Source organism: Rhizobium sp. Root149 (genome assembly GCF_001427345.1).
GTDB classification, from domain to species: Bacteria; Pseudomonadota; Alphaproteobacteria; order Rhizobiales; family Rhizobiaceae; genus Neorhizobium; species Neorhizobium rhizoryzae.
This window is the reverse complement of sequence record NZ_LMGD01000021.1, coordinates 278,789-393,137: the sequence shown is the minus strand read 5'-3', so window position 1 is coordinate 393,137 and position 114,349 is coordinate 278,789. Positions and strand designations below refer to the sequence as shown.

The window sequence follows — 114,349 nt, the reverse complement described above, 5'->3', positions numbered from 1 at the left end:
GGCGTCCTGCATCTGGAACAGAAGATGCCGCACAATCCGGCAGGCTACTACTATTCCACATCGCCACCGGTCATTGCCGCGGGCAAGATCATCATCGGCGGTGCTGTCAACGACAACTATTCGACGCAAGAACAGTCCGGCGTCATCCGCGCTTTCGACGTCAACAGCGGCGCTCTGGTCTGGAACTGGGATTCCGGCAATCCGACGCAGACCCAGCCTTTGCCGGAAGGGCAGAAATACACCACCAACTCGCCCAATAGCTGGTCAGTCTTCAGCGTGGATGAGGAACTGGGGCTCGTCTACGTTCCTCTTGGCAACCAGGTTCCCGACCAGCTCGGCATGAACCGCTCCGAGAACGTCGAGAAATATTCGGCGGGCATCGTCGCGCTTGATATCAACACTGGCGCGGACCGCTGGATGCGCCAGTTCGTTCACCACGATCTCTGGGACATGGACGTGCCAGCCCAGCCTGTTCTGATGAACCTCAGCAAGCCGGATGGCGCCATGGTGCCAGCGCTTGTCGGACCGACCAAGCAGGGCGATATCTACGTTCTTGATCGCCGCAATGGTGAGCCGATCCTGCCGATCACGGAGCAGCCAGCGCCGGGCGGTGCCATTCCGGAAGATCGCACGGCGCCGACGCAGCCGATTTCCGCGCTCAATTTCCGCCCGCCAACGCTGCAGGGCAAGGACATGTGGGGCGTCACCATGTTCGACCAGATGGTGTGCCGTATCCGGTTGAAGCAGTTGAAGTATGACGGCCAGTATACGCCGCCTTCCTTGCAGGGAACGCTGGTCTATCCCGGCAATTTCGGCACCTTCAACTGGGGTTCGGTTGCGGTTGATCCGGAACGCATGGTGATGTTCGGCATGCCGACATACCTTGCTTTCACCTCGCAGCTGGTTCCACGGTCAGAGGTTCCACCAAAGGGTCAGGACGAGAAGGGTTCCGAACAGGGATTGAACCGCAATGATGGCGCTCCCTACGCCGTGCGCATGGGACCATTCCTCGGTCCGCTTGGCATTCCCTGCCAGGCTCCGCCATGGGGTTATGTCGCAGGCGCCGATCTGCGCACCGGAAAAACCGCTTACAAGCACAAGAACGGCACCGTCTACGACATGACGCCGCTTCCTCTGCCCTTCAAGGTTGGTGTTCCGGGTATTGGCGGACCGATGATCACCAAGGGCGGTATCGCCTTCCTCGGTGCCGCGGTTGACAACTACCTGCGCGCCTACAATCTCACGACGGGTGAACAGCTGTGGGAAGCACGTCTGCCCGCAGGCGGTCAAGCAACACCCATGACCTATTCGATTGATGACGGCCGCCAGTTCGTTGTCATGGTTGCCGGTGGCCACGGTTCGATCGGCACCAAGCCGGGCGATTACGTCATCGCCTACAGCCTGCCGCGCCGCTGACACTCACGCACAAAAACAAAGCCCGCGACGATTGATTTCGTCGCGGGCTTTATCAATTGGTCGCTTGTGTAGTCAGTGTGTCTGTTCAGATACGAGTTTGTTGACGACGTCGGTGACGTTCGGGACGGAGCGAGCCACCTCTTCGGCGCGCTCGATCTGAGTGTCGAGGAGCACGCGTCCAATCAGGGTGACGGTTCCGGCTTTGGTTGTGACGGAGATGTCTGCCGCATCCAGTCCGCCTGCTTCGGCAAGGGCCGCTGCCACTTGCGCCTCAAGCGCTGCTTCCGTCGGGAATTCGGTTACGACCGTTGGTGCCTTCTCGTGAAATGTCTGGGGTTTGAACACCATTTCTCTGCTCCGTGGTTCGAGTTTCAAAACTCAAACGCACAAGAGGGCTCAAGGTTCAGGACTGCGAGAAGACGCCCGCGATGGCGGTTTGCAGCTCATGCTGTGTGAAAGGCTTGTTGAGATGGGGCCGCGCCGAAAACTGTCCCGTCGGCAGTTCAGAATAGCCCGTTGCCAGGATAACGGGAATACTAGGGTGGGCTTCCTGTACCCGATCCGCCAGCTCCACGCCGGTCATCATCGGCATGGACTGGTCGGTTATGACCATATCGATATCCTGCCTCGACTGAAGGACCTTCAGCGCTTCAGGGCCGTTGAAGGCCTCGATGACAGTGTGGCCCAGATCTTCCAGCATCATGGTGGTGTTCATCAGGACAAGGGCATCGTCATCAACGGCGAGTACGGTCAGTTTCTTGTCGAAAGGGGCAGACATACAGTTCAGAGGCTCCTTGGACTTCACAGAAACAGCAGTGGAAACAGCGACCGGAAGAATGATTTCCGCCCGTGTTCCAAAGCCAGGTTCACTGTGAAGACGCAGGAAGCCGCCTGATTGTTCCGTCAGCGCCTGAACCATGGCCAGTCCCAGCCCCGTTCCCTTGCCGATCCCTTTTGTCGTGAAGAAAGGTGTCGTTGCCTTTTGTAATGTCTCTGCATCCATGCCTTCGCCGTCATCGATGACCGCAACGGAAACGAATTGCTGATCGCCCGTATCGTCTCGTTCCTGCCCGTCGATCTGCGCCTGTATGCGGATGACACCACCTTCCGGCATCGCATCCCGCGCATTCACGATCAGGTTGAGAAGCGCCATCTCCAGCTGGGCGGGATCGGTACGTACTGGCGGAAGCGCTGCTTCGAGCTGCGTTTCAATACGGGTATCGGGATCGATCGAACGGCTGGCCAGATCAATCAAGCCTTCGACCAGCGGAGCAATTTCGACTTCGCGCACATGCAATTCCTGGCGTCGCGAAAATGCCAGAAGCCGTTTGGTCAATGAGGCGCCGCGTTCTGCCCCGCGCAGGGCGCTCTCCAGAAGCTGCGCAAGTTCCGGATCGTCTGGCAGACGCTTCTTCAAGAGATGCAGGGAGCCGAGAATGGCCGTCAGGACGTTGTTGAAGTCATGGGCTATTCCACCGGTCATCTGACCGATGGCTTCCAGTTTCTGCGCCTGAAACAGGTCCTCGCGTGCCTGAGCCAATGCAAGCTGGGCCTGATGTTTTTCACTGATATCACGGGTGATCTTGGCAAAGCCGATGAGATGGCCGTCATCGTCCCTGATTGCATCGATCACGATGCTGGCCCAGAAACGACTGCCGTCCTTCCGAATCCGCCAGCCTTCGTTCTCGAAACGACCCTCGCGTCTTGCTGCTTCAAGACCACGCCACGGTTCCCCGGCATCGCGATCTTCCGGTGTGTAGAAACTGGAGAAATGACGCCCCAGGATCTCGTCTGGTTCATATCCCTTGAGGCGGCGCGCACCAGGATTCCAGCTGGCGACATGGCCTTCTTCATCAAGCATGTAGATTGCATAATCGATAATGGATTCGATCAGCAGCCGATATCGATCCTGCACGTGGCGTCGCACAGTGCGGCCTTCGGCCATGTTCATTCTCCCGCCCTGATTCGCAGCCTCGCTGAACTGACACTCTGTCATAAAGTTCCACGAGTATTTCGTTTTGTCTGCCAGTTGACCAAATGCGCATATTCACTGTATGACTGACGAAATTCGAAATTCGTCAGTCATCAAGCGGAAGTCAATGAACGATCATTCTACAGTGGCGAGCGATACGGCCAGACAGGACAATGTCGAACGGATTCTGGAGTGTGCCGAAAGGGTGTTCAAGCACTACGGCTACTCCAAAACGAATGTTGCCGACATCGCCAAGGAACTGTCGATGTCGCCCGCCAACATCTACCGGTTCTTTGCGTCGAAGGCCGATATTCATCAGGCTCTCGCTCGCCGCATGCTGGCAGCTCAGTACGATGCCCTGGCCGAGAGCGCAGGGCGCAAGGCTTCGGCCGCAGACCGTTTGCGGGCGCATACGCTTCTTCAGCATTCTCTGGTGATGGAAACGATGCTGGATGAGCAGAAGGTCCACGAGATGGTGCTTGTTGCCATGGACCAGCAATGGCCGGTTATCGAGGAACATCTCGCACGTGTTCGCGGGATCATCGAGAACATCATCAAGGACGGTATCGAAGCCGGCGAATTCCGCCAGCAGGACGCCCGGCTTGCTGCCGAGTGCTACATGCATGCAGGCGTCTGTCTGTGTCACCCGCAACTGGTGGCAAAGACGGCCGCTTCCGATGAAGTCATGACACCTGAAGCCCTGATCGAGTTTGCGATCCAGGCGCTGCGTTAAAATCTGCTCCGAGTGAGCGTGGAGAAGGGACCGCACGATGTCGGTTGTGGGATTGGGGAAGCTGGGTGTGGCGATTGTGGCTGTTGCAGCCATTCTGTCCGGCTGCACGGAAGAGAAAAAGGCTGCCGAGCAGGTCATTCGCCCGGTGAAGGTCGTTGAGGTGAAGGCCCGGCAGGCAGGGCCTTTGCTGCAATATTCGGGCTCTATTCGCGCCCGCACCGAAGTGCCGCTGGGCTTTAGGGTCGATGGCAAGATCAGCGATCGTCTCGTCGATGTCGGCCAAAGGGTCAAGGCAGGACAGCCGGTCGCCCGCATCGATGTGACAGACTATGAGCTTTCGGTACGTCAGGCTGAGGCTGAACTCGCATCCGCCGAAAAGCAGGTGGAAATCTCGCAGCTAGCCCTCAAGCGTGCAGAGACCTTGCAGAGCCAGAACATCACATCCCAATCCTCGCTGGAGCAGGCCCAGCTTGCGTCTCGTCAGGCGATCGCGCAGCGCGATGCAGCTCAATCGTCCCTCACGCAGGCGAAAAATCGCGTCGGCTACGGCGTGCTCTCGTCCGACGTTGACGGTATCGTCACGGCCGTCAATGCCGAGGCGGGTCAGGTTGTAGCGGCTGGTACGCCGGTCATCCGAGTCGCGCAGGATGGTGCCAAGGAGATCGAGGTAGCCGTGCCGGAAGCAGAAATTCGGCAGTTCTCGCCAGGCAAGTCCGTCAAGACCTCGTTTTGGGCCGATGGCAATCTGGCTCTGGAAGGCAAGGTGCGGGAAGTGGCAGGCAGTGCAGACCAGCAGTCGCGTACATTCACCGTTCGCGTCAGCCTGCCGGACAACCCGGCGCTTCGGCTGGGCATGACGGCGACCATTTCTACCGAGGTGTCCGGCAGTGCCCCCGGTTTCGTGCTTCCGCTCGCGGCACTCGCGAAGCAGGACGGTAAATCGATCGTCTGGCTCGTCGATCCTGCATCCTCCAAGGTCCAGCCGCACCCGGTACAGGTTGACGGATTTGCCGAAGATGGCGTGCGGATCGCCGATGGCTTGAAGGCTGGCGATCTGGTTGTCGCAGCCGGAACGCAGTTCATGCAGCCTGATCTGCAGGTCAAAATCTACGAAGGCGAAGGTCAGACAGCAGGTGGCGCATCTACCGCAGTCGCGCCTTCAAAGTCCTGATCGATCCGGGTACAGGGGATTAAGTCATGAAGGCGTTTCGCACACCCGGCTCGCCCAGGCAGCCGTTCAACCTCTCGCGCTGGGCAATTTCTCATCCCAGCATCGGCCGCTTCCTGTTCGGGATCATCATTCTGATCGGCGGCCTCGGCATCATGAACATGGGCCAGAAGGAAGACCCGGACTTCACCTTCCGCGTCATGGTCGTGCAGGCGGTCTGGCCGGGCGCTTCCATCGAGGAAATGCAGGATCAGGTCGTCAACAAGATCGAGCGCAAGCTGCAGGAAACGCCGCATCTCGATTGGGTGAAATCCTACACCCGCGCCGGTTTCTCGATCACCACGCTGCAGATCAAGGGTAACACCAATTCTCAGCAGGTGGCAGACGCCTTCTATCAGGTCCGCAAGAAGATTGGCGACATCGAGCAGGATCTGCCGAGCGGCGTTCTCGGGCCCTATTTCAATGATGAGTTCGGCGATACCTATGTGACCCTCCACGCCCTGACGGGCGACGGATTCAGCTATCCTGAGCTCAAGGACTTCGCGACCAAGGCCCGCGACATGCTGCTGGCGACGAAGGGCGTGGAAAAGGTTTCCATTCTTGGCGACCAGGCGGAGCGCATCTACATCGACGTATCCTCCAAGGCACTTGCGGAGCGCAAGCTGACGCTCAACGATGTGAAAAACGCACTGGCCGGGCAGAACAATGTCGATCCCGCAGGCAATGTACAGACGGCGACCCGTTCCGTGCGCATCACCGTAGAAGGGGGCATGCGGACGCCGGAGGATATTCGCGAACTGCGCATTCGCAGCGGTAGCCAAGTGTTTCGGCTGGGCGATATCGCCACCGTCAGCAAGGGCCTGATCTCACCCTACGACCGCAAGTTCCGCTTTAATGGCAAGGATTCGGTCCAGATCGGTGTGGTCATGCAGAATGGCTACAAGGTGACGGATGTCGGAAAATGGATCGAAGAAACCTATCGCAACTTCGAAAATGCGCTTCCCTATGGCGTTGAGGTTTCGCAGGTCGCCAACCAGCCGGAAGTCGTGCATGAGGCGATCGGCGAATTCACGCAGGCGCTTCTGGAAGCGCTGGTCATTGTTCTGGTCGTCTCGCTTTTGTCCATCGGCTGGCGTTCCGGCATCGTGATTGCCATCTCCATTCCGCTGGTGCTGGCGGCGACACTCGCCATCATGTACGAGCTCGGCATCGAACTGCAGCGTATCTCGCTCGGCGCTCTCATCATCGCGCTCGGCCTTCTCGTCGACGATGCCATGATCGTGGTCGAAATGATGGAGCGAAAGCTGGAGGAAGGGCTGGAAAAGCTCAACGCTGCCACCTTCGCCTATTCCTCCACCGCCTTTCCCATGTTGACGGGTACGCTGATCACGACCGCGGGCTTCATTCCGGTCGGCTTTGCGGATTCGACTGCGGGTGAATATGTCCGGTCTCTCTTCTACGTGGTCGGCATCGCACTCGTGACATCCTGGTTCGTTGCGGTCTATTTCACGCCCTGGCTCGGATATATGATCCTGAAGCAGCGCGCGCATGCGGGCACGCATCACGATGTCTACGACACGCGGTTTTACCGCGGGCTTCGCGCCACGGTTTCCTGGAGCGTGCGGCACCGGCTGATCGTGCTGGTGGCAACGCTTGGCGTCTTCGGCACCAGCCTCTGGTCCTTCCAGTTCATCCCGCAGAGCTTCTTCCCGCAATCCTCGCGTCCCGAAATTCTCGTCGATATGTGGCTGCCGGAAGGCACCGCCATCGAAGAGGTGGAGCGTCAGGCGAAGGCGCTGGAAGCAAAGATCATGGACGATCCTGACAAGAAATTCGTCGCGACCTTCATCGGTGAGGGGGCTCCGCGCTTCTTCCTGCCGCTGGACCAGCAGCTTCGCAACCCCAACTATGCCCAGCTGCTCGTCATGTCGAACGGCCTCGAAGAGCGCGAGCGCATGATCATCAAGCTGCGCAAGATCCTTGCGGAAGACTTCTTGTCCGTGCGTGGCAAGGTGGATCGTCTTTTCCTCGGGCCGCCGGTCGGCTGGGCCGTACAGATGCGCGTCGTCGGTCCCGACCGCGAAGAGGTGCGCAAGATTGCCGATCAGGTGAAGCAGCGCTTCCATCAGAACCCGCAACTGGGCACGATCCATGACGACTGGCTGGAGCCGGTGACGACCATGAAGCTCGTCATCGACCAGGATCGGGCGAGGGCACTTGGCGTAACATCTCAGCGCGTCCGACAGATGCTCTATGCATCGATGTCGGGTGTGACGCTCGACCAGTTCCGTGATGGCGAAGAGACCGTCTCCATCGTCGCTCGCGAACCGGATGCCACGCGGGACCTGCTGACGGCTGTCAACTCCGTCTATATTCCCACGGACAGCGGCGCCTTCGTGCCAGTCAGCCAGATTGCCCGTATCGAGCCGGTTCAGGAAAACGGGATCGAGTGGCGTCGCGACCGTCTGCCGACCATCACGATCAAGGCAACGGTTCCGGACGGTGTCGAACCGAACGATCTGGCTGCGAAGATGTACAGCGGGATGGCGGAACTGCGCAAAAACCTGCCTGCCGGCTACAAGGTCGAAATCCAGGGCGGCGCAGAGGATGCAGCGGAAAGCCAGATGTCGATTGCCGCCAAGGCGCCCGTCATGCTCTTCGTGATCGTTACGCTGCTGATGATCCAGTTGCAGCATTTCGGCAAGGCCATGCTGGTGCTGGCGACCGGTCCTCTCGGAATCATCGGTGCCGCAGCGGCACTCTTGATCACCGGCGCTCCCTTCGGCTTCGTGGCGATCCTCGGTGTCATCGCACTGCTCGGCATCATCATCCGTAACTCGATCATTCTGGTGGACCAGATTGACCAGGATATTGCGTCGGGAATGGAGCGCAGTGAAGCTATCATTGGCTCGGCGGTTCGCCGCTTCCGTCCGATCATGCTGACGGCACTGGTGGCCGTGCTTGCGTTGATACCGATCTCGCGTGGGCTTTTCTGGGGACCGCTCGCCTATGCCATGATGGGCGGCATCATGGTTGCCACCGTCCTGACCATTCTTGTTCTGCCTGCTGCCTATGCCCTGTTCTTCGGACGGGACAAGGCATCCAAATCCGGCGCTGGTGACAATGACGACCAGCGCAAGGACCAGTTGTCGCTCAACCTTTCCACCGCCGCGGAGTGAGCGACTTGCGGGAAGCGGCGCACCCCTGCCGCTTCCCGCCCCCTGCCTTCGAACGAAGGCCTCGCCCAAGGGCAGGAATAAAGCACGCACGGTGCCTTGAATTTGGCCAAAATTTGTCAATCGCAAAGGCGTTGAGGGTTTACCGTTCCTCGCAGGTTGTGAGGTGCATCGATAGGTTAGTGATAACAATCGATCGCATCGGAGACTTTGATGAAACGCCTTCTCATTCTCGGCACGGCCTTGGCCGCTCTTGTCGCTGGTCCAGTCTTTGCCCAGCAGCCGACCAAGTTGTTGAACGCTTCCTACGACGTGGCGCGAGAGCTGTTCGCAGCCGAGAACGAAGCCTTCATCAAGCAGAACCCAGGCATCAACATCGATCAGTCGCATGCGGGCACCTCCAAGCAGGCGCGCGCCATCGTGGAAGGTCTGGACGCTGACGTCGTCACCTTCAACCAGGTGACCGACATCGACTTCCTCGTGAAGCAGGGCTTCGTTTCAAAGGACTGGCAGAAGGCGTTTCCGAACAGTGCCTCGCCGTTCTATTCCTTCCCGTCTTTCCTCGTGCGTGCCGGGAACCCCAAGAACATCAAGGACTGGAACGATCTTGCACGCGATGACGTGAAGGTGGTCTTCCCGAACCCCAAGACATCCGGCAATGCGCGCTATACCTATCTTGCAGCCGTTGCCTATGCACGTGAAGTGTTCAAGGGTGACGAGGAAAAGGTCGAGGCTTTCGTCAAGAAGATCTTCGACAATGTTCCTGTCTTCGATACCGGAGGCCGTGCAGCCACCACCACCTTCGTCGAGCGTGAAACCGGCGATGTGCTGATCACCTTCGAGGCGGAAACGCGCGGCATTGCCAAGCAGTATGGCAAGGACAAGGTGGAGAGCGTCATTCCGTCGGTTTCGCTTCTGGCGGAATTCCCGGTAGCGGTCGTGGACAAGGTTGCCAAGAAGCGCGGCTCGGAAGAGCTGTCCAAGAAGTATCTGGACTTTCTCTACAGCGAACAGGGCCAGCGGATCGCCGCTGAGTTTGGCCACCGCGTGCTGAACGAAAAGGTTGTGGCCGAGTTCAAGAACGAGTTTCCGCAGATTCGTCTTGTGAAGGTCGACGATGTGTTTGGCGGCTGGGACAAGATCCAGAAGGAACACTTTGCTTCCGGTGGCACGCTGGACAAGCTATACGGCAGTCGCTGAATTCTCCTCCCAAGGAAGGATAGGCCCGGTGGTTCGTCAACTGCCGGGTTTGTCCGTTTACAACAGGACTTACCTTGTGAAACGCAATGTCCTGCCCGGCCTGCATCTGTCCCTGGGCATAACCCTCTTTTATGTTGGCCTGATCGTGGTCCTGCCGCTGTCGGCGTTGGTGTTCAAGGCAGCGAGCCTTGGACCAGCCGAGTACTGGTCCATTGTCTCGTCACCGCGCGCAGTGGCGAGCTACCGCGTGACGGCATTCTCCGCGCTGATTGCGACGCTGTTCAACCTCGTTTTCGGACTGGCACTGGCCTGGGTCCTGACCCGCTACCGGTTTCCCGGTCGGCGTATCATCGATGCCATGGTGGATCTGCCATTTGCCCTGCCCACGGCAGTTGCGGGCATCTCGCTGACGGCCCTTTTTTCAAGCAATGGCTGGTTCGGTTCCGTCTTGTCCGAAGCGGGGATCAAGGTGGCTTACACGCCCATCGGCATCATGATTGCCATGTGTTTTACCAGCCTGCCGTTCATCGTACGAACGGTTCAGCCGGTGCTGGAAGATCTTGATCCGGCGCTGGAGGAGGCGGCCCAATCTCTCGGCGGTTCGGACTGGACGATTTTCCGCAAGGTAATCCTGCCGCTTTTGACTCCTGCACTGCTGGCTGGGCTTTCGCTTTCCTTTGCCCGCTCGCTGGGAGAGTTCGGCGCGATCATCTTCATTGCCGGAAATCAGCCAATGTCGACGGAGATCACCGCGCTGCTGATCTTCATCCGGCTGGAAGAATATGATTATCAGGCGGCTGCGGCCATTGCGTCGGTCCTGCTCCTGACGGCTTTCGCCATGCTGGCGGTGACAAACTGGCTTCAGTCACGCGCCCTGCGCTACACGGTGAAGGGATAGAGATGAGCGCTTTTGCTTCTCACAAGAAACCGCCACGCGTTGGAGATGGACGGGTTTTTCGCCGCGTGCTGATTGGTCTCGTCCTTATTCTGGGGGCGCTGCTCATTCTGGCGCCTTTGCTCGTCATCGGCCATGAGGCTTTGAAACAAGGCTTTAAGGTCTATACGGCGACGCTGAGCCATCCGGATACTCGCCATGCCATCATGATGACAGTGGTGACGGCCCTCATCGCGGTGCCGATCAATACTGCCTTCGGTGTGGCAGCGGCCTGGGCCATCACCAAATTCGATTTTCGCGGCAAGCGGCTGCTGCTGGTGGTGATCGAGATCCCGTTCTCCGTTTCGCCCATCGTTGCCGGTGTTGCCTATCTCTTCGTCTATGGTCTGCAGGGCTTGTTCGGTCCCTGGCTCGACGCACATGACATCAAGATCCTGTTTGCGCTTCCCGGCATCGTGCTGGCGTCGATGTTCGTGACGGCTCCCTTCGTCGCCCGCGAACTGATCCCGCTTATGCAGGCGCAGGGGCGCGATCTGGAAGAGGCCGCGACATCGCTCGGCGCTTCGGGCTGGCGGACATTCTTCTCGGTCACGCTTCCCAACGTCAAATGGGCGCTGCTTTATGGCGTGGTTCTCTGCAATGCGCGCGTGATGGGCGAGTTCGGCGCGGTTTCCATCGTGTCTGGAAACATTCGCGGCCAGACCAATACGCTGCCGCTGCATATCGAACTGCTCTACCACGATTATCAGGCGGCAGGTGCCTTTGCCTCGGCCTCCATTCTGGCGCTGCTCGCCGTCTTCACCATCATTGCCAAGGTTGCGCTGGAGCGTCGCGGTGCCGGACGCCGCAAGACCCAAGTTACCGATGCCGCTTCGACAGGACATTGATTGCCATGGAAATTCGTCTCGATAACGTCGTCAAGACCTTCGACACCTTCCGCGCCGTGCATGGCGTGTCGCTGACCGTGCAAAGCGGTGAGCTGATTGCACTGCTTGGTCCATCCGGTTCCGGCAAGACGACGATCCTGCGCATGGTGGCGGGGCTGGAATATGCCGACGGCGGACACATCCATTTCGGGGATCAGGATGCCACCGACATTCCGGTGCGCGATCGCGGTGTCGGTTTCGTCTTCCAGCATTATGCACTGTTCCCCCATATGACAGTGGGGGAAAATATCGGCTTCGGCATGAGCGTTTCCAAGGTGAAGCGCAGCAAGGCGGAAATTGCCGCACGCGTGAACCAGCTTCTGAAGCTGGTTCGCCTTGAAGGCCTTGGAGATCGCTTTCCGGCGCAGATTTCTGGCGGTCAGCGACAGCGCGTGGCACTCGCCCGTGCCCTGTCCGTCGATCCAAAGGTTCTGCTTCTGGATGAGCCGTTCGGTGCGCTGGATGCGAATGTTCGCCATGACCTTCGCCGCTGGCTGCGGGAGATCCATGATGAACTGGGCATCACCACGATTTTCGTGACGCATGACCAGGAAGAGGCGCTGGATCTTGCGGATCGCGTCGTCATTCTGAAGGACGGCAAGATCGTTCAGCAAGGCACGCCGCAGGAGGTTTGCCGTGATCCGAAGAATGCCTTCGTGCTGAAATTTCTAGGGGATGCCAACCGGCTGACTGGCGAAGTGCGTGACGGTCAAGCACATGTTGCTGGCGTTGCCGTGGCTGCTGCCGAGGGCGTGGCGGATGGTCCGGCGGAAATCTATGCACGTCCCCGCGATCTCGATTGGTCCGCAACGCAGCCTGGTGTGCCCGCAAGCGTTGCCCGGGTGCTGGACCGTCCCGGCGAGCGCCGTGTGATCGCGACAGCATCGACAGGAGAACCGCTTGAGTTCGACGTGGACCCGGAGCGTAACATTTCCGCAGGCGAACAGGGCTTCGTGACGCTGCGGCGCGCCAAGGTATTTGCACTGGGGTGAGGTGGGCTTTTCTCAAACCCTGCAAATCAAATGAAAAAGGCGCCGGTTGCCCGACGCCTTTTTTAATCACGGCTGCTGAAACGCTCAGTTCATCTGGCTGACGAAGCGGGTTTCCAGATAGGCTTCGACGGCTTCCGAACCACCTTCCGTGCCGTAGCCGGAATCCTTGATGCCACCGAACGGCACTTCCGGAATCGCCAGACCGTTGTGGTTGATGGTCAACATGCCGGCTTCCAGACGCTGGCCGAGCGCGTGTGCGGTCTTGACCGAACCGGTGAAGGCATAAGAGGCAAGGCCGAAGGGCAGGCGGTTGGATTCTTCCAGCGCCTCATCCAGCGTGGAGAAGCGGTTGACGATGGCGATCGGGCCGAAGGGCTCTTCGTTCATCATCAGGGCGGAGGTCGGCACATCGGTCAGAACCGTCGGCTCGAAGAAGTGGCCCTTGTTGCCAATGCGCTTGCCGCCCGTCTTCAGAACGGCGCCCTTGGAAACGGCATCCTGAATCATGCCTTCCATGGCCGGGATGCGGCGCTCGTTGGCAAGCGGCCCCATGGTCACGTCAGCCTCGAGGCCATTACCCACCTTCAGGTTTTCCGCGTACTTCACAATGCCGTCGATGAACTGCTCGGCAACGCCATCCTGAATGAGGAAGCGGGTCGGTGCAACGCAGACCTGACCGGCATTGCGGAACTTTGCGGCTGCGGAGACTTCGATGGCCTTTTCCAGATCGGCATCGTTGAAGACGACGACCGGGGCATGACCGCCGAGTTCCATGGTCGCGCGCTTCATGTGCTTTCCGGCAAGGGCCGCCAGATGCTTGCCAACCGGCGTGGAGCCGGTGAACGAGATCTTGCGGATGACCGGATGCGGGATCAGGTATTCGGAAATTTCAGCCGGGACGCCGTAGACCAGACCGACAACACCGGCCGGAATGCCGGCATCCGCAAAGGCGCGGATGAGTTCGGCTGGCGAAGCCGGGGTTTCTTCCGGTGCCTTGACGATGATCGAGCAGCCGACGGACACGGCAGCAGAGAGCTTTCGCACGATCTGGTTGATCGGGAAGTTCCACGGCGTGAAGGCGGCAACCGGGCCAACCGGGAACTTGATCGCCATGTTGGAAACGCCACCGAAACGGGCCGGGATGATCTGGCCATAGGTGCGGCGTGCCTCTTCGGCGAACCAGTCGATGGTATCGGCGGCGTTGTTTATTTCCGCCTTGGACTGCGCAATCGGCTTGCCCTGTTCGCGTGTCATCAGCCAGGCGATGTAATCGATCCGCTGGCGCACGATGTCGGCTGCCTTGCGCATGATCTTCGAGCGCTCGAAGGCTGACGTTTCGCGCCAGACCTTGAAGCCCTTGTCCGCAGCGTCCAGCGCCAGATCGAGGTCAGCCTTTTCCGCGTGCGCGATTTTCCCGATGATTTCCTGCGTTGCCGGATCTTCGACCGGAATCGTCTTGCCGCCGACGGCGTCGCGCCATTCGCCTGCAATGAAGAGCTTTACATCTGGATAGCTATGCATGGTGACCTCGTTTTGAGTTCAGAAAATCGCTGAAATAAGCGACAGGCGCCAAAGGGGCGGCACCCAAGCCCTGGAGGGTTTCGGACCTTCACGTAGGACAATTGGATGCCACAATCAACGCCCCTCGGCAAAAGTAATACTAATAAAAAGGGCGGCGGCCAGGTCTCCCTGCCTCGCCGCCCTGGCCCCCCGCCGTTTCAATCAGGCAATCAGAAGAATGCTTGAATGCCTGTCTGGGCACGCCCCAGGATCAGGGCATGCACGTCGTGCGTGCCTTCATAGGTGTTGACTGTTTCCAGGTTCTGCGCGTGGCGCATGACATGATATTCGATCTGGATGCCGTTGCCGCCGTGCATGTCGCGTGCCTGGCGGGCGATATCCAGAGCCTTGCCGCAGTTGTTGCGCTTGACGATGGAAATCATTTCCGGCGCCATCTTGTGCTCGTCCATCAGGCGGCCAACGCGCAAGCTGGCCTGAAGCCCAAGCGAGATCTCGGTCTGCATGTCGGCAAGCTTCTTCTGGTAAAGCTGCGTGCCAGCCAGCGGCTTGCCAAACTGCTTGCGATCCAGACCATACTGGCGTGCGCGCAGCCAGCAGTCTTCGGCAGCACCCAGAACGCCCCAGGAAATGCCATAGCGTGCACGGTTGAGGCAGCCGAACGGACCCTTGAGGCCGGATACATTTGGAAGAAGCGCGTCTTCGGAGACCTCGACGCCGTCCATGACGATCTCGCCGGTGATCGATGCGCGCAGCGAAAGCTTGCCGCCGATCTTTGGCGCGGAAAGACCCTTCATGCCCTTTTCAAGCACGAAGCCGCGGATCTCGTTGTTGTGCGCTTCCGACTTGGCCCAGACAACGAAAACATCTGCGATCGGCGCGTTGGAAATCCACATCTTGGAGCCGCGCAGACGGTATCCGCCTTCGATCTTTTCCGCGCGGGTCTTCATGCCGCCCGGATCGGAACCGGCATCCGGCTCGGTCAGGCCGAAGCAGCCGATGAGTTCGCCGGAAACGAGACCCGGCAGATACTTCTTCTTCTGCTCATCCGAACCATAGGCGTAGATCGGGTAGATCACGAGGGAGGACTGCACGCTCATCATGGAACGGTAGCCTGAGTCGATGCGCTCGACTTCGCGGGCAACCAGACCATAGGCAACATAAGATGCGTTGGCCGCGCCGTATTCTTCCGGCAGGGTCACACCCAGAAGACCTGTCTGTCCCATCAGGCGGAAGAGTTCCGGCTCGGTTGTTTCGGAGAGGTAGGCTTCCTGGATGCGGGGCAGCAGTTCGGCCTTGCCAAAGGCTGCAGCCGCATCGCGGATCATTCGCTCATCTTCCGTCAACTGGTCGTCCAGCAGGAAGGGATCAGCCCAATTGAATGCGGTGCGGTCGCTCATCGTCAAAACCTCCAGAAAAATGTGGGTGCATAATGGGCAGACGCGGGATCGGCGTAAAGCGCCGTTTACTCACGTTGATATGAGCTATAGGAATAGGCCATGACCAATCTCAGTCGCAGGCTTCTTCCGTCCACCAGTGCACTGGCCGCATTCGAATCCGTTGCGCGGCTCGGGAGTTTTTCTTCGGCTGCAGACGAGCTTTCATTGACGCAAGGCGCCATCAGCAGGCAGATTTCAGGTCTTGAAGACCAGCTCGGCATTCTGTTGTTCGAGCGCAGCAGCCGGGGTGTGCAGTTGACGGAAGCAGGCCGCGCCTATGCCAAGGCCATTGGTGCCGCGCTTGCGCAGATCCGCACTGCCTCTCTGCAGGCCATGACGAAACGGCATGGCGACACGTTGAACCTTGCCATGCTGCCGACCTTCGGAACGCGGTGGCTCTTGCCGCGAATACCGCGCTTTGTCAGCGCCCATCCGGAAATCACGCTGAATTTTGCCACCCGTATCGGTATCTTCGATTTCGAGCAGGATGGTCTGGATGTGGCAATCCATATCGGTCAGCCGAACTGGCCGGGAGCGGAATGCACCTTCCTGATGGACGAGATGGTTGCGCCCGTTTGCAGCCCCGAATTTCTTCGGCAAAACCCGGTTTCGAAGCCGGAAGATCTTGCGGGTCTGCCGCTGCTGCACATGGCTTCGCGGCCCGGCGCCTGGACACATTTCTTCGAGGCTGTCGGCGTGCAGGGCGTTCCCGCGCCGGGCATGCGGTTCGAACAGTTTGCCAGTGTGGCGCAAGCCTGCAGCGCAGGACTGGGCGTGGCGTTGATGCCGCTCTTTCTCATAGAGGCGGAACTGCAGGCAGGAACATTGGTAGAAGCCTTCCCTCAGCAGGTCCGTAGCCCGAGCTCCTATTATCTCGTCGCACCGGTTACCCGAATGGACCTGAAGCCTGTGGCGCTGTTTCGGGCGTGGCTGATCGAAGAGGTCGGACGCTGGCGCAACGAGCCCTTCTACGCGTGAACGCATATCCCGAGAGATGAGAGAATGACGTCATGAAACCGCACGAGTTCTGGCAGACCATTCATCCGGCTGGCGCGTTTCCGGAAATCGGTCCTCATCAGGGCTTTTATCCGGCGCGACTAAAGGACGGGCGGCAGTTGCGTCTTCCGATCCGCCCCTTGTCGGACGGCGTGCATGCGCTTGCATCGCTGATCATCAACCAGGCCTCTTTCGAGGTCATCGATGTGCTGGCTGGTCAATTGGCAGAGGAGTTGAGAGGTGATGGCATTGAGATCATCGTGGGGCTTCCGACACTCGGTTTGACACTTGCTGCGGAAGTCGCCCGCAAACTCGGCCATGCCCGTTATGTGCCCTGTGGGAATTCGCGCAAATTCTGGTACCGGGATGAACTTTCCGTTCCGATTTCCTCCATCACAACGCCTGACCAGGTGAAGAGGCTCTACCTCGATCCTCGTATGGTGCCGCTGATCGAAGGACGCCGTATTGCTCTGATCGACGATGTCCTGTCCAGCGGAACCTCCATCGCAGCAGGGCTTGCGCTTCTGCAAAAAACCGGTTGCGAACCGGTTGCCATTGGGGCGGCCATGCTGCAGACGCGGCGCTGGGAAGAGGTGCTGAATGCAGTCGATGCCCAGTGGACATCGCGTGTTCGCGGTGTTTTGCAAACGCCATTTCTCCGGCGGATTGCCAACGACGCCTGGATGTAGCCTGCTACTTTTCGCCTTGCGGTCTGCCGCGAAGAATCTAGGATCGCCGCATTCTCGCTCATCTGCATAATCGGAAATGACAATGGAATTAGTCTTCGACGGCCACAACGATGTTCTCTTGCGGCTATGGCGCAACATGCGCAATGGTGCCGATCCCGTCCGCGAGTTCATGCAGGGCACGAGAGAGGGGCATATCGACGGCCCCCGCGCGAAAGCAGGTGGTTTGGCCGGTGGACTCTGCGCGATCTACATTCCCTCAGGCGATCTGATTTTGCAGGAGCCAGACGGGCAGGGGCATTATGTCACCCCGCTCGCGGCCCCTTTGGCCCGCCAGCCGTCGCTCGATATCGCCATGGAAAAATTTGCCGTCGCGCTGCAGCTTGATCGAGCCAATGCCTGGCGGATCTGCCGCACGGTGCCGGAAATCCGGGCTGCGATGGACGACGGAATCTTCGCCTGCGTCATGCATATGGAGGGCTGCGAGGCGATCGGTGCCGATCTGGCCGCTCTCGACGTTTTCCATGCGGCGGGCCTGCGCTCGCTGGGACCCGTCTGGAGCCGCCACAACATCTTCGGCCACGGTGTGCCATTTGCCTATCCCATGTCACCGGATACGGCGCCGGGTTTGACCAATGCAGGCCGTGCTCTGGTGAAGGAATGCGATCGTCTCGGTATCGTCATCGATCTCGCCCACATCACCGAAAAAGGTTTCTGGGATGTGGAGAAGACCTCTGAAAAGCCGCTCGTTGCCAGCCATTCCAATGTCCATGCTCTGACCGAGGTGGCCCGTAACCTGACCGACAAGCAGTTGGATGCCATCCGCGAGCGAAAAGGTCTGGTCGGCCTCAACTATGCCGTGACCATGCTGCGGCCCGATGCGCGCGACGATGCCGACACCTCGCTCGAACTCATGGTCAAGCACATTGACTACATGGTCGAGCGCATGGGCATTGATTGCGTGGCGCTTGGTTCAGACTTCGACGGAGCCACTGTTCCACAGGAAATTAATGATGCGGCGGGCAATCAGAAACTGGTTGCGGCTCTCAGAAACGCGGGATACGGTCAGGACGAACTAATAAAGCTATGCCGTGAAAACTGGTTCAGGATCTTTGCGGAAACCTGGGCTTGAGAGACGGCTAAGTGCTTTAAAAAACACTGTTTTAAAGAAATGGGGAACCAGACCATGAACGCGTTCAATCGAAGCCTCCGCCTCCTTGGCACCAGTGCTGCCCTCTCTGTCATGATGCTGTCTGCGCCGCAGGCTTTTGCTGCAACGCCAGCCGATACGCTGGTTGTCGGCTTTGCCATCGACGACATCATTTCGCTTGATCCGGGCGAGGCTTTCGAGCTTTCCACAGCCGAAGTGACCGCCAACACTTACGAAAAGCTGGTCACGCTCGATCCGAATGATACATCCAAGGTCGTCGGTCAGCTGGCAGAAAGCTGGAAGATTTCCGACGATGGTCTGACCTACACGTTCAAGCTGAAGCCGAACCTGAAGTTTGCATCCGGCAATCCGATCACGGCAGAGGACGTGGCCTATTCGTTCGAGCGCGCCGTGAAGCTTGACAAGTCGCCAGCCTTCCTGCTGACGCAGTTCGGTCTGAAGGGTGACAATGTCGCCGAAAAGGCAAAGGCTGCCGATGCCTCGACCTTCGTTCTGACGGTCGACAAGCCCTACGCGCCGAGCTTTGTCCTCAACGTTCTGACGGCCACGGTTGCCTCGGTCGTTGACAAGAAGGTTGTTGCTGCCAAGGCCAAGCCGGTTACGGTAACCGCTGAAGCCAAGTGGGACAATGATTTCGGCAACGAATTCCTGAAGACCGGCTATGCTGGCTCTGGCCCGTTCAAGGTTCTGACCTGGAAGGCGAACGAAGCCGTCGTTCTGGAAGCCAATCCGAATTTCCAGGGCGAAAAGCCCAAGCTGAAGCGCGTCATCTACCGCTACATGAAGGAAAGCGCCTCGCAGCGTCTGGCTCTTGAAAACGGCGATATCGATATCGCCCGTAACCTCGAGCCAAATGATCTGAAGGCGATTGCATCCAAGTCCACGCTGGCCCAGACGTCCGCTCCAAAGGGTACCGTTTATTACATCGGCCTGAACCAGAAGAACCCGAACCTTGCCAAGCCGGAAGTGGTCGAGGCGTTCAAGTATCTGATGGACTACGATGCGATCGGCGCGACGCTCATCAACGGCATCGGCAAGATCCACCAGACCTTCCTGCCGGAAGGCCAGCTGGGTGCAAGCTCTGAAAATCCCTACAAGCTTGATGTTGCCAAGGCCAAGGAACTGCTGGCAAAGGCCGGACTGAAGGACGGCTTCAAGGTGACGATGGATGTGCGTAACACGCAGCCCGTAACCGGTATTGCCGAAGCCTATCAGCAGACACTGGCGCAGGCAGGCGTAAAGCTGGAAATCATTCCGGGTGATGGTAAGCAGACGCTGACCAAGTACCGCGCTCGCCAGCACGATATGTATATCGGCCAGTGGGGTTCGGACTATTTCGATCCGAACTCGAATGCGGAAACCTTCACGGCCAATCCGGACAATTCCGATGCGGGCAAGAACAAGACGCTCGCATGGCGCAATGCCTGGGATGTGCCGGAACTGACGAAGCAGACGCAGGCTGCACTTCTGGAGAAGGACAGCGCAAAGCGCGCCGAGATCTACCAGAAGCTTCAGAAGGAAGTTCTGGCCAAGGGTCCGTTCGTCATCATCTTCCAGCAGGTGGAAGTGGCGGGCTATTCGGCCAAGCTGAAGGGCTTCAAGCTCGGTCCGAGCTTTGACACCAACTTCGTCTACACGATCTCGAAGGACTAAGGGCCGGTTCCTTGACACTTCCCGAGACGAGCGGAGCGACGCGGCCACGGCGGCGTCGCAACAACCGCACGGCATGGGCCATCCTGCGTTTTGCGGTGACGGTCCTGACCACTTTCCTCGGCCTTCTGGCCGTTACCTTTTTCATCGGTCGCGTGGTGCCCATCGATCCGGCGCTCGCCATTGTTGGCGATCGTGCGCCTGCCCATGTGGTGGAGCGCGTTCGCGAGGAACTGGGGCTGAACCTGCCGCTCTGGCAGCAGTTTTTCATCTACTTGAAACAGGTTCTCTCCGGTGATTTCGGAACCTCGGTACTGACGAGCAATCCGGTGCTTGAAGACATCAAGCGCGTGTTTCCGGCGACCATGGAGCTCGCAACCGTCGGTACCCTGATCGGCGCTTTGTTCGGCGTGCCGCTCGGCGTTCTGGCGGCGGTAAAGCGCGGCAGCATTGCCGATCAGGTGGTGCGTGTCGTGGGGCTTATCGGCTATTCGGTGCCGGTCTTCTGGCTGGCGCTCCTGGCCTTGCTCTTCTTCTACGCGAAGCTGAACTGGGTTGCCTATCCGGGGCGTATCGACGTGGTCTACGAATACACGTTTGTTTCTACGACCGGCTTCTACCTGTTCGATGCCATCATGCAGGGCGAGTGGGAAGTCTTCCGGGATCTTTTCCGGCACATCATCCTGCCATCCGCACTGCTCGGATATTTTTCGCTGGCCTATATCAGCCGCATGACGCGCTCCTTCATGCTGAACGAACTGGCGCAGGAATATGTCGTCGCCGCTCGGGCGAAGGGGCTTTCGGAAACCCGCATCATCTGGTTCCACGCGCTGCGCAATGCCGCCGTGCCGCTGATTACGGTCATCGCGCTTTCCTATGCAGGCCTGCTGGAAGGGTCGGTTCTGACGGAGACGATCTTCTCCTGGCCGGGACTGGGCCTCTACATCACCAATTCGCTGCAGAACGCGGATATCAACGCCGTGCTGGGTGGCACGCTTGTTGTGGGCGCCGTGTTCGTGACCATCAATCTGTTGTCCGATCTGCTGTACCGGACGCTCGATCCGAGGACGCGCAGCCGATGACGAGCCTTGAGACCACATTGAAACCGTATAGCCGCGAATGGCTGCTTTCCGACCGCCCGACAACCCGCAGGCAGGCGCAACTTGGCCGCGCCTATGTCGTCTGGCGGCGGTTTTCGGAAAACCGGCTGGCGCTGCTTGGCCTCTTCATCATCATCGCACTGATCGTGGTGGCGGCACTGGCGGATGTGATTTCGCCGCATAATCCGGTGATCGGTGACCTGCGCAATTCACGCCTGCTGCCGCCGGGCTCAGAAGGCTTTCTCTTGGGAACCGACGACCAGGGACGCGACATTCTTTCGCGCCTCATTCATGGTTCGCGGCTGACATTGATGGTCGTGGTGCTTGTGGCGGTTATTGCCGCGCCCATCGGTCTGCTGGTGGGAACGGTTGCCGGTTATGCCGGTGGCTGGATCGATGCCGTTCTCATGCGCATCACCGACATTTTCCTCGCCTTTCCGAAGCTCGTTCTGGCGTTGGCGCTGGTCGCGGCTCTTGGACCGGGGATCGAGAATGCCATTCTGGCGATTGCCGTGACCTCCTGGCCGCCCTACGCCCGTATCGCCCGCGCCGAGACACTGACTTTCCGCAACTCGGAATTCATTTCGGCGGTCAAGCTGATGGGAGCTTCGCCCTTCCGCATCGTGCTTCGGCACGTCATGCCGCTCTGCACATCCTCTCTGATCGTGCGTGTGACGCTGGACATGGCGGGTATTATTCTAACGGCCGCCGGTCTTGGGTTCCTCGGCCTCGGTGCCCAGCCGCCGCTGCCGGAATGGGGTGCGATGATTGCCTCTGGCCGTCGCTTCATTCTCGACCAGTGGTGGGTTGCCGCCATGCCGGGCTTTGCCATCCTCATCGTCAGCCTTGGTTTCAATCTGCTGGGCGATGGCTTGCGCGACGCTCTCGACCCGAAGGAGGCCGGACAATGAGCCCGCTTCTGACCGTGGAGAATTTGCGCGTGAGCTTTCCGACGCGCACGGGCGAAGTGAATGCCGTGCGTGGCGTATCCTTCACGCTTGGCAAGGAAAGGCTCGGCATCGTCGGCGAATCCGGCTCCGGCAAATCGCAGACCGGTCGCGCCATCATGGGGCTGACGCCCGGACATGCGAAGATTACCGCCGACAGGTTGAACTTCGACGGTATCGATCTTCTTTCCGCCTCCAACCGTCAGCGGCGGCATATGCGCGGCAAGCGCATGGCGATGATCCTGCAGGATCCGAAATATTCGCTCAATCCTGTCATGCCAATCGGCAAGCAGATCATCGAAACGCTGCGGACGCATGAAAGTGTGTCTGGTCGCCAGGCCCGGGATCGGGCGCTTGCCATGCTGGAGGCGGTGCAGATCCGCGATCCCGAACGCGTGTTCGATCTCTATCCGCATGAGGTCTCCGGCGGCATGGGTCAGCGCATCATGATCGCCATGATGCTGGTCTGCGGCCCGGAGTTGCTCATCGCGGACGAACCGACATCCGCGCTTGACGTGACGGTGCAACTGGAGGTGCTCGGCATTCTGGACAAGCTTGTGGCCGAGCGCGGCATGGGGCTGATCTTCGTCAGCCATGATCTGAGGCTGGTTTCCTCCTTCTGCGATCGCGTACTGGTGATGTATGCCGGCCGCGTGGTGGAGGAATTGCCATCGGCCGATCTGGCAGCGGCGCAGCACCCCTACACGCGGGGACTGTTGAACTGCCTGCCAACGATCGGCAGCCATAGGCATCCGCTTCCGGTGCTGGAGCGACAGGCGGAGTGGACGCAATGACGGGTACGGCACTTTCCGTTCGCGATATGGTCGTGACATTCGACGAGTTTGTCGCGCTCAGCCATGTGACCATGAATGTGAACGAGGGCGAATCTTTCGGGATCGTTGGTGAATCCGGCTCGGGTAAATCGACATTGCTGCGCGCCGTTGCGGGATTGAATGTGTTCGAATCCGGCAGCCTGACGGTTGCTGGTCGCAGCTATTCCGGTTCCCGCCGCGACAAAGAATTCTATCGTACGGTCCAGATGGTGTTTCAGGATCCCTATGGTTCGCTGCATCCGCGCCAGACAGTCGATCGGCTGTTGCTGGAGCCGCTTGCGATCCATGGCTTTTCCGACGTCGATGCCCGCATTGCCCGCGCGCTGGATGAGGTGGGTCTCGGCTCCGGCTTCCGGTTCCGCTATTCGCACCAGCTTTCGGGCGGTCAGCGCCAGCGCATTGCCATTGCCCGTGCGCTGATCCTGGAGCCGAAAATCCTGCTTCTGGATGAGCCGACCTCGGCGCTCGATGCCTCCATTCAGGCCGAAATCCTCAACCTGCTGGAGCAGGCGCGCAAGGACCGGAACCTTACCTTCATCATGGTCAGCCACGATCTTGGCGTCATCAGCCACATGTGCGAGCGGCTGGCGGTGATGAAAAAGGGTGAGGTCGTGGAAACAGTTTCCGTCGAGGCTCTGGAAAAGCGCGAGTTTTCGCAAGAGTATACGCGCCAGCTGTTGGTGGCGAGCGAAGGCTTCCGCCGGACGGCTTAGAGCGAGCGCACTTACTTTTGGCGGATGTCCATGCAGCTTCGGGCCCTGATGTATTTCGATGAGGTGGTGCGCACCAACTCCATGCGCGCCGCCGCAGAAAATCTGAACGTTGCGGCAACCGCCGTCAGCCGCCAGATCGAAAACCTCGAACATTACTTCGGCACCCCGCTGGTTGAACGCAGCAGTCGGGGTATCCGTCTAACGGCGGCTGGCGAGCTGCTTGCGGCACGTGCAGGCAAGACGTTGCGCGAGCTGGAACATGTGCATCAACTCATTGACGATCTTCAGGGTCTCCAGCGTGGGCGGGTCGTGATCTATGCCAACGGGGCTGCGGTCGCGAACCTGCTTGCGCCCGTGCTTGCGCAGTTCAGCCTGAAATATCCCAATCTGCGGTTCGAGGTGGCAATCACGACAGCCAGACAGGCCATCGAGGCGCTTTCGAGCGCGGAGGCCGATCTTGTCGTCACTCTGTTTGCGCCCAAGCTGACAGGGGTCAAGGTGCGGCTTCGCTCGGAAGTCGCCTATGATCTCATCACCTCTGCCAGGCACGCGGCGGCGGGATTGACCGAAATCTCGCTCAAGGATGTGGCCGCGCTTCCTCTGGCGCTGCCCGACAAGAGCTTCGGTGCCCGTCAGGCCTTCGAGGAGCAGTTTGCCAAGGTCGGTGTCGAACTCGACCCGGTTTTCGTCACGGGATCATTGGAGATGCTGAAGGAACTGGTCTTGCGCGAAGCGGCGGTGACGCTTCTGCCGAGGCTGACCATTACGCGCGAAATCGAGATGGGGCTTCTGTCCGCCATTCCGATTTCCGGCGGGCGGGCGGTGAAGACGGCGATTGAGCTCTGCGTCGCGCCCGATCGCCAGCTTTCCTTTGCCGCCGCCAAGCTGGTGGATTTCATTGAGGCTTTCATGCGCGGAGCAGAACCCCGCAAGGCAGGACAGAAACCCAAGAAGAGTGTGTAGCGATTTCGGCTACACAGAGCACACAAAATTCGCCATTGTGTGTGCGCCTGCGAAATGACAGTATTTTCGCATAAACAGCTCTGCTGCCGCGCTTGAAACGGCAGATGGAGCAAGATCCAGGGGATTTTCAAGCATGTCACGCCTCACGCTTTCCACCTCGACCGGCTTTTCGCGCCGAACCTTCGTCGTTCTCACATTGGCGGCTGGCGTCGCCTTGGGTGCGCTTGGTTCCGCGCAGGCGGCTCCCAAAACCTCGCTTTCGCTTGGAATGTCGGTGGAGCCATCGGGCCTTGATCCGACGGCTGCCGCACCGGTCGCCATCGGTCAGGTGACGTGGCAGAACATCTTCGAAGGCCTGACGACCATCGACAAGGATGGCAAGGTGCAGCCGCAACTGGCCGAAAGCTGGGTCATTTCGCCGGATGGGCTGAATTATACATTCAAGCTGCGCAAGGGCGTAACGTTCCACAATGGTGAAGTGTTCGATTCCGCCGTTGCGAAATTCTCGATCGATCGCGCGCGGGCTTCCGATTCCGTCAATCCGCAGAAGCGCTATTTCGCGTCGGTCGATAGCGTCGAGACGCCGGATGCAGCGACGCTAGTGGTGAAGCTGAAGAGCCCGACGGGCAATTTCCTCTACTGGCTGGGCTGGCCGTCCTCGGTCATGGTTGCGCCGAAGAGTGCGGCCGACAACAAGACGAACCCGATTGGCACTGGCCCGTTCAAGTTCGTCAGCTGGGCCAAGGGCTCTCAGGTCGAACTGGCAAAGAACCCGGATTACTGGGACAAGGCAGGCACTGCCAAGCTGGAGAAGGTTACCTTCCGCTTCATAGCCGATGCGCAGGCGCAGGCTGCGGCTCTGAAATCCGGTGATCTGGATGCCTTTCCGGAATTTGCAGCACCCGAACTGATGGCAAGCTTCGAGGGTGACAGCAAGCTCACCACCGTCATCGGCAATACCGAACTGAAGGTCGTGGCTGGCATGAACAATGCCAAGAAGCCTTTCGATGACAAGCGCGTGCGCCAGGCCCTCATGATGGCGGTAGACCGCCAGGCGCTGATCGATGGGGCGTGGTCCGGCTTTGGCACGGCCATCGGCAGCCATTATACGCCGAACGATCGTGGCTTCGTGGATCTGACTAAGACCTACCCCTACGATCCGGAAAAGGCACGCAAGCTTCTGGCAGAAGCCGGCTTCGCCAGTGGACTGAGCTTCACGATCAAGGCGCCGCAAATGGCCTATGCGCAACGCAGTTCGCAGATGTTGCAGGCCATGTTTGCCGATGTGGGGGTAACGCTGAACATCGAAACCACCGAGTTTCCGGCAAAATGGGTGGCCGATGTGTTCAAGGGCGGCAATTACGACATGACCATCGTGGCGCATGCCGAACCGATGGACATCGATATCTATGCGCGTGACCCCTACTACTTCAATTACAAGAACCCGGCCTTCAACGAGGTTCTGAAAAAAGTGGACGCCACCGCCGATGCCGGCGAACAGGCGAAGCTCTATGGCGAGGCGCAGAAGATCCTGGCAGAGGATGTGCCGGCCCTCTACCTCTTCGTGATGCCGAAGCTTGGCGTGTGGAACAAGAACCTCAAGGGGCTCTGGGAAAACGAACCGATCCCATCCAACGTGCTGGCCCAGGTTGAATGGGCGCAGTAACCGGCTGAGAGGCGGCGGAACGCCAGTAAAGTTTCTGCCGCTTTCAAAATCCATTGCATGCCTGAAACAGGCGTTTCATCCTTCGCTTTCCCGGAAAGCCTGAAGGGACAGGATATGATTGCCCTCATCGTCCGCCGCATCGCCGGTCTTGTCGTTACCCTCCTGATCGTCTCGGCGTTGATTTTTCTCGTCATGGATCTTCTGCCAGGCGACCCGGCGTCTGTCATGCTCGGCACCTCGGCGACGCCGGAAACGCTGGCTGCGCTTCAGAAACAGATGGGCCTCGATCAGCCGCTTCTGGCGCGCTACGGGATCTGGCTGGAGCAGGCCCTACGCGGCGATTTCGGAACGTCCTACACCTACAGCGTCCCGGTCGCGGGTTTGATTGCGGAACGGTTGGCGGTGACGGTGCCGCTGGCCCTGCTTGCGGTATTTCTCTCCATCAGCCTTGCACTGCCGCTCGGCGTGATGTCTGCCGGTAAACGCAACAGCGGCCTGGACTATGTCGTGGGCGTTGTCTCGCAACTCTTCATCGCCGTTCCGGGCTTTTGGGTCGGCCTGTTGTTGATCCTCCTCTTTTCAGTTTCGCTCGGCTGGATGCCCGCGGGCGGATTTCCGGGCTGGAGTGCAGGTTTCTGGGTATCCCTCAAGGCGCTTCTGTTGCCTGCCATCGCGCTCGCTCTGCCGCAGGCGGGTGTGCTGACACGGGTTACCCGCACCTCCGTTCTTGAGGTCATGTCCGAGGATTATGTTCGCACTGCCCGCTCCAAAGGCTTGTCGGACAGGACTGCGCTCTGGCTGCATGCGGTGCCAAACGCCATGGTGCCTGTCGTCACCATTCTGGGACTGCAATTCACCTTCCTGATTGCAGGGGCCGTGCTGGTGGAAAACGTGTTCAACCTGCCGGGCCTGGGGCGGCTTGCCTATCAGGCGCTTTCCCAGCGAGACGTGGTGGTGATGCAGAATGTGATTCTGTTCTTCGCCGGTCTGGTGATCGTCATGAACTTCCTCGTCGACATGCTCTATCTGTTCATCGACCCGCGATTGCGGGCAGGAGCGCGCTGATGCGACAGATCCTGCGCCGCCCGACACTTCTCGCCGGTCTCATCATCACAGCTTTGCTCGTCTCCATCGCACTACTTTCACTTGTCTGGACGCCGTTTGCGCCCACGAAGATGCAGATCGTGCACAAGCTTAAGCCGCCGCTGGCGCACGGTCTTTTGGGCACGGACCAGTTCGGGCGCGACATGGCATCCATGTTGATGGTGGGAGCGTGGAACTCGCTTTCGACCTCGTTCCTTGCAGTGGCGATCGGGGCGACGCTCGGGACCCTGGTGGGGGTCACGGTCGCTGCGATCCGAGGGCTGACGGAAACGGTGGTGATGCGCGCCTGCGACATTATCTTTTCCATTCCGCCGATCCTCTCGGCCATGCTGTTCGGTGCCTTTATCGGGGCAGGTCGGTTCACAGCCATCATTGCGATTGCGGTCTTCATGGTCCCCGTGTTCGCCCGTGTCACCTTGAGCGCTGCGCGGCAGATCTGGACGCGTGACTATGTCATGGCCGCCGTCAGCATGGGGCGAAATCGCGCCAAGATCACCTATGTGCATGTGCTGCCGAACATCACCAACCAGATTCTGGTTCAAGTCACCATCCAGCTCGGTCTGGCGATCCTGACGGAAGCGGGCCTCAGTTTTCTGGGTCTGGGCATGCCGCCACCGACGCCCACCTGGGGCCGCATGCTTTCGGATTCGCAGACCTTCATGGGGCAGGCGCCATGGCTTGCGCTTCTGCCCGGTAGCGCCATTGCGCTGGCGGTGCTTGGCCTCAACATGCTGGGCGATGGCCTTCGTGATCTTCTCGACCCGCGCGACAATGTTTGACGAAACAGTGAAAAGACAATGCCATGAATGAATTGCTGAGCCTGACCATCCGGCAGATCCGCGAGCTCTATGCCGCCAGGAAACTCTCTCCGCTGGAATACTGGCAGGCGGTGGAAGAGCGCATCGAAGCCTTCGAGCCTCATGTTCAGGCGCTTTATCTCTATAATCCCGAGAGTGCGCGGGCGCAGGCTTCTGCCTCCACGCAGCGCTGGGCGAGCGGCGAGACCCTCGGTGTACTGGACGGAATTCCGGTGACATTGAAGGAGTTGATTGCCACGAAGGGCGATCCGGTTCCGCTTGGCACAAAGGCAGTCGATCTCGTTCCGGCAGCGGAAGACGCGCCAATTGCTGCCCGCTGCCGGGAAGATGGCGCTATCATCTTCGCCAAGACCACGTGTCCGGATTATGGAATGCTGTCTTCGGGCCTTTCCAGCTTTCATCCCTTGAGCCGGAATCCCTGGGATCTGTCAAAGAATCCCGGCGGATCCAGCGCCGGTGCGGCCTCTGCCGGTGCCGCCTCCTTCGGGCCTTTGCATATCGGGACCGATATAGGTGGATCGGTACGCTTGCCTGCGGGCTGGACAGGTCTTTTCGGCTTCAAGCCCAGCCATGGCCGTATTCCGGTCGATCCCTATTATGTCGGGCGTTGTGCGGGGCCAATGACCCGTTGTGTTGAAGATTCCGCCATTGCGATGGAGCCGCTTTCGCGTCCCGACTGGCGCGACGGTACATCCCTTCCGCCCAATGATTTCCACTGGCTGGATTTCGACATCGATCTCAAGGGTCTGAAGATCGGCCTGATGCTGGATGCCGGCACCGGGATTGGTGCGGAAGAAGAGGTGAAGGATGCTGTCGTTGCCGCTGCACGCCTGCTCGAGCAGGCAGGCGCGGAGATCATACCGGTCGGTCCCGTTCTGACGCGGGCCATGCTGGACGGTCTGGACAAGTTCTGGCGTTCCCGCTTCTGGGGCGACATCGAGACCATGAGCCCAGAAAAGCACGCCGAGATCCTGCCCTATATCTTCGAGTGGGCGAAGCGTGGCGCCGAAGTATCCGGTGTGGAGGCCGTGCGCGGTTTCAACCAGACCATCGAAATGCGCAAGACCTGCGGGCGTCTGTTTACCACTGTCGATGCCGTGATCTCGCCGACAAATCCGATCGTCTCTTATCCGGCGGAATGGGCGTCACCCACCAATGATCCGGCGCTGCCGTTCGAGCATATCGCCTTCACCGTGCCATGGAACATGTCGGAGCAGCCGGCATCCTCCATCAATTGCGGTTTCTCCAAAAGCGGCCTGCCGATTGGAATGCAGATCGTCGGCCCACGTTTCGCCGATCAGTTCGTTCTTCGTTTGTCGAAGGCGTTCGAGATCATGAGTGGGGGTGTCACCCGTTGGCCGGAGCCGCCCGCCGCCTGATAGTCTTCCATCGGCGAAGACCATAGGCCTTGAGCGATTGACATCGCTCAAGGCTTTTTTGTTCCCGGTCCGGTAGGGAACAAATTGCAGAGATCGGCGTTGACGGCATGAAAACGAGAGCCTGCGGGGTGCTCGTCGCAGTGGGGGACGATTGGCGCCAGAGCCGATCAGCTTTCCGGGTCTTATTCAATTATCAGGAGATGATGATGTCCATGAATTCACCGAATGATTTCACGCGTACCGGTTCTGAAGGCGATATCGAAAAGCAGCTCCAGCAACTTCGCGAAGACCTTGCGGCACTTGCACGTTCCGTGGCCGCTGCCGGATCCAACAAGGCTGACGACCTGAAGTACAAGGCGCGTCGTGCCTCGAACGAGGCCATGGATGCTTCGGCACAGGCTCTTGATTCTGCCCGTGCGCAGTTTCAGTCGATCGAAAAGGATATCGAGCGCCAGATCCGCACGAAGCCGCTTCAGTCTGTGGCAATCGCTGCCGGCATCGGCTTCCTGTTCGCGCTTCTGTCGCGTCGCTAACATGGGTGCACTTGCGCCTCTTCTGGCCTCGCTGTTGACGTCGGATGTGCGAGGTTTCGCCCAGCGGACCAAGCGCAATGTCATTCTCTATGCCATCGCTGCACTCTTTGCACTGACGGCCTATGGAACCGGCATTGCAGCGCTTGCAGTCTATCTCGCTCGCAAGATCGGTCCGGTAACTGCCCTTGCATCGGTTGCAGGTGGGTCACTGCTCATCGTCGTGATTATTCTTCTGGCGGTGTCCATCAAGAACAAGGCCGATGAAAAGCGTCGTCGCGAGGCAGCCGCAGGCAGCCGGGCCATGATGTTGACAGCGGCGGTCTCAGCGCTGCCGCTGCTGGTGAAATCGAAACCGCTTATGGCCGCCGCCATATCGGGCGGTGTGGGCCTCATCGCATTGAAGCTTCTGGGCGGTGGAAACGATCCATCGGACCCAAGCGCTTAAACAAGCTCAAACAGAGGAGCCATGACATGGCAAACGCATCTGCAGTTCTTAAACCCAAGTCCCACGACGAAGAGATCAACATTGGGCTGGAAACGAAATACCGGGCGCAGGCTGCAAAGAGCTTGTCCGATATTCTGGCTGCCACCTATCGGCTGACGATCAAGAGCCATGTTTACCACTGGAACGTCGTTGGCCCTCTGTTCAAGCCGCTGCACGAGCTGACGGAAGAGCACTATAATGCGCTGTTCAAGGCATCGGACATCATCGCGGAACGTATCCGCGCGCTGGGACATCTTGCTCCGGCAACGCTGGGCGAAGCAGCCCAGTTTGCGCCAAAGGCAAACGAAGTTGGCAAGCTGACGGCCGTGGACATGGTCAACGACCTCGTTGCCGACCATGAGGCTGCCGTCAAGGTCATGCGTGACACGGCGGAAAAGGCTGATGAAGCTGGCGATGTGGTAACCGCAGACATGCTGACCGATCGCCTTACATTCCATGAAAAGGCACTCTGGATGCTGCGGGCAATCGTCGCGGAATAACGACACATCCAGTGGTCTGAAGGCGCCCCGGTTTCGGGGCGTTTTTCGTTTGGGAAATATGTCCGATGAAGCAAGTCAGATGAACGGGCGCATGCCTTCGACAGAGGGTTGCCAACCTGCGATATCGAAGAGCTTGCCGCGCTCCAGAACCTCCGAGCCGCGATCCAGCCAGCGCACGACACCCGCATCCGACAGGCGCCTCAAAGTCTTGTTCGTGTGGACGAGCGACAGTCCGAGTGTATCGGCAACATGCTGCTGGGTCAGGGGCAGAACCTTCGGCCCCTCTTCGGGGAAAACGCCGGTTGCCTGAGCCCGGTGATCCAGGAAGGCGAGAAGATAGGCCGCGCGCTCCAGAGCCGTGCGGCGCCCGACGGAGAGAAGATGTTCATCCAGAATGGATTCCTCGCGCGAGGCAATCCAGGTGAGGTCATAGGCCAGCGAGGGATGGTTCTGAAATAGAGAGGTCAGGCGTTCGCGCTCGAAGACACAGAGGGTCATCTTCGTCAGCGCTTCGACTGAATGCAGCATTTCCGACATCAGGTTTCCCTGGAGACCGATCAGGTCCCCGGGCAGCACGTAGTTCAGGATCTGCCGTCGCCCGTCCTCCAGGATTTTGTAGCGGAAGCCCCATCCTGCGAGAGCCGTGTAGAGCTGTGGGTGGCGCTGGCCTTCGTCGATGATCGTCGTTCCCGGTTCAAGGAGAAGTTCTGCAATCTTGAAGGAGGACACGAACCCGAGTTCGGTCGAATCAAAATCACGGAATGTTTCCCGAGCACGTAACGGACAGAGTTCACAGGGGATGCGGACAGGAGCGAATGATTTGCTTTGAGCCATGGCGGACCGATTTTTGGCATGGGAAAAAGACAATAGAAGAAAAACTGACTGCCGCTATGTCTTTTTTAAATGACCCACCGTTCCATGAATGTTCTATGGCTTTCCTTGGTTTCACCATCCGGGAAATTCGCGTGCACTTTCTGGTCATCGATACACACTATCTGGTGGCTATGGAAGCCGAACAGGTTCTAGGAGAGGCATTCGGGTGCCGCGTTACGATTGCCATGCCGCGCGATCTCGATACCTTGCTTATGGAAGGGGCATTCGATGTCATGTTGATTGACATCGATTTTGTAACAGAGGTTCTATGGGGGAGAATCCAGCGCCTGCGGGAGGCGGGCGCTGGATTCGTTTTTACGTCCGTGGACAGCCGTCACCGTTCAGGAGTTCCCGGATTTCAGGGAATTCCTGTTGTGTTGAAACCGTTCGATGATGAGAGATTGGTAGAGGTGGTGCAGGACGTTTATGCTGGCGCGAAGCGGCCTTAGCTTCCGAAAGCTCTGGCAGTAATGGCGGCGTCACCGGGATCGGGACCGAAATCGCCCTCGCCGGAAACACCCAGAATTTCCTGAAGCCTTGTGCGGGCGCGCGAGACACGGCTTTTGATCGTACCGACGGCACAGCCGCAGATCGTCGCCGCTTCTTCATAGGCAAAGCCTGCAGCACCCACCAGAATGATGGCTTCACGCTGATCGTCCGGCAAAGTATCCAGCGCCTTGCGGAAGTCCTGCAGATCCAGACGGCCATACTGTTCAGGATGCACCGAGAACCGCTCGCTGAACAGCCCATCACTATCCTGCACTTCACGGCCACGCTTGCGCATCTGGCTGTAAAATTCGTTGCGAAGAATCGTGAAGAGCCAGGCGCGCATATTCGTGCCCGCAGTAAAGCTCTTCTGGTTCGCCCAGGCCTTCATGATGGTGTCCTGCACCAGATCATCAGCCTTGTCGTGGCGTCCGGTCAGCGAAACCGCGAAGGCACGCAGGTTCGGCAGGGAGGCCAGTAGGTCTCGCTTGAAAGCGCGATCGTCGTTTTCTTGATCCGTGGTCATTTCGCATTCACCGATTTTGCACTCTTTTCCGCCTCTTCGAGGCGCTCCAAGAGATCGAGGAAGCGATCCGGAATCCCTTCTTCCTGAACCGCATCATAGAATTCCCGCAATTTGCGTGAAATCGAAGCGTTCGGGAGCATGGCGCCCGGCCGGAAGTTGCTCGATTGTGGTGTGTTCATCTTCTCTTTGTTTCTGGTTTCGTCTTCACTCATCACGCAGGCAGCCTGTTGCGGTATCGTCTGTTGAAAATGCGCTTGAATAAAAAAAGTTCCCTAAAGACGGAACTTTTTTTCTGGGTTACCGTTGATACCACGTTCATTGCCCACTGGGCATCAGGGGAGATTCTGAATGTCACTTACCACTCGCGTTGCGTCCCACCTTCCTTATCTGCGCCGTTACGCCCGCGCCGTGACCGGTTCGCAGACCTCGGGAGACGCATATGTCGCGGCGGTCCTGGAAGCTTTGATTGCCGATATTTCCATCTTTCCGGAAAGTTCAAAGGACCGCGTTTCGCTGTATAAACTTTTCGTCGCAATCTTTGGTTCCACTGCAATCGAGATCCGTCCGATCGAGTCGCCCTTCGCATGGGAGCAGCGTGCCGTTGCCAACCTTGCGTCGCTTCCGTCACAAGCACGCCATGCATTTCTGCTGATTTCGGTCGAAGGCTTTACGCTTGAAGAAACCGCGGAAATCCTGGACGTTGACGTCAACGAGGTCACGCGTCTGCTGGATGAAGCATCGCGCGAGATCTCGCGTCAGGTTGCGACAGATATCATGATCATCGAAGACGAGCCGTTGATCGCGCTCGACATCGAGCAGATGGTCCAAGATCTCGGCCATCGCGTGACTGGCATTGCCCGCACGCACAAAGAAGCTGTTGCCCTCTTCCAGAGCTCCAGCCCAAAAATGGTTCTGGCCGATATCCAGCTGGCAGACGGCAGTTCCGGCATTGATGCCGTGAATGAAATTCTGAAAAGCTCCAGTGTCCCGGTCATCTTCATTACCGCGTTTCCGGAGCGCCTGCTGACAGGTGAGCGGCCGGAGCCAGCCTTCCTGGTGACCAAGCCGTTCAACCCTGACATGGTCAAAGCCTTGATCAGCCAGGCTCTCTTCTTCAATGAGGCCGTCAAGGCTGCCGCGTGAGCGGGCCAGCTTGTGATACGCGTTGATAATCCGGTTCCGTCTGGAACCAAGGCGACGGTTGAGCGTTCAGCCGTCGCCTATTTCACAGATGCCCCCGGTATGTGTGACGCGGGTCAAGCAACAGACTTCAAATATCGATCACCGAATGGTCCGGCCCGGATACAGGTCCGGCTGTTTGGTTTATGAGAGTAGAAATTAATAGCGTATCGGGTTGAGACCGGTCGACTTGCCGCCTATAAGGGGCTAGCAACGGTCTAATATGCAAAGACGCGTATTTTGCCGGTATCGCAGATCAGGGCGGAGCAATTAATTGTCGCATCAGCTGACATGGCAACAAGCTGGTGAAAGCGGTGAGGCGTTACGCGATTTCTTCATGCCCGCTCTCCTGGATCTCGGCGCGAGCGTTACGATCCAGGATCTCCAGCGTCGTTATATTTTTGTCACCAACCTCCCGGATGCCTGGTCGCAGGCGCTAACCGATGCACCAACCGATATCAGCCTGTTCGGTGAGGAAATTGCAGCAAAGCTGAAGCTGCTGAAAGATGGCATCACCGAGCATGGCCAGAAGGGACATCTCGAGTTCACTGTGAACTCCGATGAAGTCTACGAATTCAGGGTTCAGGCAATTTCCACCGCAGAAGGTGGTATCCATCTTGTGACGACGATCATTGACCGATCAGAGGAACGCCATCGAGAGCGGCTTCTTCGAGCGCTGCTGCGTGAAGTCAGCCACCGCTCCAAGAATCTGCTGGCCATCATTCAGAGTATCGCGCTGCAGACCGCACGCTATTCCGTGACGCTGGATGTATTTCTCAACAAGTTCCGGGGGCGGCTTTATTCGCTTTCGCAGTCCCAGGATCTGATCACGGATTCAAGCTGGCGTGGGGCGTATTTTTACGAACTGGTTCAGCAGCAGACTGAGAAGTATCTTCCCGAGAATGCGCACCTGATCAAAGTCAGCGGTGATAATGTCCTGTTGAGCCCGAATGCTTCGTTGCATCTCGGTCTGGCGCTGCATGAGTTGATCGTCAATGCGGTCAGTCACGGATCCCTTTCGAAAAGTGGCCGAGCCATTATGGTCACCTGCCAACGCGTGCAGGCAAACGGTCAGGATTCGCTCGAGGTACGCTGGGAGGAAGGACTGCCCAATCCCGTGCGCCATATCGAGGGAAGGGACAACAGCAGCCTGAAGGCGAATTTTGGCAGTACTGTCCTGGAGCGGGTGGTACCTGCTTCCGTCAACGGCAAGGCACGCTATGCCATCACGCCGGATCGCATCAGCTACAGCCTTGTCTTCCCTCTAGAACACGCGTCCGAATAATCACCTCGATCATTATCGAGGAGCCGCAGGTGTAACGCTTCTGAGGTGTCTGGCTGGTCGCACTTTTGCGCTAAGCACAAAAAGAAACGGTCTTGGTTTCTTTTTACAGAAGCCAAGACCGTTGGGTCTCTTCGAGGGGGATGAAGAGGTATCCGGAAGCTTTGAAGGGCGGGGGACGGGGGCGCTTCCAGATACATCAATAACGGGCCTGCCCGAAGAAGGTTCCGTCCGTTGCCAGAAAAATCAAAAAAAGATTTTCTGGTTGCTGGATGCAGATGCCCCGGCTCACCGGGGCACCGTCCAGGCTCGGCTCAACGAGCCTGCGTTCTCGGATCCAGCGCGTCTCGCACCGCATCGCCTACATAGTTGACGCTGAGCACGGTCAGGGAAATCGCGAGCCCTGGCCAGAAGACACGCGACGGCGTCAACTGCAGGAAGTTCGCCCCGTCAAACAAAAGACGGCCCCATGTCGGGAAGTCGGACGGAAAACCGAGACCGAGGAAGGATAGCGCAGACTCGGTGATAATCGCAGCCGCGATGCCAAGCGTTGCCGAAACCATGATGGAACTGAGCACGTTCGGCAGGATATGGCGCAGAACGATGCGGGATTCCCTCATGCCGCTGCTCTTCGCGGCGATGATGAATTCCTGGCTCTTTACTGCAAGCACGTCGCCACGAACGATACGGGCTGTGTGCATCCAGCTCGTCACGCCGATGACGAAGACGATCAGGATGAAAATGCCGGTCTCCGGTCCGAATGCTGCACGAAGAGTATCGCGAAACAGCATGATGATGACGAGCAGCAGCGGCAGAAGCGGTAGCGCCAGGAAAAGGTCCGTCAGACGCATCAAGGGGCCATCGAGCTTGCGGAAATAACCCGACAGGACGCCGACCAGCGTGCCAAGCAGCAAGGCAAGCAGCATCGCAGTCAATCCCACGGCGAGCGAGATCTGCCCGCCTGCCATGACCTGTGCCAGCATGTCATGACCGAGATTGTCCGTGCCGAACGGGTGCTTCCAGGAAGGCCCCTGGTTTTTTGCGCGGATGTCGATTTTGTTCGGATCTATCGTGTGAATGAAAGGACCGACATAGACGACAAGCAGGATGAAGGCGAAGACAATCAGGCCGGCCACGCCACCCTTGTGCTTTCGAAACTTTCTCCAGAACAGGATGGACGGTGTCTCGATCTCAGCCTTTGCGGTCACGGGCTGGTTGATGACGGCATCAGTCATAGCGAATCCTCGGATCAAGGATGCCGTAGAGAACATCGGCAATGAGGTTGAACAGCACGATCAGGACCGCGAATATGAAGGTGAGGGTCTGTACCAGTGGAATGTCTGCCCCCTGAACCGCTGTGATCAGCAATTGGCCGAGCCCGTTCACACGGAAGATCTGCTCGGTGATGATGGCGCCGGAGAAGATGGTCGGAACGCCCAGCGCGATGACCGTCACCACCGGGATCAAGCTGTTGCGCAGGACGTGCACAAGAAGGACCGCCTTTTCCTTCACGCCTTTCGCACGCGCCGTACGCACGTAATCCTGGCTGAGATTGTCCAGCATGGAGGCGCGAACGAAGCGAGCAATCTGGGAAGCGTTATAGAGCGCCAGAACCGTGACCGGCAGAACCATCTGCTTGACCTGCTGGACGAAGCTCGACCAGTCGTTGACGACCAGATTGGTGTCGTAGATCGACGGAAACCATTGCAGGTAGGAAGAGAAGATGACGATCAGCACGACGCCGGTAAAGAAGGTTGGCACCGAATAGCCGACCATGGTGACGAAGGTGCCGATCTGGTCAAAGATCGAATACTGGCGATAGGCGGAAATGACGCCGACTGGTATCGCTATCAGCACACCGAACAGATAGGCCATGCCGACGACCCAGAGGGTTTGCGGCATACGTTGTACAATGAGGTCGACCACCGGGCTGCGGGTCGCCCAGGAGAGCACGCGCATCCGTTCGCCATCGCCCACGGTGATTCCGGTCATCTGTTCGAAGATGTTGAGCGGCTCGTTGATGAAGAACTGCTTCAACCACAAGAGATAGCGGATGAGGAAAGGTTGATCGAGACCCATAGAGGCGCGGATCTGCTCACGCACTTCCGGCGGAATGGTCAGCGGCAGGTCGCCGAGCGGATCATTGGGCGCAAGATCAAGCAGCGCAAAAATGACGAAACTTATGACAAGCAGCGTCGGCACGGCGAACATAAGTCGCCGGATCGTATAGGTAAACATATGGCGGTCTCCAGACGCTTTTGGAGCAAGGAAAAGCGGGCCTCTCCCAAGGGACGAGGCCCGCTTTCACTCAATTACTTCTTACGAGACCAGTCTGCGGCATTCCAGAGTTCGGAATCCCAAGCATTCATCTTCACGCCGCTCAGCTTGACCGAGTGGGACGAAATCTGGCCGCGATGGATGAGCGGGATATGCGCACCCTCGGCGGTCAGCATGTCGTTGGCCTTCTTGGCGAGTTCGGCGCGCTTGCCGAGATCAGCCGTCTTGGAAAGCTCGGCAACGATCTTGTCGTATTCCGGGTTGCAGTAACGCGGAATGTTCTGACCCTGCCAACCGTTGGCTGGAGACGGGATCTTGTTGCACAGCCATTCTGCCAGATACTTTTCCGGATCCGTTCCGTCGAAGTTGTTCGTGTACATTTCCACGTCGGCATAGAACTTCTGGAAGGTATCCGGGCTTGCCGGGTCGCCGCCGAAGAAGACGGAGGCCGAGACGTTGCGCAGTTCGGATGCGACACCGATCTGCTGCCACCAATCCTTGACGAGCGCCTGCGTGCCCTGGCGAACCGAGTTGGTGGAAGTCTGGTAGAGGAAGGATAGCTTCACGCCGTCCTTGGCACGAATGCCATCGCCACCCTTCTTCCAGCCAGCCTGGTCGAGAAGTTTGTTGGCGCCTTCGATGTCCTGCTTCAGGCACCAGTCGTTGGCGGTCGAGACATAGGCATCGGGGGCCGGAACGATGTTGCAGGTCGGCTTTCCAGCTTCGCCGTAACCGGCTTCATCGATGATGTCGCGGTCGATGGCGATTGAGAGCGCCTTGCGAACCGCCGGATCGGAGAGTGCCGGATGCTTGCCGCCCTCGACGGTCGAACGCTTGTCGCCGAGCTTCGGATCAGGGTTCGTCCAGTTCAGGTTGATACGCTCGACCTGCGTTCCGAACGCCGTCACCAGCGTGCCTTTTCCAGCCTTGAGCATGGTCGCCAGGACTTCCGGCTCAACCTGCATGTTCCAGGCGTAGTCATATTCGCCGGTTTCCAGAACCGCGCGGGCCGCAGATGCGGCATCGCCGCCGCCCTTCAGGGTGACAGACGCAAAGGCAGGCTTGGCTGCATCGCGATAGTTGGCGTTGGCGGTGAAGGTGATGACGTCGTTCGGCTTGAATTCCTTGACGACGAAGGGGCCGGTGCCGATGGGGCCGAAGTTCGCGGATGTGCAGCCCGGAGCCTTGGCGCCGACGCAATCCTTGAACTGGGCCTTCTGGATGATCGGCTGCTGCGCGCCGACAAACGCACCATAGGGATAGTATTTCGGTTCTGCGAAGGAGACCTTGACCGTCAGAGGATCAACCGCTTCGACTTTGGTGATGCCTTCGAACTGTGCCTTCTGTGCGCAACCGCCATCTGGCGCCGTGCAGTACTGCCAGGTGAAGACCACATCCTCTGCCGTGAAGGCCGAGCCATCCGACCACTTCACGCCTGGCTTCAGCTTCCAGGTGATGCTCTTCATGTCCTTGGCGACGCCGCCATTGTCGACCGTCGGAATCTCGGTGACGAGCCACGGCGTCAGCTTGCCGGTTTCATCGTAGCGCGCCAGAGGCTCGATCGTGAGCGAGGCGCTGTAAACTTCCTTCGTGCCACCGGAAAGATATGGATTGAGGGTGGAAACAGCCTGCCAGAACAGGATCTTCAAGTCCCCGTCCGTCCCGCGCTGGGCATGTGCGACATTGGCAAAGGCCAATGCGGCCACCGTACCTGCCAACAGGATCTTTGTTCTCTTCATTGTTTTCCCCTTGAAGATTAAATTGATTATGGCTGCCATAGCCGCGACGCCAACCTTATGGGTCGCGCCGCATTCACATCCCGCTGTTTCCTCCCAGCCGAATGATGAATTCTTGTGTTTCTCCCGTCGCCTTGACGTTCATCCGGCCGACGTTTTCGCCATCCCGAACGACTATATGATCAAATTTTGAGCCATCTAAACACAAGCTCAAATAGCGTTCAAGAATGAAATTTGAAGCTTGCATTTATTATCACTTACGTCGCAATATCCCTGTCAACAATAAGGGAAACAGCTGAAATTATATGAGGTTGCAGTCATGCCAGTTCTCAATCGCGCCGCTGAAATGCAGGAAGAAGTCGCCGGCTGGCGTCGTCATCTTCATGAAAATCCGGAGCTTTTGTACGATGTTTTCAAGACGTCCGCTTTTGTCGCGGAGAAGCTGAAGGCCTTCGGTTGCGACGTTGTGGAAACCGGGATCGGCAAGACCGGTGTCGTGGGCATCATCAAGGGAACGCTGGGCGACGGGCCGACCATCGGCATGCGTGCGGACATGGATGCGCTGCCCATTCTGGAAAGTTCCGGCAAGCCATGGGCCTCCAAGGTCCCCGGCAAGGCGCATTCCTGCGGGCATGACGGTCATACGGCAATGCTTCTCGGGGCGGCGCAGTATCTGTGCGAGACGCGCCGCTTTGCCGGTTCCGTCGCTGTGATCTTCCAGCCAGCGGAAGAGGGCGGCGGCGGCGGTCTTGCCATGGTGCAGGACGGCATGATGGAGAAATTCGGCATCAAGGAAGTCTACGGCCTGCACAATACGCCAGGGGTTCCGTTGGGCGATTTCGCCATTCGCAAGGGCGGCGTCATGGCGGCGGCCGATACGTTCGAGATCACCATCAAGGGCAAAGGGAGCCACGCGGCGCAGCCGCATTTCTCCATCGATCCCGTGCTGACTTCGGCCTATGTCATCGTTGCACTTCAATCGATCGCATCGCGCGAAACGGATCCGCTGAAGTCCGTTGTCGTGTCCGTCACCACCGTCCACGGCGGTGACGCCTACAACGTGATCCCGATGGACGTGAAGCTGACGGGAACCGTGCGCACGCTCGATCCAGAGGTTCGCGAACTGGCGGCCAAGCGCGTGGTCGAGGTGGCGCAGGGAACCGCACTCGCCCATGGCGCGGTTGCAGAGGTCAACTATGTGCGCGGCTATCCGGTCACCGTCAATCATGCGGAAGAAACGGATTTTGCCGCATCAGTCGCGGCCAATGTTTCGGGCGAAAAGAGCGTCGAAACCGAGATGGCGCCAAAGATGGGCGCCGAGGATTTTTCCTACATGCTGGAGGCCCGACCGGGCGCCTTTATTTTCCTTGGAATAGGCGAGGGAGCCAATCTTCATCACCCGGCCTACGACTTCAATGACGAGGCCATTCCCTATGGCATAAGCTATTGGGTGACGTTGGCCGAAACCAAGCTCGCTGCCTGATCTGCGGTAGACCACAAGGAAAACTCCATGGCTAATTCTACCGAAAGTTCCCAGCAAAACGGCGTGGCAAAGCCGGTCCTGACTGTCGAGAACCTGACCACATCCTTCCGCGTCAATGGCGAGTGGAAGTCGGTCGTGCGCAATATGAGCTTTTCGATTGCGCCGCGCGAAACGGTCGCGATCGTTGGTGAGTCCGGCTCCGGCAAGAGCGTGACCTCTCTTTCCATCATGCGCCTTCTCCCAAAGGTCTCCAGCAAGATCGAGGGCCGCGTCCTGCTCGGTGGCAAGGAATTGCTATCGCTGCCGGAAGAGGAGATGCGCCAGGTTCGCGGCAATGACATCTCGATGATCTTCCAGGAACCGATGACGAGCCTCAATCCGATCTTTCCGATCGGAAAGCAGATCGCCGAAGCCCTGACGGTGCATCAGAACATCTCGGCGGCGGAGGCAAAGGCTGAGGTTATCCGGCTTCTGGAAAAGGTGCGAATCCCGAATGCGAAAGGCCGCTTCGACGAGTATCCGCACCAGTTTTCCGGCGGTATGCGCCAACGCGTGATGATTGCCATGGCGCTCGCCTCGAAGCCAAAGCTTCTGATCGCCGACGAGCCGACGACCGCACTCGACGTGACGATTCAGGGTCAGATCCTGGATCTGATCAAGGAATTGCAGGATGAGGAGGGCATGTCCGTTCTCTTCATCACGCATGACATGGGGGTCGTTGCAGAAATCGCTGACCGCACCATCGTCATGTTCCGCGGCGAACAGGTGGAGACGGGTGCCACGGACGACATCTTCCATCGTGGCCAGCATCCCTACACGCGCGCGCTCCTGGCGGCCGTTCCGCGTCTGGGCTCGATGAAGGATCGGCAGCTGCCACTGCGCTTCCCCATCATCGACGTTAAGTCCGGCGAGGCCCAGCCACTGGCCGAAGTGACCGATACCGTCGCCAAGACGAAGACCCCGATCCTCGAAGTTCGGGATCTGACCACTCGTTTTGCTATCCGCTCCGGGATCCTTGGCCGGCAGACAGGTGCCGTCCACGCGGTCGAGAAGGTTTCGTTCCAGTTGTTCGAGGGAGAAACACTGTCGCTGGTGGGCGAATCGGGCTGTGGCAAGTCGACCACGGGTCGCTCTGTCACCCGTCTTGTGGAGCCGACAGCCGGTCAGGTGATGGTCGATGGCTACAATGTCATGGGCCTCGACAGGACGACGCTTCGCACCATGCGCCGCTCGATCCAGATGGTTTTCCAGGATCCGTTCGCCAGCCTCAATCCGCGCATGAGCATTGGTTCGGCGGTTATGGAGCCGTATATCGAGCATAAGCTTGGCACAACCGCTCAGGCTCGCGACAAGGCTGCTGATCTTCTTGCCAAGGTTGGGCTCTCACCGGACATGATGCGGCGCTATCCGCACGAGTTTTCCGGTGGTCAGCGGCAGCGCATCGCGATTGCGCGCGCGCTGATGCTCGACCCGAAGGTTATCGTTGCCGATGAAGCGGTGTCCGCGCTCGATGTCTCCATCAAGGCGCAGGTATGCAACCTGTTGCTTGATTTGCAGCAAAGTCTCAATCTGGCCTATCTGTTCATCAGCCATGACATGGCGGTCGTGGAGCGGGTCAGCCATCGGGTGGCGGTGATGTATTTGGGTGAAATCGTCGAGATCGGGCCGCGCGCGGCAGTCTTTGAAAATCCCCAGCACCCCTACACGAAAAAGCTCATGGCGGCGGTCCCGGTTCCGGATCCATCCCGCAGAAGCATCAAGCGCAACCTGTCCACGGATGAGATCAAGAGCCCCGTGCGTCCGGCCGGATATGTTCCGCCCGTGCGCCAGTATCGCGAGATTTCCGAGGGGCACCTGGTTCAAGTCGACTGATCCGTCTTGTTCAGAATGATGCAAGGCCGCGCCGTTACGGTGCGGCCTTGTTGCAATTCGGTGCATGGCATTTGACATTCCATTGTCAAACATGCCAGCAGTGCCTGAGATCAGGGCGAGACTTCACACATGGCCAGGAAATCCGATACGCAAGGGCGGCTCGATGATGCAGCAAGAGCAGGTTGGCTCTACTACGTCGCGGGCAGAACGCAGGACGAGATTGCCGCCACAATGGGAATTTCCCGGCAATCGGCGCAGCGCCTAGTGTCTCTGGCTGTCGCGGAACGTCTCATCAAGGTTCGTGTCGACCATCCGATCGGTGTATGCCTCGAATATGGCGCTGCCCTTCAGAAGCGATATGGTCTGCAGCACATCGAAGTCGTTCCAAGCGATCCGGCTGCCACGTCCACGACGGTCGGCATAGCCGAAGCCGCGGCCGCGGAAATCGAGCGGTGGCTGAAGAAGGCAGATCCAATCGTTCTTGCGATCGGCACAGGACGGACGCTGAAAGCTGCCGTCGATCAACTCGAGCCGATGGAATGCCCGCAGCATCGCGTGGTCTCGCTGACCGGTAATATCGGACCCGATGGGTCCGCGGCCTATTACAACGTCATCTTCTCCATGGCGGATGCGATCAAGGCACGCCATTTTCCAATGCCTTTGCCCGTTCTCTGCTCTTCTGCCGAGGAGCGGGATGCGCTCCATCAGCAAAGCATTATTCAATCTACACTCAATATTGGTGCGGAAGCCGATGTAACCTTTGTTGGCGTTGGCGAACTGGGGGTCGATGCGCCGCTGTGTGTCGATGGCTTTCTGGCGCCCGACGAAATGACTGCGTTGATGCAGTCCGGTGCTGTTGGAGAAATCTGTGGCTGGGTGTTCGGACATGACGGTTTGCTTCTCGATCATCCGATCAACGAGCGCGTGGCCAGCGTTCCGATCCCACCACGGGACCGGTCGATCGTCATCGGTGTCGGTCTCGGAAAGCGCAAGGAGCAGGCTATCGCTGCGGCGCTGAAGGGCGGAATGATCAACGGTCTCATCACGGATGAGCGTACTGCTGAGCATTTGCTCAGGCGTTGATCTAAAATTTTTCACTAGAAAAATCACAGTGTTGAAGTGTTTTCGCTGCAATGCAGCGACGATAGCTGCTTGACATTTTTGCTCTAAAAGTGAGTAATTGCCCACGAGCAAAGCGAATGCTCGTTTTCGTTCTTCTGGGAGGAAGACATGACATTGAAGACCATTCTGCTTGGCGCGGTCTCTGCGCTGGCATTCTCCGGTATTGCATCTGCAGAAACGCTGACGATCGCGACCGTCAACAACGGCGACATGATCCGCATGCAGAAGCTGACGGATGAGTTCACCAAGAAAAACCCCGGCATCGACGTCAAATGGGTAACCCTTGAGGAAAATATTCTGCGTCAGAAGGTGACGACGGATGTGGCGACGAAGGGTGGCCAGTATGACGTGATGACCATCGGCATCTACGAAGCCCCGATCTGGGGCAAGCAGGGCTGGCTTGCGCCGCTCGACAAGCTTTCCAAGGATGCCGCCTACGATGCGAACGATCTGCTGCCGCCGATCCGTTCGGGTCTCACCGTTGATGGCAAGCTTTATGCCGCGCCCTTCTACGGCGAAAGCTCGATGGTCATGTACCGCAAGGACCTGTTCGACAAGGCCGGGCTGAAGATGCCGGATGCTCCGACGTGGGACTTCATTGCCGATGCGGCCCGCAAGATCACCGACAAGGGATCTGAGACCTATGGCATCTGCCTTCGCGGCAAAGCCGGTTGGGGCGAGAACATGGCCTTCCTGACGGCCACCTCGAACGCTTTCGGTGCCCGCTGGTTCGACGAGAACTGGAAGCCGCAGTTCGATCAGCCTGAGTGGAAGAAGACGCTCGACTTCTACGTCAAGCTTATGAAGGACGCTGGCCCTCCGGGCGCTTCCTCGAACGGCTTCAACGAAAACCTGGCGCTCTTCCAGACCGGCAAGTGCGGCATGTGGATCGACGCAACGGTTGCTGCTTCCTTCGTGACGAACCCGAAGGAAAGCAAGGTCGCCGACAAGGTTGGCTTCGCTCTGGCTCCCGATACCGGCATGGGCAAGCGTGGCAACTGGCTGTGGTCGTGGAACCTGGCAATCCCTGCAGGCTCCAAGAAGGTTGAAGCGGCAGAGAAGTTCATCGCCTGGGCAACCAGCAAGGACTATCTCAACCTCGTGGCCGAGAAGGAAGGCTGGGCGAACGTTCCTCCGGGCACGCGCACCTCGCTCTACCAGAACGCGGAGTACCAGAAGGCGGCTCCTTTCGCGAAGATGACGCTCGACAGCATCAACGCGGCTGACCCGAAGAAGCCGACCGTCAAGCCGGTTCCTTATGAAGGCGTGCAGTATGTGGCGATCCCCGAATTTCAGGCGATTGGCACGGCTGTCGGACAGCAGTTCTCTGCGGCTCTTGCCGGTCAGATGACGGTCGATCAGGCTCTGGCCAGCGCACAGCAGCTGACCGAGCGTGAAATGAAGAAGGCCGGTTACCCGAAGAAGTGATGGTTCGATGGGCCGCAGTTTCTGCGGCCCATCTCAGCCTGTTGACAAAGCGCCTTCAGCTTTTTCGTCATGCTCGGGCCTGTCCCGAGCATCTGCAACCAATTGAATATTGGACTTCAGTAGGTTCTCGGCTCGAGGCCGAGAATGACGTCGCGGTAGGAGGCAGGTTCGTCAGTAGTCTGCGGCCAACCCCTTACGCGACAGAACAGATCACAAACCAACCATCAAGAGGCGGCCAAAATGGCGACGACCCATACGCGTTCGGCTGCGCGGTTGATGATGGCTCCGTCCGTCATCCTGCTGTTTGCCTGGATGATCGTGCCACTTGGCATGACGATCTATTTCTCCCTGCTGCGCTACAACCTGCTGATGCCCGGTACGGAAGAATTCACCGGTCTGCTGAACTACGAGTTCTTCCTGACCGATCCGGCTTTCTTCGATGCGTTGAAGAATACGCTTCTCCTGGTCGGCGGCGTGCTTGCCATATCGGTGATCGGCGGAATTCTGATGGCGCTTCTGCTCGACCAGCCGATGTTCGGCCAGGGCATTGTGCGCATCCTGGTCATTGCGCCCTTTTTCATCATGCCAACGGTTGCGGCGCTGGTGTGGAAGAACATGTTCATGAACCCGGTCAACGGGCTGTTCGCATGGCTCTTCCGCCTGTTCGGCGCTGAACCGCTGGACTGGCTGGCTGTGGCACCGCTGACGTCCGTCGTCATCATTGTCGCGTGGCAGTGGCTGCCCTTTGCAACGCTGATCCTGCTGACGGCGCTTCAATCGCTTGACGAAGAGCAGAAAGAAGCCGCCGAAATGGACGGTGCCGGTCCCATTTCCAAATTCATCTACATCACGCTCCCACACATGGCCCGCGCCATCACGGTGGTGGTGCTGATCGAGACGATTTTCCTTCTGTCGGTCTTTGCCGAAATCCTCGTCACCACAAATGGCGGGCCGGGTACGCAGAGCACGAATATCACCTATCTCGTCTACACCCAGGCGCTTCTGCAGTTCGATGTGGGCGGAGCCTCTGCCGGTGGCATTGTCGCGGTCGTGCTGGCCAATATCGTTGCAATCTTCCTGATCCGCATGATCGGCAAGAATCTGGAGGCTTGATCCATGGCACGCAAAGTCTCTACCCAACGAAAAGTCGCCTTCACGGTGATGGCCTGGACCATCGGGTTCCTGATGTTCTTTCCGATCCTTTGGACCTTCCTCACCAGCTTCAAGTCGGAAGGCGATGCCATCGCTTCCCCTCCCGTCTTCCTTTTCTTCAACTGGACGATGGAGAACTACCACGAGGTGCAGAGCCGGTCGGACTACTTCAGCCATTTCTGGAATTCGGTGGTTATCTCGTTCGGCTCGACGCTGCTGGGTCTCCTCATTGCCATTCCTGCGGCCTGGGCCATGGCGTTCTCGCCGACCAAGCGCACCAAGGATGTGCTGATGTGGATGCTCTCCACCAAGATGATGCCGCCGGTTGGCGCCCTGATCCCGATCTATCTGATCTTCCGCGATGGCGGTCTGCTGGATAGCCGCATCGGGCTCGTGGTGGTGCTGACCTTGATCAACCTGCCGATCATCGTCTGGATGCTCTACACCTACTTCAAGGAAATCCCGGGCGAAATTCTGGAAGCTGCCCGCATGGATGGTGCCTCCCTCATGAAGGAAGTCATTTATGTCCTGACACCGATGGCGGTTCCCGGCATTGCCTCCACCTTGTTGCTCAACATCATTCTGGCCTGGAACGAAGCCTTCTGGACGTTGAACCTGACAACCTCGAACGCGGCTCCGCTCACCACATTCATCGCCTCCTATTCCAGCCCCGAAGGTCTTTTCTACGCAAAGCTCTCTGCTGCCTCGACCATGGCGATCGCACCGATCGTCATCCTCGGATGGTTCAGCCAGAAGCAGCTCGTGCGCGGCCTGACCTTTGGCGCCGTGAAGTAGTCGGCCGTTATTCAAGGAAAACGAAGATGGGTTCCATTACTCTTCGCAGCGTCTCCAAGGTCTTTGGCGAAGCCAAGGTCATTCCCTCGATCGACCTGCAGATCAACGAGGGCGAGTTCGTGGTGTTCGTCGGCCCTTCCGGCTGCGGCAAGTCCACCCTGTTGCGCCTGATTGCCGGTCTGGAAGATGTGTCCGGCGGCGAGATTGTCATCGATGGGCAGAACGCGACGGAACTGCCGCCGGCAAAGCGCGGTCTTGCCATGGTATTCCAGTCCTATGCGCTCTACCCGCACATGAGCGTGCGTTCCAACATCGCCTTCCCGCTGAAGATGGCGGGTATGGACAAGGGCGAGATCGACCGCAAGGTGTCCGACGCGGCGCGTGTTCTGAACCTTACCGATTATCTGGAGCGCAAGCCGCGTCAGCTGTCTGGCGGGCAGCGCCAGCGCGTCGCGATCGGTCGTGCCATCGTGCGTCAGCCGAAAGCCTTCCTGTTCGATGAGCCGCTGTCGAACCTCGATGCGGCGCTGCGTGTCAACATGCGTCTCGAGATCAGTGAGCTGCATCAGCAGCTCAAGACCACGATGATCTACGTGACGCACGACCAGGTGGAAGCCATGACCATGGCCGACAAGATCGTCGTGCTCAATCGCGGCAATATCGAGCAGGTCGGCTCTCCCCTGGAGCTCTACCGCAAACCGGCCAATCTGTTCGTCGCAGGCTTCATCGGGTCTCCGCGCATGAACCTCATCGAAGGCAAGTTTGCTCAGGCCAATGGTGCGAAGACGGTCGGCATCCGCCCGGAGCACATCGGTCTTTCGCGTGACAGCGGATTTTGGGAAGGCACGGTCACCATCGCCGAGCATCTGGGTTCGGACACGTTCATGCATATCGAGGTTCCCGAGGTCGGAACCGTAACGGCCCGTGCCGGTGGCGAGTTTGGCGTTCGCCACGGTGACCGCGTCTACCTGACGCCGGATGAAACCAAGCTGCATCGCTTCAACGACAGGGGGCTTGCGCTATGACGGGTCGTCTTCAGGGCAAATCTGCCATCATCACCGGCTCGGCACGGGGCATCGGGCGTGCTTTCGCGGAGGCCTATGCGCGCGAGGGTGCAACGGTTGCCATCGCCGATATCAATCTGGAGCGCGCGACCGAGACGGCCAACGAAATCGGTGCTCAAGCCTATGCGGTGCATCTTGATGTTACGCGTCAGGGCAGCATCGATGAAGCCGTAAAGGCGGTCGAGGCGAAAACGGGCGGCGTCGATATTCTCATCAACAATGCGGCGCTGTTTGATCTGGCGCCCATCGTCGAGATCACCCGGCAGAGCTACGAGACGCTGTTTTCGATCAATGTCGCCGGTTCGCTGTTCATGCTGCAGGCGGTTGCCAGAAGCATGATCGCCCGCGGGCAGGGCGGCAAGATCATTAACATGGCAAGCCAGGCAGGCCGACGGGGCGAAGCGCTGGTCGGTGTCTATTGTGCCACCAAGGCGGCAATCATTTCTCTGACGCAATCGGCAGGGCTCGATCTGATCAAGCACGGCATCAATGTCAACGCAATTGCCCCGGGGGTGGTCGATGGCGAGCATTGGGACGGCGTCGACGCGCATTTCGCCAGATATGAAAATCGTCCGCTCGGCGAAAAGAAGCGGCTGGTGGGAGAGGCGGTGCCTTTCGGTCGCATGGGCCGCGCCGAAGACCTGACCGGCATGGCCATTTTCCTGGCTTCTCCCGAGGCAGATTACATCGTCGCCCAGACATACAATGTCGACGGCGGCAACTGGATGAGTTGATCGCTGATGCTAGCGATCAGCCTCTTCAATTTCTGGGATCCTTCGAGGACCGAACGATGACTGTGAAACTTTCTCTTTCCACGCTTGCCGATGCCGGCAAAACCGCCACTGTTCCGGGCTATGATCCGGGTCATCTCTCCGCGGGCATTCTGCATTTCGGTGTCGGAAACTTCCATCGTGCCCATCAGGCGGTCTATCTGGACGATCTGTTCAATCTTGGCCGGGACCATGACTGGGCCATCCTTGGAGCAGGCGTCCTGCCGTCCGACCAGGCCATGCGCGACAAGCTGGCAGAGCAGGATTTCCTGACTACCGTCGTTGAGCAGGACAATAACAAGACTGGCGCACGGATTACGGCGCCGATGGTCGATATCCTGCCTGTCGGAGATTCTGGCGCCATTGTCGCAGCCCTGGCCGATCCGAAGATCCGGATCGTTTCAATGACCATCACCGAAGGCGGATACTTCATCGATGCCGAGGGCCATTTCAATCCGGCCCATCCAGCCATCGTTGCGGACAGCCAGAACCTCGCTCAGCCGAAGACGGTGTTCGGGCTGATCATCGCCGGTCTGAAGCTGCGGCGGGAGAAGGGCATCGCTCCCTTCACGGTCATGTCTTGCGACAACATTCCGGGCAATGGCCACGTGACGGAAAATACCGTCTGCGGTCTGGCCCGTCTCTCCGATCCGGCCTTTGCCGACTGGATCCATCAGAACGTCGCGTTTCCAAACTCCATGGTGGACCGCATTACGCCTGCGACCGGCAAGCGCGAGATCGACCTTCTGAACCACGAATTCGGCATTGACGACAACTGGCCTGTCTTCTGCGAGGAATTCAAGCAGTGGGTGATGGAGGATAATTTCCCCGCAGGTCGTCCGGCGCTGGAAAAAGTGGGTGTGCAATTCGTAGCCGACGTTGCCCCCTACGAGCTGATGAAGATCCGCATCCTGAACGGTGGCCATGCGGCGATTGCCTATCCGGCAGCGCTTCTCGACATTCATTTCGTACATGAAGCGATGGAGCATCCGCTGATCCGGGCCTTCCTTGCCAAGCTGGAACGCGAGGAGATCATTCCCATCGTACCGCCGGTGCCCGATACGGATCTCAACGACTATTACCAACTGATCGAGCGGCGTTTTCTCAACCCGAAGATTGGCGACACCATTCCGCGCCTCGCTCAGGATGGATCCAACCGCCAGCCAAAATTCATTCTGCCTTCCACCGTAGACCGTTTGAGGCAGGGGCAGGATATCGTCGGGCTGTCATTGGTTTCAGCCCTCTGGTGCCGATACTTTGCCGGAACGACGGACAGTGGCAAGCCGATCGTCTTCAACGATGCGAGCGCGGAAAAACTTCAAGCGGCAGCGCTTGAGGCGAAAGACAATCCGGATGCCTTCCTGACTTTTGACGAGATCTTCGGGGCGGTGTCCGGTTCCGAGCATTTCCGGAGCCGTTTTGCGCATGCCTTGAAGACGCTGTGGACGAAGGGGACTGCGGAGACACTTAAGCTCTATCTTGATGATCGCCTGGTGAGCTAATCTTGCGCGATGACGAACACGCGCGAACCCTTGTTGATCTTCGACTGTGACGGTGTGCTGGTGGATAGCGAACCGCTTTCCATCCGCGTGCTTCTGGATACGGTGGCTGCGCATGGCGGCCATCTGACCGAGACCGAAGCCTATCAACGATTTCTCGGGCGCAGCATGGCAACGCTGGTTTCTGTGCTGGATACGGATTTCGACATCCGTGCCGATGCCGCATTTCTGGAGCGGATGCGGCGAGACCTCTACGCGCGGTTCGAGAAGGAGTTACAGCCGATTGCTGGCATAGCGGAGGTTATTGCGCAGTTGCCCTGGCGCAAATGCGTTGCGTCCTCAAGCCAGCCCGAACGCATTCGCCTGTCGCTTGATCTGACGGGGCTGAGGGAGCATCTCGAACCGTATATTTTCAGCGCCACGATGGTCAAAAACGGAAAGCCGGCGCCTGATCTTTTTCTTCATGCGGCAAAAGAAATGGGCGTAGATCCGCTGTGCTGCATCGTGGTGGAGGACAGTCCGGCGGGTATTATTGCGGCGCAGCGGGCAGGCATGAAAGTCTTTGCCTTCACCGGCGGATCGCATGCCGATCGGGAGGATTATCGCACCGAGATTTCCGCACTCAAGCCGACCGTCATATTTGACGACATGGCCGATTTGATCCACCTTGTCGAAAAAGAATGTGAGGCTCGAGCCTGAGTTCGACATGCGGACGAGGGTGCTGGCCCAACGGGATGGAAAGCAAAGCCTGATGCGGGAGTATCTGGTCGCGGTCGATATAGGTACGACCAGTGCGCGCGCAGGCATTTTCAGCCGTGACGGCCGCATGCTGGCCAAGGCGCGTCACCCGATCGAAATGCGAAGGGGACCGGCCGATTTTGCCGAACATGATTCCGAAGACATTTGGCGTGCAACCTGCTCTGCCGTGCGTCAGGCATTGTCCGCCTCCGGCGTAAAAGCCTCTCAGATTGCGGGTCTGGGGTTCGACGCAACCTGTTCACTCGTCATACGCGATAGCCAGGGCGCGCCGCTTTCCGTTTCCGAAACGGGCGATCCGCGTTTCGATACAATTGTCTGGCTCGACCATCGTGCCGTGGCTGAAGCCGAAGAAATGAATGCAACAGGCCATCCGGTTCTCGATCATGTCGGCGGCTCTCTCTCGCCGGAAATGCAGATCCCGAAGCTGATGTGGTTCAAGCGGTACATGCCGCAGCAATGGCAGAAGTCTGGCTTCTTCTTCGATCTTGCCGATTTCATGACCTGGCGTGCGACGGGATCTGCCGCGCGTTCGCGCAGCACGCTGACCGCGAAATGGAATTATCTGGCGCACGAGCCAGAGGGATGGAACACCAGTTTTCTGGCCCTGGCCGGGCTGGAGGATTTTCGCGACAAGGGGAACCTTCCAGATCGAAGTGCCGGACCCGGCGAGGCAATCGGCCATCTAAGCGCGCACGCGGCGCAGGAGCTTGGCCTCGATCAGGGTTGCGTTGTCGCCGCCGGACTGATCGACGCCTATGCAGGCGGTCTTGGCCTTCTTGCCGGAGTGCTGGCCGATGACGACGCGCTGGAGCGGAACGCTGCACTCATCGGCGGAACATCAAGCTGTCTTGTCGCCTTTTCAAGGACAGAACGTCATGGTTCGTCGCTCTGGGGACCATTTTTTGAAGCGGCGCTTGACCGTTTCTGGCTGGTGGAAGGGAGCCAGTCCGCGACGGGAGCTCTTCTCGATCACATCGTGCGAATGCATGCCAGTGGCGGCGAACCGGATGCGGCGCGCCATCAGGCCATCATCGACCGCATCATCGTGTTGAGGCAGCGGGAAGGCGATCGGTTCGGAGAAGGCCTGCATGTTCTTCCGGACTTCCACGGAAATCGTTCTCCTCTTGCCAATCCGCGTGCAACTGGCGTGATGAGCGGGCTGACGCTCGATACGAGTTTCGACGGTCTGTGCCGGATCTACTGGCGCACCTGTGTGGCGCTGGTTCTCGGCCTTCGGCATATTCTCGATGCGATGGAAGCGATCGGTTATCGTTTCGACATGCTGCATGCCGGGGGTGGTCACATTCATAACCCACTGCTTGTGGAGCTTTATGCGGATGTGACGGGGCGTTCCATCCGCATTCCCCATGCGCCGGATGCGGTGCTTCTGGGCTCCGCCATGGCGGCATCCGTGGCAGCCGGGATGAATGCAACGATGGCAGATGCTGGCAGAGCCATGGATCAGGGCGGAACGATCCGGCGGTGCGATCCTGCACGCAGAGATGTTTATGAGCGGGACTACCGGCGCTTCATGGCCATGCATCGTCATCGTGCCGAGCTGGAAGGGATTTGAAACAGCAGGCTTCACCGCTTGTTTGAAAAATCTCCGCCTCCTACATGGGTGGTAACAAAAGGAGCCGCCGACCCATGATCTTAGAAGCCGCGCGACTGTCGCTCGTAAACCTTTTTGCGCCGGAAACACGCTCCGTGTTCTGGAAGGTCCTTGGCTTGACGATCCTGGTGCTGATCGGCCTATGGTTTGCCCTGCGCGAGATCTTCGCCCTCTATATCTGGCCCTATTTTGCGCAGCTGATGCCAACCGTGCCGGACTGGGCAGGCTGGCTGACTTTCCTATTCGCCATCGTGGCCGGGATCGGTCTGGCACTCGGGCTTGCTCTTTTAATCGCGCCTATCACAGCGCTGATCGCCGGTCTGTTTCTGGATGATGTGGCAGAGGTTGTCGAGAAGCGGGACTATGCCTCAGATACACCCGGTACGGCCCTACCGCTTGGCCGCGCCATTCTGGAATCCGTGCAATTTCTCGGAGTTGTCATCGTCGGCAATATCATCGCCCTGTTTCTGCTGTTCATTCCAGGCGTCAATCTTGTCGCCTTCTTCCTCGTGAACGGTTACCTGCTGGGGCGTGAATTCTTCGAATTCGCCGCCATGCGCTTTCGCACACCGCCGGAAGCCAAGGCCTTTCGCCAGAAACATAAAGGTACGGTGTTTCTGGCGGGCCTTTTGATCGCAGCATTCCTGGCTATTCCCTTCGTCAATCTGCTGACGCCCCTGTTTGCGGCGGGCCTGATGGCCCACCTTCACAAGGCGATCAGCCGCCGCGATCCGTCATTCACTCTCGTCGGCCAGACTGGAAGCGCCAATCATCTGCGCGGGTAATTCCTCAAGGATAGCTGGAATATCGTTTGTCTTGGCGGGATAGCGGCAGAGATCCGCAATGACGCAAGTTTCGCATTCCGGCTTGCGCGCCTTGCAGGTGTAGCGACCATGCAGGATCAGCCAGTGATGCGCGTGGAAAAGATAATCCTTCGGGATCACCCGCAGCAGGTTTTCCTCCACTGCATCCGGGGTCGTGCCCGGAGCCAGCTTGATGCGGTTGGCGATGCGGAAAACATGAGTATCGACGGCCAATGTTGGAATGCCGAAGGCCATGGACATGACGACGTTGGCCGTCTTTCGACCTACGCCCGGCAGGCGCATCAATTCCTCACGCGTCTTTGGCACTTGACTATCGAATTCATCAATCAGCATTCGACAGAGCGCGATGACGTTTTTTGCCTTGTTACGATAAAGTCCAATCGTCTTGATATGCTCGATGACGCCGTCTTCGCCAAGCGCGAGCATTTTTTCCGGCGTATCGGCAATCTGGAACAGTTTGCGCGTGGCGCGATTGACCCCGACATCGGTTGCCTGCGCGGACAGAGCAACGGCTACCACGAGTGTAAACGGGTTCACATGTTCCAGTTCGCCCTTCGGTTCCGGCCTCTGGATCGAGAACCTGCGGAAGATCTCTTCCAGCTCTGCCTTGTTGTAGGCAGTGCGGGCGTGTCTGCGGCTTCTCGCCGCGCCATTTGACTTTTGTCTGGTTTGCATGTGGATTAGGTTTCAAGAGTTGCCATATGGCTTGTATCGCAAGGCAGAGGATGGAAGGCAACGTGCAGGCGACAGAAGAACAACCGGTTTTTGCCGCAGAACTCACTCCGTATCGCTCCCTTGGGCCACGGGGTTTCCGCATCATGCTGGCCATCAGCGGCGCCATTTGCATGCTGCATGCGATCTTCTTCCTTGCGACGGGGGCCTGGCCGATCGGGCTTTTCTTCGGCCTGGATTTCCTTTTGCTATGGGGCGCTTTCCTGCTGAACTATCGGTCAGGGCGCGCGCGCGAAGAGGTGACCGTCTCGCGGACCAGTGTTTCCGTCCGCAAATTTTCGCCTGCCGGGCGCGTGGTCGAGCACAGCTTCAATCCTTTCTGGGCACGGTTTCGGGTGCGGCGCCACCACGAATACGGCATTACCTCCATGCATGTGACGGGAGAGGGACGGCATACGGATATCGGATCCTTCCTGAACCCTGATGACCGGGAAAGCTTTGCCAAGGCATTTCGTGGCGCTCTTGCGACGGTGAAGCAGCGGATTTGATCTGCCTTGATCTACGCAAGAAACGGGTGGCGTGCAGCGCGCCGGCGTGATGAATTGCGCCGACGAAGAGGAATGTTGCCATGAACGCATTTTCGCCCGTGCCCGAAACGGCCACTGATATTACGCTCTCTGGCGAGGACTATGCCATCGTCAAGCAGGTCATCGAACTGATCACTATTGACTATCGCGAACAGCCATCGCTGGACGCGATCGCAGCGGAACTCGGCCAATCGCCCACGCAATTGCAGAAGGTGTTCACGCGTTGGGCGGGCCTTTCGCCTAAGGCCTTTCTGCAGGCAGTGACGCTGGACCACGCCAAACGGCTGCTGCATCAGGAGGAGCTTCCGCTTCTGGAAACCTCTCTGGAGGTTGGCCTGTCGGGACCTAGCCGACTGCACGATCTTTTCGTGACGCACGAGGCTATGAGCCCGGGAGAGTGGAAGGCGAAAGGCGGTGGACTGACCATGCGCTATGGCTTCCATCCGTCACCCTTCGGGCTGGCGCTAGTGATGGTTACGGATCGGGGGCTTGCGGGGCTGGCCTTTGCGGATGATGAGGGTGGACGCGATGCCTGCTTTCACGACATGGCACGACGCTGGCCGAATGCACATTACGTTCAGGATTCTGACGCGACCGCGCCCTATATTTCCCGGGTTTTCGACGCTCGGCGATGGGCCTGCGAAGAGCCGTTGCGCGTGGTTCTCATTGGGTCGGATTTCCAGATCCGGGTCTGGCAAAGCCTGTTGAAAATACCCTTCGGCAAGGCTGTGACCTATTCCGATGTGGCGCGCGATATAGGTCAGCCGACAGCCAGCCGCGCAGTGGGAGCTGCCATCGGGCGCAACCCCATCTCCTTCGTGGTGCCCTGCCATCGGGCGCTCGGCAAAAGCGGCGCTCTGACCGGCTATCACTGGGGCCTTACGCGCAAGCGCGCCATTCTCGGCTGGGAAGCGGGGAAGGGGTGAGGGAACTTGATGCAGCGGTTCTCTTGTGAGATCATTCGACGATGAAGAGCAGTATTGAACTTTCTGACGATATCAGCCGCCGCATCGATCTCTTGGCGGAGCGCTCGCGGCTTACCAGAAGTCAAATCATTGAAGACGCTCTCGCCAATGGCCGGTCTCTTGCCTGGCAGGAGCGTTGGATCGCGGGAGTTCAATCTGGCCTTGACGAGGCGGACAGTGGAGAGTTCGCATCCGAGGATGAGATTTCTCGTGTACTGACCAAGTATGATCCGGTTTGAGCGTGAAAATCGTCTGGACGCGGCGTTACCTTCGCGAGCTTGAGGCGATCGGTGATTTTGTGGCTGAGCGCAATCCCCGTGCTGCCGCGCAGCTCGTTCGAGTGATCCACTCGCGGATCGAACAGCTGCTGTCCAACAATCCATTTGCTGGTCGTATCGGAGAGATTCCGGGAACGAGGGAACTCGTCATAAGCGCAACGTCTTATATCGTCGCTTACCGTGTTAACGAGGAAGCGGTCGAAATATTGTTTGTTCAACATGGCGCCAAGGCGTGGCCAGATGAGGTTCAGCCTTTAGCGAGCAATGCCCGCGCGGCGCCCTCATCGGTAATCAGCGTATTGCAGCCGATGCGGCGGATGGTGGCGAGAATGGCATGGGCGCGGTGGGCCCCACCCGATGATAGCACGATGTGCTTTGCCTTCTTCAGAGTATCCAGATCGACGGACATGACCCGCTCGTTGATGGGATGATCGATCGTGCGGCCCTCGGCGTCCAGGAAATTGAACATGGTGTCGCAGACGCAGCCCGCCTCAATCAGATCCTGAAGCTCAGTCTTCGAGATGAAGCCCTCTGACAGCGAAGTCGAGTGCGGGCCGATATCGCCGCAGGAAACGATGGCAAGATCGAGGTTTTCGGCGAGATCGTAGATGGTTTTCAGACCGCATTGCTCGATCAGTGCGCGCTTGGTCTGAACCGAATCTACCAGGAGCGGCGCAAGGAACATGTAGCATTCCGCCCCCAACTGGCTGGCAAGGCGCCAGGTGTAGTCGATAGGGTTGGTCTGATGCACAGCAACAATGCCGCCGAGCAGGGAAACCACCTTGCAGTTCTCCCGCCGCGGTGGACGAAATCCGGAAAGCGAGGCGGTCATGGTTCGCCCCCAGCCGACGCCGATTGTCATATCATCGGCAACCACTTCCGTCAGAAAATGGCCAAGCGCGAGACCGACTGCCTTTGCAATGCCGCCCGCATCGGATCGATCCGGTGCCGGTACGACGATGGCTTCGTCCAGCCCGTAGGCCTTTTCGAGCTTGACGGCGAGTTCGACGCAATCATCGATCCCCTCGCTGATCCAGATCTGAACCTCGGACCGCTTCAAGGCTTCGTCCAGCATGCGAATGACGGTGGAGCGGCTGATGCCGAGCTTTTCCGCCACATCCTTTTGCGTCAGGCCCTGATTGTAATAGAGCCATGCGGCGCGCAACCGAAGGGATGCCGCTTCCGAATAGGCCTGATGCGTTTCGCGTCTGAGCTTTGCCACTGCGCCTGCTGTTATCCGTTGATATGTTCCACCGGAACTATCCGTTGAGATGAAACAAATGTCAAATCCATTCAGCAAATGTCTTGACTTCAGCGTGTGAGCGCGCACATAGTAGACTCATGGGAGAGCAGACTCTCCGACCGCAAATGAAAGCGTTAGGAACATCGGATGGCATCCAAACTTGAACAACTCCGCGCCATGACCACGGTGGTCGCCGATACGGGCGATATCGAGGCGGTTGCGCGTCTGAAGCCGGTGGATTGCACCACCAATCCCACGATCGTACTCAAGGCGCTGGGCACCCCGGCTTTCGCCGACAAGGTCAAGGAAGCGATTACCTGGGGCAAGAGCCAGAACGGATCGTCCGATGCTGTGGTGGCTGCCGTTGCCGATCGTCTGGCCATCTCCGTTGGTGCAGCCCTGGCTGAACTGGTGCCCGGTCGCGTTTCCACGGAAGTGGATGCAGACCTCTCCTTCGACACAGAGGCCTCGATTGCAAAGGCGCATGGCATCATTGCCGCCTACAAGGAGCGCGGCATCGAGCGGGATCGTATCCTGATCAAGCTCGCCTCCACCTGGGAAGGCATCAAGGCGGCCGAAGTTCTGCAGACGGAAGGCATCGACTGCAACCTGACACTTCTGTTCTCCAAGGCTCAGGCCATCGCCTGCGCCGATGCCAAGGTGTTCCTCATTTCGCCGTTCGTCGGTCGTATTCTCGACTGGTACAAGAAATCGACAGGTCAGGACTACACGGCAGAGACCGATCCGGGTGTCGTTTCCGTGCGCCAGATCTACAATTACTACAAGGCCAATGACATCAAGACGATCGTCATGGGTGCGTCCTTCCGCAATGCTGGCGAAATCGAGGCGCTGGCGGGTTGCGACCGCCTGACGATCAGCCCTGCGCTGCTGGACGAGCTGGACAAGGCTGAAGGCACGCTGGAACGGAAGCTTTCGCCGGACAATATCACCGAAGATGCATTCCAGCCGATCGACGAGAAGAAGTTCCGCTGGATGCTGAACGAGGACGCGATGGCAACGGAAAAGCTGTCGGAAGGCATCCGTCTGTTCGCCAAGGACCTCGTAGCCCTGCGCGAGATGGTGAAGAAAGAACTGGCTGCCGCCTGATGCCCTCACGTTGAGACGAATAAAGCGGCCTGTTTCGAACGGGCCGTTTTTTTATGCATCGGAGAGCGTTCGTGCCTGAAAACTGTTGCGCAGGAAGGCCAGGATGAACACCACCGTCATCAACAGAACGATGGTGGGGGCTGGCGCACTATCGATGAAGAAGCTCGCATAGATGCCAACGAATGAGCAGCCGAATGCGACGACAACGGATGTCAGAAGCATGGCGTGGAAGCGACGGGCCAGCAGATAGGCGATTGCACCCGGTGCTACCAGAAAGGCGACCGCGAGAATGATGCCAACCGCTGTCAGTGCGCCCACAACTGTCAGAGACAGGACCGTTAGCAAGCCATAATGCAGCACTGTGACTGGAAGGCCGATCGCCTTGGCATGCTGGGCATCGAAGGCGTGCAGCAGCAGGTCTTTACGCAAGATCGCCAGAAAGAGCGTTGCGGCCAGAGCAATCAATCCAGACTGCAGCAGGTCGGCAGGCCCGATACCCAGCATGTCGCCAAACAGGATGTGATCGAGATGCACGTCGCTTTTCACGGCAACAAACATCACGAGGCCGAGACCGAACATGCCGGAAAATACGATGCCGAGCACGGTATCTTCCTTGATGCGGCTATTTTCCTTAATGAAACCGGTGCCGATGGCGCAGACGAGCCCGGCAACGAAGGCGCCGAGTGCTAATGGCAAAGAGAGCATGTAGGCCAGCACCACACCCGGAAGCACGGCGTGAGAGACCGCATCCCCCATCAGTGACCAGCCCTTCAACACAAGAAAGCAGGAGAGCATGGCCATGGGAATGCAGATCATCAGCGTGACCAGGAAGGCGTTCTGCATGAAGGGAAGCTGGAAGGGCAGGATGACCCATTCAAGAAGCTCGCTCATGCCGTCTCCTGCAGTGTCAATCTGCGACGTCTACGGGCTGCCAACACGCCATGTTTGGGCGCAAACACGAAGGCTGTGAGGAAGATCAGCGTTTGCAGCACGACGATGATGCCTCCCGTGGCACCGTTGAGGAAATAGCTCGCATAGGCGCCTACGAAGCTTGTGACGGCGCCGATCCCAGCGGCCATGGCGATGAGTTTCTCGAAGCGGTCGGTCAGCAGATAGGCGGTGGCCCCCGGTGTCACCACCATGGCAACGACGAGAAAGGCGCCCACTGTTTGAAGCGCCGCAACTGTTGATGCGGCCAACAGAGTGAAGAACAGAACCTTCAGCAGATCCGGTCTCAAGCCGATGGTGCGGGCATGGTTCTCATCGAAGAAGGCCACCATCAGATCCTTCCACTTCAGGCTCAGAATCAGGAGGCTGATGCCGCCGATCAGCAGCAATTGCAGCTTGTCTTCCGGGGTGATGGCTAGAATATTGCCGAGCACGATGGTCTGGATGTTCACCGAGGTGGGCGACAGCGACACCATGAACAGGCCAAGCCCGAAGAAGGATGTGAAGATCAGGCCGATGATCGCATCTTCCTTCAGGCGCGTGCGCTGGTTGAGAAACAGCATGGCCCCCGCCGCCAGTCCGCCGGACAGAAAGGCGCCGAGCGCGAAGGGCAGGCCCAGCATGTAGGCACCCGCAACACCCGGTACGATGGCATGGGACAGGGCATCGCCGATCAGCGACCAGCCTTTGAGCATGAGGTAGGCGGAGAGAAAGCCGCACACCCCGCCGACCAGCGCACTGACCCAGATGGCATCCAGCATGTAGCCGTAGGAGAAGGGCTCAAGAAGCGTCTGGAGCATCGGCCGCCTCCTGCTTTGCCTTATGATCCGGGCTGGCCTGCGGTTTGGCGACAAGCTTGCCGCCCTCCTTGCCATAGGTCACGTAGGGCCGCTCATCGTCGGTAATGACGCGGACATGCCGCGCGTCGTCGTCGTCATGCAGGTCTGCGCCGCCAAGAATGAAATGCCGCAAGACCCCGCCAAACGCCTTTTCCAGATTGGTTTCGTTGAAGGTCTCCTCGGTCCGTCCATAGGCGATGACAGTGCCTTTCACGAAGACCGTGCGGTCGCAAAAATCCGGAACGCTGCCGAGGTTATGAGTAGAGACCAGCATGATGCGGCCTTCATCGCGCAGGGACTTCAGGAGCGATATGATCTGCTCTTCGGTGGTGACATCCACGCCCGTAAAGGGCTCATCCAGCAGAATGACCTGACCTTCCTGAGCCAGTGCGCGGGCAAGGAAAACGCGTTTGCGCTGACCGCCGGACAGTTCGCCGATCTGGCGTTTGCGAAAGGCCTCCATGTTGACCCGCCGCAGCGCCTGCGTCACCATCTCCTTGTCGCGGCGAGAGGGAATCCGCAGAAAATTCATGTGGCCGTAGCGTCCCATCATCACCACGTCTTCCACGAGAACCGGGAAGTTCCAATCCACCTCTTCTGCCTGCGGAACATAGGCAACAAGGTTCTGCTTCAGTGCCTGCCTGGCGGGCATGCCCAGCATGTCCACATGGCCTTCCGCCAGACCGACAAAGCCCATGATCGCCTTGAAAAGAGTGGATTTTCCGGCACCGTTCACGCCGACCAGCGCTGTGATGGTGCCCTTCGGAATGTTAAAGCTTGCATCGCGCAGCGCCACATGGCCGTTCTTGTAGGCGACCGTTACATGGCTGACAGAGAGCCCCGAACTGAAGCGCTTCGATTTGCCCATCATCATGGCGCAAGCCCTTTCACGATGGTGCTGGTGGTGACCTTCAAGAGATCGAGATAGGTCGGAACAGGGCCGTTCGCCTCACTCAGCGAATCGACGTAGAGGACGCCGCCATAACGGGCACCCGTTTCGCGGGCGACCTGCTTTGCGGGATCGGGTGACACCGTACTTTCCGAGAAGACGACGCTGATCTTGTTGGACCTGACCGCATCGATGACCGCCTTGACCTGCTGCGGCGTGCCCTGGCTGTCGGCATTGACCGGCCAGAGGTAAAGTTCCTTCATGCCGAAATCGCGGGCCAGATAGGAGAATGCGCCTTCGCTTGTGACCAGCCAGCGATTGGTTTCCGGCAGCTTCGACAAGGCATCGCGCATGGGTTGGACAGCAGCGCGGATCTTGTCGCTATAGGTCTTGGCGTTCCTGTTGTAGGTCTCGGTATTCGCAGGGTCGATGCCAACCAGCGCCTTGCGAATATTCTCCACATAGATCAGCGCATTTTCCGGCGACATCCAGGCATGCGGGTTTGGCTTGCCCTGATAGGCTCCGCCAGCAATCGCCATGGGAGTGACCCCGTCCGATACGGTGACGCTTGGTACCTTGCCGAGATTGACCAGAAATTTTTCGAACCATTGTTCCAGATTGAGGCCGTTGCGCAGGACCAGGTTTGCATCTCTTGCGCGCAAAATGTCGCGGGGGGTCGGTTGATAATTATGGATCTCCGCGCCGGGTTTGGTGATGCTTTCGACGTCGGCTGCATCCCCTGCAACGTTGCGGGCCATATCCGCGATGATGGTGAAGGTCGTCACCACTTTCGGCTTTTCGGCAGCATGGCTGCTGGTCCCAAGCATCGAGAAAACAAGGCAAAGCGGCACGGCAAGGCGGAACAGAGACACGGCATCGGATCCTTATTGCAAATGGTTCGCATTACAATGTAGCGGCAGAAGTTGAGCTGTCAATGCTATTGCAAATCACTTGCATTAGATGCGTCAGTTCGCGTGTTCTGTCTCGAATTGATGCATCGTCAGGCTGTGGATTGCGGTGCCGTATTAAAGCTTCTTCAAGAGTAATGATGGAGGATGCCTCGTCTCGAGATTTGTATTGCGTCGATTGGAGTTAAGCATGCCGGAGTGCCGGGCGTGAAAGGCGTAAAAATACGACTGTCACGCACTCTCGTCATGATTCTGGGAGGAGGACTGCTTCTTATCGGTGGAAGCGGAGCAGCGGCCCTGTATGTGGGTGCCGACAAGCTGCTTGGTCCCTCCTGGGAAGAGGTGAACGGCCTCAAATGCACGACGCTTCAGGAAATCAAGCTCAAGCAGGAAGGACATTCCTGGGTCCGCCGGTTTGTCTTTGCCGAAGGCGGGGATGGTCCGCAGCGGTTGAAGACCGCGGTCCGGGTTGCAAAAGCGGTCCAGAAGTCGGAAAAGGCCGATCTGGTTCAGGTGACCGTTCTTGACAAGAACGGACCGACGCAACGGGCAGCCATGCGCGGCCGGGCGATCGGTGCCCAGGTCATTTACATTCCCGACACGACCAAAGCGCCCGATCCGAGTGATCCGGTTCTTTCCGGCTTTTATGTCGAAGGCGCAGCTAACCACGGCGAATATTTCGGCCTGAAGATCTCTCCGCCGCTGGAGGATCTTGAGGTGATGGCTGCTGCTCTCAAGGATTTCGAAGACTGCGTCTCGCCGATCGTTCCCGAGGCTGCCGATCCGCATGGTGCAAAGCCCGCCAAGGGCGCGAAGGGTGCGAAGGGCGCAGACCACGGTGCAAAATCGGGTCACGGGGAAGCTTCCGGACACGACAAGCCTGCGGCTGACAAGGGCCATGGTGAGAAGGCTCCGGACGGGCATGCTCCTGCGGCTGAAGGTGCGGCTCATGAAGAAGCACCCAAGAGCGAAGGTCTCGTAAGCTCTCTGACCAACATGATTTTTGGCAACAAATCGCAGGCGGCGGAAGCTGCGGCCCAGCACGGGGCTGAGCCTGCAAATGCCAGCCAGGCAGAACACAAGACCGAGGTGGCGGGTGATCACACGACGCCGAGCCCCGAACATACGGCTGTGGCAGAACAGCCCGGTTTCCTGGACCGTATCAAGGGCATGATCTTCGGTAACGATAAACCAACCGTGACCGAAAAGCCTGTCTCGCCTGCGCCAACTGCATCCGCGGATGGCAAGCCGGAGCCTCATGAAGCAGCGGGCAAGGCGAGCGGCAAAGGCGATGGCATCGACCCGATGAAGGTGGCAGCTCCCACGGATGCGCCGAAGGCTGCGCCGGCACCCAAGCCCTCGCACTGAACAGTATCAGAATGCGAAAGGCCCACCTTGCGGCGGGCCTTGCTCAATGGCGTTTCGAACGGCGTGATCAGTCGGCCTTATTGCGGCGGGCCGGGAAGAGGATCACGTCGCGGATCGACGGCGCATTCGTCAACAGCATGATCAGGCGGTCGACACCGATGCCGAGACCGCCAGCGGGCGGCATGCCCTGATCGATGGCATCGAGGAACTCGTCGTCCAGCTGCTTGTCCTTTTCGCCGCGGGCATGCGCCTGTTCCAGCTGCTCTTCCATACGGCGACGCTGTTCTTCCGGGTCGTTGAGTTCGGAGAAGGCATTGCCCACTTCCCAGGCGTTGCAATAGGTCTCAAACCGCTCGACCAGACGTGGCTCGCCTGGAACTTCCTTGGCAAACGGCGAAATGTCCTTCGGGAAATGTGTGACGTGAGATGGCTGGATCAGCGTGCCTTCCACCTTTTCCTCGAAGATGAAGGCCAGGCACTCGCCCCAGGTCCAGTCCTTCTCGACTTCAAAACCGGCGGCCTTGGCGGCGGCGCGTGCTTCTTCATCCGTCTTGATGGAGAGGAAGTCGATACCGGTTGCTTCCTTCACCGCATCCGGCATTGGAACGCGCTTGAACGGTCCCTTGAAGGACAGGGTTTTGTCACCAAAGACCACATCGGTCGTGCCGTGGACGGAGGTTGCCAGATGCTCGAACAGGCGCTCGACCAGCGCCATCATGTCTTCGTAGTCCGCGTAGGCCCAGTAGCATTCCATCATGGTGAATTCTGGATTATGCCGGGTGGAAACGCCTTCGTTGCGGAAGTTGCGGTTGATCTCGAACACCTTGTCCGAGAGGCCGGAAACCAGCGTACGCTTCAGGAACAGTTCCGGCGCAATGCGCAGATACATGTCCATCTTCAGCGTGTTGTGGAAGGTCTTGAACGGATCGGCTGTCGCGCCGCCGTAAACCGTCTGCAGCATCGGGGTTTCGACTTCGAGGAAGCCTTCGCCTTCGAGGAAGTGACGGAAGCCGGAAACGATCTTCGAGCGTTGCTGGAAACGCAGCTTGCTTTCCTCGTTCGACATGATGTCGAGGTGACGCTTGCGGTAGCGAATTTCGACGTCGGCAATACCGTTCCACTTTTCGGGCATCGGCAGCAGCGACTTCGTCAGCATGGTGATCTCATGCGCGTTGATCGTCAGCTCGCCGCGCTTGGTACGACGCACCACGCCCGTCACGCCAATGATATCGCCGATATCGATCATCGACAGCATGTCGCGGGCGGCTTCAGGCGTCGTGTCCTTGTGGCTGAAGATCTGGACCTTGCCCGACGCATCGCGGATATCCATGAACATGCCGGAATTGCGCGAGGAATAGACGCGGCCTGCGACGGTGACGATATCCTGCGTCTCCACGTCAGGCTCAAGGCTTTCGTATTTCGATGCGAGTTCCGCATTCGTCATGGTGCGGTGGAAATGCGCGGGATAGACATCGCCAATCTTGTCGCGCAGCAGCGCCAGTTTCTGGCGGCGCACTTCGGTCGCGTCGGAGGAGAGGGCGGTTTCGGTCTTCTGTTCGGTCATCGGGTTTGCCTCTTGGGGCCATCTTCGTTTCGAATGCCGCCAGTGATGACGGCTCCGTCTATTACTTCTCTGCACCCACCATGGAGGCGACGACAGTTGCGGCGATCTTCAGGCGCTGGCGCACCACGGAGCGGCCAAGCAGCGCCATCGAGTCAAACAGTGGCAGCGAACGCTGGCTGCCCGACATCGCGATGAAGAGCGGCGGGGTGACCACACGCAGCTTCTTGCCCAGCTTGTCGGCCACGGCCCGCAGTTCCTGATCGATGGATTCCGTCGTCCACTCCGGCATCTTTTCGAAATCGGCCTGAACGGTGTTGATGATTTCCAGCGTCTCGGCAGGCGAAGTCTTCAGGCCGCCGAAGGAGGCAGGTGTCAGGCCTACATCCGATGACAGCAGGAAGCCACCGAGGTTCGGCAGTTCGCCGAGCTTCGAAATGCGGCTCTGGGCGAGCTTCAGACCTTCGGTCAGACGACTGTTTTCCGAAGCCCATTCGATGGTGCGGGCAATGAACTCTTCAGGGGTCAGCTTTTCGCGCAGCCAGCGGCCGTTCAGCCAGTCGAGCTTCTGGATGTCGAAAATCGCGCCCGCCTTTGACAGGTTGTCCGGGTCGAACTTGTCCGCCAGTTCTTCCATCGACAGAAGCTCTTCGCCTTCCGCGATCTGGATGAAGAACAGGCCAAGGAAGTTCATCAGCGCTTCCGGAAGATAGCCGAGTGCCGAATAATAGGAGATCGACGTCGGGTTCTTGCGCTTGGAGAGCTTGGACTTGTCGGCATTGCGCATCAGGGACAGATGCATGAACTTCGGCTCGTCCCAGCCAAAATAGCGATACAGAAGGATGTGCTTCGGCACAGATGCCAGCCATTCCTCGCCGCGTGCCACATGGGTGATCTTCATCAGATGGTCGTCGATGACGTTGGCCATATGGTAGGTCGGCATACCATCGGCCTTGATGAGAACCTGCATGTCCACCGAAGACCACGGAATCGACACATCGCCATAGACGCCGTCGTTGAATTCGCAGGCGCCTTCTGTCGGGATCTTCATGCGGATGACCGAGGCTTCGCCCGCGTCCATCTTGGCCGTCACTTCTTCGGCGGAGTAGCGCAGGCACAGACCGTCATAGCCCGGAGGCTTGCCGTTGGCGCGCTGCTCTTCGCGCATCTTCTCCAGGCGCTCCGGCGTGCAGAAACAGCGGAAGGCATGGCCCTTGTCCAGCAGTTCCTGCGCGAAGGGCTGGTACATGTCCTTGCGGTCGGACTGGCGGTAGGGACCATAGGGGCCGCCGACATCCGGGCCTTCTTTCCACTCCAGACCGCACCAGCGCAGTGCATCCAGCACCTTCTGCTCGAATTCGCGGGTGGAGCGTGTGGCATCGGTGTCCTCGATGCGCAGAATGAATTCGCCGCCATGCTTTTTGGCGAAGAGGTAGTTGAACAGCGCGATATAGGCCGTGCCGACATGCGGCTCGCCGGTTGGGGAAGGTGCGATGCGGACGCGGACGCCGGAAGTGCTCATTTGTGCCTGCTCAAAAAAGGAAATGGCGCGTCGGAAGGACGCAAGCCTCACTAATCGGATTGGCTGGCCTTAGCGCATATTCCGCCGCAAGCGTCAAGATTTTTGGCAGATCCGACCCTTATTGAACAGGCCAGAACCATAAAAGCGCAGGCACGCTGACCAGAACGATCAGGATCGATAGCGGGAGCCCAAGCCTTGGATAGTCCGAGAAGCGATAGCCGCCAGGCCCCATGACAAGCGTGTTACATTGATGCCCGACGGGCGTCAGGAAGTCGGAGCCCGCGCCAATGGCGACCGCCATCAAGAAGGCTTCCGGTCTGAAACCCAAGGTCGTCGCAAAGCTCACGGCAATCGGTCCCATGACGAGCACGGTTGCCGCATTGTTGAGAAACGGAGTAACCGCCATGGCGGTGATCATGATGAGGGCGATGGCGCCATAGGGCGGCAGGCTGTGCGCCACCTGTCCTAGCCAGCCTGCAATAAGCTCGCTTCCTCCCGTCGTTCGAAGCGAGTCCGACACCGGGATCAAAGCTCCCAGCATCACCAGAATTGGGCCATCGACCGATTTGTAGAGATCGTTCAGCGGAACTGCCTTGAAAACCGCCATGCCAAGCGCCGCTGCAAAAAATGCAACGGCTACTGGCGCATATCCCAGCGCTGTGGAAATCATTGCCAGTGCGAGTATAATAATCGGAAACAAAGCTCTGCGTTGAGTGCCGAGCATGACTTCCTGCTGTGCCAGCGGCAGAAGTGCCAGATCCTGCAATACTCCGGGCAGGGTGCTGCGGGCACCTTGCATGACGATCACGTCACCTTCTCTGAGCACAAGGTCACTCAATCGCTCCCGTAGCCGCTCCCCACGACGACTGACCGCAAGCAGGTTTATTCCCCGAGTGTAGGAGAGAGCCAGATTGCGGGCTGAGACACCTGCAAGAGGCGACTGGTGCGAAATGACCGCTTCTATGGAAATGAGATCCTGCTCCACCTTGCCGGGGCCATTGAGGGCCTTGCCGGACAGGCGCAACTTTGCGCTGGACACAACGCGTTCCAGGGCCGCCGAGCGACCCTCCAGGAGCACGGAGTCATCCTCACGCAGAATGATATCCGGAAAGGGGGACATGCGGGAATGGCCGCGCAGAACAGCCGTTGCAACCACCTCTCCATCGCCCAGCTTCAGGAGTTCGGCCAGCGGTTTGCCCATCATGGTTGATTGACCGGTAATGGTTGCCTCCGAAGCGTAATTGGAAATCTCGACCGCTTCTTCGATGCTGTTCGACTGCTTCTGCCGTTCCGGAACCAGCCAGTAGAAGAACATCAGGAAGGTCACGCCGACGAGCGTCAGAATGCCTCCAACTGGGGTGAAGTCGAACATCGTGAAGGGTGTTCCGGTCATCTCGCCCCGCAACCGCGAGACGACAATGTTCGGGGAAGTGCCAATCTGCGTCATCAGGCCGCCGAGGAGGGCAGAGAACGCCATGGGCATGAGATAGCGCGATGGAGAAACGCCCGCTCGCCGTGCGAACTGAAATGCCACGGGCATCATGATGGCGAGTGCGCCGATGTTCTTGATGAATGCAGAAAGAACCGCCACGACAATCATCAGCAGGGCCATCTGCGTTCGAACCGAATTCAGGTTTGGAAAAAACTTCTTGATTGCAACGTCGACGATGCCGGAGCGTGCCACGCCCGCACTGACCACAAGGGCGCTACCGACGATGATGACGATATCATCCGAAAAGCCGGAAAAGGCATGGTCGGGCTTTACGACGCCCAGCGCGACGGCCACGACCAGTGCGCAGCAGGCCACGACGTCGTAGCGAAAACGGTCCCAGATGAAGACCGCCATCATGCCGCCAATCACTGAGAACGAAAGGATCTGTTCAGTTGTCATGCCGCTCCGGATGGGGATAGGCGGCGGAATGCCGCCGGAGGTGAAGTTTGACGCGTCATCTCAATACAATGACCTGCTCAAAGTTCCAACCGTCCGACGGTCCGTATGCTGCGAGCCTAGCGCTTCAGCTTTCTCTGACGTGCATTGCGAGCAACCATGTTGAGAACTTCCACAAGGGCCGAGAAGGCCATGGCCGCGTAGATGTAGCCCTTGGGCACGTGGAAGCCCATGCCTTCGGCAATCAGCGTCGTGCCGATCATCAGGAGGAACGCCAGCGCCAGCATGACGATGGTGGGGTTCTTCTCGATGAAGTTGGCGAGCGGGTTGGCCGCGACCAGCATGACCGTTACGGCTGCCAGAACAGCGATCACCATGATCGGCAGATGCGGGGTCATGCCAACGGCGGTGATGATGCTGTCTACGGAGAAGACCAGGTCGAGCAGGAGGATCTGACCGATGGCTGCACTGAAACTCATGGCAGCGGCGCCGCCGACCATATCTGCCTTGTGATCGATCGGGTCGACATTGTGGTGAATTTCCTTCGTTGCTTTCCAGACCAGGAACAGACCACCGGCGATGAGGATGAGATCCTTCCAGGAGAAGCCATGACCGAAGAGTTCGAACACCGGATTTGTCAGCTGTACGATCCAGGCAACGGTGCCGAGCAGACCGAGACGCATGACAAGGGCCAGGCCGATGCCGATCTTGCGCGCCTTTTCCCGGTTTTCCGGTGGCAGCTTGTTGGTCAGGATCGAGATGAAAATGAGGTTGTCGATACCAAGTACAACCTCCATGACCACGAGCGTGACCAGGGCGACCCATGCAGCCGGGTCCTGTACGAGCATCATTATGTCTTGCATGAACTGATTTCCCTTGCGCCGTAATGGAGAGCCGGCTGACGAAGTGTAGGAGAGCGATCGGCTTAATCAAGCCGGAAGCACTGTTTACGCAAGGGGTATGAAGCTTATTCCAATCTCTATTGAGATTTTTTTCCGTAGGCCGCCATGAAAACACGCACGGCGGCAGACACTACGGCATCGATTTCCTGCTGATCCGGCGCTTCGCTCATGTCTCCGAAAAGGCGAAGCTTGAAGAAAGTGCCTGTCGAAAGGTCGATGAACTGGCGCGCCGCCATCGTCACATCGTCTACGGCGAGCTTATCTTCCGCCACTTGTCGGCTAATGAAATCTTCCAGAACAGTGCGTACGTTCAGGCTGTCCGCGTTGAAGAAACGCTTCGAAAGCTTCGGCATGCGGGGAACGACACCGATCATCGTGCGCATGGCGGAAATCGTATCCTCGCGCATGATCCGTGCAGCGAACGCCGTCGCAAAGCGCTGAAGACCTTCGGCCGCATCGGTCTGGCCGTCCAGAACGTCTTGCATGGAGCGAGCGATGTTGCCGCGCTCTCTTTCCATCAGGGCGCGAAACAGATCGTCTTTCCCATCGAAGTAGACGTAGATCGTTCCTTTGGAAACACCTGCCTCGCGTGTAATGTCATTCATGCTGGCGGCGTCAAAGCCAACAGTCATGAAGACGCGCTTTGCGCCATCGAGAATCTGTTCTCGCTTGGCCGGATCTTCTCCGGCTGCAAATCGCCCGGACTGAACCGGCGTTTCACAGGCCACGTAGGGTTTGTCAGACATACACGATCCAAATTCTTAACCTTTTCGAACCGATCGGTTCGATTGCCCTTGATATGTCGGTTGGAACGTTTTATGTCAAGTTACATTAAACCGATCGGTTCGATCCGATCGTTCATCCAGCTACGGTGATAGCAATGACCTCGCCTTCCAATAACGGTCCTCTCCGCGTCGTGTCCCCCAACGGCTCCGAAGACCTTGAAACCAAGGACAAGACGGAACAGCGTTCCGAGCCCAAGCCGGGTGCGCCTGCTGCTGAAAAGCCCACGACAGATGCAGGGCAGGCGGCGACGAAGTCGGGCGAGGCCAAGAAGAAAAAACGCAGTCCTGTGTTGCCGATCCTCGTTCTTGCCCTTTTGGGCGCTGGCGGATGGTATGGCTATAACTGGTGGACGGACGGACGGTTCCTGATTTCGACCGATGATGCCTACGTAGAAGGCGATATTGCCGTGATCTCGCCGAAGGTCTCCGGTTATGTCCAGAAGGTCAACGTCATCGAAAACCAGACGGTGAAGGCTGGCGATCCCCTCGTCACTCTCGACCAGGGTGATTATCTGCTGGCGCTGGAAAAGGCGCAGGCCAATGTTGAAAGCGCTCGCCTCGCGGTCAGCCGCATCGACGCGCAGATCGCAGGCGGCGAGGCAAGTGTGCTGCAGGCGCAGGCGCAATTGGGTGCGCTTCAGGCGACGGTCCGTGGCGCCGAAATCACGCAGAAGCGCGCTGCGGAACTGGCATCGAAAAATGTCGGCACGACGGCTGAGCTCGACAATGCACAGATCGCGCTTGAACAGGCACAGGCCAACCTAAAGGCAGGGCAGGCGGCTGTCACCTCTGCGCAGGCCAATGTCGAACTTCTGAAGGCGCAGCGCAACGAAGCCACCAATACGGTGAAGCTTCAGCAACTGGCGGTCGATCAGGCGAAGCGCGATCTGGATTTCACGGTCCTGAAAGCCCCCTATGATGGCACGATCGGCAATCTGGCGGTTCAGACCGGTGATTTCGTAACGGCGGGCAAGCGCCTTGCATCGCTGGTGCCGATGTCTGATCTCTACATCAGCGCCAACTTCAAGGAAACGCAGATCGGCCACATCGTGCCAGGCTCGAAGGTCCGCGTCCATGTCGATGCCTTCGATGACCAGCCGATCGAAGGGACGGTCGTTTCGCTGTCACCGGCATCGGGTTCCGTCTTCTCCCTGCTGCCGCCCGAGAACGCCACCGGCAACTTCACCAAGGTCGTGCAACGTGTTCCGGTCCGCATCGCAGTTCCGAAGGACGTTCTGGACAGCGGACGTCTGCGGGCGGGCCTCAGCGTCATTGCCGATGTGGATGTCCGCACCGCCCCCGGCGCCGCACCGCAGGCAAGTCGCTAGGCTATCGCTTCCGATGCCCACGATCCACTCGCGGGCATCGCACCCAGCTAATGTTTGATGCAGTCTCCAGCCCGGCAGGGGCCAGGACTGCGTGAAGGAGCTCCCATGGCCGCCATGACCGCGACTGCCGGCGCCATGCCCGCCGATCCTCCCATGGACCGCAGAAAGCTGATCGCTTTCTTTGCGATGGTTGTCGGCATGTTCATGTCCATTCTCGACATCCAGATCGTTTCCGCCTCACTCTCCGAGATCCAGGCGGGTCTTTCCGCCGGCTCAGATGAGATCGCCTGGGTCCAGACATCCTATCTGATCGCGGAAGTCATCATGATTCCGCTGTCCGGCACGCTGGCGCGTATCCTGTCGACACGGGTTCTGTTTACGGTCTGCGCTGGAGGCTTCACGCTCGCATCCGCGCTCTGCGCAACGGCGACGAATATCGAGCAGATGATCATCTACCGCGCCCTGCAGGGCTTCATCGGCGGCGGCATGATTCCTTCTGTCTTCGCCGCAGCCTTCACCATCTTCCCGCCGTCCAAGCGCTCGGTGGTGTCGCCGATCATCGGCCTGATTGCGACGCTTGCGCCCACCATCGGACCGACGGTTGGCGGCTATCTCAGCAACGCATTTTCCTGGCACTGGCTGTTCCTGGTCAACATCGTGCCTGGCATCTTTGTCACGCTGCTTGCCTGGAGCTTCATCGATTTCGACAAGCCGCAGCATTCACTGATGAAGCGGTTTGACTGGTGGGGGCTGGCCTCCATGGCGCTATTCCTCGGCTGCCTCGAATATGTGCTGGAAGAGGGCAACAACAAGGATTGGTTCTCGGACGAGCATATCGTGATCGGTGCCGTCGTCATGACGGTGGGCGCTGTCGTCTTTTTCTGGCGTGCCTTTACCGTGGAGTTTCCGGTGGTGGATCTGAAGGCGTTTGCCAACAGGAACTTCGCCTTCGGCTCGCTCTTCTCCTTCATCATGGGTGTGGGACTTTACGGCCTTACCTACATCTACCCGCTCTATCTGGCGCGCATTCGCGGTTATGATGCACTGATGATCGGGGAGACCATGTTCGTGTCCGGCCTCGCCATGTTCCTGACAGCGCCGATCGCGGGCAGGCTGTCGGTCAAGATGGATCCGCGGGTGATGATGGGCATCGGCTTCTTCGGCTTTGCCTGCGGCACCTATCTCATGACAGGCCTGACGGCGGACTGGGATTTCTACGAGCTCCTCCTGCCGCAGGTCCTGCGCGGCTGCTCGCTGATGCTCTGCATGGTGCCGATCAACAACGTGGCGCTTGGAACGCTGCCGCCGCAACGCATCCAGAACGCCTCCGGGCTCTACAACCTCACCCGCAACCTGGGCGGGGCCGTCGGGCTCGCCATCATCAACACCATGCTGACCCAGCGCTCGGACGCCCACTATGCCCGTCTGTCCGAACATGTGAACTTCGGCAATCCGGCGGCGCTGGAGTGGATGAACAATGTGGCTGGCAACTTCAATTCCTATGGCATGGACGGCACCACCGCCGCGCTCAAGAAGCTTTCCGGCATGGTCAGCCAGCAGGCAACAATCATGTCCTTCATCGACGTCTTCATGGGGCTGACCATTCTGTTCGGCAGCCTGATCCTGCTCGTATCGATGATCTCCCGTCCCAAGGCCGCACCGCCTCCAGATGCGGCCCACTGACCCTCCGGACCCCTGCCGGATCGTCAGCACCGGGGCTGCCGTCGTCCCTAACGGCAGCCCCGTTTCGTTTCCTTCAGTATCGCTCGTGCTAAAAAAGCAAGAGCTTTCCAAATTTCTGATTTACGTACCTCAAATCCTCCGCTATGCCTTTGTGCGGAGGAAACATGAAGCCGACAGTTCACGATATCGCTGCACGCGCGGGGGTCAGCCTCGCGACCGTTGACCGTGTTCTGAACGGTCGACCGGGTGTTCGTGCGCCCACCCGCGAAAAGGTTGAGGCGGCGGTTGCCGAGCTTGGCTTCGTTCGCGATGTCGCCGCTGCGAATCTTGCCAAGAGCCGGGTTTACACCTTTGCCTTCATCATTCCTGCCAATGATAATTCCTTCATGATCGGTCTGCGTGGCGAACTGGAAGCGGTTCGTCGCTGGGCCGCGCAGGACCGAATTTCCATTCAGCTGATCGATGTGCCTGCCTTTGATGCCGAGGCCCTGGCTTCGGCCCTTGATGCCGTTCGCGCGGAGCAGATGGATGGCGTTGCTTTCGTGGCGATCGATCATCCCCTCGTGCGTGAGGCGCTTGAGAGACTTGCCGAGAGCGGACTGGCCGCGGTTACGGTCGTCTCCGACCTCATGAACTCTTCCCGCGCCCATTATGCGGGCATCGACAACCTGGCGGCAGGGCGAACGGCGGCCACACTGCTGGGACGTTTTCTGGGGCGCCGTGACGGCCCGATCCTGCCTGTCGCAGGATCGCTGCAGGTGCAGGATCACCGTGAGCGCCTGGAAGGCTTTCAGTCCGTGCTCCGGGAACAGTTTCCCGAGCGTAGCATCCTGCCCGTGGTGGAAGGGGGCGATGACCCGGTTCGTGTCGAAGCGCTTGTTTCACAGGCAGCGGCCGATCATCCGGAGCTCGCAGGCATCTATAGTTTCGGTGCCGGTAATCGAGGTTTGATCCGGGCGCTGGCAGCCTTCCCGCCGGGGCGACGCCCCGTCACCATCGGTCATGAACTCACCTCCGTCACACGCGCGGCCCTGCTGGCAGGCCATATCGACGCGGTGCTCAACCAGGATGCCGGCCACGAGGTTCGCAGCGCCATTCGGGTGCTGAAGGCGAAGGCGGATGGGGCTGGCGTCGTCGTCGCGCAGGAACGTATCCGCATCGACATTTTCTTGAAGGAAAATCTGCCGTGATGGCAGAAGGGAAGGGCTCACCATGTTTCTTGGTCTAGATCTCGGCACCTCCGGCGTAAAAGCCATGTTGATCGATGCCGACCAGACAGTGATTGCATCGGCCAATGCATCGCTCGATGTCTCACGTCTTCACCCCGGTTGGTCCGAGCAGGATCCTTCGCACTGGATCAGCGCGACGAAAGAAGCGGTTGGTGCGCTGAAGGCAAGCCATGGCAGGGCTTTGAGCGCGGTCAAGGGTATCGGCCTTTCCGGCCATATGCATGGCGCAACCCTGATCGGCACTGACGATCAGGTTCTTCGCCCCTGCATCCTCTGGAACGATACCCGTTCTTATGCCGAGGCGGCTAAACTGGATGCGGATCCGCGTTTTCGGGCGCTGACCGGAAACATCGTGTTTCCAGGCTTTACGGCTCCGAAACTTGCCTGGGTGAAGAACAATGAACCGGAGATCTTTGCCAAGGTTGCCAAGGTTCTGCTTCCCAAGGACTATCTGCGTCTGTGGCTGACTGGCGAGCACATTTCCGAAATGTCGGATTCGGCCGGCACAAGTTGGCTCGATACCGGAAAACGGAGCTGGTCCTCCGAGCTTCTGGCTGCGACCGATCTCTCCGAGGAGCAGATGCCGTCCCTCGTGGAAGGCACGCAAGCTGGCGGCACGCTTCGTGGTGAACTTGCTTCCGAGTGGGGCATGGCTTCCAGCGTCATTGTGGCTGGCGGAGCAGGGGACAACGCGGCCTCAGCCTGCGGCATGGGAACCGTATCCGAAGGGCAGGCTTTCGTTTCGCTTGGCACGTCCGGCGTGCTCTTTGCCGCCAATGGAAGCTATCTGCCGAAGCCGGAAAGCGCCGTGCATGCCTTCTGCCACGCCTTGCCAAACACGTGGCACCAGATGGGTGTCATTCTGTCGGCGACCGACGCGCTGAACTGGCACTCGCATGTTACCGGCAAGACGCCGGGCGAGCTTTCCGCAGAGCTGGGCGATGCGCTTCAGGCGCCGACGGGCGTGACCTTCCTGCCCTATCTTTCGGGCGAGCGGACACCGCACAACGATGCGAAGATCCGTGGTGCATTCATCGGCCTTGGGCATGAAACCTCGCGCGCTGCCTTGACGCAAGCGGTGATGGAAGGCGTTACCTTCGCGATCCGTGACAGTCTCGAGGCACTGAAATCGGCGGGCACAAGTATTGAGCGTGTCACCGCCATCGGTGGCGGTTCGCGTTCGCGCTACTGGCTTGCCTCCATTGCGACGGCGCTGGGCATGCCGGTCGACATTCCGGCGGACGGTGACTTTGGTGCAGCCTTCGGCGCCGCCCGTCTCGGTCTGATCGCTTCAACGGGTGCCGACCCTCTGGCTGTTTGTACGGCGCCGCAAACGGCAGAGACGGTCGAACCGGTCAGCGCGCTTTCCCAAGGTTACGAAGAGGCCTATGGCCGCTACCGCGCGCTTTACCCGGCCATCAAATCCACAATGAACTAATACCGATCCAAAGAGGAAACACCCATGAGCACCGGCTTTTTCGGCAATATCCAGAAAATTAAATATGAGGGCGCGGAAAGCACCAACCCGCTTGCCTTCCGCCATTATAACCCGGACGAGGTGGTTCTCGGCAAGCGCATGGAAGATCACCTGCGTTTTGCCGTTGCCTACTGGCATACATTCGTCTGGCCGGGTACGGATCCGTTCGGTGGCAACACCTTCGAGCGTCCCTGGTTCAAGGATACGATGGACGCTGCCAAGATGAAGGCCGACGTGGCGTTCGAATTCTTCCAGCTGCTGGGCACGCCATACTATTGCTTCCATGACGCCGATGTGCGCCCGGAAGGCAACAGCTTTGCCGAGAACACTAAGAACCTGAACGAGATTGTCGAGTACTTTGCCGAAAAGCAGGCAGCGACCGGCGTCAAGCTTCTCTGGGGTACGGCAAACCTCTTCTCGCATCGCCGTTACATGTCCGGTGCCGCCACCAATCCGGATCCGGATGTGTTCGCCTTTGCTGCAGCAACGGTCAAAACCTGCATCGACGCCACGCAGAAGCTCGGCGGCGAGAACTATGTTCTCTGGGGTGGCCGCGACGGCTATGAGACGCTGCTCAACACGGATCTCAAGAAGGAAATGGACCAGATGGGCCGCTTCCTGAATCTCGTGGTCGAATACAAGCACAAGATTGGCTTCAAGGGCGCAATCCTGATCGAGCCGAAGCCGCAAGAGCCTTCCAAGCACCAGTATGATTACGATGTGGCGACCGTCTACGGCTTCCTTAAGAACTATGGTCTTGAGAAGGAAGTGAAGGTCAACATTGAGCAGGGCCATGCGATCCTTGCCGGCCACTCCTTCGAGCACGAACTGGCGCTTGCCAATGCGCTCGGCATCTTCGGTTCCATCGACATGAACCGCAATGATTACCAGTCCGGCTGGGATACGGACCAGTTCCCGAACAATGTGCCGGAGATGGCTCTGGCCTATTACCAAGTTCTGTCGGGCGGCGGCTTTACCACGGGTGGCACGAACTTCGATGCCAAGCTGCGCCGTCAGTCTCTCGACGCGGAAGATCTGTTGATCGGCCATATCGGTGGCATGGATTGCTGCGCACGCGGCCTCAAGGCAGCTGCCAGGATGATCGAGGACAAGGCCCTGTCCGGTCCGCTCAACTCCCGCTACGCTGGTTGGGACAAGGCCGAAAATCAGGCCATGTTGAGGGGCGAGCAAAGCCTTGAGGCGATTGCCGCCCGCGTGGAAAGCCAGAACGTGAACCCGCAGCCCAAGTCCGGCAAGCAGGAACTTCTGGAAAACGTGGTCAACCGTTACGTCTGATCAGACATCCGGGGAGATCATCCGCAAGGGTGATCTCCCTTCGCGTATCAGCGAGGCATGAAGGCGCGGCTGGAGACAGAGATCGTGTTGCCATTCGGATCTGTTGTCCGGGCGTAACGATAACCTTCCGCCTGGACCACTGGCGAGAATGCAAGCCCGCGCTCCGTTGCGCGTGTCACGAAATCATCGACGTCGACGACATCGAACACAAGCTCCAGGATTGATTGTCCATGGGTAAGGCCGTCACCCGCCTTCTGGATCAAAAGAACCGTACCGCCCTCGACCGGAGTGAGTTCAGTCATGGCTTCGCCGAGGACCGAGCGTGCCCGAAATCCGAAATGATGCGCGTAAAAGGCGACCATGGCGTCAACATCGTGCGCGTAGAGAATAATTCTTCCGATGCCGGCTGCATTCATCCTGTGACTATCCGCCTTGATGTCTCGCAAATCGAAAAAGCCATGATGCTAAACAAGCGACTTCTAAAGTGTAACGGTCAGAGCAATCGATTATGGCTTCATCTACACTCTATGGTTTTGTCAGGCAAGATTCATGTTCTTCCAAAGCAAACACTGCGAACCATTCTGGAATCGCTTGCAAACAAACAGCGGGCTGTGCCGAAAATATACAATCCCGAAGGTCGGTCAGCGGATCTATGAGTTCGAAAAGCCTACATTCCATGCTGAAAATACAGTGGGGCGAATTTTGGTGACTATCTATCGTAATTTCTCCAGCAGGACAATAGCGCGTTCTCGAAATGGTACGTCAAAACAAGATCCCGCCACATACAGGAAGCAATTCAGTTCCAGTTTGGGACGGCTTCCGTGGAAGGAAGCTCCATCAGTCCGCTCTAATAATCTATGGTTGTCAGTCGAATGAGACTCGGATAGCCGTTACTGTAACGTTTCAGTTTGATCTCAGGGAGGAGATAGCATGAAAACGATCAAGGGACCTGCGATTTTTCTAGGTCAATTCGCCGGAGATACGGCACCGTTCAATTCTTGGGACGGAATCACTAAATGGGCGGCAGACAAGGGCTATGTGGGCGTTCAGGTTCCGAGCTGGGCGGGTCAGTTGATCGATCTCAGGAAGGCGTCCGAGTCCAAGGATTACTGTGATGAATTCGCGGGTGTCGCGCGAAACAATGGGATCGAGGTCACGGAGCTTTCCACCCACCTCCAGGGACAACTGGTCGCCGTGCATCCAGCCTATGACGAAGCCTTCGACGGATTTGCAGCACCGGAGGTTCGCGGGAACCCCAAGGCGAGGCAGGAATGGGCGGTGGAGCAGGTCAGGATGGCCTTGAAAGCCTCGCGCCACCTCGGCCTCAAGGCGCATGCGACCTTTTCCGGAGCGCTGGCGTGGCCGTTCATCTACCCTTGGCCGCAGCGTCCCGCCGGTCTTGTCGAAACGGCTTTCGATGAGCTTGCGCGCCGCTGGAAGCCCATTCTCGATTTCGCCGATGAGCAGGGCGTGGATGTTTGCTACGAAATTCATCCCGGCGAGGACCTGCATGACGGCGTGACCTTCGAGATGTTTCTGGAGCGCGTCGGCAATCATGCGCGCGCCAACATGCTCTACGACCCGTCGCACTATGTATTGCAGTGCCTCGACTATCTCGACAACATCGACATCTACAAAGACCGGATCAAGATGTTCCACGTCAAGGACGCGGAGTTCAATCCGACCGGACGCCAGGGCGTTTACGGCGGTTATCAGGGCTGGGTCGAACGGGCCGGTCGCTTCCGCTCTCTTGGCGATGGACAGGTGGATTTCGGCGCGGTCTTCTCAAAACTCACCGCCAATGACTTCGATGGCTGGGCAGTCGTCGAGTGGGAGTGCGCGCTCAAGAACTCTGAAGATGGTGCGCGTGAAGGCGCCGAATTCGTCAAGGCCCATATCATCAAGGTCACGGAAAAGGCATTCGATGACTTCGCTTCGGGTGGAACGGACGACGCGGCAAACCGACGGATGCTGGGTCTTTAAGGCAAGCCGGGCAAGGAGAGAACTTCATGACTATCGAAGCGAGTAAATCCGACTCAGTGTCTGCCAAAATCCGTCTCGGCATGGTGGGTGGCGGGCAGGGCGCGTTCATCGGTGCAGTGCATCGCATGGCTGCACGGCTGGACGACCACTATGACCTTGTGGCGGGAGCATTGTCTTCCACGCCGGACAAATCGAAAGCCTCAGGCGTTGCTCTGGGGCTTGATCCCGATCGCTGCTACGGTTCGTTTGCAGAGATGGCCGAAAAGGAAGCGGCCAGATCGGACGGGATCGAAGCGGTCTCCATCGTCACGCCCAACCATGTGCATTTCGCCGCCGCCAAGGCTTTTCTGGAGCGGGGCATCCATGTCATTTGCGACAAGCCGCTCACATCCAATCTGGATGATGCCCGGAAACTGAAAGAGGTCGCGGACAACTCGAAGGCCCTGTTCATCCTGACGCATAACTACACCGGCTATCCCATGGTGCGCCATGCACGCGAACTGGTGCAAACGGGTGCACTTGGTGATCTGAGGCTCGTCCAGATGGAATATCCGCAGGACTGGCTGGCAGAACCGGTTGAGCAGACTGGTGCGAAACAGGCGGTCTGGCGCACGGATCCGGCGCAATCCGGCGTCGGCGGCTCGACCGGCGATATCGGCACGCATGCGTACAATCTCGGTTCTTTCATTTCAGGCCTCGAACTGGAGGAACTGGCCGCCGATGTGCACACCTTTGTTGAAGGACGGCGGCTGGATGACAATGCGCATGTGATGATGCGCTTTAAGGCCAAGGGGGCTGAAATGCCCGCAAAAGGGCTTCTGTGGTGCAGCCAGGTCGCGACAGGCAATGAGAACGGCCTGAAGGTCCGCATCTACGGCACGAAGGCTGGCATCGAATGGACGCAAGCCGATCCAAACTATCTGTGGTTCACGAAACTCGGCGAGCCGAAGCAGTTGATTACCCGTGGTGGTGCGGGGGCCGGTTCCGCAGCTTCACGGGTGACCCGTATTCCGAGCGGCCACCCGGAAGGCTATCTGGAAGCCTTCGCCACAATCTATTCGGAAGCGGCGGCTGCAATCCAGGCGGCGCGATCTGGCGCAACGGTTGATCCCGCCGTGGTTTATCCAACCGTCGATGATGGAGTGAAGGGCGTGGCCTTTGTTACGGCCTGCATCGAAAGCTCCAGGAAGAATGGAGCCTGGGTGAAGGTGTAGAACCGGGCTGGATCTTCCCGTTTACCATTCTGATGAAGATCTTGGGCCCTGGCACAAGATCTTCACGCCTTTCTGCCCATGGTCTACACAGACAGTGACAATATTTGAGTAGGCCATCTGCCCGAAACTGAGGACAAGCTCATGATCGATCCGAAAATCCTTGCCGACCGTTTTCCGGGCGATTTTCTGTTTGGTGTCGCCACTGCTGCCTTCCAGATTGAAGGCGCGACAAAGGCGGATGGGCGCAAGGCCTCGATCTGGGATGCGTTTTCCAACATGCCGGGCCGCGTCTACCAGCGGCATAACGGCGATGTTGCCTGCGATCATTACAACCGGCTTGAGGAAGATCTCGATCTCATCAAGGAGATGGGCGTCTTGGGCTACCGGTTCTCCATTGCCTGGCCGCGGATCATTCCCGATGGCGTCGGGCGCATCAACGAGAAGGGTCTCGATTTCTACGACCGCCTGGTCGATGGCTGCAAGGCGCGCGGCATCAAGACCTTCGCGACGCTCTATCATTGGGATTTGCCGTTGGCCCTGATGGGCGATGGGGGCTGGACGGCACGCTCTACAGCCCACGCGTTCCAACGCTATGCCAAGGTTGTCATGGCGCGGCTAGGCGACCGGCTCGATGCGGTGGCGACGTTCAACGAGCCTTGGTGCTCCGTCTGGCTCAGCCACCTTTATGGCGTTCATGCACCCGGCGAACGCAATATGGATGCAGCCCTTCATGCCCTGCATTACACGAACCTGGCGCATGGACTGGCGGTGGAGTCCATTCGCCATGTGTCTCCGAATGTGCCTCTGGGTCTGGTCCTGAACGCCCATGCGGTTGTTGCGGACTCCGAGAGCAAAGCAGATGGCCAAGCAGCAGAGCGCGCCTTCCAGTTTCACAACGGCGTCTTTTTCGATCCTGTATTCAAGGGCGAGTATCCAGCCGATTTCGTGCAGGCGCTGGGTCATCGCATGCCGGTGATCGAAGAGGGGGATCTGGCGATCATCAGCCAGAAACTCGACTGGTGGGGCCTGAACTACTACACACCCATGCGTGTGTCGGACGATCCGGCAGAGGGTGCGGAGTTCCCGGCGACAAAACCCGCTCCTTTTGCCAACGAGGCCAAGACGGATATCGGCTGGGAGATCTATCCGTCAGCCATGGCAGACATGGTCACCCAGCTTTATCAGCGGTATGATCTGCCAGAGATGTACATCACCGAAAACGGTGCCTGCGACAACACAGATGTGGTTGATGGCGCGATCGATGACGAGATGCGCCTCAATTACTATAGCGAACATCTCGCTGTGGCTGCTGATCTCATTGAGGACGGCATCCCGCTTCGTGGTTACTTCGCCTGGAGCCTGATGGACAATTTCGAATGGGCCGAGGGCTATCGCATGCGCTTCGGTCTGGTTCATGTCGATTATGACACCCAAGTTCGCACGATCAAAAAGAGCGGAGAATGGTATCGGATATTGGCCGATCACTTTCCGAGAGGAAATCATATTAAATCTGATATGTAATTATGTTTAATTTACTTAACCAGTTTATGGAATCATCCTGATATAACAGGAGGTTTATTTATGTCGGCTCAATGTGCAGGCTGCCGCGACGGCCAAGGACTGGACTTTGATATTTCCATGGCTTTTCAGCCGATCGTCAACATACGCACTGGACAGCCCTTCGCCTTCGAAGCTCTGGTTCGAGGTGTCGACGGCTCCGGGGCTGGCAGTGTTCTCTCACGCGTCGACGATAAGACCCGTTATGCCTTCGACCAGAAATGCCGGGTAACCGCCATTCAACTGGCAGCCAAGCTTTATGACCCGCGTTCGTCGGAGATGCTGTCGATCAACTTCATGCCCAACGCGGTGTATGAACCTCGCGCCTGTATCCGCATGACACTGGAGACCGCAGAACAGTGCCAGTTCCCGCTGGAGCGGATCATTTTCGAATTCTGCGAGAACGAGCGGGTTGACCCGGATCATCTTCTCAAGATCCTGAAGGCCTATCGCAGCATGGGTTTCAAGACGGCGATCGATGACTTCGGTGCCGGCTATTCCGGGCTCAATCTTCTGGCGCAGTTCCAGCCTGATCTCGTGAAGCTTGATATGGAACTGATCCGCAATATCGATACAGATCAGGCCAAACGCAAAGTCGTGCGTCATACGCTGGCCATGCTGACCGATCTCGGTATCGAACCGATTTGCGAGGGCGTGGAAACGGCAGGGGAACTCGAGGTCCTTCAGGATCTTGGTGTAACATTGATCCAGGGATATGTGCTCGCCAAACCTTCGTTCGAACGATTTGATCGAGGATTCAACCTCGCAGCCTAAGCCCCGCCTTTCGAAGGCTGTCACCCGTTCATTTTGCTTCAGCAACACCCAGAATGGGCCAGGTTGGCCCATTTTATAGGTCGCGCTATCGAGATGTCAGCGATCTCAATAATTTCCGCCTGATCCCGCGATGAACTTTAACCAAAATCGAACGCTTACCGTTCAAAGTCGCCGGGTGTATCAGGGCGTGTAAATGCGGTTTGTCTCATCCCAGTTCAAGCAATCCGCAGCGAAGGTCGATCGGCGATCGGCGGTTCGCTCGATGCTGCTTATCTTCGGCGCCGTGATGATCTGCGTTTCCTCCATGGTCTTCACAGCCCTGGACCGTGTTGCCCATTACGCCAACCAGCTTGATGAGGATCGTTCGCGCGAGGCGGTGACCGGCGCTGTTCGCACCTTCCGGGACCAGCTTGCTGCGACCTTGCACGATTATGCTGCCTGGGATGATGCCGTGCAGTTTGCTTACATCCAGCCGGATCTGGATTGGCTCAAGCGCAACTTCGGTGACATGAGCTTCAACAGCGAGCTCTTCGATGCGGCAATCATTCTTGATCATCAGGGTAATGCGCTGACGGCCCATGCCAATGGCGAGGACATCCAGCCGGAACTCGACGCATACATGACAGTGGACGTGCGCACGCTGTTCGACAGGGTAAGGTCAACGCGCCAGGAGGACTATCCTGAAGCAACTGGCTTTGCCCGGACCAAGACCGGCATTGCGGCGATGGCTGTAGGCCTGATTCGCAAGAAATCCGGAGAACGTGTCGGTCTGCTGGAAGAGAGCCGCTATATCGTTTTCCTGCGCCACCTGACAGATACGACGGTGACGCGCCTTTCGCAGGCCTATGTGCTTCCCGGTCTTGCGCTGGAACGTGGAAACGACCGGAGTTCCCATCGCGTCGAGCTTTTCAACCCGCAAGGCGAGCAACTCGCCGCATTATCCTGGGTTCCGCGCTATCCCGGCGATACGAGCCTTGCACAGGTCCGACCGCTCGTATGGTGCGCCGTCCTGATGATTGCCATCTACATGGCTCTTCTTTTTGTGAGCGGTAGCCAGGCACTGAAGAGGATGAGTGCTGACGAGGCCGCGGCTGTTCGGCTTTCTCTTACGGATCGCCTTAGCGGCCTTGCCAATCGTGCCGGACTTTTCAGCGATCTGCAGCAGCTTGTGGTCCATGCCCAGCATGAAAACCATGATGTCGCGCTTCTCTATCTCGATCTCGACGGTTTCAAGGAAGTCAACGATGCCTATGGACACGCAACCGGTGATCTTCTGATCAGGTGCGTTTCTGCCGGCCTCAAAGTGCTTTGCCAGGAAGGAACGGTTCTGGCCCGTGTCGGTGGCGATGAGTTTGCCATGGCTTTTTCAGGCTTTGACGTTCACAAGAAGGCTTCGGAGCTTTCAGAGCGAATTCTTGAGTTTCTCAGCGAGCCGTTGGTTATTGGCGAGCGTGTCGCCGTCATCGGATGCAGCATCGGGCTCTCCGTGTCCCGAAAGGGTCTCGTGGCCAGCGAGGAACTCATTCGTCGGGCAGATATGGCCATGTATCGCTCGAAGGAAGACGGCCGCGGTCGCTGGACGCTCTATGATCCGTCGATGGACGATGAGCGCGAAATGCGCAATCAGCTGGAACTTGACCTGCGTGCGGCAATCGAACGGCAGGAAATCGGCGTTGCCTATCAGCCCGTTGTGCGGTCCAACAATGGCCGGATCGCTGGTGTGGAGGCGTTGGCCCGCTGGACACGCGAAGGGCATGGACCCGTTTCTCCGGATGTCTTCATTCCGATTGCAGAAAGCACAGGGCTTATTGATCTGCTGGGCATGTGTGTTCTGAGATCGGCCTGTTTCGAGCTGCGTCAGTGGCCGGAACTCACGCTTTCGGTCAACGTATCACCCGGCCAGTTCCGCGATCCTGCCTTTGTCGGCCGGGTGGAAGAGATCCTGCAGGAGGCGGACATCGAACCGAGACGCCTTACTCTGGAGCTGACTGAAACCTATTTCATCCAGAACCCGGCCCGTGCCCGCCAGACGCTTGAAATGTTGCGCGGCATGGGTATTCGCGTGGCGTTGGACGATTTCGGCGCAGGCTTTTCGAGCGTGGGTTATCTTCGCCAGTTCGGGTTCGACCGGGTCAAGATCGACAAGACACTCGTTCAGGACATTACCGAAAACCAGCGCTCTGCCGAACTGCTTCATGCAACGGTCGCGCTGGCACGCGCGCTGGATATGCCCGTGACGGCAGAGGGCGTGGAGACGGGCGCGCAGGCGGATGCGCTCAGGCTGGCGGGTTGCGAACTGTTGCAGGGCTATCTGTTCGGCAGACCGAGCCCGGCAGAGGAGATCACGCGCCTCGTCCGCCAGACCTATGATTCTCCACCCAGACTGCGGGCGGCCGAATAGGCTTCGGTTGTATTCGCTCGTTCAGCTTCCGAGATGTTTTTCGCCGCGCTTTTTGGCCAGTGCGATCTGCTTCTGCCGTTGACGATAGCGGTCGCGATCGGCTTCCGTGCGCGTATCGTAGCAGTTCGGGCAGCAGACGCCTTCCTCGAACAGCGGTGAGGCGCGGTGCTCGGGCGTCAGTGGCTCGCGGCAGGCGTGGCACAGCTTGTGATCGCCCTCCTTCAGGCCGTGCGTCACGGAGACCCGTTCATCGAAGACGAAGCAGGCGCCTTCCCAAAGGCTTTCTTCTTCCGGCACTTCCTCGAGATATTTCAGAATGCCGCCTTTGAGGTGATAAACCTCATCGAAGCCTTGCTCCTTCATGAAGGCCGTTGCCTTCTCGCAGCGAATGCCGCCGGTGCAATACATGGCGATCTTCGGCTTGTTATGCAGGCCGGAATTGTTGCGAACCCAATCGGGAAACTCGCGGAAGGTCTTTGTCTGCGGATCGACCGCACCCTTAAAGATGCCGATCGCCGTTTCATAGTCGTTGCGTGTATCGATCAGGATCGTCTCCGGATCGGAGATGAGCGCATTCCAGTCTTTCGGATCGACGTAGGTTCCAACGATCCGGTTGGGGTCGATGTCCTCGACCCCCATCGTCACGATTTCCTTCTTCAACCGCACCTTCATGCGCAGGAACGGCATCTTGGATGCGCGGCTTTCCTTGTGCTCCAGATGTGCGAATTCCGGGCGGGCGCGGATGAAGGAGAGTACGCTTGCAATGGCTGCATCGGTTCCGGCAATGGTGCCGTTGATGCCTTCGCGCGCCAGCAGCAGAGTGCCTTTCACGCCGGTTTCATCACACAGGGTCTGCAGCGGCTCGCGGAAATCCGCGAAGCCTTCGAAGCGGGCGAAATGATAGAGCGCTGCAACGAGGAACGAGCCCGGTTCCGCGCCTGCGGAGGTGTTGGTGATGTCGGTCATGACTGGCGAAATAATCCCTTGGAGCCCGCAAATCAACGGAATTCCGAGGTTCAGCCTTACTTTGACTTTCATCAAGCCCTGACGCGTCGATGAAAATGGCCCTCACAATGGGCCCCCACAATGGCCCTCAAGGGGAGGGCCATTGGTTTCGGGTCTTTTGATCAGGCTGCGTAGCGGTTTCTCACGGCTGCGCCGGGGCTTTCCAGGCTGAACTGCACGACGAGGTCTCTGAGGCGTGCCGCCTCATGGGCAAGCGCGGTGGACGCGGCGCTCGTTTCCTCGACCATGGCCGCATTCTGCTGCGTGCTCTGGTCCATGTGGTTGACGGCGGTGTTGATCTCCGCCAGTCCGGTCGACTGTTCGCGCGCCGAAATGGCGATGGCGCCGACATGGTCGTTGATGGAAACGATCAGCTGCCCAATGCTTGAGAGTGCTGCACCCGTGTCGGAAACGAGCCGCACGCCAGCCTCTACCTCATTTGTCGAGTTCTGGATGAGAACCTTGATTTCGCGTGCGGCATTGGCCGAACGCTGGGCAAGTTCGCGTACTTCCTGTGCGACCACTGCAAAGCCCTTTCCGGCTTCGCCAGCGCGGGCCGCTTCCACACCGGCGTTCAGAGCCAACAGGTTGGTCTGGAAGGCGATGTCGTCAATCACGCCAATGATGTTCGAGATCTGCGTTGCAGAGGATTCGATCCGGCTCATGGCTTCAACAGCCTGCGCGACGACTGCGCCAGAGCGCATGGCGTTCTGGTTAGCTTCGGTCGCTACGCGACGGGCATCTTCCGTGCGATGCAGGGAAGAGGACAGGTTGGCGGTGATTTCATCCAGCGCCGCTGCTGTCTCTTCAAGCGATGCTGCCTGCTGTTCGGTCCGGCGCGAAAGATCGTTGGTGTTCGATGCGATGTTTTGCGTGCCGGCATCGATGTTCATGGCCGATGACACCACGACCGAGAGCGTCTGTCTCAGTTGGGCGACTGCCTGATTGAAGTTCGTACGCAGTTCTTCGTATTCCTGCGTGAACCGCTCTTCAATCTGGACGGTCAGGTCGCCGTGGGAAAGAGCGCTCAGGCCACGCGCGAGAGCCTGGTTGGCCTGAGCCATGGATTGCATGCGCTGCTTCTCCGCCTCGGCTTTCAGGCGGCGATCCTCTTCGGCCTGCGAGCGGTTCTGTTCTGCGTCCTCCTGCAACTGTGTCGCCTGCTGGACGCTTTGCTTGAAATACTGAACCGCGCGGGACATTTCGCCGATTTCGTCGGCGCGGTCCTGATTGGGAACCTCTGTCTGCAGCGCGCCGGAGGACAGCTTTTTCATGACTGTCGAAAGTGCCAGCAGCGGATCGGTGATGCCCCGAAGCAGGAAGAGAAGTGCGATGGCAGAGCCGAGCAGGGTCAGACCTGCAATGGCAGCCTGCCCCAGCAGCGAGGCCCAGATGCCCTGCATGACGGCGGTCGAATCGAAGGCCAGCACCATCTTGCCTATGGTCATTTCCTTGCCTTCTTCCGTATGCTTCAGCGCGATGACGGAAAAGTTGAGGGGTGAGTCCTCTGTGATGGCGCCTGGCTTGGCCGCATGGCTCGCGGCGGCTGCCACGGCTGCATTTTCTCCCGAAGAGAAGAAGGTTTTGCCGGTCTCGTCCATCACCACGGCGGCGCGGAAATCAGCATCCGTCGTGGCCGGGTCGAAGGTTTCCTTCGCGAGACCCTTGTCGAACTGCCACAGGGCGGTGGATGCGCCGGCTGTTGTCATGGAGGCTGTGAGGTTGACCTTGCGATCGAACATTTCCCGCTGTGCCTCGGCCTGCGACCAGACCGAATAACCGCTGAGCGCGATGGAGCCGATGGCGATGAGCGCCAGAGAGGGCAGCATGACCTGCATGCGAACGGACTTGCTTTTGAACATGCGTCTAATTCCTGAGATGTATGAAAGACGGAAGATGCCTGCAGCCCGGGATCAGGGCTTGAACCAGTAGCGCTCGTCCATGGCGAGGATGTCTTCCGGCAGGTTCGGATTCGGGATCTTAATGATGGTGCGGCTCTTCAGGTTTCCCTTGTCCAGCGCCAGCTTTATGTCCGGGTTCGACAGGAAGGTTTTCTGGAACGAACCGTCCTTCCAGGCGGCTTCGAGGCCGCGCATCAGATCGTCACGCAGTTCCGGCCGAGCCTTCGAGACGTAGAAGATGGAGGCAGACGGATATTGCAGGACGAGCGAGGTTTCGACCGAAAGATCGGGCAATTCCGCAACCTGCTTGGCCTGTTCGTTCAGGGCTTCATTGACGCCTCTGGCGAAGTAGTCGCCGCGCTTGCCGATTGTCATCCTGTAGAGATTTTTCTGCGGTCCGGTACGCACGGTCAGATTGGATTTGCGCAAGACGTCCACATCGGCCCAACCGGTGCCTTGCAGCGCTATGAAATTTTTCAGACCCTGCAGGTTGCGGACTGTACTGAACTCTGCCTGTCGCCTGGAATCAATCAGAAAGAGACGATAGCCGCCCAGACCCATGTCGACAGGGAAGGGTACCGAAAGAAGCTTTGACGACACGGCTTTCGATGCGTTGACCCAGGCGATATCGATCTGGGCGCCGTTGGCAATGGCATCCACCATGCCGGCGTTCGAGCTATATCCCGTTGGCGAAGGCTTCAAGGCGTAGGATTTGCCAGATTTTTCAAGCGCTAGCTTCAAGACTTCGAAGCCCAGCGTCTTTTCCTTGTTGCCACTGGAATTGTAATAGATGGTGTCCGTCCCCGCAGCCTTCACAGGCTGTGCTACGGCCCCAAAAGCCGCGATCGTCAGGGTGGTAGCGCAGAATAGGCGGCGCGAAAGCAATGTCGAAGTCCCCCGTTGTTCCCCGGGGCGAGAGTGCGTCTACTCAATTAAAAAAGACTAAATCAACACTCGTAAAAAGATATAATAGCGCTACGAAATTGACTCTATGTCATCAATATTGGAGCCCTAAAAATAGGATAACGAAGGGATTTTCAGTCGGATGCTTCGCTCCAGAGCGTTGCGATAATGCTGGCTTCGCGGGCAGGATCCTCGGCAAAGACATGGCTTGCGAGGTCCAACGTCTGTTCCCGCAGAGATTGCTGGCTGCGGATAATGGCGGCATAGAGATGCGCGAGGCTATCACTATCCGGCACCAGCGCCGGGTCTTCATTGATCACCTGCAACAACACACTGAGATCATGCTCATGACCAAGCAGCGCGACGAGCGCGCGGGCTTCGCTTTCCTTTGCCTTCATGGCGGTCGGCCAAAGATCTCTCAGGATCGCCAGATGCATCCAGTAGATCTGGCCGCATTTGCGCAGTTCGTGAAAGGCATCTTCGGCGCGCGTTTCGTGACAGGCGGTAATTGCGCGCTGAGCCTTTCGTAGCTGCTTCGCCCACACCCGCTCCAGCCGCCGGGCGGTTCTTGCCCTGCTTGCGGAAATCTCCAGCTCGTCAAGCGCTGCCACTGCATCGGTGCAGGTTGCAACCGCGTCACTCAGCTTGCGCTCCAGATCGTGCTCTTCCTCGCTTGCGATCCGATCGCGGCGATCGCGCAAGCATGATTGAACCTCTGCCAGCGATCGAAGTTCGTCCGGTTGGTCCGTCACCGACTGGAGATAATCGAGTGTCTCGACCAGTGCAGTCGCATCCCGCACCGTGGACAAGCTCTTCGCCATATCCCGGATGCGCGCATTCTCCCGATGGCGAAAGTCTTTCGAATCCGGTTCAATCAGCCGATAGAGCGCACGCACCCGTTTGAAGCGCTTGCGTGCGGCGTGGATAGCCTCATGAACGCCGTTCTCGCGCTGTTGCAGCGTTTCGATTGCCACGTTCAACTGAGAACGTGTGACACGGCGGAATTCTTGCGGGAAGGATCTAGAGGGCCTGATGCGAAACGCCATGGATCAACTCCGATGCCAGATCATTCGTAGCCAACATCATGTTCGAGTAGCGCCGGTCGCCGGTTACTTCCTCACCGAGCCAGGAGGGGCGCTCGAAATGGTCCTCTTCGCTTTCCAGTTCAACCTCCGCAACGACAAGACCGGAATAGAAGCCCTCATAGACATCGATTTCGAAGGTCTTGCCTGCGATGGGGACGCGGTGGCGAACCTTCTCGATCACGATTCCAATGGCGGAGGAGGTCAGTTCCTCGGCATCCCGAACAGGGATTTCATACTCGAATTCATCGCGCACCATCGCGCTTTTGCCGACCTTGATGGTCAGGCGTGCTGACGTCCCATCGATCAACCGGACACGGACATTGCGGTCCTCGTTCACGGTGATGTAGGCCTGCATCAGTTTGGCACTCGATACCGCTCTGGTGCGCCATTCATCGGACCGAACCAGAAACTTGCGCTCGATTTCCTTGGCCATCAGCTTCCCTATCGCGTCTGTTGCGACAACCTATTGTAAACTCGGCGCGCAAACCAGAGCGAGAACGGAAAGCAGGCGGTTTTTCCGCTCGACACCTTGCCGCAGGGACACTAAGGGTTTTTCAATCGTTTCAAAATCATCCTCCGGGAGGTCCATGATGAGCAGCAAAACCGAAAGCCTTCTGTCCATTCTCAAGCTCCAGCCGGTCGTACCGGTTCTGATCGTGGAAGATGTCGCCTCGGCTGTTCCTCTTGCGCGTGCGCTGGTCGCCGGTGGCCTGCGCGCAATCGAGATCACGATGCGCACGCCTGCTGCTCTCGATGCGGTCAAGGCGGTTGCAGCGGAAGTCGAAGGCGCCAATGTCGGTGCCGGAACCATTCTGAACGGTCGTGATTTCGATGCCGCTGTGAAGGCAGGCTCGACCTTCATCGTCAGCCCTGGCGTCGCGCCGGGTGTCTTGTCTGCGGCAAAGGACAGTTCCGTGCCGCTCTTGCCGGGTGCCGCGACGGCCAGCGAAGTGATGACGCTTCGCGAGGCCGGGTATGATGTGCTGAAGTTCTTCCCGGCCGAGCAGGCTGGTGGTTCCGCTTACCTCAAGGCTTTGTCCTCGCCCTTGGCTGGAACGCTCTTCTGCCCGACGGGTGGCATCTCGCTGAAGAATGCTCGGGACTATCTGAGCCTGCCGAATGTGGTTTGCGTGGGTGGATCCTGGGTTGCTCCGAAGGAGCTGGTTTCTGCTGGCGATTGGGCCGGAATCACGAAACTGGCATCGGAAGCGGCCGCATTGAAGGGCTGAACGCCTTTGTATTTCGCGTCGGGCTTCCTATCTCCTGCCTGAAGACCAACAGGGAGAAGATGAATGTTCGACGCGAAGAAGCTTCTGGATCAGTTCCTTGGTTCGCAGATTCCTGGCCTTTCCGGCTCAGTCAAGGGGCGTGCCGATCAGGTGGGCGGCTTTGCTCGCAACAATCCGATGAAGGCTGGCGCGCTTGCCGCCGCCATACTCGGCACGAAGACGGGCCGAAAACTCGCCGGGAATGTCGCAACGCTTGGCGGTATCGCCGCAGTCGCTGGCCTTGGTTATCTCGCCTATCGCAATTACCAGTCCGGAAAGGCGCCGCAGTCCGGCCCGGTGGATCCGTCCGCGCTTCAGCCTCCAGCCGATTCTCCCTTCAATTTCGAATCGCCTTCGCTCAGCAATGATTTTGCGCTGACGCTTCTGCGCGCAATGATCGCTGCCGCTAAGGCAGATGGTCATATCGATGCCTTCGAACGGCAGAAGATCATGGAGAAAGTTCACGAGGTCGATCTTGGCGCGGAAGCCGAGGCCTTCCTGTCAAAGGAGCTTGCTGACCCGATCGACCTCGATGCGCTGGTGGCCGCTGGTCGAACCGAGGAGCAGCGCGTCGAGATCTACACCGCGTCGCGTCTGGCAATCGATCCGGATACCAGGGCCGAGCGCGGCTATCTGGACCTTCTGGCCGGTCGGTTGAAACTGCCGGATCCGCTGGTCGACCATATCGAGGCGACAGTCTCTTCGGCCAAGGTCAGCCTGTAACCGATGTCTCCCGCTCGGGATAAATTAGTGGTTCGATTCCGACATTTGCTTTGAGAGCGTGCGGTGGGCGGAAACCAAATGTCAAATTCATTCCACTAGCGGTGCGGCATGCGGCGCAGTTGTTTTTGTCGCCTGCCTCGCTTAAGCCTTGAGCCCAAGAGTGAGGGGAATAACACGATGCGCGATCTTGCGAATTTCAAGGGCTGCCCGGCGCCGGCACCTGTGCGCCTGGAAGGGCGCTATGTCATTGCCGAGCCGTATGAGCGGGCAGTTCACCGTATCACCCTATGGGATGCGCTTGGTGGCGAGGAGGGGATCAACGATCTCATCCGCTATTTCCCCAACAAGACCTATCGGACGCCGGATGAGTTTGCAGACTGGATCGACGATATCAACACGCGACTTGGCTACGTCACCTTCGTCTTCCGGGACAAGGAAGATGGCGAAGTGGTGGGCATGGGCACGCTGATGCGTCCCGATCCCGCAAACGGTGTCATCGAGGTGGGTTCCATCGCGCATGGTGCCGGCATGACGCGCTCGCCGCTGTCGACGGAAGCGCATTATCTGCTGGCGCGGCATGTGTTCGAAGATCTCGGTTATCGGCGCTACGAATGGAAATGCCATAACGAGAACGAGCCGAGCAAGCGCACGGCTCTGCGCTATGGCTTCACGTTTGAAGGCGTTTTCCGCCAGCACATGATTTCGCGAGGAGGCAACCGCGATACGGCCTGGTTCTCGATGATTGATGGCGAATGGCCGGTTTTGGCCAAAGCCTTTGAGGCATGGCTCGATCCATCCAATTTTGACGACCATGGTCACCAGAAGCGGCGCCTGGAAGAGGTTCGCGCTGAACTTCAGGAACAAGCAGCATGAGCGGGCAGGGCCAGAAATCGCCCGCCATTGCGGCCGCCGTCATTTTCTTTGGCTTTCTGCTGCTGTTCTTTGCGATGCCTGCCATCATGCTCTGGCTGGCGGATTTCTCACCGTGGCTTGCAGCAGCCTTCGGCACCGTGGCAGTCCTCTCGTTTTTCGCCATCTTCTGGCTGAGGGCACGGCATCAGCGCAAGCGCGACTGATACCGCTCTGGTTCAGCCACCCTGCACCATGCTGCCCTGAAGCGATGCCGCCAGCAGGGTGGCGCCCACCAGTACGATGAACAGTGCGCCGAAGACCTCGATACCGTTGGACACGAGGCGCGCGCCGCGTGACCGTGGGCCTGCAAGACGAACGGCGAGATCCTTCGCGCCGACGGCGATGATGGCCAGGATCGAGACGGTGATGGCAGTGCCCAGCGACATGGCGAGCACGGAAAGCGCACCTCCCAGATAGAGCCCGTTCAAAAGCGAAAAGCTCATGACGAGGATGGCGCCGGAGCAGGGACGAAGTCCGACCGCGATCATGGCCGACCAGGCTTCATGCAGGCTGAAATCCTTGGACTTCAATGCTGCCGGATCTGGAATATGCAGTTCGCCGCAATCGGCACAATAGGTGCCGGGTGCCAGGTCCGCGTGGTCATGGCCCACTTCGATGGCCTGAAAGTTCAGCCCGGTTGCGCCAGTACCGGGAGTGGCATTGGCAAAAATCGGCAGCGAGGAATAGCGAGGCCGCAGTTCATAGAGTTTTCGCCCCAGCAGCCAGAGACCGAACAGCGTGACCATGCCGAAGCTTGCCAGTTCCATCGCCCAGGTGGCCTTGGTCATGGTAATGCCGGAGCCGCGCAGAAGCATATAGGCGACGATCACGAGACCGATCGCTGCCACGCCCTGGAGCAGGGCCGAGATCAGCGAAATCATGATGCCGCGCTTCAGCGCCGTCTCATTCGCGATCATGTAGGAGGAGATCACAGCCTTGCCGTGGCCGGGGCCTGCGGCATGAAACACGCCATAGGCGAAGGACAGGCCGATCAGCGTTTTCAGCGCCCACGGGTCTTCCCGCATGGCCCGCAGTGAGCCCGTCAAGGCGCGATAGAAGCTTTGTTGCCAGGCATTGATCCAGCCGAGGAAAGGACCGAGGAAACCACCCGTGTTGAAAGATGGCTCTGCCGTTCCGACCCCCAGCGGCGATTGCGCATGGGCGGCGATGGCCACGCCGAGGATCATGCAGCCCGCGATGACGATGGATCGCTTCCTCAGCATGTCACCTCCAGACGTGTTGCAAAGAGTTTGGTCATGTCCGTGCCTGACGGATCGTTGAAGAAGGCATCGGTCAGCGAGGCCTGATTCTGGGAGATCACCTCATCCGGATTGGGGCGCACGACCTGCCTCTTGCAGGCGCCGAAGCTTTTTCCTTCCTGGACAAGATCTGCGTCGTTGGGGAAATCGATCGAGGTATACAGCGACGGATCGTAGATGCCGAATGCCAGTCGGCCCTTGAGGTGAACCGGCTGCGACGGTTTGACGGCAAAGAAGGCGAGAACCTGCTGGTCCTGCACGCTGACATGGATGACATCCGGCTTCAGGACCGGGATGTTCTTTCCGTCCTGCGTGATCGTCGTGAAGTAATGGAAGTCCGCAAGCGAGGTGCGCATCGTCTCGCCAAGTTCGGCGAGTTCCGAATCATCCAGCTTGCCGTTGGTGTTCTTGTCGAAATCCAGAAGGACGCTGGAGGAAAACAACTCGTCGAAGCGCCAGACATTGCGTACCTCGGTCAGTTCACCCTTGTCGTTGGCCAGCACTTCCATGCGTGCTTCCACGAAAATGTGTGGATGCGCGTCGGCAGAGACCGGAGTTAAGCCCAACAGGGCGGCTGCAAGCCACCGTTTCTTGATCATTTCCGAATCCACGTTGCTGATGCCGCAAAGCTCTCTTCCGCAAATGGGACGGAATTTCGGCTGTCGTCAATCCACCTTCAGTCTCAGCTCTTCCTCATGCCGATTTGCGGAACCAGTTGTGAAGGAAATCGACGAAACTTCTGACCTTGGCGGGCAGATAGCGGCGATGGGGATAGACGGCGTAGATGCCGCGATCGCGGAAGATGAAATCGTCGAGGACAGCAACAAGCTCGCCTGATTCGATGGCATTCTTGGCAATGAAATCAGGAATGAGCGCAATGCCTATGCCTGCCTTCGCAGCGCGCAGCGTCGCCTGTGGACTGTTAACTTCTATTTGGCCGGAGACAGACACCGAGATCGTTCCCCCCTGCGGATCGCGGAAACGCAGGTGATTGTGCGTGCGGGCATTGGTGTCGATGATCACCGGCTTGCCGGAAAGATCCTGCGGATGATTGATCGGTCCATGACGGACGAGATACTCGGCCGTCGCACAGGCATAGATCCGGAAATCAGCCAGCTTGCGGGCGATCATTCCTGAATCTTCCAGCCGGGTGACGCGAATCGCGAGATCAAACCCTTCCTCGATCAGATCCACGAATCGGTCTTCTGCCACGATCTCGAGAGAAACATCCGGGTGATGCTTGGCAAAATCGATGAGCGACTGGCCCACATCGGCATCCACGAAGGTGCGGGGCACGGAAAGGCGCAGGCGTCCCTTGAGATCGGCATTCCCCTCCCGAACCAGATCGGACAGGTTGTCGATCTCTTTCAGGATGTCGGAGGCGCTGCGATAATAGGTATGGCCCGCTTCGGTCAGCGAAAACTGCCGTGTCGTACGGTTCAGAAGCAGGGCTCCCAGATCGTCTTCCAACTCGCGAACATACTTGGAAAGCAGGGCTTTGGAGCGACCCGTCCGCCTTGCAGCAGCAGAGAAGCCCTCCGCTTCCACGACATCTATGAAGGCGCGCATGCGCGTCAGCGTGTCCACACTCTCGTCCCTTTTGTCATTCAGTTTCTTTCGTGGAGCGTTACTCGTCGTTGCGCAATGTGAATTTTGCGGTGAGGGTGAAAAAACCTCTTGATTATGACCGTGATTATTCATATTTCCGTGCTGCCCAAAGTCGCACGTGCCTGTGGGTGTCCGCCGACCCTCGAGTGGTGAGGATAATCGGTAAGGTACCTGGAACTAACCCCTCCAGTCGCTACTCCGGCCAACCGGAAAATGCGAGGACATCTTGAAGCAACGACGGTGCGGGCCTTTCTAGTCTCTGCAGGCTTTCCATCAGCCTGCAATACTGAAGAGGCACACCATCATTGCCGGAAGTGCGGTTGGGATGATCCCCTCCAATCCATGGCAGACAAAGCCGGATCCATGCTCTTGGCAGGGCGTTGATCCAAACCCTGCGCAATAAGGCGCGATCGAAGCACCGGGTTTTTCCACCGGCCGGGCCTCGTTCACCTTATGGCGCGTCTTTGTCCTCCGGTCCGCCGGAGAAGCTCTATAGGGATCTGACCGATGACGACTGCACGTATTCTCGACTTTCTCCGCACCCGACGTCCGGAAGGCCCTTGCCTGGTTGTGGACCTTGATATCGTCCGCGACAACTACAAGGCGTTTCGTCACGCCCTGCCGGATAGCGCGATCTATTACGCCGTAAAGGCAAATCCGGAGCCGGAAATCCTGAAGCTGTTGGCTTCGCTGGGTTCCAACTTCGATTGCGCATCGGTTGCCGAAATCCAGATGGCGCTGGCCGCTGGCGCGTCTTCGCAGCGCATCTCCTACGGTAACACCATCAAGAAGGAGCGCGATATCGCGCGCGCTTTCGAGCTGGGCGTCGGCCTGTTTGCCGTCGATAGCCACGAGGAAGTGGAAAAGGTTGCCCGTGCTGCCCCAGGTGCGCGCGTTTTCTGCCGCGTGCTGACGGACGGCGAAGGCGCTGAATGGCCGCTGTCGCGCAAGTTCGGTTGCGTGCCGCAGATGGCTGTCGATGTTCTGGTTTATGCGCATCAGCTGGGTCTGGAATCCTACGGCGTTTCCTTCCATGTCGGCTCGCAGATGACCAAGGTCGATGCCTGGGATTCGGCTCTGGCCGATGCCAAGCGCGTGTTCGCACAGCTCGCCAAGCAGGGCATTTTCCTGCAGATGGTGAACATGGGCGGCGGCTTCCCGACAAAGTATCTGCGCGATATTCCGTCGGCGGAAGAATACGGTCAGGCCATCTTCGCGTCGCTGCGCAAGCACTTCGGCAATAACCTGCCGAAGACCATCATCGAGCCGGGTCGCGGCATGGTGGGCAATGCAGGCGTCATCAAGGCTGAAGTCGTGCTGGTGTCCAAGAAGTCCGACAATGACGAGCATCGCTGGGTTTTTCTCGATATCGGCAAGTTCGGTGGTCTGGCAGAAACCATGGATGAAGCCATCCGCTATCCGATCCGCACGGATCGCGACAGCGACGCCAAGGAACCTTGCGTGCTGGCCGGCCCGACCTGCGATTCGGCAGACGTGCTGTATGAGAAGAACATGTATCCGCTGCCGATCTCTCTGACGGTGGGTGATGAGGTTCTGATCGAAGGCACGGGCGCCTACACGACGACCTATTCGGCGGTTGCTTTCAACGGCTTTGATCCGCTGAAGGCTTACGTCATCTGATCTGTTGGCTCCGGTCGCGAACCGGAGCCGCATCTCACCATTCCCGATTGAGCCGTTTGAACGGTTTTGAGCTTCGGAGGCCAAGATGGCCGCTGTTCTTGACACTGTGCGCGCATTGCTTGCGCCGAAATCCTATATCATTGCCGATGAGACACCGGCAGACGTGGTTGCCCGCGAGGCTCTGCTGGACCGTGCCATGGGGGCGGGCCGCCGCAAGAAGTCGTCCGAAAAGCTGCGTCGTGGTCGTGTTCCGGCAGAAGGGCTGGCTCTGGTTGCCCGTGACGGCCAAGGCCATGTCATCGGCACTGTTCGCCTGTGGAACGTGGAAGCCGGCGTCGGTCGCGATGGCGTTGCTGTGGATGCACTTCTGCTTGGTCCGCTGGCGGTCGATCCAGCCCATGAGGGCAAGGGAATCGGCGCAGCACTGATGCGTGCTGCCATTGCCGAGGCCACAGGCCGCGGTCACGGTGCGATCCTGCTGGTCGGCGATGCCCCCTATTATGAGCGCTTCGGCTTCTTTGCGGAAAAAACGCAGCATCTCGTCATGCCGGGACCATTTGCCCGCGAGCGTTTCCTCGCTCTCGAACTCAAAGCCGGCTGGCTTGAGGGGGCCGCCGGAATGCTGACCGCGTCCGGGCGCAAGCTTTCCCGTTCGTCTACTCTGCGCCGCGCTGCCTGATTCTGCCTTACTCTATCTCCAGTGAAGCTCTCTCCTGTCCCTGCAGGAGGGAGTTTTCTTTTTTGAGCCTGTCCGGACTGTTGCATTTTTGCAAAGCCGCCACACGAGATGTGGCGAATTGGTGTCCGGGTTGACCATCGTCAAGCGGTGTTGATCCGGATCAACCACAGCAGAGGTTGCCAGCTTTAGAAACTCTCCTCGACAGACAAGTTGACGTACCAAGGAGAGTATCATGATCAAGAACGGACCAGCCATTGCCGCCATCCTGGGTGCGGCTACGGTCCTTCTTTCGGGCGCAGCGCAGGCGGCGGATTTGAGAGTATCGGATCCCGCACAGGCAGCGCAGGATGCCGTTGCGGCTGCGCATAGCCCCTGGCAGGTTCGCGTTCGTGCGCTGGGCGTCATCCCCAACGACAAGGGTTCCGTCAACGGTGTTGCCGGATCGGATCTCCAGTACTCGAACTCGATCACGCCTGAACTCGATATCTCCTATTACTTCACGGACAACCTCGCTGCCGAGCTTATCCTCGGCACGACGAGCTCGAAGATCGGCGGCGCTGGGACGCTGGCCGGTGTGAACGTGGGCAAGACCTGGATTCTGCCGCCAACGCTCACGCTCCAGTATCATTTCACCGAGCTCGGCGCCTTCAAGCCCTATGTCGGTGCAGGTATCAACTACACCTTCTTCTATAACGAATCCGAGAAGGGTGGCTTCAGCAACCTCAAGGTGGATCATCATGTTGGCGCGGCCTTGCAGGTCGGTTTCGACTACATGTTCAACGAACATTGGGGCGTGAACTTCGATGTGAAGAAGATCTTCCTCGAAACCGACTGGAGCGCCAATCATACGACCCTCGGCCGCCTCTCGGGCAAGGCCAAACTTGATCCGTGGCTGGTGGGCGCCGGTGTAACCTATCGGTTCTGAACTTCAAGCTACCTCCATGAAGAATCGTTCGGATGGGGGCATCCGGCACCGTGGCAGGTCTCTTCTGTGGGGGAACGAACGAGGGGCAACGTGAAAGCGTTGTCCCTCGCTTCATTTCTGGATTTGCGTATCATGACTCGTCACGATAGCTCACATCCGCTTGAATCCGCATGACGCTGGCGCATGTTCTGCCTTACATCAGCAGGATGTTGAATCGCAGAACCATCCTTGCCGCACCCTTCGTGCTTTATGCGACGCGCCTTCCCGCGCAGGAGGTCAATCCGCCAAATGGCAGTCTGGCCGAGAGCCTCAATGGCGCAGAGAGACTGAGGGCTTTGAAGGCCGTCATCGTTTCTCGCGATGGAGAGACGCTGGCAGAGCGTGGCTATCACGGCCATAGCCCTGCCGAATCGACGAACATCAAATCGGCTTCAAAATCCATCGTGTCGGCTCTGGTCGGCATCGCGATTTCCAAAGGCCTGCTTGAAGGCGTCGAGCAGCCGATTGCACCGATCCTCAAGGCGGATCTGCCTGACAGTCCCGATCCGCGCCTGCTGCGGGTCACGGTCGGCAATCTTCTTTCCATGCAGACTGGCATGGACCCCTTGTCCGGCCCCAATTACGGACGCTTCGTGGCGAGCCGAAACTGGGTGCGTTTTGCATTGGCGCAGGAGTTTGTCGAAGATCCCGGTGGTTCCATGCTGTATTCGACGGCCTCCACGCATCTGCTGTCGGCCATTCTGACCCGTGTCGGCAAAAAGCCGACGCTTGCACTCGCGCAGGAATGGCTTGAACCTCTCGATGGGTTTCGGATCGGCTCCTGGGCCAGAGATCGCCAGGGCATTTATCTCGGCGGCAATCAGATGGCCATGACGACACGGTCGCTTCACACGTTCGGGGAACTGTATCGTCGCGGTGGACGTACCGCTGAGGGGGTGCAGCTTGTTCCCGAAGCCTGGGTTCGCACCTCATGGGAACAGCGGACGAACTCCCGTTATTCCGGCGATGGCTACGGCTATGGCTGGTTTCTGAAGCGGATCGGGGAGGCGGATGTTCGCTTCGCCTGGGGCTATGGTGGCCAGATGCTCTACATTATTCCCGAGTTGCAGATGACCGTGACAATGACCTCCGAAGAAGGAGCACCTTCAGCGGCCAATGGCTACAGGGATAGGCTGCACGATCTGCTGGCCGCAATCATCCAGTCTCAACGGTCTGCTTGACCCTCGAAAACAGGCAACTATCTGACGATTCATGAAAAGAGCGATTGTGACAGGCGGTGCCGGCCTTATCGGCACAGGAATCATGCGGCATCTTCGGGCGCTGGGCTGGGAGGTCGCCTCCTTCGACATGAAGGAACTCGACGCCGAGCTTCAAGACGATGGTAGCCGGTCTATCTTTTGCGATGTGGGCGACGAGGCTTCCGTCCACGGCGCGTTTGCCGAACTCGGATGGGACAGTCTTGATCTCCTGGTCAACAATGCTGGCATTGCCGGGCCGGTGAACGGTTCGATCGAGACCCTTTCGCTGGATGCCTGGCGCAAGGTAACAGACAGCCACCTGACTGCGGCCTTTCTGATGACTCGCTCTGCAGTGGCGCTGATGCAGGCGGGCGGCAATATCATCAACATGGCCTCGACGCGAGCCTTCATGTCAGAGCCTCATACGGAAGCCTATGCGGCGTCGAAGGGTGGCATCGTCGCGCTCACCCATGCGCTCGCGATCAGTCTCGGGCCGAAAATCCGCGTGAACGCCATTGCGCCCGGCTGGATCAGCGGCGATGAAACCTTGAGCTCAGAAGATCATGCGCAGCATCCGGCAGGTCGCGTTGGGCAACCGCAGGACATTGCGGAGGCGGTTGTCTATATAGCGTCCGCAGGCTTCATGAACGGGCAGGTTCTGACGCTTGACGGCGGAATGACACGGAAGATGATCTACGCCGAATGACAGCGTCCAGAGCGGTCAGGCTGCGATATCGATGATGCCGCAGTCGCCAGCTTCGGAACCGAACGCCAGAAGCTTGCCATTGGCACTCCAGCTCATGGCGGTGACGGCGCCATTTCCCGGACGGCGCAGAAGCGCCTCCTTGCCATCGCCGACACGAACGCCCAGCACCATGCCATCGATGTAGCCGATGGCGAGAACCTCCTCGGCAGGATGGAAGGCAACGCAGGTGACCATGATGTTTGCGCGCGTGCCAAGCTCCAGCGGTGCCTTGCCCATGGGGCCATCCTTGGCCGAGAAAGGCCAGACGATAGCCGCTGGCGCACCAGAGGTTGCCAGCCATTTTCCCTTGGGAGACCAGGAGTAGGATTTGACCTTGGACGGATAACCGGTCATGCGCATATGGCGCGGCTCACCCGGCTTGCCGTCCAGCTTCCAGCCATGCAAGGCATTTTCCTGCATGGTGGTGACAAGAAAGCGACCATCTGGCGAGAAGGTCACGCCGGTATGCGCGCCTTTCCATTCCAGATCGGTCGGCGGCGTATTGGTGTTGACCCAATGCAGGGAAACGCCGTTGTAGCGTGCAGCTGCGATGCGCAAACCCTTGGACGCAAAGGCCAGCGCCTCGACCGTGCGCTCTTCACCGAATTCCTTGGTTGAACCATCCGGCAATACAATGATGCTGGCCTTGCCGTAGGCGTAACCCACCGCACCCTGCGGTCCGCCCGCGACAACCGTGATCCACTTTCGTGGCGCTTCGGCAATCAGCTTGCTCGAGCCATCGGCAGCCACACGCATCACCTTGCCGTCTTCGCCGCCCGTCAGCAGGGAAGCGCTGAAAGGGTCCTTGATGCAGGTCAGCATACCCGCATGCAGGGGCGTGACCTTTTCTCCTTCATCCAGTCTGCGCAACTCTCCCGCAGCCGTGGCGAAGAAGGGCTTATCACCCAGGAAATGTGTCGCAATCACGTGTCCTTCGATGTCGAACGGGGCAACTGTCGGCATTTCCTGGGCAATCCTTTTCTATATCAGTTCTTGAGGCAGGGCCTGTTATCAGCCATTTGCCTGGCAGGCGAGGAAGCTCTGTTCGATCTTCTCGCGGTCCAGATCGCGGCCGATGAAGACTAGGCGGCTTTCGCGCTTTTCGCCTTCCTTCCAGGCGCGCTGGTGGTCGCCTTCGATGATCATGTGAACACCCTGCACCACATAGCGCTCGTCATCACCCGCAAAGGCGATGATGCCCTTCAGACGCAGGATGTTGGGGCCTTGCGTCTGCGTGATCTTCTGGATCCACGGGAAAAAGCGATCCGGGTTCATTTCACCGCCGCGCAGCGAGATGGACTTTACGGTCACATCATGGATGGCAGACGGTGCTGCATGGTGGTGGTGATCATGCCCGTGGTCATGGTGGTGATCGTGACCATGGTCATGATGATGATGGCCATGGTCGTGCCCGTGGTCGTGCCCATGGTCATGATCGTGGTGATGGTGGTCGCAATCCGGTCCGCAGACATGGTCTTCATGGCCATGTTCGAGGAAATGCGGATCGTTTTCCAGCGCGCGTTCCAGGTTGAACGCCCCCTGATCCAGCACGCGGGCGAGATCGACACCCGAACGGGTGGTCTTGTAGATGCGGGCCGTCGGGTTGATGGCGCGTACGATCTCCTCGATCGTCGCCAGTTCTGCCGGCGTTACCAGATCCGTCTTGTTGACGACCACGACATCGGCAAAGGCGATCTGGTCCTCAGCCTCGCGGCTATCCTTCAGGCGCAGCGGCAGATGCTTGGCATCCACGAGGGCCACGACCGCGTCCAGTTCCGTCTTGGAGCGCACGTCGTCGTCCATGAAGAAGGTCTGGGCAACCGGCACCGGATCAGCAAGGCCGGTGGTTTCAACGATGATGCCGTCGAAGCGGCCCGGACGGCGCATGAGGCCTTCGACCACGCGGATCAGGTCGCCACGCACCGTGCAGCAGACGCAGCCGTTGTTCATCTCGTAGATCTCTTCGTCCGACTCGACGATAAGATCGTTGTCGATGCCGATTTCACCGAACTCGTTGACGATGACGGCGTATTTCTTGCCGTGGCTTTCGGACAGGATGCGGTTGAGAAGCGTTGTCTTGCCGGCGCCGAGGTAACCGGTCAAAACGGTCACGGGTACGGGCTTCTGTGTCGCAGTATCGGCCATGGGAACCTCCGGGAAATGAGGGCGCTCGCGGATGGAGCGTCAGCGATTTTCGTCCATATAAGCCCTCGTACCGCCGAGTTCAAAGGCTTTCCTTATGTTATATGTTCACATGCCTCACGAGAGCGTGGACAAGTCGAAGCGGTGGACGTCATCCAGCAGTTCGAGAAAGCCGCTCACCGCATGGGCAACGAGCTGTTCGCCGCGTTGTGCCGTTGCTGCAGCCGCGTTCCCGGCAACGCCCTGCCTGTTCAGGTCGGACATCTTCCAGCCAAAGGCGTGGGGCCCGTAGGCGCGCAGATGCTTGAAGTCTCTCGCAAAATCGGACTGGTGGGAACCGAAGGAGGCCGCTTTTGCCATATCGACCTTGTCAGGATGAAGCGCCAGCATGACGGATGTTTCGATGTCGCCGCCGTGAATATCGATGGCCTTGGCTTCAGCCGAGATCCAGCCTTCCGGTTGGCCGAAACGGGTCCAGCTCGTGGCGACGGCCAGCATGTTGAAGCGCACGCGTGCTTCGGTCGCGACCACCGTCATCAGTGGAGAATTGCCGCCATGCGCATTCAGCATCACGAATTTGCGAATGCCCTGGTCCGCCAGGCCTTCCGCAATCGCCAGCCAGCGGTTGATGGCCTGCGCAAAGGAAAGTGTGCGCGTGCCGGGCACGTCCGCATGCTCGATGGAATAGCCAATGCGTTCGACGGGCAGGAAGGAGACGGGCAGATCTTTCGGCAGGGCGTCGATCAGGCGCTCGACGAGACCGGCGGCGATCAGGCTATCGGTCTCGAAGGGCAGATGCGGCCCATGCTGCTCATGGGCACCGAGCGGCAAGACGACAATCCAGTCTGCCCGCCTTTCGGGGGGCAGCGTCCTGTCATTCTCGTGGAAGCGGGGCCGGGGCAGTTCTGGGGACATCTGGCGATCACGTTCCGCTTTGGCTAAGGATGGGAGACGAAGGTGCGTGGTATAGCGGGAAGGGCGGGAGATGAGCAAGAAAAAGGGCGAGAAGAAGGAAAAGGCTGGCCGGAAGAAGGCGCCCGGCGGCGCGCATGATCTGGCGCCTGCGCTTGCAGGGGCCGCTCGTTCAATGCGAACGGTCCATTCTCGCAATCTCCTGGAGGCAGGGCTCTATTCCGGTCAGGACGGAGTTATATTAGCGCTGGCGGAAGGTGAGGCTTTGACACCCGGTGAGCTGGCGCATCGTCTTGGTGTGAAGGCTCCCACCATGACCCGCACCATTGGCCGCATGGAAGCGCAGGGCTTCGTTCAGCGAAAGCCGGACGGCGGCGATGGCCGTCAGGTAAAAGTGCATCTGACGCCTCTGGGTCTGCACAGCCTCGAAAAGATCAACCTTGCCACCGCTGCAACCAACTCCAAGGCGCTTGAGGATTTCTCCGACAAGGAGATCCGGACACTGTTGAAGCTTCTGAAGGCGCTCAATCGGAATCTGATTGGAGAGGCGCAATCCGAGGATGAGGAAGAGGTTGTGACAGATTGATGACGGCGGATTGCCATCGCGGATTAAATTGTTTAAAGAATTTTTAGATCCGTTAGATCGGGAATCCGCCGGGAGGGGTTGTGGTTCAGAAAATCAAGTTGTCGACCATCGCGGAGAGCCTTGGGCTGTCTACCGCGACCATATCGCTTGCGCTGCGTGACAGTCCGCTTGTTGCTTCCGATACGCGGGAGAAGATCAAGGAACAGGCCCGCGCGCTTGGGTATATCTACAACCGCCGTGCTGCCAGCCTGCGGACATCCCGCTCGGGTATCATCGGGGTCGTCGTGCACGACATCATGAACCCGTTCTACGGAGAAATTCTCAAGGCCATCGAAAGCGAGCTGGATCGCAGCCGCCAGACCTTCATTCTCTCCAATCATTATGACTCGGTCGAAAAGCAGCGCACCTTCATTGAAACGCTTCTGCAGCTTGGTGGTGACGGTGTCATCATGTCTCCTGCAATCGGAACGCCGCTTGAGGATGTGAAGCTGGCCGAGGCGAACGGCATGCCCGCAATCCTCGTCGCGCGCTCCATGGAAGGGGTGGATCTGCCAACCTACCGTGGCGACGACAGTTACGGCATTTCTCTTGCCACCAACCATCTGATCGGACTGGGTCACCGCAGCATCGCGATGATTGGCGGTACGGATCAGACGTCGACCGGGCGTGACCGCTATCAGGGCTATGTGAATGCGCTTCGAAAGGCCGGGATCGAGGTGGATTCCGAGCTGCGCATTCCCGGGCCTCGCACGAAGCAGGGCGGGTTCGAGGCAGCGGTGCATTTCCTGTCTCTGCCCCAGAAGCCGACGGCTGCCGTGTGCTGGAACGATCTCGTTGCCATTGGCCTGATGAACGGCATTGCCCGAGCGGGACTGACGCCAGGCAAGGATATTTCCGTCACCGGCTACGACGATCTGGAAGAGGCATCCATCGCTACACCCGCTCTGACCACCGTCTGGAACGGCCAGACCGAGGTGGGGCGCCTTGCTGCACGCGCGCTGCTTGACCGCCTTGCCGGAAGCCATGAGCCGGATGGCATTCATCTCATCAAGCCGGAGATGCGGATCCGCCAGTCAACCGGACCCTACCAGCCGCGTAGCTGACTTTTGGTCGATTAGAAAAATTGCGCAGAACCAAAGCACATGCGTTTGTTTCTGCGCAATTTCTGACGCAGTATGCGCCACTCGCGTCCGCAATCTCTTCGATAGGAAATTCATCATGACTGACAACAAGATCACCGTGCTCGTGCCGGGCCGCATGCATTCCCGCGTTCTGGAACGGCTGGCGCAGGCCTTCGATCTTCTGCAGACGCCTGTCGGTTCTGAAATGCAGATTTCGGATGAGCAGAGAGCCCGTATTCGCGGTGTGGCGACCACCAACAAGATGCCTGCCGAGTGGATCGATCAACTGCCGAACGCTGAAGTGATTGCCAATTTCGGCGTAGGCTATGACGGGGTGGATGCCCGGCATGCGGCAACCAAAGGCATTCTCGTCACCAACACGCCGGACGTTCTGAACGACGAGGTAGCGGATACGACGATCGGCCTTCTCCTGAACACGATCCGCCGTCTGCCGGTGGCCGAAACCTATCTGCGCGAAGGACGCTGGGAAAAGGAAGGACCGTTCCCGCTCACGCCGCTTTCGCTCAAGAACCGACATGTCGGCCTTCTGGGGCTGGGGCGTATCGGGCTTGAGATCGCCAAGCGGCTGGAGCCGTTCAAGGTGAAGCTCAGCTATCATACGCGCACGCCGCGCAAGGATGTGAGCTACACCTATGCGTCTTCTGCCGTGGAACTGGCGAAGTCTGTTGATACGCTGATCTCCATCATTCCGGCGACGCCGGAAACGCACAAGATCATCAATGCCGAGGTTCTGGCGGCACTGGGGCCGAACGGCGTTTTCATCAATGTGGGTCGAGGCACCAGCGTCGATGAAGAGGCGCTCGAGGCCGCGCTGCGCCAGGGCACCATTGCCGCCGCAGGACTGGATGTCTTCTATGACGAGCCGAAGATTCCAGCCGGGTTCTTCGATCTTCCCACTCTTTGCATGCTGCCGCATGTGGCTTCGGCATCGGTGCCGACACGCAACGATATGGCCGATCTCGTTGTCGACAACCTGATCAAGTGGTTCAGCGAAAAGCAGTTGCTGACGGCCGTGCCGGAAACTCCGGTTACGACCTAATCAGGCCTTTGTCTATGGGCCGCATAGTCTCGGACGGCGGCTCCGAATGCCTCGAATAGGGCGCGGGAGGGACGATCTCCTTCCGCCCAGTATTCCGGATGCCATTGAACGCCGACGGCAAAGCCTGTGGCGCCGATCACCGACACGGCTTCGATAGTGCCATCCTGTGCCTTGGCTTCCACCTGCAGGCGCGGCGCTTTCTCGCCGATTGCCTGACGGTGCAGGGAGTTGACCTGAACTTCTCCGGTCAGACCCAGATAGCGTTCCATGCAGGACCCCTGTTCGATCAGCACTGGCTGGCGGATCGAATACATCTCGTCACGGCTTTCGACCGGCGGCTTGCGATGATCCCATGTGCCGGGCTGATCCTGAATCTCCCGTGCCAGGGTTCCTCCAAGTGCAACGTTCAATTCCTGTATTCCCCGGCAGATGGCAAGCAGCGGAATGCCGCGTTCTATCGTCTGGCGAATGAGTTCTAGCGAGGTGGCATCACGGGCGGGATCGAAAGGGCCGTCTGCTTCAGTCCAATCCGCGCCGTAGAGGGAAGGGTGGACATTCGTGGCCGAGCCCGAGATCAGGACGCCGTCCACCCGATCAAGAACCGTCTGCAAGTCCGCCCCGGTTTCAAGCGCCGGTATGATGATCGGCATTCCGTTGGCGACCTTCAGCACGGCGTTGACATATTGCGTCTGGACGGCGTGCCAATCCGCTTTGTCGAGATGGCGAATATCGGCGGGAATGGCGATGAGCGGCAGGGTCATAGGATACTCCGAATATAGCCGTATTTTTCACCAGCAGGCCAGTCCAGTGTCAAGCGTCAGCCTCAGTCTGCCCTGAACTGCCGAAGTTTTAGTCAACGAGATTACATTAGACGAAAGTATTGTGCTCTTCCGGTCACCAATCACGAAGGAATATTATCCCGACCGCTTGCCAGCGGACAGACCTCATGTTTACTTCGAACCATGGCCGATGGAGGGGAGAAAAAACCGTCGGCGCATCAATAACGGGAGGTACTAAATGGATCGTCGTTCATTCTTCAAAAAGGCAGCTGCAGCCGGCACGGGTGCTGCTGCAGCAACTGCGCTTGCGGCACCTGCCATTGCGCAATCTGCACCAAAGATCACCTGGCGTCTGACATCGTCGTTCCCGAAGTCTCTGGACACGATTTATGGCGGTGCGGAAGACATTGCCAAGCATGTGGCCGCTGCGACCGATGGGAACTTCACCATCCAGACCTTTGCGGCGGGCGAAATCGTTCCCGGCCTGCAGGCGGCGGATGCCGTTTCCGCCGGAACGGTCGAAATGTGCCACACCTGCTCCTACTACTATGTCGGCAAGGACCCGACGTTCGCGATCGGAACGGCAATTCCCTTCGGTCTCAACCAGCGTCTCACGAACTCCTGGTTCTACGAAGGCAATGGTACGAAGCTCCTCAACGAATTCTACGCGACTCACGGTTTGATCGGCTATATCGCGGGTAACACCGGCGTGCAGATGGGTGGCTGGTTCCGCAAGGAAATTAACACCGTTGACGATTTCAAGGGCGTCAAGATGCGTATTGCCGGTCTCGCCGGCCGCGTCGTCGAGAAGCTGGGCGCTGTGCCACAGCAGATCGCTGGTGGCGACATTTATCCGTCGCTGGAAAAAGGCACTATCGATGCCGCCGAATGGGTCGGTCCTTATGACGACTTGAAGCTCGGCTTCTACAAGGTCGCCAAGTTCTACTATTACCCGGCCTTCTGGGAAGGTGGTCCGGTTATCCACGCCTTCATGAACAAGGCGAAGTTCGAGGCTCTGCCGAAGTCCTACCAGGCAGTGCTTCAGGACGCCTGCGCTTTTGCCAACAGCAACATGATGGCGAAATACGACGCCAAGAACCCGATTGCGATCAAGCAGATCGTAGCCAATGGCACGACGCTGCGTCCTTTCAGCCAGCCGATCCTCGAAGCAGCCTTCAACGCTTCGAAGGAAGTCTATGCCGAGATTTCCGCCAAGAACGAATGGTTCAAGAAGATCTACGAAGATCAGGTGGCTTTCAAGAAGGAAGGTTATCTGTGGATGCAGCTTGCTGAATACACCTACGATACCTTCATGATGATCCAGCAGCGCAACGGCAAGCTCTGATCAACTCATCCGCTTTCCAAACGAAACCCGGGGCTTCAACCCCGGGTTTTTTGTTGCCTGTAAGAAGTACAAAAAAAGGCCCCACCGAGGTGAGGCCTTGATATCAGAACCAATGCAATCTCAAGGATTGATCTTGGGCGGTTGGCTCAAATCCGGCTGACCGGAAGGTTGCGTTTGTGTCGGCTGTTGCCCAGGCAGACCATTCAATGGCGGCAGTCCCAATGCTGGGGCTGAACCGGATTGGCCTGCTGGCAGGCTGTCATTGCCAAAGGTCAACGGGGGCAGGCCCATGGCGGGCGCTGAACCGTTCTGCCCACCGAGCGGGGGGAGGCCAAGTTGCAGACCGTCATTTCCAGGTGTGCTGCCGGATCCCATTCCAGGCAATTGAATTTGCACATCGGAAGGATTGGTTGTCGGCTGGTCTGTCTTGTAATGCATGACCAGTCCCGGGAATGCAATCACAACCAGGATCATCACGAACTGGATGATGATGTAGGGGAAGACGCCCTTATAGATTTCCGTCGTTCTGACAGGCGGCATGGTCTTGCCTGTGACCTTGTCGACCCATGGACTTGCCGGCGCAATGGAGCGCAGGAAGAAGAGGGAGAAGCCGAACGGTGGTGTCAGGAACGAGGTCTGGAGGTTGATGCCGAGGATGATGCCGAACCAGACCAGATCGATGCCGAGCTTGTCTGCTACAGGCGCCAGAAGCGGGACCATGATGAAGGCAATCTCGAAGAAGTCGAGGAAGCAGCCCAGAATGAAGACGATGATCGTGACAACGATCAGGAAGCCATATTCTCCGCCCGGCAGCGCCAGCAGCAGTTCCTCCATCCAGACATTGCCATTGATGCCGTAGAAGGTGAGGCCGAACACACGCGCACCGATCAGGATCATCATGACGAAGGCCGACAGGCGCGTGGTTGCGTCCAGAGCCGTCTTGATTGACCCAAGAGTCAGGCGGCCCTTGGCAAGTGCAAGAAGAAGGGCACCTGTGGCACCCATGGCGCCACCTTCCGTCGGCGTGGCAATGCCGAGGAAGATCGTGCCGAGAACCAGAAAGATAAGGGCCAAAGGCGGAATCAGAACGATGATCACGCGTTCGGAAAGACGCGAGATGATTTTCTTTTCGATTTTCTCGTTGACGAGCGCCACCACATAAACGACGCCGACGGCGAATGCCAGAGCCGCAACAAGCCGCCATTCTTCACTCTGAATGCCGACAAAGAGAACGTGAAGGCCAAGGTAATAGAGGCCAATCGCAATGACGAACATCACAGCCAACGACGTTACGCCATTTCCAAGCGTGCGTGCTTCCTGCGGCAGGGCGGGTGCCCATTCTGGCTTCACCAGTGTGACCGCGAAGATGTAAAGGCAATAGGTGCCCACGATCAGCAGGGCGGGATAGAGTGCGCCGACATACATGTCGCCAACAGAGCGACCAAGCTGATCGGCCATAACGATCAAAACGAGCGATGGTGGCACGATCTGTGCGAGCGTGCCGGATGCTGCGATCGTGCCAGATACGAGCGGACGGTTATAGCCGTACCGCATCATGATCGGAAGCGAGATCAATCCCATGGCCATGACGGATGCAGCAACGACACCGGTCGTTGCTCCGAGCAATGCACCGACAAGGATGACTGCATAGGCAAGACCGCCGCGGACAGGGCCAAACAACTGGCCGATTGTGTCCAGCAGATCCTCCGCCATCCTCGATCGCTCCAGGATGATCCCCATGAAGGTAAAGAAGGGGATCGACAGCAGCGTGTCATTATACATGATCCCGTAAATGCGTTCGGGATGCGACTGGAGGAGGGGCCAGAACAACCGGATATCTGGTGAGATATGCGAGAGTTCAACGCCGACAACGAAGAAGATCAAGCCGCCCGCTGCGAGCGTGAAAGCAACAGGATAGCCAAGAAGTAGCATCAGCATCACTGATGAAAACATCACCAGTGGCAAATTGAGTGCAATGATATGAATGATCTCAGCCATGGGTCACCTCGGAGGCTGGGGCTGCGGCTTCCGAAGATTTCTCCTCCCGCGGATCCGGTATCCGGCCCGTAACGACGGCGAAACGCTTGATGATCTCAGAGAAGGCCTGAGCGAGCAGAAGCGCAAAGCCGATCAGGACAGCCAGCTTTGCCGGCCAGATGATGAGGCCGCCGGCATTCGAAGATATCTCGCCTGACTGATAGGAAAGCCAGAACCATGGCCATGCCAGATAGGTCATCAAACTTGCAAATGGCAGAAGGAAGATGATGTGAAGCGTCAGATCGATCAGGTCACGCGTGCGCTTGCTCCAGGTGGAGGACAGAATGTCAATGCGGACATGCTCGTTCTGCAGCAAGGCATAGGCTGCTGCGAGCATGAAAACGGTGCCAAACAGATACCATTGAACCTCAAGCCAGGCGTTCGACGAAATATCGAGCGCCTTGCGCATGACGGCATTGCCAGCGCTGATCAAGACAGCCGCCAGTAGCAGCCACGACACCCAGCGACCAATGAAGCTCGTCACCGCATCGATGGCGCGGCTGAGAGCAAGGAGCACAGTCATGATGCAATTCCCCCACTTTATTCTTTGTTATCTTCTCTAAGGCTAAATCGTGAATCTGCGCAACGCTACCAATGTCTGGTGGGTGTGGCTTTCCCGATATTTCTTGCTCAATGATGCGGGAATTTGCATCAAAGTGTCGTTTGCCAGATTTTCGCGATTGTGCAGCAGATTTCATGCCAGGCGCAGCAGACTGCGTAACACCAAGTCGATTGCGCTTTTTGTGCTTTTTGTGTAGCCATTTCTCTCAGTAGAGGATTGCGCCTGTCTTGCAGGCGCTGGACATCGATGCAGGGGAGAGTTTGAGCATGGATCATCATCACGCAGGACCGGTCGAAACAGGCGCTCCGATGGATTATCGCGAGCACGAAAAGACCTATGACCTGTTCCTGGCCGGTGCCAAGTGGGGCACGATGATGTGCGTGGTCCTGCTGATTGCCATGCTGGCTGGTTTTTACGCCGGTGGCGGTCTGCTCGGCGGCATCCTCGTATTCTTCATCCTGAACGCGGCCGGTTTCTATCTACTGAGTTGATTTTAGGTCTTCATTCGCAAGACGAGACGAAAAAGGCCCGGCATCGACCGGGCCTTTTGCATCATGTCTGCGAAGGGAAATATCTTCAGCCCGCGGCAGCCGGGCCACTGCGCGTGCGTGCCGCACCGTCCTGTGCAGGCTTGTAATTCGGGTCCAGACGAACAGCATGGTTGTAGGACTTGTAGGCGCGTGCCTTGTCGCCGCGGCGCTCATAGACCAGCGCCTGATTCGCCCACGATTCAGCGATCTTATCGTTCAGCTCGATGGCATGGTTGAAGTCGGCAAAGGCGTTGTCATCGTTGTTCAGCGCGACATAGGATACGCCGCGGCCGTTATAGGGCTCCGGCGAACCCGGAGACAGCGAGATGGCCTTGGAGAAGTCTTCGATCGCCTGGGCGTGTTGTCCGCGAACCTGGTAGATCAGACCACGGCCATGCCAAGCGCGACCATCCGTCGTGTCCTGCTGGATTGCGCGGTCGAAATCATTGAAGGCTTCGTTTATGCGGCCAGCCTGACGATAGATATTCCCGCGTCCGATCAGAGCTACGTCATAGTTCGGGTTGATCTGGAGTGCAGTGTTGTAGTCGTTTACTGCTTCTGCCGGCTTGCCCATGTTGCGATACACGAGCGCCCTGTTCGCATAGGCCTGGAAGAAGCGAGGGTTCAACTGGATCGCGCGGTTGAAATCGTCCACGGCGCGCTTGAAGTCCCCGGAGCGACCATAGGCCGCACCGCGCACGTTATAGCCTTCCGGATCCTGCGGGTTTGCTTGGATGACCGAGGAGAGGGAGGCAATGTTCTGCTCTGACCCTTGTGCGCGATCAAGCCGGATGAGGTCGGTGCTGGTCGTCGTTTCGCAGCCAGCCAGCAATAGTCCGCTGAGCAGCAGCATTGGTCCCGCGATGCGAACCTGCAAGCGGCGTTGCATCTGCCTTGATTCTGGGGTTTGAAGTTCAGGCGAATTTGCTGCGGTCGTAGCGGCCATCAGGCACAATTCCTCGTGTCTTTACGTGTAAGGCGGCGATCCGGGAAACCAAAAAAAGCGGCGGCGAAAATTCGCCCCCGCCCTTCAATCACGAAATAACGTCGAAAAGACGGCCAATTAGCGGCCGGTGCGACCAGCAGCAACCAGACCTTCACGCTGTGCGCGCTTACGGGCCAGCTTGCGCACGCGGCGCACAGCTTCTGCCTTTTCACGAGCGCGCTTCTGGGAAGGCTTCTCGTAGTAATCGCGCATCTTCATTTCGCGGAAGATGCCTTCGCGCTGCATCTTCTTCTTGAGAGCGCGGAGAGCCTGATCAACGTTGTTGTCGCGGACAAGTACCTGCACGTGAATCCCGTTCCTTTGGTTATTCGAGTTAGCCGCCTGACAGCGCAGTACTGAAGGCGAAACAATAGGTTTCCATGGCCGCAGCCATGCGATTGGTGAAGGCACATAACAGAAGGGATTTACGAAGTCCAGCGGGCTTGGCGGCTCCGTTTGCTAAATTGTGCAAAACCCCTTGAATCCAGCAGGTGCAGCACCATGCACGGCCACCTAAAGGCTCGATGAGGAAGATGCCGCCGTTTGAATTTTCGAAAACAAGGCGCATATACCGGCACGTTTCAATAACGACAGAACAGGAGAAGCAATATGCAAGGCCTTTCATATTCGGAATTCGGAAAACCCTCCCAGGTGCTCGCGGTCCAGGAGCTTTCCAAGCCGGAACCCGCAGCTGGCGAGGTGCGCCTGCGCATGATTCTGTCTCCGATCCACAACCATGATGTGCTGACGGTCAGCGGCCAGTACGGATACAAGCCGCCGCTGCCAGCGGGTGCCGGTAGCGAAGGGGTGGGCATTGTCGATGCGCTGGGCGAGGGTGTGCAGGGCGTTTCCGTCGGTCAGCGGGTGGTGGCCAGCGGTCTCAAGGGTGCCTGGGCCGAATATGCCATTGCGAAGGGCGCTTCCTGTGTGCCGATGCCAGAGAGCATTGATGATGAAACGGCAGCGCAGCTGATTGCCATGCCGTTGAGCGCTTTGACGCTTCTGGAATTCACCGGTATCCGCGAAGGCCAGTGGTTAATCCAGAATGCTGCCAATGGTGCGGTCGGAAAGGTGCTGGCGCAGCTTGCCAAGCCGCGTGGCATCCATGTCATCAACCTTGTGCGCCGCGCAGATGCGGTGGAAGAACTCAAGGAGCTGGGCATCGAAAACGTCATCGCAACCGATGCGCCGAACTGGACGGAGGCGGTGACCTCGCTGACCGGAACATCGCCGATCGCTGTTGCCATCGATGGCGTTGGCGGAGACGCGTCCGGCGA

107 protein-coding genes and 1 pseudogene (2 of these 108 cut by a window edge) are annotated in these 114,349 nt (G+C 58.5%); 70 read left to right on the top strand and 38 right to left on the bottom strand.

What is annotated here, in order from left to right:
* Positions 1-1,416 carry the 3' portion of a glucose/quinate/shikimate family membrane-bound PQQ-dependent dehydrogenase gene (locus ASD54_RS17310; RefSeq protein WP_062555981.1) on the top strand. It extends 933 nt beyond the left edge of the window, so only the last 1,416 of its 2,349 coding nucleotides appear in the window; the start codon falls outside the window, past its left edge; its stop codon occupies positions 1,414-1,416.
* A 72-nt stretch (positions 1,417-1,488) separates the two neighbouring features.
* Here ASD54_RS17310 and ASD54_RS17305 read toward each other — a convergent pair whose 3' ends face one another.
* Both ASD54_RS17305 and ASD54_RS17300 read right to left on the bottom strand, forming a co-directional pair.
* Positions 1,489-1,764, bottom strand: coding sequence for a BON domain-containing protein (locus tag ASD54_RS17305; RefSeq protein WP_062555852.1), 276 nt, complete (start codon positions 1,762-1,764; stop codon positions 1,489-1,491).
* Positions 1,765-1,819: 55 nt separating this feature from the next.
* Positions 1,820-3,361 (bottom strand): PAS domain-containing sensor histidine kinase, encoded by a 1,542-nt coding sequence (locus tag ASD54_RS17300; protein ID WP_062555851.1) that lies wholly within the window; start codon positions 3,359-3,361, stop codon positions 1,820-1,822.
* 154 nt (positions 3,362-3,515) lie between these two features.
* Between ASD54_RS17300 and ASD54_RS17295 the strand changes: the two genes are divergently transcribed.
* The 7 genes from ASD54_RS17295 to ASD54_RS17265 all read left to right on the top strand — a co-directional run bounded on the left by ASD54_RS17295 (position 3,516) and on the right by ASD54_RS17265 (position 12,478).
* The gene (locus ASD54_RS17295) at positions 3,516-4,121 is read left to right on the top strand and encodes a TetR/AcrR family transcriptional regulator (protein WP_062555850.1); all 606 of its coding nucleotides are present in this window, start codon (positions 3,516-3,518) and stop codon (positions 4,119-4,121) included.
* A gap of 37 nt (positions 4,122-4,158) precedes the next feature.
* Positions 4,159-5,292: an efflux RND transporter periplasmic adaptor subunit gene (locus ASD54_RS17290; protein ID WP_062555849.1), complete on the top strand. Its 1,134-nt coding sequence runs from the start codon at positions 4,159-4,161 to the stop codon at positions 5,290-5,292.
* 26 nt (positions 5,293-5,318) lie between these two features.
* Positions 5,319-8,468 (top strand): efflux RND transporter permease subunit, encoded by a 3,150-nt coding sequence (locus ASD54_RS17285; RefSeq protein WP_062555848.1) that lies wholly within the window; start codon positions 5,319-5,321, stop codon positions 8,466-8,468.
* 210 nt (positions 8,469-8,678) lie between these two features.
* Positions 8,679-9,665 carry a thiosulfate ABC transporter substrate-binding protein CysP gene (gene cysP, locus ASD54_RS17280; RefSeq protein ID WP_062555847.1) on the top strand — a complete coding sequence of 329 codons (987 nt, stop codon included), beginning with the start codon at positions 8,679-8,681 and terminating at the stop codon, positions 9,663-9,665.
* A 76-nt stretch (positions 9,666-9,741) separates the two neighbouring features.
* Positions 9,742-10,563, top strand: coding sequence for a sulfate ABC transporter permease subunit CysT (cysT, locus tag ASD54_RS17275; RefSeq protein ID WP_062555980.1), 822 nt, complete (start codon positions 9,742-9,744; stop codon positions 10,561-10,563).
* A 2-nt stretch (positions 10,564-10,565) separates the two neighbouring features.
* Entirely contained in the window at positions 10,566-11,447 is an 882-nt protein-coding gene (cysW, locus tag ASD54_RS17270) for a sulfate ABC transporter permease subunit CysW (RefSeq protein ID WP_062555846.1), read from the top strand.
* A 5-nt stretch (positions 11,448-11,452) separates the two neighbouring features.
* Positions 11,453-12,478 (top strand): sulfate/molybdate ABC transporter ATP-binding protein, encoded by a 1,026-nt coding sequence (locus ASD54_RS17265; protein WP_062555979.1) that lies wholly within the window; start codon positions 11,453-11,455, stop codon positions 12,476-12,478.
* A gap of 84 nt (positions 12,479-12,562) precedes the next feature.
* Here ASD54_RS17265 and ASD54_RS17260 read toward each other — a convergent pair whose 3' ends face one another.
* Both ASD54_RS17260 and ASD54_RS17255 read right to left on the bottom strand, forming a co-directional pair.
* Positions 12,563-13,999 carry an NAD-dependent succinate-semialdehyde dehydrogenase gene (locus tag ASD54_RS17260; protein WP_062555845.1) on the bottom strand — a complete coding sequence of 479 codons (1,437 nt, stop codon included), beginning with the start codon at positions 13,997-13,999 and terminating at the stop codon, positions 12,563-12,565.
* Positions 14,000-14,208: 209 nt separating this feature from the next.
* Positions 14,209-15,396, bottom strand: a complete 1,188-nt coding sequence (locus ASD54_RS17255) for an acyl-CoA dehydrogenase (protein ID WP_062555844.1) — start codon at positions 15,394-15,396, stop codon at positions 14,209-14,211.
* 99 nt (positions 15,397-15,495) lie between these two features.
* On the opposite strand from ASD54_RS17255, the gene ASD54_RS17250 reads away from it, so the two are divergent.
* The 16 genes from ASD54_RS17250 (at position 15,496) to ASD54_RS17175 (ending at position 30,978) form a co-directional block, all read left to right on the top strand.
* Positions 15,496-16,413, top strand: coding sequence for a LysR family transcriptional regulator (locus ASD54_RS17250; protein ID WP_062555843.1), 918 nt, complete (start codon positions 15,496-15,498; stop codon positions 16,411-16,413).
* Positions 16,414-16,445: 32 nt separating this feature from the next.
* Complete coding sequence (locus ASD54_RS17245; RefSeq protein WP_062555842.1) at positions 16,446-17,120, top strand: phosphoribosyltransferase; 675 nt, start codon at positions 16,446-16,448, stop codon at positions 17,118-17,120.
* 82 nt (positions 17,121-17,202) lie between these two features.
* Entirely contained in the window at positions 17,203-18,249 is a 1,047-nt protein-coding gene (locus ASD54_RS17240; protein ID WP_062555841.1) for a dipeptidase, read from the top strand.
* Positions 18,250-18,303: 54 nt separating this feature from the next.
* Positions 18,304-19,941 (top strand): ABC transporter substrate-binding protein, encoded by a 1,638-nt coding sequence (locus ASD54_RS17235; protein ID WP_062555840.1) that lies wholly within the window; start codon positions 18,304-18,306, stop codon positions 19,939-19,941.
* 11 nt (positions 19,942-19,952) lie between these two features.
* The gene (locus ASD54_RS17230) at positions 19,953-21,020 is read left to right on the top strand and encodes an ABC transporter permease (RefSeq protein ID WP_062555839.1); all 1,068 of its coding nucleotides are present in this window, start codon (positions 19,953-19,955) and stop codon (positions 21,018-21,020) included.
* Complete coding sequence (locus ASD54_RS17225) at positions 21,017-21,949, top strand: ABC transporter permease (RefSeq protein ID WP_062555838.1); 933 nt, start codon at positions 21,017-21,019, stop codon at positions 21,947-21,949. The genes ASD54_RS17230 and ASD54_RS17225 overlap by 4 nt, the downstream gene beginning before the upstream one ends.
* The gene (locus ASD54_RS17220) at positions 21,946-22,779 is read left to right on the top strand and encodes an ABC transporter ATP-binding protein (RefSeq protein WP_062555837.1); all 834 of its coding nucleotides are present in this window, start codon (positions 21,946-21,948) and stop codon (positions 22,777-22,779) included. Before ASD54_RS17225 ends, ASD54_RS17220 begins: the two co-directional genes overlap by 4 nt.
* Positions 22,776-23,531: an ABC transporter ATP-binding protein gene (locus tag ASD54_RS17215; protein WP_062555836.1), complete on the top strand. Its 756-nt coding sequence runs from the start codon at positions 22,776-22,778 to the stop codon at positions 23,529-23,531. Before ASD54_RS17220 ends, ASD54_RS17215 begins: the two co-directional genes overlap by 4 nt.
* A gap of 30 nt (positions 23,532-23,561) precedes the next feature.
* Positions 23,562-24,494, top strand: a complete 933-nt coding sequence (locus ASD54_RS17210; RefSeq protein WP_062555835.1) for a LysR family transcriptional regulator — start codon at positions 23,562-23,564, stop codon at positions 24,492-24,494.
* 133 nt (positions 24,495-24,627) lie between these two features.
* Positions 24,628-26,160 (top strand): ABC transporter substrate-binding protein, encoded by a 1,533-nt coding sequence (locus ASD54_RS17205; RefSeq protein WP_062555834.1) that lies wholly within the window; start codon positions 24,628-24,630, stop codon positions 26,158-26,160.
* Positions 26,161-26,274: 114 nt separating this feature from the next.
* Positions 26,275-27,225 carry an ABC transporter permease gene (locus tag ASD54_RS17200; protein ID WP_062555978.1) on the top strand — a complete coding sequence of 317 codons (951 nt, stop codon included), beginning with the start codon at positions 26,275-26,277 and terminating at the stop codon, positions 27,223-27,225.
* The gene (locus ASD54_RS17195; protein ID WP_062555833.1) at positions 27,225-28,043 is read left to right on the top strand and encodes an ABC transporter permease; all 819 of its coding nucleotides are present in this window, start codon (positions 27,225-27,227) and stop codon (positions 28,041-28,043) included. Before ASD54_RS17200 ends, ASD54_RS17195 begins: the two co-directional genes overlap by 1 nt.
* A gap of 23 nt (positions 28,044-28,066) precedes the next feature.
* On the top strand, positions 28,067-29,461 hold the full coding sequence (locus ASD54_RS17190) for an amidase (protein ID WP_062555832.1): 1,395 nt from the start codon (positions 28,067-28,069) through the stop codon (positions 29,459-29,461).
* 206 nt (positions 29,462-29,667) lie between these two features.
* Positions 29,668-29,994 carry a DUF883 domain-containing protein gene (locus ASD54_RS17185; RefSeq protein ID WP_244484783.1) on the top strand — a complete coding sequence of 109 codons (327 nt, stop codon included), beginning with the start codon at positions 29,668-29,670 and terminating at the stop codon, positions 29,992-29,994.
* 1 nt (position 29,995) lies between these two features.
* A complete protein-coding gene (locus tag ASD54_RS17180) occupies positions 29,996-30,439 on the top strand; it encodes a hypothetical protein (protein WP_062555830.1) in 444 nt (147 codons plus the stop codon).
* Positions 30,440-30,465: 26 nt separating this feature from the next.
* Entirely contained in the window at positions 30,466-30,978 is a 513-nt protein-coding gene (locus ASD54_RS17175) for a DNA starvation/stationary phase protection protein (RefSeq protein ID WP_062555829.1), read from the top strand.
* 75 nt (positions 30,979-31,053) lie between these two features.
* Here ASD54_RS17175 and ASD54_RS17170 read toward each other — a convergent pair whose 3' ends face one another.
* Positions 31,054-31,812: a Crp/Fnr family transcriptional regulator gene (locus ASD54_RS17170; protein ID WP_062555828.1), complete on the bottom strand. Its 759-nt coding sequence runs from the start codon at positions 31,810-31,812 to the stop codon at positions 31,054-31,056.
* On the opposite strand from ASD54_RS17170, the gene ASD54_RS17165 reads away from it, so the two are divergent.
* Positions 31,794-32,300 (top strand): hypothetical protein, encoded by a 507-nt coding sequence (locus tag ASD54_RS17165; protein WP_156379264.1) that lies wholly within the window; start codon positions 31,794-31,796, stop codon positions 32,298-32,300. The genes ASD54_RS17170 and ASD54_RS17165 overlap by 19 nt on opposite strands.
* Here ASD54_RS17165 and ASD54_RS17160 read toward each other — a convergent pair.
* Positions 32,297-32,863, bottom strand: a complete 567-nt coding sequence (locus ASD54_RS17160) for an RNA polymerase sigma factor (RefSeq protein WP_062555826.1) — start codon at positions 32,861-32,863, stop codon at positions 32,297-32,299. The two genes, ASD54_RS17165 and ASD54_RS17160, sit on opposite strands and share 4 nt — an antisense overlap.
* Entirely contained in the window at positions 32,860-33,042 is a 183-nt protein-coding gene (locus ASD54_RS17155) for a NepR family anti-sigma factor (protein ID WP_062555977.1), read from the bottom strand. The genes ASD54_RS17160 and ASD54_RS17155 overlap by 4 nt, the downstream gene beginning before the upstream one ends.
* A gap of 169 nt (positions 33,043-33,211) precedes the next feature.
* On the opposite strand from ASD54_RS17155, the gene ASD54_RS17150 reads away from it, so the two are divergent.
* Together ASD54_RS17150 and ASD54_RS17145 are read left to right on the top strand one after the other, a co-directional pair.
* Entirely contained in the window at positions 33,212-34,006 is a 795-nt protein-coding gene (locus ASD54_RS17150) for a response regulator (RefSeq protein ID WP_062555825.1), read from the top strand.
* A 310-nt stretch (positions 34,007-34,316) separates the two neighbouring features.
* The gene (locus ASD54_RS17145; protein ID WP_062555824.1) at positions 34,317-35,327 is read left to right on the top strand and encodes a sensor histidine kinase; all 1,011 of its coding nucleotides are present in this window, start codon (positions 34,317-34,319) and stop codon (positions 35,325-35,327) included.
* A 311-nt stretch (positions 35,328-35,638) separates the two neighbouring features.
* Here the strand turns inward: ASD54_RS17145 and ASD54_RS17140 are convergent, their stop codons facing one another.
* From ASD54_RS17140 to ASD54_RS17130, 3 genes are all read right to left on the bottom strand, one after another.
* Positions 35,639-36,559, bottom strand: coding sequence for an ABC transporter permease (locus ASD54_RS17140; RefSeq protein ID WP_062555823.1), 921 nt, complete (start codon positions 36,557-36,559; stop codon positions 35,639-35,641).
* Positions 36,552-37,562, bottom strand: coding sequence for an ABC transporter permease (locus tag ASD54_RS17135; RefSeq protein ID WP_062555822.1), 1,011 nt, complete (start codon positions 37,560-37,562; stop codon positions 36,552-36,554). Before ASD54_RS17135 ends, ASD54_RS17140 begins: the two co-directional genes overlap by 8 nt.
* 74 nt (positions 37,563-37,636) lie before the next feature.
* The gene (locus tag ASD54_RS17130) at positions 37,637-39,340 is read right to left on the bottom strand and encodes a peptide ABC transporter substrate-binding protein (protein ID WP_062555821.1); all 1,704 of its coding nucleotides are present in this window, start codon (positions 39,338-39,340) and stop codon (positions 37,637-37,639) included.
* A gap of 316 nt (positions 39,341-39,656) precedes the next feature.
* Between ASD54_RS17130 and ASD54_RS17125 the strand changes: the two genes are divergently transcribed.
* The 12 genes from ASD54_RS17125 to ASD54_RS17070 all read left to right on the top strand — a co-directional run bounded on the left by ASD54_RS17125 (position 39,657) and on the right by ASD54_RS17070 (position 53,678).
* Positions 39,657-40,820, top strand: coding sequence for a M20 aminoacylase family protein (locus tag ASD54_RS17125; RefSeq protein WP_062555820.1), 1,164 nt, complete (start codon positions 39,657-39,659; stop codon positions 40,818-40,820).
* Between the two features lie 27 nt (positions 40,821-40,847).
* A complete protein-coding gene (locus ASD54_RS17120) occupies positions 40,848-42,692 on the top strand; it encodes an ABC transporter ATP-binding protein (RefSeq protein ID WP_062555819.1) in 1,845 nt (614 codons plus the stop codon).
* A gap of 129 nt (positions 42,693-42,821) precedes the next feature.
* Positions 42,822-43,775 carry a sugar-binding transcriptional regulator gene (locus ASD54_RS17115; RefSeq protein WP_062555818.1) on the top strand — a complete coding sequence of 318 codons (954 nt, stop codon included), beginning with the start codon at positions 42,822-42,824 and terminating at the stop codon, positions 43,773-43,775.
* Between the two features lie 147 nt (positions 43,776-43,922).
* Entirely contained in the window at positions 43,923-45,242 is a 1,320-nt protein-coding gene (locus ASD54_RS17110; protein WP_062555817.1) for a sugar ABC transporter substrate-binding protein, read from the top strand.
* Positions 45,243-45,482: 240 nt separating this feature from the next.
* Complete coding sequence (locus ASD54_RS17105; protein ID WP_062555816.1) at positions 45,483-46,355, top strand: sugar ABC transporter permease; 873 nt, start codon at positions 45,483-45,485, stop codon at positions 46,353-46,355.
* A gap of 3 nt (positions 46,356-46,358) precedes the next feature.
* Entirely contained in the window at positions 46,359-47,189 is an 831-nt protein-coding gene (locus ASD54_RS17100; RefSeq protein WP_062555815.1) for a carbohydrate ABC transporter permease, read from the top strand.
* Between the two features lie 26 nt (positions 47,190-47,215).
* Positions 47,216-48,214, top strand: a complete 999-nt coding sequence (locus ASD54_RS17095; RefSeq protein WP_062555814.1) for an ABC transporter ATP-binding protein — start codon at positions 47,216-47,218, stop codon at positions 48,212-48,214.
* The gene (locus tag ASD54_RS17090; RefSeq protein WP_062555813.1) at positions 48,211-48,987 is read left to right on the top strand and encodes an L-iditol 2-dehydrogenase; all 777 of its coding nucleotides are present in this window, start codon (positions 48,211-48,213) and stop codon (positions 48,985-48,987) included. Before ASD54_RS17095 ends, ASD54_RS17090 begins: the two co-directional genes overlap by 4 nt.
* Positions 48,988-49,043: 56 nt before the next feature.
* Positions 49,044-50,525 (top strand): mannitol dehydrogenase family protein, encoded by a 1,482-nt coding sequence (locus ASD54_RS17085; RefSeq protein WP_062555976.1) that lies wholly within the window; start codon positions 49,044-49,046, stop codon positions 50,523-50,525.
* A 9-nt stretch (positions 50,526-50,534) separates the two neighbouring features.
* Positions 50,535-51,221: an HAD family hydrolase gene (locus tag ASD54_RS17080; RefSeq protein WP_062555812.1), complete on the top strand. Its 687-nt coding sequence runs from the start codon at positions 50,535-50,537 to the stop codon at positions 51,219-51,221.
* 52 nt (positions 51,222-51,273) lie between these two features.
* On the top strand, positions 51,274-52,854 hold the full coding sequence (locus ASD54_RS17075) for an FGGY-family carbohydrate kinase (RefSeq protein WP_062555811.1): 1,581 nt from the start codon (positions 51,274-51,276) through the stop codon (positions 52,852-52,854).
* A 74-nt stretch (positions 52,855-52,928) separates the two neighbouring features.
* Positions 52,929-53,678: a sulfate transporter family protein gene (locus ASD54_RS17070; protein ID WP_062555810.1), complete on the top strand. Its 750-nt coding sequence runs from the start codon at positions 52,929-52,931 to the stop codon at positions 53,676-53,678.
* Here ASD54_RS17070 and nth read toward each other — a convergent pair.
* Positions 53,628-54,392, bottom strand: coding sequence for an endonuclease III (gene nth, locus ASD54_RS17065; RefSeq protein ID WP_062555809.1), 765 nt, complete (start codon positions 54,390-54,392; stop codon positions 53,628-53,630). The genes ASD54_RS17070 and nth overlap by 51 nt on opposite strands.
* 50 nt (positions 54,393-54,442) lie before the next feature.
* Between nth and ASD54_RS17060 the strand changes: the two genes are divergently transcribed.
* The 4 genes and pseudogenes from ASD54_RS17060 to ASD54_RS26225 all read left to right on the top strand — a co-directional run.
* A complete protein-coding gene (locus ASD54_RS17060) occupies positions 54,443-54,937 on the top strand; it encodes a DUF2244 domain-containing protein (protein WP_062555808.1) in 495 nt (164 codons plus the stop codon).
* A gap of 80 nt (positions 54,938-55,017) precedes the next feature.
* Complete coding sequence (locus ASD54_RS17055) at positions 55,018-55,902, top strand: bifunctional helix-turn-helix domain-containing protein/methylated-DNA--[protein]-cysteine S-methyltransferase (RefSeq protein ID WP_062555807.1); 885 nt, start codon at positions 55,018-55,020, stop codon at positions 55,900-55,902.
* A gap of 41 nt (positions 55,903-55,943) precedes the next feature.
* Positions 55,944-56,180, top strand: a complete 237-nt coding sequence (locus ASD54_RS17050) for a ribbon-helix-helix protein, CopG family (RefSeq protein WP_062555806.1) — start codon at positions 55,944-55,946, stop codon at positions 56,178-56,180.
* 2 nt (positions 56,181-56,182) lie between these two features.
* Positions 56,183-56,443: pseudogene (locus ASD54_RS26225) on the top strand (type II toxin-antitoxin system RelE/ParE family toxin); the annotation flags it as partial.
* 23 nt (positions 56,444-56,466) lie between these two features.
* Here the strand turns inward: ASD54_RS26225 and ASD54_RS17045 are convergent.
* Positions 56,467-57,441, bottom strand: a complete 975-nt coding sequence (locus ASD54_RS17045) for a sugar-binding transcriptional regulator (RefSeq protein WP_062555805.1) — start codon at positions 57,439-57,441, stop codon at positions 56,467-56,469.
* 168 nt (positions 57,442-57,609) lie between these two features.
* On the opposite strand from ASD54_RS17045, the gene tal reads away from it, so the two are divergent.
* A complete protein-coding gene (gene tal, locus ASD54_RS17040; RefSeq protein ID WP_062555804.1) occupies positions 57,610-58,569 on the top strand; it encodes a transaldolase in 960 nt (319 codons plus the stop codon).
* 51 nt (positions 58,570-58,620) lie between these two features.
* Here tal and ASD54_RS17035 read toward each other — a convergent pair whose 3' ends face one another.
* From ASD54_RS17035 to ASD54_RS17020, 4 genes are read right to left on the bottom strand one after another with little or no spacing between them, the layout of a single operon-like run.
* Entirely contained in the window at positions 58,621-59,460 is an 840-nt protein-coding gene (locus ASD54_RS17035; protein WP_062555803.1) for a metal ABC transporter permease, read from the bottom strand.
* The gene (locus ASD54_RS17030) at positions 59,457-60,317 is read right to left on the bottom strand and encodes a metal ABC transporter permease (RefSeq protein WP_062555802.1); all 861 of its coding nucleotides are present in this window, start codon (positions 60,315-60,317) and stop codon (positions 59,457-59,459) included. The genes ASD54_RS17035 and ASD54_RS17030 overlap by 4 nt, the downstream gene beginning before the upstream one ends.
* Positions 60,298-61,230 (bottom strand): manganese/iron ABC transporter ATP-binding protein, encoded by a 933-nt coding sequence (locus ASD54_RS17025; RefSeq protein ID WP_082547256.1) that lies wholly within the window; start codon positions 61,228-61,230, stop codon positions 60,298-60,300. The genes ASD54_RS17030 and ASD54_RS17025 overlap by 20 nt, the downstream gene beginning before the upstream one ends.
* A complete protein-coding gene (locus tag ASD54_RS17020) occupies positions 61,227-62,072 on the bottom strand; it encodes a metal ABC transporter substrate-binding protein (protein WP_062555975.1) in 846 nt (281 codons plus the stop codon). The genes ASD54_RS17025 and ASD54_RS17020 overlap by 4 nt, the downstream gene beginning before the upstream one ends.
* Positions 62,073-62,360: 288 nt before the next feature.
* Between ASD54_RS17020 and ASD54_RS17015 the strand changes: the two genes are divergently transcribed.
* Complete coding sequence (locus ASD54_RS17015) at positions 62,361-63,521, top strand: hypothetical protein (protein WP_200958471.1); 1,161 nt, start codon at positions 62,361-62,363, stop codon at positions 63,519-63,521.
* Between the two features lie 67 nt (positions 63,522-63,588).
* On the opposite strand, the gene lysS is transcribed toward ASD54_RS17015, so the two are convergent.
* The 5 genes from lysS to ASD54_RS16990 all read right to left on the bottom strand — a co-directional run bounded on the left by lysS (position 63,589) and on the right by ASD54_RS16990 (position 70,140).
* A complete protein-coding gene (lysS, locus tag ASD54_RS17010) occupies positions 63,589-65,085 on the bottom strand; it encodes a lysine--tRNA ligase (protein ID WP_062555800.1) in 1,497 nt (498 codons plus the stop codon).
* A 61-nt stretch (positions 65,086-65,146) separates the two neighbouring features.
* Complete coding sequence (gene gltX / locus ASD54_RS17005) at positions 65,147-66,604, bottom strand: glutamate--tRNA ligase (protein WP_062555799.1); 1,458 nt, start codon at positions 66,602-66,604, stop codon at positions 65,147-65,149.
* 118 nt (positions 66,605-66,722) lie between these two features.
* Entirely contained in the window at positions 66,723-68,495 is a 1,773-nt protein-coding gene (locus ASD54_RS17000) for an SLC13 family permease (RefSeq protein ID WP_062555798.1), read from the bottom strand.
* A gap of 116 nt (positions 68,496-68,611) precedes the next feature.
* Complete coding sequence (locus tag ASD54_RS16995; RefSeq protein ID WP_062555797.1) at positions 68,612-69,355, bottom strand: TerC family protein; 744 nt, start codon at positions 69,353-69,355, stop codon at positions 68,612-68,614.
* A 116-nt stretch (positions 69,356-69,471) separates the two neighbouring features.
* On the bottom strand, positions 69,472-70,140 hold the full coding sequence (locus ASD54_RS16990; RefSeq protein WP_062555796.1) for a TetR/AcrR family transcriptional regulator: 669 nt from the start codon (positions 70,138-70,140) through the stop codon (positions 69,472-69,474).
* A 134-nt stretch (positions 70,141-70,274) separates the two neighbouring features.
* Between ASD54_RS16990 and ASD54_RS16985 the strand changes: the two genes are divergently transcribed.
* From ASD54_RS16985 to xylA, 5 genes are all read left to right on the top strand, one after another.
* On the top strand, positions 70,275-71,507 hold the full coding sequence (locus tag ASD54_RS16985; RefSeq protein ID WP_062555795.1) for an HlyD family secretion protein: 1,233 nt from the start codon (positions 70,275-70,277) through the stop codon (positions 71,505-71,507).
* 105 nt (positions 71,508-71,612) lie between these two features.
* Entirely contained in the window at positions 71,613-73,190 is a 1,578-nt protein-coding gene (locus ASD54_RS16980; RefSeq protein ID WP_062555794.1) for a DHA2 family efflux MFS transporter permease subunit, read from the top strand.
* 164 nt (positions 73,191-73,354) lie between these two features.
* Complete coding sequence (locus tag ASD54_RS16975; protein ID WP_062555793.1) at positions 73,355-74,380, top strand: LacI family DNA-binding transcriptional regulator; 1,026 nt, start codon at positions 73,355-73,357, stop codon at positions 74,378-74,380.
* A 22-nt stretch (positions 74,381-74,402) separates the two neighbouring features.
* Positions 74,403-75,857, top strand: a complete 1,455-nt coding sequence (gene xylB, locus ASD54_RS16970; RefSeq protein ID WP_062555792.1) for a xylulokinase — start codon at positions 74,403-74,405, stop codon at positions 75,855-75,857.
* A 24-nt stretch (positions 75,858-75,881) separates the two neighbouring features.
* Positions 75,882-77,192 (top strand): xylose isomerase, encoded by a 1,311-nt coding sequence (gene xylA / locus ASD54_RS16965; protein WP_062555791.1) that lies wholly within the window; start codon positions 75,882-75,884, stop codon positions 77,190-77,192.
* Positions 77,193-77,239: 47 nt separating this feature from the next.
* Here the strand turns inward: xylA and ASD54_RS16960 are convergent, their stop codons facing one another.
* Positions 77,240-77,608, bottom strand: coding sequence for a VOC family protein (locus ASD54_RS16960; RefSeq protein ID WP_062555790.1), 369 nt, complete (start codon positions 77,606-77,608; stop codon positions 77,240-77,242).
* 514 nt (positions 77,609-78,122) lie between these two features.
* On the opposite strand from ASD54_RS16960, the gene ASD54_RS16955 reads away from it, so the two are divergent.
* The 5 genes from ASD54_RS16955 (at position 78,123) to ASD54_RS16935 (ending at position 85,121) form a co-directional block, all read left to right on the top strand.
* Complete coding sequence (locus ASD54_RS16955; RefSeq protein ID WP_062555789.1) at positions 78,123-79,175, top strand: sugar phosphate isomerase/epimerase; 1,053 nt, start codon at positions 78,123-78,125, stop codon at positions 79,173-79,175.
* 26 nt (positions 79,176-79,201) lie between these two features.
* Positions 79,202-80,389 carry a Gfo/Idh/MocA family oxidoreductase gene (locus ASD54_RS16950; RefSeq protein ID WP_062555788.1) on the top strand — a complete coding sequence of 396 codons (1,188 nt, stop codon included), beginning with the start codon at positions 79,202-79,204 and terminating at the stop codon, positions 80,387-80,389.
* Positions 80,390-80,530: 141 nt separating this feature from the next.
* The gene (locus ASD54_RS16945; protein ID WP_062555787.1) at positions 80,531-81,910 is read left to right on the top strand and encodes a GH1 family beta-glucosidase; all 1,380 of its coding nucleotides are present in this window, start codon (positions 80,531-80,533) and stop codon (positions 81,908-81,910) included.
* A 60-nt stretch (positions 81,911-81,970) separates the two neighbouring features.
* The gene (locus tag ASD54_RS16940; RefSeq protein ID WP_062555786.1) at positions 81,971-82,720 is read left to right on the top strand and encodes an EAL domain-containing protein; all 750 of its coding nucleotides are present in this window, start codon (positions 81,971-81,973) and stop codon (positions 82,718-82,720) included.
* Between the two features lie 193 nt (positions 82,721-82,913).
* Complete coding sequence (locus tag ASD54_RS16935; protein WP_062555785.1) at positions 82,914-85,121, top strand: bifunctional diguanylate cyclase/phosphodiesterase; 2,208 nt, start codon at positions 82,914-82,916, stop codon at positions 85,119-85,121.
* A gap of 21 nt (positions 85,122-85,142) precedes the next feature.
* On the opposite strand, the gene ASD54_RS16930 is transcribed toward ASD54_RS16935, so the two are convergent.
* From ASD54_RS16930 to ASD54_RS16910, 5 genes are all read right to left on the bottom strand, one after another.
* Entirely contained in the window at positions 85,143-86,087 is a 945-nt protein-coding gene (locus ASD54_RS16930) for a rhodanese-related sulfurtransferase (RefSeq protein ID WP_062555784.1), read from the bottom strand.
* A 161-nt stretch (positions 86,088-86,248) separates the two neighbouring features.
* The gene (locus ASD54_RS16925) at positions 86,249-87,988 is read right to left on the bottom strand and encodes a methyl-accepting chemotaxis protein (RefSeq protein ID WP_062555783.1); all 1,740 of its coding nucleotides are present in this window, start codon (positions 87,986-87,988) and stop codon (positions 86,249-86,251) included.
* 51 nt (positions 87,989-88,039) lie between these two features.
* The gene (locus ASD54_RS16920) at positions 88,040-88,912 is read right to left on the bottom strand and encodes a hypothetical protein (protein ID WP_062555782.1); all 873 of its coding nucleotides are present in this window, start codon (positions 88,910-88,912) and stop codon (positions 88,040-88,042) included.
* Positions 88,913-89,064: 152 nt separating this feature from the next.
* Positions 89,065-89,976 carry a CHAD domain-containing protein gene (locus tag ASD54_RS16915; RefSeq protein WP_082547255.1) on the bottom strand — a complete coding sequence of 304 codons (912 nt, stop codon included), beginning with the start codon at positions 89,974-89,976 and terminating at the stop codon, positions 89,065-89,067.
* Positions 89,951-90,448 (bottom strand): CYTH domain-containing protein, encoded by a 498-nt coding sequence (locus ASD54_RS16910; protein ID WP_062555780.1) that lies wholly within the window; start codon positions 90,446-90,448, stop codon positions 89,951-89,953. Before ASD54_RS16910 ends, ASD54_RS16915 begins: the two co-directional genes overlap by 26 nt.
* Before the next feature lie 157 nt (positions 90,449-90,605).
* On the opposite strand from ASD54_RS16910, the gene ASD54_RS16905 reads away from it, so the two are divergent.
* The 4 genes from ASD54_RS16905 (at position 90,606) to ASD54_RS16890 (ending at position 93,082) form a co-directional block, all read left to right on the top strand.
* Positions 90,606-91,244, top strand: coding sequence for a 2-dehydro-3-deoxy-phosphogluconate aldolase (locus ASD54_RS16905; protein ID WP_062555779.1), 639 nt, complete (start codon positions 90,606-90,608; stop codon positions 91,242-91,244).
* Between the two features lie 63 nt (positions 91,245-91,307).
* Complete coding sequence (locus ASD54_RS16900; protein WP_062555778.1) at positions 91,308-92,006, top strand: tellurite resistance TerB family protein; 699 nt, start codon at positions 91,308-91,310, stop codon at positions 92,004-92,006.
* 177 nt (positions 92,007-92,183) lie between these two features.
* Positions 92,184-92,879 (top strand): GNAT family protein, encoded by a 696-nt coding sequence (locus ASD54_RS16895; RefSeq protein WP_062555777.1) that lies wholly within the window; start codon positions 92,184-92,186, stop codon positions 92,877-92,879.
* Positions 92,876-93,082, top strand: coding sequence for a hypothetical protein (locus tag ASD54_RS16890; RefSeq protein ID WP_062555776.1), 207 nt, complete (start codon positions 92,876-92,878; stop codon positions 93,080-93,082). The genes ASD54_RS16895 and ASD54_RS16890 overlap by 4 nt, the downstream gene beginning before the upstream one ends.
* A 12-nt stretch (positions 93,083-93,094) precedes the next feature.
* Here the strand turns inward: ASD54_RS16890 and ASD54_RS16885 are convergent, their stop codons facing one another.
* From ASD54_RS16885 to ASD54_RS16875, 3 genes are all read right to left on the bottom strand, one after another.
* Positions 93,095-94,141 (bottom strand): nickel/cobalt transporter, encoded by a 1,047-nt coding sequence (locus tag ASD54_RS16885; protein WP_062555775.1) that lies wholly within the window; start codon positions 94,139-94,141, stop codon positions 93,095-93,097.
* Positions 94,135-94,776, bottom strand: coding sequence for a DUF1007 family protein (locus ASD54_RS16880; protein WP_062555774.1), 642 nt, complete (start codon positions 94,774-94,776; stop codon positions 94,135-94,137). The genes ASD54_RS16885 and ASD54_RS16880 overlap by 7 nt, the downstream gene beginning before the upstream one ends.
* Before the next feature lie 94 nt (positions 94,777-94,870).
* Positions 94,871-95,764: a LysR family transcriptional regulator gene (locus ASD54_RS16875; protein ID WP_062555773.1), complete on the bottom strand. Its 894-nt coding sequence runs from the start codon at positions 95,762-95,764 to the stop codon at positions 94,871-94,873.
* Positions 95,765-96,292: 528 nt separating this feature from the next.
* Here ASD54_RS16875 and odc2 point away from each other — a divergent pair.
* From odc2 to ASD54_RS16850, 5 genes are all read left to right on the top strand, one after another.
* Entirely contained in the window at positions 96,293-97,426 is a 1,134-nt protein-coding gene (odc2, locus tag ASD54_RS16870; RefSeq protein WP_062555772.1) for an ornithine/lysine decarboxylase, read from the top strand.
* Between the two features lie 85 nt (positions 97,427-97,511).
* Complete coding sequence (locus ASD54_RS16865; RefSeq protein WP_062555771.1) at positions 97,512-98,105, top strand: N-acetyltransferase; 594 nt, start codon at positions 97,512-97,514, stop codon at positions 98,103-98,105.
* 232 nt (positions 98,106-98,337) lie between these two features.
* Positions 98,338-99,030, top strand: coding sequence for an OmpW family protein (locus ASD54_RS16860; protein WP_062555770.1), 693 nt, complete (start codon positions 98,338-98,340; stop codon positions 99,028-99,030).
* A 170-nt stretch (positions 99,031-99,200) separates the two neighbouring features.
* Complete coding sequence (locus ASD54_RS16855; RefSeq protein WP_244484782.1) at positions 99,201-100,250, top strand: serine hydrolase; 1,050 nt, start codon at positions 99,201-99,203, stop codon at positions 100,248-100,250.
* 31 nt (positions 100,251-100,281) lie between these two features.
* Positions 100,282-100,974, top strand: a complete 693-nt coding sequence (locus ASD54_RS16850; protein ID WP_062555769.1) for an SDR family oxidoreductase — start codon at positions 100,282-100,284, stop codon at positions 100,972-100,974.
* Between the two features lie 15 nt (positions 100,975-100,989).
* Here ASD54_RS16850 and ASD54_RS16845 read toward each other — a convergent pair whose 3' ends face one another.
* From ASD54_RS16845 to ASD54_RS16835, 3 genes are all read right to left on the bottom strand, one after another.
* Entirely contained in the window at positions 100,990-101,976 is a 987-nt protein-coding gene (locus ASD54_RS16845) for a WD40 repeat domain-containing protein (RefSeq protein ID WP_062555768.1), read from the bottom strand.
* 48 nt (positions 101,977-102,024) lie between these two features.
* On the bottom strand, positions 102,025-103,158 hold the full coding sequence (locus ASD54_RS16840; protein WP_062555767.1) for a GTP-binding protein: 1,134 nt from the start codon (positions 103,156-103,158) through the stop codon (positions 102,025-102,027).
* A 114-nt stretch (positions 103,159-103,272) separates the two neighbouring features.
* Positions 103,273-104,070, bottom strand: a complete 798-nt coding sequence (locus ASD54_RS16835; RefSeq protein WP_062555766.1) for a creatininase family protein — start codon at positions 104,068-104,070, stop codon at positions 103,273-103,275.
* 70 nt (positions 104,071-104,140) lie between these two features.
* On the opposite strand from ASD54_RS16835, the gene ASD54_RS16830 reads away from it, so the two are divergent.
* The 3 genes from ASD54_RS16830 to ASD54_RS16820 all read left to right on the top strand — a co-directional run bounded on the left by ASD54_RS16830 (position 104,141) and on the right by ASD54_RS16820 (position 106,834).
* Positions 104,141-104,653 carry a MarR family winged helix-turn-helix transcriptional regulator gene (locus ASD54_RS16830; protein WP_062555765.1) on the top strand — a complete coding sequence of 171 codons (513 nt, stop codon included), beginning with the start codon at positions 104,141-104,143 and terminating at the stop codon, positions 104,651-104,653.
* An 80-nt stretch (positions 104,654-104,733) separates the two neighbouring features.
* On the top strand, positions 104,734-105,756 hold the full coding sequence (locus ASD54_RS16825; protein WP_062555764.1) for a LacI family DNA-binding transcriptional regulator: 1,023 nt from the start codon (positions 104,734-104,736) through the stop codon (positions 105,754-105,756).
* A gap of 115 nt (positions 105,757-105,871) precedes the next feature.
* Positions 105,872-106,834 carry a 2-hydroxyacid dehydrogenase gene (locus ASD54_RS16820; RefSeq protein ID WP_062555763.1) on the top strand — a complete coding sequence of 321 codons (963 nt, stop codon included), beginning with the start codon at positions 105,872-105,874 and terminating at the stop codon, positions 106,832-106,834.
* Here the strand turns inward: ASD54_RS16820 and ASD54_RS16815 are convergent.
* A complete protein-coding gene (locus ASD54_RS16815) occupies positions 106,831-107,595 on the bottom strand; it encodes a gamma-glutamyl-gamma-aminobutyrate hydrolase family protein (protein ID WP_062555762.1) in 765 nt (254 codons plus the stop codon). The genes ASD54_RS16820 and ASD54_RS16815 overlap by 4 nt on opposite strands.
* A 256-nt stretch (positions 107,596-107,851) precedes the next feature.
* Between ASD54_RS16815 and ASD54_RS16810 the strand changes: the two genes are divergently transcribed.
* On the top strand, positions 107,852-108,958 hold the full coding sequence (locus tag ASD54_RS16810) for a TRAP transporter substrate-binding protein (RefSeq protein WP_062555761.1): 1,107 nt from the start codon (positions 107,852-107,854) through the stop codon (positions 108,956-108,958).
* 120 nt (positions 108,959-109,078) lie between these two features.
* Here ASD54_RS16810 and ASD54_RS16805 read toward each other — a convergent pair whose 3' ends face one another.
* Both ASD54_RS16805 and ASD54_RS16800 read right to left on the bottom strand, forming a co-directional pair.
* The gene (locus tag ASD54_RS16805) at positions 109,079-110,947 is read right to left on the bottom strand and encodes a TRAP transporter large permease subunit (RefSeq protein WP_062555973.1); all 1,869 of its coding nucleotides are present in this window, start codon (positions 110,945-110,947) and stop codon (positions 109,079-109,081) included.
* A gap of 1 nt (position 110,948) precedes the next feature.
* Positions 110,949-111,518 (bottom strand): TRAP transporter small permease subunit, encoded by a 570-nt coding sequence (locus tag ASD54_RS16800; RefSeq protein WP_062555760.1) that lies wholly within the window; start codon positions 111,516-111,518, stop codon positions 110,949-110,951.
* A 305-nt stretch (positions 111,519-111,823) separates the two neighbouring features.
* On the opposite strand from ASD54_RS16800, the gene ASD54_RS16795 reads away from it, so the two are divergent.
* Positions 111,824-112,048, top strand: a complete 225-nt coding sequence (locus tag ASD54_RS16795; protein WP_062555759.1) for an aa3-type cytochrome c oxidase subunit IV — start codon at positions 111,824-111,826, stop codon at positions 112,046-112,048.
* Positions 112,049-112,133: 85 nt separating this feature from the next.
* Here the strand turns inward: ASD54_RS16795 and ASD54_RS16790 are convergent, their stop codons facing one another.
* Both ASD54_RS16790 and rpsU read right to left on the bottom strand, forming a co-directional pair.
* Complete coding sequence (locus ASD54_RS16790; RefSeq protein ID WP_062555972.1) at positions 112,134-112,976, bottom strand: tetratricopeptide repeat protein; 843 nt, start codon at positions 112,974-112,976, stop codon at positions 112,134-112,136.
* Between the two features lie 174 nt (positions 112,977-113,150).
* Positions 113,151-113,378, bottom strand: a complete 228-nt coding sequence (gene rpsU / locus ASD54_RS16785) for a 30S ribosomal protein S21 (RefSeq protein ID WP_062555758.1) — start codon at positions 113,376-113,378, stop codon at positions 113,151-113,153.
* Positions 113,379-113,681: 303 nt separating this feature from the next.
* Between rpsU and ASD54_RS16775 the strand changes: the two genes are divergently transcribed.
* On the top strand, positions 113,682-114,349 hold the 5' portion of the coding sequence (locus ASD54_RS16775; protein ID WP_062555756.1) for a zinc-binding dehydrogenase. The gene runs 313 nt beyond the window's last position; only the first 668 of its 981 coding nucleotides appear in the window; its start codon is at positions 113,682-113,684; its stop codon lies off the right edge, out of view.

Bases quoted from the DNA above. Each gene is read 5' to 3' on its own strand.
- ASD54_RS17035 (WP_062555803.1), bottom strand. From the start codon at position 59,460: ATGAGCGAGCTTCTTGAATGGGTCATCCTGCCCTTCCAGCTTCCCTTC.
- ASD54_RS17240 (WP_062555841.1), top strand. From the start codon at position 17,203: ATGGAATTAGTCTTCGACGGCCACAACGATGTTCTCTTGCGGCTATGG.
- cysW (WP_062555846.1), top strand. From the start codon at position 10,566: ATGAGCGCTTTTGCTTCTCACAAGAAACCGCCACGCGTTGGAGATGGA.
- ASD54_RS16925 (WP_062555783.1), bottom strand. From the start codon at position 87,988: ATGTTCAAAAGCAAGTCCGTTCGCATGCAGGTCATGCTGCCCTCTCTG.
- ASD54_RS16880 (WP_062555774.1), bottom strand. From the start codon at position 94,776: ATGATCAAGAAACGGTGGCTTGCAGCCGCCCTGTTGGGCTTAACTCCG.
- ASD54_RS17205 (WP_062555834.1), top strand. From the start codon at position 24,628: ATGTCACGCCTCACGCTTTCCACCTCGACCGGCTTTTCGCGCCGAACC.
- ASD54_RS16945 (WP_062555787.1), top strand. From the start codon at position 80,531: ATGATCGATCCGAAAATCCTTGCCGACCGTTTTCCGGGCGATTTTCTG.
- ASD54_RS17265 (WP_062555979.1), top strand. From the start codon at position 11,453: ATGGAAATTCGTCTCGATAACGTCGTCAAGACCTTCGACACCTTCCGC.
- ASD54_RS17250 (WP_062555843.1), top strand. From the start codon at position 15,496: ATGACCAATCTCAGTCGCAGGCTTCTTCCGTCCACCAGTGCACTGGCC.
- ASD54_RS17020 (WP_062555975.1), bottom strand. From the start codon at position 62,072: ATGCTTGGGACCAGCAGCCATGCTGCCGAAAAGCCGAAAGTGGTGACG.
- ASD54_RS17055 (WP_062555807.1), top strand. From the start codon at position 55,018: ATGAACGCATTTTCGCCCGTGCCCGAAACGGCCACTGATATTACGCTC.
- ASD54_RS17075 (WP_062555811.1), top strand. From the start codon at position 51,274: ATGCGGGAGTATCTGGTCGCGGTCGATATAGGTACGACCAGTGCGCGC.
- ASD54_RS17095 (WP_062555814.1), top strand. From the start codon at position 47,216: ATGGGTTCCATTACTCTTCGCAGCGTCTCCAAGGTCTTTGGCGAAGCC.
- odc2 (WP_062555772.1), top strand. From the start codon at position 96,293: ATGACGACTGCACGTATTCTCGACTTTCTCCGCACCCGACGTCCGGAA.
- cysP (WP_062555847.1), top strand. From the start codon at position 8,679: ATGAAACGCCTTCTCATTCTCGGCACGGCCTTGGCCGCTCTTGTCGCT.
- ASD54_RS17155 (WP_062555977.1), bottom strand. From the start codon at position 33,042: ATGAACACACCACAATCGAGCAACTTCCGGCCGGGCGCCATGCTCCCG.
- ASD54_RS16900 (WP_062555778.1), top strand. From the start codon at position 91,308: ATGTTCGACGCGAAGAAGCTTCTGGATCAGTTCCTTGGTTCGCAGATT.
- ASD54_RS16855 (WP_244484782.1), top strand. From the start codon at position 99,201: ATGACGCTGGCGCATGTTCTGCCTTACATCAGCAGGATGTTGAATCGC.
- ASD54_RS16935 (WP_062555785.1), top strand. From the start codon at position 82,914: ATGCGGTTTGTCTCATCCCAGTTCAAGCAATCCGCAGCGAAGGTCGAT.
- ASD54_RS16895 (WP_062555777.1), top strand. From the start codon at position 92,184: ATGCGCGATCTTGCGAATTTCAAGGGCTGCCCGGCGCCGGCACCTGTG.
- ASD54_RS16815 (WP_062555762.1), bottom strand. From the start codon at position 107,595: ATGACCCTGCCGCTCATCGCCATTCCCGCCGATATTCGCCATCTCGAC.
- ASD54_RS16790 (WP_062555972.1), bottom strand. From the start codon at position 112,976: ATGCAACGCCGCTTGCAGGTTCGCATCGCGGGACCAATGCTGCTGCTC.
- ASD54_RS17150 (WP_062555825.1), top strand. From the start codon at position 33,212: ATGTCACTTACCACTCGCGTTGCGTCCCACCTTCCTTATCTGCGCCGT.
- ASD54_RS17090 (WP_062555813.1), top strand. From the start codon at position 48,211: ATGACGGGTCGTCTTCAGGGCAAATCTGCCATCATCACCGGCTCGGCA.
- ASD54_RS17000 (WP_062555798.1), bottom strand. From the start codon at position 68,495: ATGACAACTGAACAGATCCTTTCGTTCTCAGTGATTGGCGGCATGATG.
- ASD54_RS17100 (WP_062555815.1), top strand. From the start codon at position 46,359: ATGGCACGCAAAGTCTCTACCCAACGAAAAGTCGCCTTCACGGTGATG.
- ASD54_RS16995 (WP_062555797.1), bottom strand. From the start codon at position 69,355: ATGCAAGACATAATGATGCTCGTACAGGACCCGGCTGCATGGGTCGCC.
- ASD54_RS16915 (WP_082547255.1), bottom strand. From the start codon at position 89,976: ATGGCGTTTCGCATCAGGCCCTCTAGATCCTTCCCGCAAGAATTCCGC.
- ASD54_RS16810 (WP_062555761.1), top strand. From the start codon at position 107,852: ATGGATCGTCGTTCATTCTTCAAAAAGGCAGCTGCAGCCGGCACGGGT.
- ASD54_RS16990 (WP_062555796.1), bottom strand. From the start codon at position 70,140: ATGTCTGACAAACCCTACGTGGCCTGTGAAACGCCGGTTCAGTCCGGG.
- ASD54_RS17025 (WP_082547256.1), bottom strand. From the start codon at position 61,230: ATGATGATGGGCAAATCGAAGCGCTTCAGTTCGGGGCTCTCTGTCAGC.
- ASD54_RS16820 (WP_062555763.1), top strand. From the start codon at position 105,872: ATGACTGACAACAAGATCACCGTGCTCGTGCCGGGCCGCATGCATTCC.
- ASD54_RS16800 (WP_062555760.1), bottom strand. From the start codon at position 111,518: ATGACTGTGCTCCTTGCTCTCAGCCGCGCCATCGATGCGGTGACGAGC.
- ASD54_RS16905 (WP_062555779.1), top strand. From the start codon at position 90,606: ATGAGCAGCAAAACCGAAAGCCTTCTGTCCATTCTCAAGCTCCAGCCG.
- ASD54_RS17215 (WP_062555836.1), top strand. From the start codon at position 22,776: ATGACGGGTACGGCACTTTCCGTTCGCGATATGGTCGTGACATTCGAC.
- ASD54_RS17220 (WP_062555837.1), top strand. From the start codon at position 21,946: ATGAGCCCGCTTCTGACCGTGGAGAATTTGCGCGTGAGCTTTCCGACG.
- ASD54_RS16980 (WP_062555794.1), top strand. From the start codon at position 71,613: ATGGCCGCCATGACCGCGACTGCCGGCGCCATGCCCGCCGATCCTCCC.
- ASD54_RS17260 (WP_062555845.1), bottom strand. From the start codon at position 13,999: ATGCATAGCTATCCAGATGTAAAGCTCTTCATTGCAGGCGAATGGCGC.
- xylA (WP_062555791.1), top strand. From the start codon at position 75,882: ATGAGCACCGGCTTTTTCGGCAATATCCAGAAAATTAAATATGAGGGC.
- ASD54_RS17225 (WP_062555838.1), top strand. From the start codon at position 21,017: ATGACGAGCCTTGAGACCACATTGAAACCGTATAGCCGCGAATGGCTG.
- ASD54_RS17200 (WP_062555978.1), top strand. From the start codon at position 26,275: ATGATTGCCCTCATCGTCCGCCGCATCGCCGGTCTTGTCGTTACCCTC.
- ASD54_RS17030 (WP_062555802.1), bottom strand. From the start codon at position 60,317: ATGCTCCAGACGCTTCTTGAGCCCTTCTCCTACGGCTACATGCTGGAT.
- ASD54_RS16830 (WP_062555765.1), top strand. From the start codon at position 104,141: ATGAGCAAGAAAAAGGGCGAGAAGAAGGAAAAGGCTGGCCGGAAGAAG.
- ASD54_RS16890 (WP_062555776.1), top strand. From the start codon at position 92,876: ATGAGCGGGCAGGGCCAGAAATCGCCCGCCATTGCGGCCGCCGTCATT.
- tal (WP_062555804.1), top strand. From the start codon at position 57,610: ATGGCATCCAAACTTGAACAACTCCGCGCCATGACCACGGTGGTCGCC.
- ASD54_RS17050 (WP_062555806.1), top strand. From the start codon at position 55,944: ATGAAGAGCAGTATTGAACTTTCTGACGATATCAGCCGCCGCATCGAT.
- ASD54_RS17085 (WP_062555976.1), top strand. From the start codon at position 49,044: ATGACTGTGAAACTTTCTCTTTCCACGCTTGCCGATGCCGGCAAAACC.
- ASD54_RS17080 (WP_062555812.1), top strand. From the start codon at position 50,535: ATGACGAACACGCGCGAACCCTTGTTGATCTTCGACTGTGACGGTGTG.
- nth (WP_062555809.1), bottom strand. From the start codon at position 54,392: ATGCAAACCAGACAAAAGTCAAATGGCGCGGCGAGAAGCCGCAGACAC.
- ASD54_RS17170 (WP_062555828.1), bottom strand. From the start codon at position 31,812: ATGGCTCAAAGCAAATCATTCGCTCCTGTCCGCATCCCCTGTGAACTC.
- ASD54_RS16950 (WP_062555788.1), top strand. From the start codon at position 79,202: ATGACTATCGAAGCGAGTAAATCCGACTCAGTGTCTGCCAAAATCCGT.
- ASD54_RS16795 (WP_062555759.1), top strand. From the start codon at position 111,824: ATGGATCATCATCACGCAGGACCGGTCGAAACAGGCGCTCCGATGGAT.
- ASD54_RS16960 (WP_062555790.1), bottom strand. From the start codon at position 77,608: ATGAATGCAGCCGGCATCGGAAGAATTATTCTCTACGCGCACGATGTT.
- ASD54_RS17185 (WP_244484783.1), top strand. From the start codon at position 29,668: ATGTCCATGAATTCACCGAATGATTTCACGCGTACCGGTTCTGAAGGC.
- ASD54_RS17305 (WP_062555852.1), bottom strand. From the start codon at position 1,764: ATGGTGTTCAAACCCCAGACATTTCACGAGAAGGCACCAACGGTCGTA.
- ASD54_RS17290 (WP_062555849.1), top strand. From the start codon at position 4,159: ATGTCGGTTGTGGGATTGGGGAAGCTGGGTGTGGCGATTGTGGCTGTT.
- ASD54_RS17070 (WP_062555810.1), top strand. From the start codon at position 52,929: ATGATCTTAGAAGCCGCGCGACTGTCGCTCGTAAACCTTTTTGCGCCG.
- ASD54_RS17060 (WP_062555808.1), top strand. From the start codon at position 54,443: ATGGAAGGCAACGTGCAGGCGACAGAAGAACAACCGGTTTTTGCCGCA.
- ASD54_RS17195 (WP_062555833.1), top strand. From the start codon at position 27,225: ATGCGACAGATCCTGCGCCGCCCGACACTTCTCGCCGGTCTCATCATC.
- ASD54_RS17125 (WP_062555820.1), top strand. From the start codon at position 39,657: ATGCCAGTTCTCAATCGCGCCGCTGAAATGCAGGAAGAAGTCGCCGGC.
- ASD54_RS17105 (WP_062555816.1), top strand. From the start codon at position 45,483: ATGGCGACGACCCATACGCGTTCGGCTGCGCGGTTGATGATGGCTCCG.
- ASD54_RS16850 (WP_062555769.1), top strand. From the start codon at position 100,282: ATGAAAAGAGCGATTGTGACAGGCGGTGCCGGCCTTATCGGCACAGGA.
- ASD54_RS16985 (WP_062555795.1), top strand. From the start codon at position 70,275: ATGACCTCGCCTTCCAATAACGGTCCTCTCCGCGTCGTGTCCCCCAAC.
- ASD54_RS17190 (WP_062555832.1), top strand. From the start codon at position 28,067: ATGAATGAATTGCTGAGCCTGACCATCCGGCAGATCCGCGAGCTCTAT.
- ASD54_RS17130 (WP_062555821.1), bottom strand. From the start codon at position 39,340: ATGAAGAGAACAAAGATCCTGTTGGCAGGTACGGTGGCCGCATTGGCC.
- ASD54_RS17175 (WP_062555829.1), top strand. From the start codon at position 30,466: ATGGCAAACGCATCTGCAGTTCTTAAACCCAAGTCCCACGACGAAGAG.
- ASD54_RS16975 (WP_062555793.1), top strand. From the start codon at position 73,355: ATGAAGCCGACAGTTCACGATATCGCTGCACGCGCGGGGGTCAGCCTC.
- ASD54_RS16835 (WP_062555766.1), bottom strand. From the start codon at position 104,070: ATGTCCCCAGAACTGCCCCGGCCCCGCTTCCACGAGAATGACAGGACG.
- ASD54_RS17180 (WP_062555830.1), top strand. From the start codon at position 29,996: ATGGGTGCACTTGCGCCTCTTCTGGCCTCGCTGTTGACGTCGGATGTG.
- ASD54_RS17285 (WP_062555848.1), top strand. From the start codon at position 5,319: ATGAAGGCGTTTCGCACACCCGGCTCGCCCAGGCAGCCGTTCAACCTC.
- ASD54_RS16910 (WP_062555780.1), bottom strand. From the start codon at position 90,448: ATGGCCAAGGAAATCGAGCGCAAGTTTCTGGTTCGGTCCGATGAATGG.
- ASD54_RS17245 (WP_062555842.1), top strand. From the start codon at position 16,446: ATGAAACCGCACGAGTTCTGGCAGACCATTCATCCGGCTGGCGCGTTT.
- ASD54_RS16940 (WP_062555786.1), top strand. From the start codon at position 81,971: ATGTCGGCTCAATGTGCAGGCTGCCGCGACGGCCAAGGACTGGACTTT.
- ASD54_RS16885 (WP_062555775.1), bottom strand. From the start codon at position 94,141: ATGCTGAGGAAGCGATCCATCGTCATCGCGGGCTGCATGATCCTCGGC.
- ASD54_RS16860 (WP_062555770.1), top strand. From the start codon at position 98,338: ATGATCAAGAACGGACCAGCCATTGCCGCCATCCTGGGTGCGGCTACG.
- ASD54_RS17165 (WP_156379264.1), top strand. From the start codon at position 31,794: ATGATTTGCTTTGAGCCATGGCGGACCGATTTTTGGCATGGGAAAAAG.
- ASD54_RS17160 (WP_062555826.1), bottom strand. From the start codon at position 32,863: ATGACCACGGATCAAGAAAACGACGATCGCGCTTTCAAGCGAGACCTA.
- ASD54_RS17110 (WP_062555817.1), top strand. From the start codon at position 43,923: ATGACATTGAAGACCATTCTGCTTGGCGCGGTCTCTGCGCTGGCATTC.
- ASD54_RS17295 (WP_062555850.1), top strand. From the start codon at position 3,516: ATGAACGATCATTCTACAGTGGCGAGCGATACGGCCAGACAGGACAAT.
- ASD54_RS16930 (WP_062555784.1), bottom strand. From the start codon at position 86,087: ATGACCGACATCACCAACACCTCCGCAGGCGCGGAACCGGGCTCGTTC.
- ASD54_RS17300 (WP_062555851.1), bottom strand. From the start codon at position 3,361: ATGGCCGAAGGCCGCACTGTGCGACGCCACGTGCAGGATCGATATCGG.
- ASD54_RS16840 (WP_062555767.1), bottom strand. From the start codon at position 103,158: ATGGCCGATACTGCGACACAGAAGCCCGTACCCGTGACCGTTTTGACC.
- xylB (WP_062555792.1), top strand. From the start codon at position 74,403: ATGTTTCTTGGTCTAGATCTCGGCACCTCCGGCGTAAAAGCCATGTTG.
- gltX (WP_062555799.1), bottom strand. From the start codon at position 66,604: ATGAGCACTTCCGGCGTCCGCGTCCGCATCGCACCTTCCCCAACCGGC.
- ASD54_RS16865 (WP_062555771.1), top strand. From the start codon at position 97,512: ATGGCCGCTGTTCTTGACACTGTGCGCGCATTGCTTGCGCCGAAATCC.
- ASD54_RS17255 (WP_062555844.1), bottom strand. From the start codon at position 15,396: ATGAGCGACCGCACCGCATTCAATTGGGCTGATCCCTTCCTGCTGGAC.
- ASD54_RS16845 (WP_062555768.1), bottom strand. From the start codon at position 101,976: ATGCCGACAGTTGCCCCGTTCGACATCGAAGGACACGTGATTGCGACA.
- ASD54_RS16955 (WP_062555789.1), top strand. From the start codon at position 78,123: ATGAAAACGATCAAGGGACCTGCGATTTTTCTAGGTCAATTCGCCGGA.
- ASD54_RS17235 (WP_062555840.1), top strand. From the start codon at position 18,304: ATGAACGCGTTCAATCGAAGCCTCCGCCTCCTTGGCACCAGTGCTGCC.
- ASD54_RS17115 (WP_062555818.1), top strand. From the start codon at position 42,822: ATGGCCAGGAAATCCGATACGCAAGGGCGGCTCGATGATGCAGCAAGA.
- ASD54_RS17135 (WP_062555822.1), bottom strand. From the start codon at position 37,562: ATGTTTACCTATACGATCCGGCGACTTATGTTCGCCGTGCCGACGCTG.
- ASD54_RS17210 (WP_062555835.1), top strand. From the start codon at position 23,562: ATGCAGCTTCGGGCCCTGATGTATTTCGATGAGGTGGTGCGCACCAAC.
- ASD54_RS17140 (WP_062555823.1), bottom strand. From the start codon at position 36,559: ATGACTGATGCCGTCATCAACCAGCCCGTGACCGCAAAGGCTGAGATC.
- ASD54_RS17120 (WP_062555819.1), top strand. From the start codon at position 40,848: ATGGCTAATTCTACCGAAAGTTCCCAGCAAAACGGCGTGGCAAAGCCG.
- lysS (WP_062555800.1), bottom strand. From the start codon at position 65,085: ATGACCGAACAGAAGACCGAAACCGCCCTCTCCTCCGACGCGACCGAA.